The organism is Nocardia sp. 348MFTsu5.1, assembly GCF_000383535.1.
GTDB classification, from domain to species: Bacteria; Actinomycetota; Actinomycetes; order Mycobacteriales; family Mycobacteriaceae; genus Williamsia; species Williamsia faeni.
This window is the reverse complement of sequence record NZ_KB911509.1, coordinates 343,945-459,287: the sequence shown is the minus strand read 5'-3', so window position 1 is coordinate 459,287 and position 115,343 is coordinate 343,945. Positions and strand designations below refer to the sequence as shown.

107 protein-coding genes (2 of these 107 only partly in view) are annotated in these 115,343 nt (G+C 63.9%); 59 read left to right on the top strand and 48 right to left on the bottom strand.

The window, feature by feature from the left end; all coding sequences use genetic code 11:
- On the bottom strand, window positions 1-400 hold the 5' portion of the coding sequence (kstR, locus tag H290_RS0102165; RefSeq protein ID WP_020105115.1) for a cholesterol catabolism transcriptional regulator KstR. Its footprint begins 251 nt before the window's first position; 400 of the gene's 651 nt are visible here — the first part of the coding sequence; the start codon lies at window positions 398-400; its stop codon lies beyond the left edge, outside the window.
- A 217-nt stretch (window positions 401-617) separates the two neighbouring features.
- Here kstR and H290_RS0102160 point away from each other — a divergent pair, with 217 nt between their 5' ends.
- The 7 genes from H290_RS0102160 (at window position 618) to H290_RS0102130 (ending at window position 9,467) form a co-directional block, all read left to right on the top strand.
- The gene (locus H290_RS0102160; protein ID WP_020105114.1) at window positions 618-2,822 is read left to right on the top strand and encodes an acyl-CoA dehydrogenase; all 2,205 of its coding nucleotides are present in this window, start codon (window positions 618-620) and stop codon (window positions 2,820-2,822) included.
- A 92-nt stretch (window positions 2,823-2,914) separates the two neighbouring features.
- Window positions 2,915-3,973 carry an acyl-CoA dehydrogenase family protein gene (locus H290_RS0102155; protein WP_020105113.1) on the top strand — a complete coding sequence of 353 codons (1,059 nt, stop codon included), beginning with the start codon at window positions 2,915-2,917 and terminating at the stop codon, window positions 3,971-3,973.
- Window positions 3,974-3,977: 4 nt separating this feature from the next.
- Window positions 3,978-5,141 carry an acyl-CoA dehydrogenase family protein gene (locus H290_RS0102150; RefSeq protein WP_020105112.1) on the top strand — a complete coding sequence of 388 codons (1,164 nt, stop codon included), beginning with the start codon at window positions 3,978-3,980 and terminating at the stop codon, window positions 5,139-5,141.
- A gap of 13 nt (window positions 5,142-5,154) precedes the next feature.
- Window positions 5,155-6,168 (top strand): bifunctional MaoC family dehydratase N-terminal/OB-fold nucleic acid binding domain-containing protein, encoded by a 1,014-nt coding sequence (locus H290_RS0102145; RefSeq protein WP_020105111.1) that lies wholly within the window; start codon window positions 5,155-5,157, stop codon window positions 6,166-6,168.
- Window positions 6,135-6,626: a MaoC family dehydratase gene (locus H290_RS27570; RefSeq protein ID WP_051121835.1), complete on the top strand. Its 492-nt coding sequence runs from the start codon at window positions 6,135-6,137 to the stop codon at window positions 6,624-6,626. Before H290_RS0102145 ends, H290_RS27570 begins: the two co-directional genes overlap by 34 nt.
- Window positions 6,623-7,795 carry a lipid-transfer protein gene (locus H290_RS0102135; protein ID WP_020105109.1) on the top strand — a complete coding sequence of 391 codons (1,173 nt, stop codon included), beginning with the start codon at window positions 6,623-6,625 and terminating at the stop codon, window positions 7,793-7,795. Before H290_RS27570 ends, H290_RS0102135 begins: the two co-directional genes overlap by 4 nt.
- 37 nt (window positions 7,796-7,832) lie before the next feature.
- Window positions 7,833-9,467, top strand: a complete 1,635-nt coding sequence (locus tag H290_RS0102130) for an AMP-binding protein (protein WP_020105108.1) — start codon at window positions 7,833-7,835, stop codon at window positions 9,465-9,467.
- A 4-nt stretch (window positions 9,468-9,471) separates the two neighbouring features.
- On the opposite strand, the gene H290_RS0102125 is transcribed toward H290_RS0102130, so the two are convergent.
- From H290_RS0102125 to H290_RS0102110, 4 genes are read right to left on the bottom strand one after another with little or no spacing between them, the layout of a single operon-like run.
- Window positions 9,472-10,242, bottom strand: a complete 771-nt coding sequence (locus H290_RS0102125) for an ABC transporter permease (RefSeq protein ID WP_020105107.1) — start codon at window positions 10,240-10,242, stop codon at window positions 9,472-9,474.
- Complete coding sequence (locus H290_RS0102120) at window positions 10,239-11,012, bottom strand: ABC transporter ATP-binding protein (RefSeq protein ID WP_020105106.1); 774 nt, start codon at window positions 11,010-11,012, stop codon at window positions 10,239-10,241. Before H290_RS0102120 ends, H290_RS0102125 begins: the two co-directional genes overlap by 4 nt.
- The gene (locus H290_RS0102115) at window positions 11,009-11,371 is read right to left on the bottom strand and encodes a DUF1048 domain-containing protein (RefSeq protein WP_020105105.1); all 363 of its coding nucleotides are present in this window, start codon (window positions 11,369-11,371) and stop codon (window positions 11,009-11,011) included. Before H290_RS0102115 ends, H290_RS0102120 begins: the two co-directional genes overlap by 4 nt.
- A 2-nt stretch (window positions 11,372-11,373) precedes the next feature.
- A complete protein-coding gene (locus tag H290_RS0102110) occupies window positions 11,374-11,703 on the bottom strand; it encodes a PadR family transcriptional regulator (protein WP_020105104.1) in 330 nt (109 codons plus the stop codon).
- Window positions 11,704-12,072: 369 nt separating this feature from the next.
- Between H290_RS0102110 and H290_RS0102105 the strand changes: the two genes are divergently transcribed.
- The gene (locus H290_RS0102105) at window positions 12,073-13,284 is read left to right on the top strand and encodes an HNH endonuclease signature motif containing protein (protein ID WP_028462659.1); all 1,212 of its coding nucleotides are present in this window, start codon (window positions 12,073-12,075) and stop codon (window positions 13,282-13,284) included.
- Window positions 13,285-13,454: 170 nt separating this feature from the next.
- Here H290_RS0102105 and H290_RS0102100 read toward each other — a convergent pair whose 3' ends face one another.
- The gene (locus H290_RS0102100) at window positions 13,455-15,116 is read right to left on the bottom strand and encodes an MFS transporter (protein WP_020105102.1); all 1,662 of its coding nucleotides are present in this window, start codon (window positions 15,114-15,116) and stop codon (window positions 13,455-13,457) included.
- A 197-nt stretch (window positions 15,117-15,313) separates the two neighbouring features.
- Between H290_RS0102100 and H290_RS31895 the strand changes: the two genes are divergently transcribed.
- Window positions 15,314-15,439, top strand: a complete 126-nt coding sequence (locus H290_RS31895) for a hypothetical protein (RefSeq protein ID WP_020105101.1) — start codon at window positions 15,314-15,316, stop codon at window positions 15,437-15,439.
- Window positions 15,440-15,461: 22 nt separating this feature from the next.
- Here H290_RS31895 and H290_RS0102095 read toward each other — a convergent pair whose 3' ends face one another.
- On the bottom strand, window positions 15,462-16,334 hold the full coding sequence (locus tag H290_RS0102095; protein ID WP_020105100.1) for a MaoC/PaaZ C-terminal domain-containing protein: 873 nt from the start codon (window positions 16,332-16,334) through the stop codon (window positions 15,462-15,464).
- Window positions 16,334-18,076, bottom strand: coding sequence for a 3-oxosteroid 1-dehydrogenase (gene kstD / locus H290_RS27565; RefSeq protein WP_020105099.1), 1,743 nt, complete (start codon window positions 18,074-18,076; stop codon window positions 16,334-16,336). Before kstD ends, H290_RS0102095 begins: the two co-directional genes overlap by 1 nt.
- 164 nt (window positions 18,077-18,240) lie before the next feature.
- Between kstD and H290_RS0102085 the strand changes: the two genes are divergently transcribed.
- The 5 genes from H290_RS0102085 (at window position 18,241) to H290_RS31385 (ending at window position 23,207) form a co-directional block, all read left to right on the top strand.
- Complete coding sequence (locus H290_RS0102085) at window positions 18,241-19,029, top strand: 2-keto-4-pentenoate hydratase (RefSeq protein ID WP_020105098.1); 789 nt, start codon at window positions 18,241-18,243, stop codon at window positions 19,027-19,029.
- 59 nt (window positions 19,030-19,088) lie between these two features.
- The gene (locus tag H290_RS0102080; RefSeq protein WP_020105097.1) at window positions 19,089-20,009 is read left to right on the top strand and encodes an acetaldehyde dehydrogenase (acetylating); all 921 of its coding nucleotides are present in this window, start codon (window positions 19,089-19,091) and stop codon (window positions 20,007-20,009) included.
- Window positions 20,010-20,012: 3 nt separating this feature from the next.
- Complete coding sequence (gene dmpG / locus H290_RS0102075; protein ID WP_020105096.1) at window positions 20,013-21,074, top strand: 4-hydroxy-2-oxovalerate aldolase; 1,062 nt, start codon at window positions 20,013-20,015, stop codon at window positions 21,072-21,074.
- 154 nt (window positions 21,075-21,228) lie between these two features.
- Window positions 21,229-22,038: a hypothetical protein gene (locus H290_RS30040; protein ID WP_155976654.1), complete on the top strand. Its 810-nt coding sequence runs from the start codon at window positions 21,229-21,231 to the stop codon at window positions 22,036-22,038.
- 137 nt (window positions 22,039-22,175) lie between these two features.
- A complete protein-coding gene (locus H290_RS31385; protein ID WP_196809480.1) occupies window positions 22,176-23,207 on the top strand; it encodes a hypothetical protein in 1,032 nt (343 codons plus the stop codon).
- Window positions 23,208-23,281: 74 nt separating this feature from the next.
- On the opposite strand, the gene H290_RS0102060 is transcribed toward H290_RS31385, so the two are convergent.
- Both H290_RS0102060 and H290_RS0102055 read right to left on the bottom strand, forming a co-directional pair.
- On the bottom strand, window positions 23,282-23,638 hold the full coding sequence (locus H290_RS0102060) for a hypothetical protein (protein WP_020105093.1): 357 nt from the start codon (window positions 23,636-23,638) through the stop codon (window positions 23,282-23,284).
- Between the two features lie 13 nt (window positions 23,639-23,651).
- Window positions 23,652-24,806: a Rieske 2Fe-2S domain-containing protein gene (locus H290_RS0102055; RefSeq protein WP_020105092.1), complete on the bottom strand. Its 1,155-nt coding sequence runs from the start codon at window positions 24,804-24,806 to the stop codon at window positions 23,652-23,654.
- Window positions 24,807-25,036: 230 nt separating this feature from the next.
- Here H290_RS0102055 and hsaA point away from each other — a divergent pair, with 230 nt between their 5' ends.
- From hsaA to H290_RS0102015, 8 genes are all read left to right on the top strand, one after another.
- Window positions 25,037-26,218 (top strand): 3-hydroxy-9,10-secoandrosta-1,3,5(10)-triene-9,17-dione monooxygenase oxygenase subunit, encoded by a 1,182-nt coding sequence (gene hsaA, locus H290_RS0102050; RefSeq protein ID WP_020105091.1) that lies wholly within the window; start codon window positions 25,037-25,039, stop codon window positions 26,216-26,218.
- A 47-nt stretch (window positions 26,219-26,265) separates the two neighbouring features.
- The gene (hsaC, locus tag H290_RS0102045; RefSeq protein ID WP_020105090.1) at window positions 26,266-27,186 is read left to right on the top strand and encodes an iron-dependent extradiol dioxygenase HsaC; all 921 of its coding nucleotides are present in this window, start codon (window positions 26,266-26,268) and stop codon (window positions 27,184-27,186) included.
- 1 nt (window position 27,187) lies between these two features.
- Window positions 27,188-27,796 carry a 3-hydroxy-9,10-secoandrosta-1,3,5(10)-triene-9,17-dione monooxygenase reductase subunit gene (gene hsaB / locus H290_RS0102040; RefSeq protein WP_020105089.1) on the top strand — a complete coding sequence of 203 codons (609 nt, stop codon included), beginning with the start codon at window positions 27,188-27,190 and terminating at the stop codon, window positions 27,794-27,796.
- Window positions 27,797-27,838: 42 nt separating this feature from the next.
- On the top strand, window positions 27,839-29,026 hold the full coding sequence (locus H290_RS0102035; protein WP_020105088.1) for a hypothetical protein: 1,188 nt from the start codon (window positions 27,839-27,841) through the stop codon (window positions 29,024-29,026).
- A complete protein-coding gene (locus tag H290_RS0102030) occupies window positions 29,023-29,817 on the top strand; it encodes an SDR family oxidoreductase (protein WP_020105087.1) in 795 nt (264 codons plus the stop codon). Before H290_RS0102035 ends, H290_RS0102030 begins: the two co-directional genes overlap by 4 nt.
- A gap of 9 nt (window positions 29,818-29,826) precedes the next feature.
- On the top strand, window positions 29,827-30,960 hold the full coding sequence (locus H290_RS0102025; RefSeq protein WP_020105086.1) for a sulfotransferase: 1,134 nt from the start codon (window positions 29,827-29,829) through the stop codon (window positions 30,958-30,960).
- 139 nt (window positions 30,961-31,099) lie between these two features.
- A complete protein-coding gene (locus H290_RS0102020; RefSeq protein ID WP_020105085.1) occupies window positions 31,100-32,575 on the top strand; it encodes an MFS transporter in 1,476 nt (491 codons plus the stop codon).
- A gap of 8 nt (window positions 32,576-32,583) precedes the next feature.
- On the top strand, window positions 32,584-33,225 hold the full coding sequence (locus H290_RS0102015; protein ID WP_020105084.1) for a TetR/AcrR family transcriptional regulator: 642 nt from the start codon (window positions 32,584-32,586) through the stop codon (window positions 33,223-33,225).
- 456 nt (window positions 33,226-33,681) lie between these two features.
- Here H290_RS0102015 and H290_RS0102010 read toward each other — a convergent pair whose 3' ends face one another.
- The 6 genes from H290_RS0102010 to H290_RS0101985 all read right to left on the bottom strand — a co-directional run bounded on the left by H290_RS0102010 (window position 33,682) and on the right by H290_RS0101985 (window position 39,932).
- The gene (locus tag H290_RS0102010) at window positions 33,682-34,779 is read right to left on the bottom strand and encodes an acyl-CoA dehydrogenase family protein (RefSeq protein WP_020105083.1); all 1,098 of its coding nucleotides are present in this window, start codon (window positions 34,777-34,779) and stop codon (window positions 33,682-33,684) included.
- The gene (locus tag H290_RS0102005) at window positions 34,776-35,750 is read right to left on the bottom strand and encodes an acyl-CoA dehydrogenase (RefSeq protein WP_020105082.1); all 975 of its coding nucleotides are present in this window, start codon (window positions 35,748-35,750) and stop codon (window positions 34,776-34,778) included. The genes H290_RS0102010 and H290_RS0102005 overlap by 4 nt, the downstream gene beginning before the upstream one ends.
- Window position 35,751: 1 nt before the next feature.
- Window positions 35,752-36,927: an acyl-CoA dehydrogenase family protein gene (locus tag H290_RS0102000; RefSeq protein WP_020105081.1), complete on the bottom strand. Its 1,176-nt coding sequence runs from the start codon at window positions 36,925-36,927 to the stop codon at window positions 35,752-35,754.
- Complete coding sequence (locus H290_RS0101995; protein ID WP_369758737.1) at window positions 36,927-37,829, bottom strand: enoyl-CoA hydratase; 903 nt, start codon at window positions 37,827-37,829, stop codon at window positions 36,927-36,929. The genes H290_RS0102000 and H290_RS0101995 overlap by 1 nt, the downstream gene beginning before the upstream one ends.
- Window positions 37,830-38,148: 319 nt before the next feature.
- Complete coding sequence (locus H290_RS0101990) at window positions 38,149-38,766, bottom strand: response regulator transcription factor (protein ID WP_020105079.1); 618 nt, start codon at window positions 38,764-38,766, stop codon at window positions 38,149-38,151.
- The gene (locus tag H290_RS0101985; RefSeq protein WP_020105078.1) at window positions 38,763-39,932 is read right to left on the bottom strand and encodes a sensor histidine kinase; all 1,170 of its coding nucleotides are present in this window, start codon (window positions 39,930-39,932) and stop codon (window positions 38,763-38,765) included. The genes H290_RS0101990 and H290_RS0101985 overlap by 4 nt, the downstream gene beginning before the upstream one ends.
- Window positions 39,933-40,101: 169 nt before the next feature.
- Between H290_RS0101985 and H290_RS0101980 the strand changes: the two genes are divergently transcribed.
- Both H290_RS0101980 and H290_RS0101975 read left to right on the top strand, forming a co-directional pair.
- Window positions 40,102-41,139 carry an ABC transporter permease gene (locus tag H290_RS0101980; protein WP_028462655.1) on the top strand — a complete coding sequence of 346 codons (1,038 nt, stop codon included), beginning with the start codon at window positions 40,102-40,104 and terminating at the stop codon, window positions 41,137-41,139.
- Complete coding sequence (locus H290_RS0101975) at window positions 41,136-41,873, top strand: ABC transporter ATP-binding protein (protein WP_020105076.1); 738 nt, start codon at window positions 41,136-41,138, stop codon at window positions 41,871-41,873. Before H290_RS0101980 ends, H290_RS0101975 begins: the two co-directional genes overlap by 4 nt.
- On the opposite strand, the gene H290_RS0101970 is transcribed toward H290_RS0101975, so the two are convergent.
- Window positions 41,860-42,756, bottom strand: a complete 897-nt coding sequence (locus H290_RS0101970) for an IclR family transcriptional regulator (RefSeq protein ID WP_020105075.1) — start codon at window positions 42,754-42,756, stop codon at window positions 41,860-41,862. The two genes, H290_RS0101975 and H290_RS0101970, sit on opposite strands and share 14 nt — an antisense overlap.
- Before the next feature lie 90 nt (window positions 42,757-42,846).
- On the opposite strand from H290_RS0101970, the gene cysD reads away from it, so the two are divergent.
- From cysD to H290_RS0101955, 3 genes are read left to right on the top strand one after another with little or no spacing between them, the layout of a single operon-like run.
- Window positions 42,847-43,761 (top strand): sulfate adenylyltransferase subunit CysD, encoded by a 915-nt coding sequence (gene cysD, locus H290_RS0101965; RefSeq protein WP_020105074.1) that lies wholly within the window; start codon window positions 42,847-42,849, stop codon window positions 43,759-43,761.
- Complete coding sequence (gene cysC / locus H290_RS0101960; protein WP_020105073.1) at window positions 43,761-45,644, top strand: adenylyl-sulfate kinase; 1,884 nt, start codon at window positions 43,761-43,763, stop codon at window positions 45,642-45,644. Before cysD ends, cysC begins: the two co-directional genes overlap by 1 nt.
- A complete protein-coding gene (locus H290_RS0101955) occupies window positions 45,641-46,423 on the top strand; it encodes a 3'(2'),5'-bisphosphate nucleotidase CysQ (RefSeq protein ID WP_020105072.1) in 783 nt (260 codons plus the stop codon). Before cysC ends, H290_RS0101955 begins: the two co-directional genes overlap by 4 nt.
- Before the next feature lie 4 nt (window positions 46,424-46,427).
- Here the strand turns inward: H290_RS0101955 and eccA are convergent, their stop codons facing one another.
- Window positions 46,428-48,248: a type VII secretion AAA-ATPase EccA gene (eccA, locus tag H290_RS0101950; protein WP_020105071.1), complete on the bottom strand. Its 1,821-nt coding sequence runs from the start codon at window positions 48,246-48,248 to the stop codon at window positions 46,428-46,430.
- Between the two features lie 162 nt (window positions 48,249-48,410).
- Here eccA and purL point away from each other — a divergent pair, with 162 nt between their 5' ends.
- Both purL and H290_RS0101940 read left to right on the top strand, forming a co-directional pair.
- Window positions 48,411-50,690, top strand: coding sequence for a phosphoribosylformylglycinamidine synthase subunit PurL (gene purL / locus H290_RS0101945; RefSeq protein WP_020105070.1), 2,280 nt, complete (start codon window positions 48,411-48,413; stop codon window positions 50,688-50,690).
- Window positions 50,691-50,811: 121 nt separating this feature from the next.
- Window positions 50,812-51,891 carry a diacylglycerol kinase gene (locus H290_RS0101940; RefSeq protein ID WP_028462653.1) on the top strand — a complete coding sequence of 360 codons (1,080 nt, stop codon included), beginning with the start codon at window positions 50,812-50,814 and terminating at the stop codon, window positions 51,889-51,891.
- An 87-nt stretch (window positions 51,892-51,978) separates the two neighbouring features.
- Here the strand turns inward: H290_RS0101940 and H290_RS0101935 are convergent, their stop codons facing one another.
- Window positions 51,979-53,004: an NAD-dependent epimerase/dehydratase family protein gene (locus tag H290_RS0101935; RefSeq protein ID WP_036517840.1), complete on the bottom strand. Its 1,026-nt coding sequence runs from the start codon at window positions 53,002-53,004 to the stop codon at window positions 51,979-51,981.
- Between the two features lie 110 nt (window positions 53,005-53,114).
- On the opposite strand from H290_RS0101935, the gene H290_RS0101930 reads away from it, so the two are divergent.
- From H290_RS0101930 to H290_RS0101915, 4 genes are all read left to right on the top strand, one after another.
- Complete coding sequence (locus tag H290_RS0101930; RefSeq protein WP_028462652.1) at window positions 53,115-53,915, top strand: ketosteroid isomerase family protein; 801 nt, start codon at window positions 53,115-53,117, stop codon at window positions 53,913-53,915.
- Between the two features lie 51 nt (window positions 53,916-53,966).
- On the top strand, window positions 53,967-54,815 hold the full coding sequence (locus H290_RS0101925) for a phytanoyl-CoA dioxygenase family protein (protein WP_020105066.1): 849 nt from the start codon (window positions 53,967-53,969) through the stop codon (window positions 54,813-54,815).
- A 515-nt stretch (window positions 54,816-55,330) separates the two neighbouring features.
- Complete coding sequence (locus H290_RS27550) at window positions 55,331-55,852, top strand: GNAT family N-acetyltransferase (protein ID WP_020105065.1); 522 nt, start codon at window positions 55,331-55,333, stop codon at window positions 55,850-55,852.
- A 411-nt stretch (window positions 55,853-56,263) separates the two neighbouring features.
- Window positions 56,264-57,574, top strand: coding sequence for a hypothetical protein (locus tag H290_RS0101915; protein ID WP_155976653.1), 1,311 nt, complete (start codon window positions 56,264-56,266; stop codon window positions 57,572-57,574).
- Between the two features lie 137 nt (window positions 57,575-57,711).
- Here H290_RS0101915 and H290_RS0101910 read toward each other — a convergent pair whose 3' ends face one another.
- The gene (locus H290_RS0101910) at window positions 57,712-59,112 is read right to left on the bottom strand and encodes an FAD-binding oxidoreductase (protein ID WP_036517834.1); all 1,401 of its coding nucleotides are present in this window, start codon (window positions 59,110-59,112) and stop codon (window positions 57,712-57,714) included.
- Window positions 59,113-59,288: 176 nt separating this feature from the next.
- Between H290_RS0101910 and H290_RS0101905 the strand changes: the two genes are divergently transcribed.
- Complete coding sequence (locus tag H290_RS0101905) at window positions 59,289-60,281, top strand: AraC family transcriptional regulator (protein ID WP_020105062.1); 993 nt, start codon at window positions 59,289-59,291, stop codon at window positions 60,279-60,281.
- Window positions 60,282-60,293: 12 nt separating this feature from the next.
- Here the strand turns inward: H290_RS0101905 and H290_RS0101900 are convergent, their stop codons facing one another.
- From H290_RS0101900 to H290_RS0101890, 3 genes are read right to left on the bottom strand one after another with little or no spacing between them, the layout of a single operon-like run.
- A complete protein-coding gene (locus H290_RS0101900) occupies window positions 60,294-61,802 on the bottom strand; it encodes a glutamate--cysteine ligase (protein WP_020105061.1) in 1,509 nt (502 codons plus the stop codon).
- A 57-nt stretch (window positions 61,803-61,859) separates the two neighbouring features.
- Complete coding sequence (locus H290_RS0101895) at window positions 61,860-62,927, bottom strand: phosphotransferase family protein (RefSeq protein WP_020105060.1); 1,068 nt, start codon at window positions 62,925-62,927, stop codon at window positions 61,860-61,862.
- Window positions 62,928-62,931: 4 nt separating this feature from the next.
- Window positions 62,932-64,047, bottom strand: a complete 1,116-nt coding sequence (locus H290_RS0101890) for a hypothetical protein (protein ID WP_020105059.1) — start codon at window positions 64,045-64,047, stop codon at window positions 62,932-62,934.
- Window positions 64,048-64,135: 88 nt separating this feature from the next.
- Between H290_RS0101890 and H290_RS0101885 the strand changes: the two genes are divergently transcribed.
- From H290_RS0101885 to H290_RS0101875, 3 genes are all read left to right on the top strand, one after another.
- Window positions 64,136-64,771, top strand: a complete 636-nt coding sequence (locus tag H290_RS0101885) for a TetR/AcrR family transcriptional regulator (protein ID WP_231373485.1) — start codon at window positions 64,136-64,138, stop codon at window positions 64,769-64,771.
- A 98-nt stretch (window positions 64,772-64,869) separates the two neighbouring features.
- A complete protein-coding gene (locus H290_RS0101880; RefSeq protein ID WP_020105057.1) occupies window positions 64,870-65,826 on the top strand; it encodes an arsenic resistance protein in 957 nt (318 codons plus the stop codon).
- Between the two features lie 116 nt (window positions 65,827-65,942).
- The gene (locus H290_RS0101875; RefSeq protein ID WP_020105056.1) at window positions 65,943-66,440 is read left to right on the top strand and encodes an ArsI/CadI family heavy metal resistance metalloenzyme; all 498 of its coding nucleotides are present in this window, start codon (window positions 65,943-65,945) and stop codon (window positions 66,438-66,440) included.
- Between the two features lie 300 nt (window positions 66,441-66,740).
- Here H290_RS0101875 and arsA read toward each other — a convergent pair whose 3' ends face one another.
- The 7 genes from arsA to H290_RS0101840 all read right to left on the bottom strand — a co-directional run bounded on the left by arsA (window position 66,741) and on the right by H290_RS0101840 (window position 72,639).
- On the bottom strand, window positions 66,741-68,510 hold the full coding sequence (gene arsA, locus H290_RS0101870) for an arsenical pump-driving ATPase (protein WP_020105055.1): 1,770 nt from the start codon (window positions 68,508-68,510) through the stop codon (window positions 66,741-66,743).
- Window positions 68,511-68,525: 15 nt separating this feature from the next.
- Window positions 68,526-68,942 carry an arsenite efflux transporter metallochaperone ArsD gene (gene arsD, locus H290_RS0101865; RefSeq protein WP_020105054.1) on the bottom strand — a complete coding sequence of 139 codons (417 nt, stop codon included), beginning with the start codon at window positions 68,940-68,942 and terminating at the stop codon, window positions 68,526-68,528.
- Window positions 68,939-69,376: a low molecular weight phosphatase family protein gene (locus tag H290_RS0101860; protein ID WP_020105053.1), complete on the bottom strand. Its 438-nt coding sequence runs from the start codon at window positions 69,374-69,376 to the stop codon at window positions 68,939-68,941. Before H290_RS0101860 ends, arsD begins: the two co-directional genes overlap by 4 nt.
- Window positions 69,373-69,798, bottom strand: coding sequence for an arsenate reductase ArsC (locus tag H290_RS0101855; RefSeq protein WP_020105052.1), 426 nt, complete (start codon window positions 69,796-69,798; stop codon window positions 69,373-69,375). The genes H290_RS0101860 and H290_RS0101855 overlap by 4 nt, the downstream gene beginning before the upstream one ends.
- A gap of 33 nt (window positions 69,799-69,831) precedes the next feature.
- Window positions 69,832-70,569, bottom strand: coding sequence for an MIP/aquaporin family protein (locus H290_RS0101850; protein ID WP_020105051.1), 738 nt, complete (start codon window positions 70,567-70,569; stop codon window positions 69,832-69,834).
- On the bottom strand, window positions 70,566-70,937 hold the full coding sequence (locus tag H290_RS0101845; protein ID WP_020105050.1) for a helix-turn-helix transcriptional regulator: 372 nt from the start codon (window positions 70,935-70,937) through the stop codon (window positions 70,566-70,568). The genes H290_RS0101850 and H290_RS0101845 overlap by 4 nt, the downstream gene beginning before the upstream one ends.
- A gap of 64 nt (window positions 70,938-71,001) precedes the next feature.
- A complete protein-coding gene (locus H290_RS0101840; protein ID WP_028462651.1) occupies window positions 71,002-72,639 on the bottom strand; it encodes an ABC-F family ATP-binding cassette domain-containing protein in 1,638 nt (545 codons plus the stop codon).
- 61 nt (window positions 72,640-72,700) lie between these two features.
- Here H290_RS0101840 and H290_RS0101835 point away from each other — a divergent pair, with 61 nt between their 5' ends.
- The 3 genes from H290_RS0101835 (at window position 72,701) to purM (ending at window position 76,074) form a co-directional block, all read left to right on the top strand.
- A complete protein-coding gene (locus H290_RS0101835) occupies window positions 72,701-73,087 on the top strand; it encodes a sterol carrier family protein (RefSeq protein ID WP_028462650.1) in 387 nt (128 codons plus the stop codon).
- A gap of 113 nt (window positions 73,088-73,200) precedes the next feature.
- Window positions 73,201-74,754 carry an amidophosphoribosyltransferase gene (gene purF / locus H290_RS0101830; protein WP_020105047.1) on the top strand — a complete coding sequence of 518 codons (1,554 nt, stop codon included), beginning with the start codon at window positions 73,201-73,203 and terminating at the stop codon, window positions 74,752-74,754.
- A 222-nt stretch (window positions 74,755-74,976) separates the two neighbouring features.
- Window positions 74,977-76,074 (top strand): phosphoribosylformylglycinamidine cyclo-ligase, encoded by a 1,098-nt coding sequence (gene purM, locus H290_RS0101825; protein WP_020105046.1) that lies wholly within the window; start codon window positions 74,977-74,979, stop codon window positions 76,072-76,074.
- A 226-nt stretch (window positions 76,075-76,300) separates the two neighbouring features.
- Here the strand turns inward: purM and H290_RS0101820 are convergent, their stop codons facing one another.
- From H290_RS0101820 to H290_RS0101810, 3 genes are all read right to left on the bottom strand, one after another.
- Complete coding sequence (locus tag H290_RS0101820) at window positions 76,301-76,483, bottom strand: DUF3073 domain-containing protein (protein ID WP_020105045.1); 183 nt, start codon at window positions 76,481-76,483, stop codon at window positions 76,301-76,303.
- Between the two features lie 193 nt (window positions 76,484-76,676).
- On the bottom strand, window positions 76,677-77,327 hold the full coding sequence (locus H290_RS0101815; RefSeq protein ID WP_020105044.1) for an MOSC domain-containing protein: 651 nt from the start codon (window positions 77,325-77,327) through the stop codon (window positions 76,677-76,679).
- Between the two features lie 3 nt (window positions 77,328-77,330).
- The gene (locus H290_RS0101810; protein WP_028462649.1) at window positions 77,331-78,455 is read right to left on the bottom strand and encodes a glycine cleavage system protein T; all 1,125 of its coding nucleotides are present in this window, start codon (window positions 78,453-78,455) and stop codon (window positions 77,331-77,333) included.
- Between the two features lie 39 nt (window positions 78,456-78,494).
- Between H290_RS0101810 and H290_RS0101805 the strand changes: the two genes are divergently transcribed.
- From H290_RS0101805 to H290_RS0101780, 6 genes are all read left to right on the top strand, one after another.
- Window positions 78,495-79,409: an aminodeoxychorismate lyase gene (locus H290_RS0101805; protein WP_028462648.1), complete on the top strand. Its 915-nt coding sequence runs from the start codon at window positions 78,495-78,497 to the stop codon at window positions 79,407-79,409.
- 382 nt (window positions 79,410-79,791) lie between these two features.
- Window positions 79,792-81,396, top strand: a complete 1,605-nt coding sequence (locus tag H290_RS0101800; protein WP_020105041.1) for a cytochrome ubiquinol oxidase subunit I — start codon at window positions 79,792-79,794, stop codon at window positions 81,394-81,396.
- Window positions 81,397-81,413: 17 nt separating this feature from the next.
- Complete coding sequence (gene cydB / locus H290_RS0101795) at window positions 81,414-82,475, top strand: cytochrome d ubiquinol oxidase subunit II (RefSeq protein ID WP_020105040.1); 1,062 nt, start codon at window positions 81,414-81,416, stop codon at window positions 82,473-82,475.
- The gene (gene cydD, locus H290_RS0101790; protein WP_020105039.1) at window positions 82,472-84,166 is read left to right on the top strand and encodes a thiol reductant ABC exporter subunit CydD; all 1,695 of its coding nucleotides are present in this window, start codon (window positions 82,472-82,474) and stop codon (window positions 84,164-84,166) included. The genes cydB and cydD overlap by 4 nt, the downstream gene beginning before the upstream one ends.
- Window positions 84,153-85,868 carry a thiol reductant ABC exporter subunit CydC gene (gene cydC, locus H290_RS0101785; RefSeq protein ID WP_020105038.1) on the top strand — a complete coding sequence of 572 codons (1,716 nt, stop codon included), beginning with the start codon at window positions 84,153-84,155 and terminating at the stop codon, window positions 85,866-85,868. The genes cydD and cydC overlap by 14 nt, the downstream gene beginning before the upstream one ends.
- A 255-nt stretch (window positions 85,869-86,123) precedes the next feature.
- Entirely contained in the window at window positions 86,124-86,711 is a 588-nt protein-coding gene (locus H290_RS0101780) for a hypothetical protein (protein WP_020105037.1), read from the top strand.
- On the opposite strand, the gene H290_RS0101775 is transcribed toward H290_RS0101780, so the two are convergent.
- Complete coding sequence (locus H290_RS0101775; RefSeq protein ID WP_020105036.1) at window positions 86,702-87,073, bottom strand: helix-turn-helix domain-containing protein; 372 nt, start codon at window positions 87,071-87,073, stop codon at window positions 86,702-86,704. The genes H290_RS0101780 and H290_RS0101775 overlap by 10 nt on opposite strands.
- Window positions 87,074-87,161: 88 nt before the next feature.
- Between H290_RS0101775 and H290_RS0101770 the strand changes: the two genes are divergently transcribed.
- Entirely contained in the window at window positions 87,162-88,040 is an 879-nt protein-coding gene (locus H290_RS0101770; protein WP_020105035.1) for an NAD-dependent epimerase/dehydratase family protein, read from the top strand.
- Here H290_RS0101770 and H290_RS0101765 read toward each other — a convergent pair.
- The 4 genes from H290_RS0101765 to H290_RS27545 form a co-directional block, all read right to left on the bottom strand.
- On the bottom strand, window positions 88,028-88,642 hold the full coding sequence (locus tag H290_RS0101765; protein ID WP_020105034.1) for an FABP family protein: 615 nt from the start codon (window positions 88,640-88,642) through the stop codon (window positions 88,028-88,030). The two genes, H290_RS0101770 and H290_RS0101765, sit on opposite strands and share 13 nt — an antisense overlap.
- A 306-nt stretch (window positions 88,643-88,948) precedes the next feature.
- Window positions 88,949-89,254, bottom strand: coding sequence for a DUF1416 domain-containing protein (locus H290_RS0101755; protein ID WP_020105032.1), 306 nt, complete (start codon window positions 89,252-89,254; stop codon window positions 88,949-88,951).
- A 2-nt stretch (window positions 89,255-89,256) separates the two neighbouring features.
- A complete protein-coding gene (locus tag H290_RS0101750) occupies window positions 89,257-90,096 on the bottom strand; it encodes a sulfurtransferase (RefSeq protein WP_020105031.1) in 840 nt (279 codons plus the stop codon).
- A 308-nt stretch (window positions 90,097-90,404) separates the two neighbouring features.
- A complete protein-coding gene (locus H290_RS27545) occupies window positions 90,405-91,217 on the bottom strand; it encodes a DUF2993 domain-containing protein (RefSeq protein WP_020105030.1) in 813 nt (270 codons plus the stop codon).
- Window positions 91,218-91,395: 178 nt separating this feature from the next.
- On the opposite strand from H290_RS27545, the gene H290_RS0101740 reads away from it, so the two are divergent.
- The 8 genes from H290_RS0101740 to H290_RS0101705 all read left to right on the top strand — a co-directional run bounded on the left by H290_RS0101740 (window position 91,396) and on the right by H290_RS0101705 (window position 99,479).
- Window positions 91,396-92,187 (top strand): response regulator transcription factor, encoded by a 792-nt coding sequence (locus H290_RS0101740; RefSeq protein WP_028462646.1) that lies wholly within the window; start codon window positions 91,396-91,398, stop codon window positions 92,185-92,187.
- Window position 92,188: 1 nt separating this feature from the next.
- A complete protein-coding gene (gene mshD, locus H290_RS0101735) occupies window positions 92,189-93,046 on the top strand; it encodes a mycothiol synthase (RefSeq protein WP_231373484.1) in 858 nt (285 codons plus the stop codon).
- 253 nt (window positions 93,047-93,299) lie between these two features.
- A complete protein-coding gene (gene pstS, locus H290_RS0101730) occupies window positions 93,300-94,352 on the top strand; it encodes a phosphate ABC transporter substrate-binding protein PstS (RefSeq protein ID WP_020105027.1) in 1,053 nt (350 codons plus the stop codon).
- Window positions 94,353-94,396: 44 nt separating this feature from the next.
- On the top strand, window positions 94,397-95,449 hold the full coding sequence (gene pstC, locus H290_RS0101725; RefSeq protein WP_028462644.1) for a phosphate ABC transporter permease subunit PstC: 1,053 nt from the start codon (window positions 94,397-94,399) through the stop codon (window positions 95,447-95,449).
- A 1-nt stretch (window position 95,450) separates the two neighbouring features.
- Window positions 95,451-96,344, top strand: a complete 894-nt coding sequence (gene pstA, locus H290_RS0101720) for a phosphate ABC transporter permease PstA (RefSeq protein ID WP_020105025.1) — start codon at window positions 95,451-95,453, stop codon at window positions 96,342-96,344.
- Between the two features lie 65 nt (window positions 96,345-96,409).
- Window positions 96,410-97,186: a phosphate ABC transporter ATP-binding protein PstB gene (pstB, locus tag H290_RS0101715; RefSeq protein ID WP_020105024.1), complete on the top strand. Its 777-nt coding sequence runs from the start codon at window positions 96,410-96,412 to the stop codon at window positions 97,184-97,186.
- 63 nt (window positions 97,187-97,249) lie between these two features.
- Window positions 97,250-98,632: an FHA domain-containing protein gene (locus H290_RS30030; protein WP_020105023.1), complete on the top strand. Its 1,383-nt coding sequence runs from the start codon at window positions 97,250-97,252 to the stop codon at window positions 98,630-98,632.
- Complete coding sequence (locus H290_RS0101705; RefSeq protein ID WP_020105022.1) at window positions 98,622-99,479, top strand: protein kinase; 858 nt, start codon at window positions 98,622-98,624, stop codon at window positions 99,477-99,479. The genes H290_RS30030 and H290_RS0101705 overlap by 11 nt, the downstream gene beginning before the upstream one ends.
- A gap of 17 nt (window positions 99,480-99,496) precedes the next feature.
- Here the strand turns inward: H290_RS0101705 and phoU are convergent, their stop codons facing one another.
- The 6 genes from phoU to H290_RS27535 all read right to left on the bottom strand — a co-directional run bounded on the left by phoU (window position 99,497) and on the right by H290_RS27535 (window position 106,099).
- Entirely contained in the window at window positions 99,497-100,156 is a 660-nt protein-coding gene (gene phoU / locus H290_RS0101700; RefSeq protein ID WP_020105021.1) for a phosphate signaling complex protein PhoU, read from the bottom strand.
- Window positions 100,157-100,249: 93 nt separating this feature from the next.
- Entirely contained in the window at window positions 100,250-102,400 is a 2,151-nt protein-coding gene (locus tag H290_RS0101695) for an LCP family protein (protein WP_020105020.1), read from the bottom strand.
- Between the two features lie 197 nt (window positions 102,401-102,597).
- On the bottom strand, window positions 102,598-103,683 hold the full coding sequence (gene dusB, locus H290_RS0101690; RefSeq protein ID WP_020105019.1) for a tRNA dihydrouridine synthase DusB: 1,086 nt from the start codon (window positions 103,681-103,683) through the stop codon (window positions 102,598-102,600).
- A 209-nt stretch (window positions 103,684-103,892) separates the two neighbouring features.
- Entirely contained in the window at window positions 103,893-104,885 is a 993-nt protein-coding gene (locus H290_RS0101685; protein ID WP_020105017.1) for an acyl-ACP desaturase, read from the bottom strand.
- Window positions 104,886-105,081: 196 nt separating this feature from the next.
- Window positions 105,082-105,582, bottom strand: coding sequence for a nuclear transport factor 2 family protein (locus tag H290_RS0101680; protein WP_020105016.1), 501 nt, complete (start codon window positions 105,580-105,582; stop codon window positions 105,082-105,084).
- Window positions 105,583-105,631: 49 nt separating this feature from the next.
- Window positions 105,632-106,099, bottom strand: coding sequence for a hypothetical protein (locus H290_RS27535; protein WP_020105015.1), 468 nt, complete (start codon window positions 106,097-106,099; stop codon window positions 105,632-105,634).
- Window positions 106,100-106,271: 172 nt separating this feature from the next.
- Between H290_RS27535 and H290_RS27530 the strand changes: the two genes are divergently transcribed.
- The 4 genes from H290_RS27530 (at window position 106,272) to H290_RS0101655 (ending at window position 111,382) form a co-directional block, all read left to right on the top strand.
- Window positions 106,272-108,278, top strand: coding sequence for a serine/threonine-protein kinase (locus H290_RS27530; RefSeq protein WP_020105014.1), 2,007 nt, complete (start codon window positions 106,272-106,274; stop codon window positions 108,276-108,278).
- Window positions 108,275-109,090, top strand: coding sequence for a hypothetical protein (locus tag H290_RS30025; protein ID WP_020105013.1), 816 nt, complete (start codon window positions 108,275-108,277; stop codon window positions 109,088-109,090). Before H290_RS27530 ends, H290_RS30025 begins: the two co-directional genes overlap by 4 nt.
- 145 nt (window positions 109,091-109,235) lie before the next feature.
- Window positions 109,236-110,738 (top strand): hypothetical protein, encoded by a 1,503-nt coding sequence (locus tag H290_RS0101660; protein WP_020105012.1) that lies wholly within the window; start codon window positions 109,236-109,238, stop codon window positions 110,736-110,738.
- Entirely contained in the window at window positions 110,735-111,382 is a 648-nt protein-coding gene (locus tag H290_RS0101655; RefSeq protein WP_020105011.1) for a DUF305 domain-containing protein, read from the top strand. Before H290_RS0101660 ends, H290_RS0101655 begins: the two co-directional genes overlap by 4 nt.
- Window positions 111,383-111,501: 119 nt before the next feature.
- On the opposite strand, the gene H290_RS31380 is transcribed toward H290_RS0101655, so the two are convergent.
- The 4 genes from H290_RS31380 to H290_RS0101635 all read right to left on the bottom strand — a co-directional run.
- Window positions 111,502-111,651 (bottom strand): hypothetical protein, encoded by a 150-nt coding sequence (locus H290_RS31380; RefSeq protein WP_020105010.1) that lies wholly within the window; start codon window positions 111,649-111,651, stop codon window positions 111,502-111,504.
- Window positions 111,652-111,863: 212 nt separating this feature from the next.
- Window positions 111,864-112,784 carry an alpha/beta fold hydrolase gene (locus tag H290_RS0101645; RefSeq protein ID WP_020105009.1) on the bottom strand — a complete coding sequence of 307 codons (921 nt, stop codon included), beginning with the start codon at window positions 112,782-112,784 and terminating at the stop codon, window positions 111,864-111,866.
- Between the two features lie 66 nt (window positions 112,785-112,850).
- Window positions 112,851-114,098: an MFS transporter gene (locus H290_RS0101640; RefSeq protein ID WP_036517820.1), complete on the bottom strand. Its 1,248-nt coding sequence runs from the start codon at window positions 114,096-114,098 to the stop codon at window positions 112,851-112,853.
- Between the two features lie 132 nt (window positions 114,099-114,230).
- On the bottom strand, window positions 114,231-115,343 hold the 3' portion of the coding sequence (locus H290_RS0101635) for an NCS2 family permease (RefSeq protein WP_020105007.1). The gene runs 363 nt beyond the window's last position; only the last 1,113 of its 1,476 coding nucleotides appear in the window; the start codon falls outside the window, past its right edge — the gene reads right to left on this strand; it ends in the stop codon at window positions 114,231-114,233.

Sequence of the window (115,343 nt, the reverse complement as noted above, 5' to 3'; positions counted from 1 at the left end):
CAAACATGAACGCCCGGGTCATGGCTTCGGTCAGCAGCGGATCCCGCTGCATCGCAAGGGTGATCATGTCCAGGACGTGGCGCAGCCGTTCGAGTGCCGTGTCGCCGCGGAGGCGGGTCTTGTCGGCGCGGGCCTCGACGGCCTCGAACTCGCGGGCCAGTGCGGTGACAAGCAGGTGCACTTTCGACGGGAAGTACCGGTACAGGGTTCCGACGGCAACGTCGGCGCGATCGGCGACAGCACGCATCTGCACAGCGTCATAACCGCCTTTGGAGGCGAGTGCGAGCGTCGCGTCGAGGATGCGGCGCCGGCGTTCACGCTGGGCGTTGGAGCCGAGGTCGACCTCGGGAGCGACGGCAGCGTTGCTGACCGAATCGCCGGTCGGATTCGGGCTAGCCATCAGTGGTCTGACCTCTTTCGTCTGTGCGCCCCGGTGGGACCTGGTGTGCGCCTGACCGTGAAATGCATCTGGCCAACTACACGTTAATCGCTATTACCCAAAATGCGATTTGTCGTCGCGTGCCGCAACCCCCTTCATTCTGATGCGTCGAACGTGCAATATTAGAACAGGTTCTACGACGTACCGACAACTCCGACGAGTCAGGATGTTCAGGTCTATGACGATCGCTACCACTGAAGAACATACCGCTGTGGCCGACGCAATTGGTCAATGGTCCAAAAAGGTGTCGGCGATCACCTCGGTCCGTGCGGCCGAGCCTGGGTCTGACGTGCAGGCCGACGCCTGGCCTGCACTGTTCCCCGAACTGGCCGCACTCGGTGTATTCGCGGCCGCGGTTCCCGAGAGTCTCGGCGGAATGGACGCGATGTTCATCGACCTCGCCGTCATGCTCGAGCGAACCGGTCACGATCTTGTCCCGGGCCCGGTGGCGGGAACCGCGATCGGGGCTCTGCTTGCGGCGGTGGCGGGTGCTCCGAATGAGAACGCGTTACTCGGGCAGTTGCTGGCCGGGAAAGTGGGGGTTGCGATCGGTACCGGCGTGTTGACCGGTGGCGAAGCCGCCCAGGCGACCGAACCTGAACGGGGGGTCCTGTCGGCCGACGGCGATCTCGGACTGGTTGCCGGTTATGCCGACGGTGTCGCGTTGCTGGCGCAGGTGGACATCGCCGGAAGTCATCGGTGGGTCCTGCTGGAACCGAACACCCCGGGCGTGGTTGCAGAGAAGGTCGAGGGCGTCGACTTCTCGATGGACCTCTCGCGGGTCCGGTTCGAGCAGGTCCGGATACCCGCCCACGAGGTGCTGCACGTGTCGGATTCGTTTGTGCGGGCCACGGTGATCGCAGGCATTGCCGCCCAGGCGGCCGGAGTCGCCCGCTGGTGCCTCGATACCGCTGTCGAGTACGCCAAGGTGCGCGAGCAGTTTGGGGCACCGATCGGGAGCTTTCAGGCCGTCAAACACATCTGCGCGGAAATGCTCTGCCGCAGCGAGCAGGTCGGCGCCGCGGCTTGGGACCTCGCCGAGGCCATCGACGAACTCACGGAAGCCGAAGCGGCCGACCGCGACGCGGCAACCCAACAGCTGGAGATCAGTGCGGCGGCTGCGGCGGCGGTGGTCGCCGACCTGACGGTGGCGAACGCCAAGGATTGCATCCAGGTGCTCGGTGGCATCGGGTTCACCTTCGAGCACGATGCGCATCTCTACCTGCGCCGGGCTCTGTCCTGGCAGGCCCAGCTCGGTGATCCGGGGCAGTGGCGTGGCCGGGTCGCGGAGTTGAACCGGGCCGGGGTTCGTCGCCGGTTCACCATCGAGCTCGGTGAGGCAGAGCGCGACCGGCCACAGGTCAGAGCACAGGTGGAATCGATTGCGGCAGAGCCGGATCGTCGGCGCGCACTGGCGGCCACCGGATACCTGACGCCCCATTGGCCCGAGCCGTACGGCCTCGGTGCCGACGCCTCGCATCAGGTGCTCATCGATTCTGAACTCGACCGGGCCGGGGTGCGGCGCCCGGATCTGGTCATCGCCGGCTGGGCGATCCCCACGATCGTCGCGCACGGCACGGACGTGCAGCGCGAACGGTTTGTGCAGGCGACGCTCGACGGTGAGGTGACGTGGTGCCAGTTGTTCTCCGAGCCGGGCGCGGGTTCGGACCTCGCGTCGCTGCGCACCAAGGCCACCAAGGTCGATGGCGGATGGCGGTTGCAGGGGCAGAAGGTGTGGTCGTCGCACGCGCATGACGCCGATTGGGCCATCTGCCTGGCGCGCACGGATCCGGATGCGCCGAAACACAAGGGGATCACGTACTTCCTCGTCGACATGACATCGGCAGGCATCGAGACGCGGCCGCTGCGTGAGCTGACCGGTCGTTCCCTGTTCAACGAGGTCTTCCTCGACGACGTGTTCGTCCCCGACGACTGCGTGGTGGGTGAGGTCAACAACGGGTGGCGGCTGGCTCGGACGACGCTGGCCAATGAGCGCGTGGCGATGGGTGGCTCCGCCCTGGGCAAGGAGATGGAAGCGCTCCTCGAGCAGATCGGTGACTCGGTCCTGACCGCTGCGCAAACCGAAGGTCTCGGTGAGCTCATCGTGCAGGCGCAGCTCGGGCAGGTCCTGGACCTGCGGTCGGTGCTCGGCTCGATCAACGGGACCGATCCCGGGGCGGTGGCCGGTGTCCGCAAGCTCATCGGGGTTCGGCACCGGCAATCGGTGCCGGAGTTCGCCCAGCAACTGCATGGCAGCGAAGGGCTGGCCCTGTCCGCGGCCGCCGACACCTTCCTGCTGAACCGGTGCCTGTCCATCGCAGGCGGCACCACGCAGATCCTGCTGACGGCGACGGCCGAGAGGTTGTTGGGCCTGCCCCGGTGAGGTCCGGATGCAGCTTGACGCAAGTCGAAACAGACGTCGCGTTCGTCTGATACAACTAGAACAGGTTCTAATTTCTTGGAGGGGTGTAGAACGTGGATTTCACGCTGGATTCCACCGCCCAAACTGTGAGCGATGTCATGGACTCCGTGCTGGAGCGGCACGAGACGGTCTGGGACGCGGAGCTGACAGATCTCGGTGGTTTTGAGACGACATTGTGGGCGGCGCTGGCCGGTGGAGGCGTGCTCGCCCTGCCGCTGCCCGAGAGCCAGGGCGGTGACGACGTCGGTGTCGGTGGGCTGACCCCGGTCGCCACCGCGCTCGGGCGCTCCGCAGCCGTCACGCCGGCCATCGGCACCCTGATCTCGGGGCTGGCGCCACTGGCCGCGCGGGCCCCCGAACTCGCGGCCGAGCTCGGTGCAGCTGTGCAATCCGGTGGGTGGCTCGCCGTAGCCATCAACGAGCCGGGCGCGGCCATGACGACCACGCCCCACACCAGGGTGTCCGGCGGGAAGCTGACCGGCACGAAAACCGGTGTGCTGCATGCCGAAGGCGCCTCGGCACTCCTTGTCGCCACCGACGCAGGTGTCGCCATCGTCGCCGCCGACCACGCGGGTGTGACCATCACGCGGACGACCTCGTCGTCCGGATGGGGCGAGTACACAGTCGAATTCGACTGTGTACCGGTCGAGAATGTCGTCGAGGGTGATCCGGATTGGCTCATCGAGCATCATTCGCTCGGCATCGCCGCCTACGCCGACGGTTTGATCGCCGGCGCGATGAAGCTGACGGCCACCCACGTCACCGAGCGTGTTCAGTTCGACAAGCCCATCGGGACGTTCCAGGCCGTACAGCAGCAACTCGCCGACATCTACGTGGTGGCCCGGTCGATGACGCTGGCAACGACGGCAGCCGGCTGGCGTCTGTCCGAGGGCCTTGATGCCGGCTCCGACCTGGCCGTGGCGACGTACTGGCTGGCACAGGAGATCCCGGCGACCATGCGGACGATGGTCCACCTCCACGGTGGCATCGGCGTCGACCTCACATACCCGTTGCACCGGTACTTCTCGATCGCCAAGGACCTGGCGCGTCTGGTCGGGGGACCCACGAGTCGCCTCGACGCGCTGGCCGAGCAGGTAGAGGCAGGAGCGTAAACCGATGTTCATTGATCTCACACCCGAACAACGCGCACTCAAATTCGATCTGCGCGAATACTTTTCGACACTGATCTCGCCGGACGACGCGCAGGTGATGCTCACCGAGCGCCACGGACCCTCCTATCGCAAGGTGATCCGTCAGATGGGCAAGGACGGCTGGCTCGGGGTCGGGTGGCCAAAGGAGTACGGCGGCCGCGGCTTTGGCCACATCGAGCAGCAGATCTTTGTCAACGAGGCCGCGCGCGCCGACATCCCGTTGCCATCGGTGACACTCCAAACGGTGGGACCGACGCTGCAGCTCTACGGCAACGACGAGCAGAAGCAGCGGTTCCTGCCCGCCATCCTCGCCGGCGAGGTCCACTTTGCGATCGGTTACACCGAACCCGATGCGGGCACAGATCTGGCCTCGCTCAAGACAACCGCGGTCCGTCGCGGCGACGAGTTCATCGTCAACGGGCAGAAGATCTTCACCACCGGCGGCCACGACGCCGACTTCGTGTGGCTCGCGTGCCGGACCGACAAGGACGTGGCGAAGCACAAGGGCATCTCGATCCTGATCGTCGACACCACCGACCCCGGATACAGCTGGACTCCGATCATCACCGCCGACCACGCCCATCATGTGAACGCCACGTACTACTCGGATGTGGTCGTGCCGGCGAACATGGTGGTGGGTGAGGTCAACGGTGGCTGGCGTCTGATCACCACGCAGCTCAACCACGAGCGTGTGATGCTCGGTCCCGCCGGACGACTCGACGGACTTCTGGCGCGCATCACCGAGTGGGCGCAGCGGCCGGGGCCCGACGGCACCGTACCCGCCAAGCATGGGGACGTGAAACGTGCTCTGGCCGAATTGCACGCCTATTACCGGGTCAACGAGCTGCTCAACTGGCAGGTCGCCGCCGGCGGCGACTCGATCTCGATGGCGGACGCGGCGGCGACGAAAGTCTTTGCCACCGAACGGCTACAGCACGTGCACCGGCTGATCGACGAGATCCTCGGCCGCCACGGTGACTTCTCCGATCCGGAGACCGCCGCACTCGCCGACTGGTTCGACGTCCAGGCCAAACGCAACGTCGTGATCACGTTCGGCGGCGGGGTCAACGAGGTGATGCGCGAGATGATCGCCACCGCCGGCCTCGGGCTGCCCCGTGGAAAGCGCTGAGAGGAGTCTTGCCATGACAACCGTTGATGCTTCTGCGATCATCGCGGCCACGGACGAGGTCCGGGCCGCGGGCACGAGCGCCCCGGTGGCCGGCCGAGATCCCATCAACACGGCCATGATCAACAACTGGACGGAAGCCATCGGGGACACCAACCCGATCTACGTCGACGACGACGCCGCGCGCGCCGCCGGGTATGACGGCATCGTCGCGCCACCGGCGATGGCGCAGGTCTGGACGATGCGCGGACTGACCAGAGCGCGCGCCGACGACGACCCACTCGGTCGGGTGACCGAGATTCTCGACGAGGCCGGCTACACGTCGGTGGTTGCGACCAACTGCGATTCGACGTATCACCGCTACACGAAGCCGGGCGAAGAGGTGACGATCGAGGCCTCGCTGACAGATGTGGTGGGGCCCAAGCAGACCGGTCTCGGTGAAGGCTGGTTCTTCACCACCAGGAACACGTGGAAGGTCGGTGACGAGGTGGTCGCCGAGATGGACTTCCGGATTCTCAAGTTCCGGCCACCGGCCAAGGATCCCGAACCGCCGGCCGACAACTCGGTGATCTCGTCCCTCGGGTCACCGACCGCCGACTTCGACCCGGCGAAGATGATGCGCCCCACGCCTTCTCTCGACACGCTGTTCTTCTGGGACGGTGTCCGTGACCATGAGCTGCGCATCCAGAAGCTCGAGGACGGATCGCTCCGCCATCCGCCGGTGCCGGCGATCTGGAAAGCCAAGGGGCAGGACACCGACTACGTGGTGTCCTCCGGTCTGGGCAGCGTCTACAGCTACGTGGTGCACCATGCCCCCAGGGTTCCCGGACGTTCGGTGCCGTTTGTCGTCGCGCTGGTCGAACTCGAAGAAGGTGTCCGGCTCCTCGGTGAGCTCCGCGGGATCGACCCGGCGCAGGTCAGCATCGGACTGCCGGTACGTGTTGAGTTCCTTGACTTTCCGGCCGCAGACGATGCCGACGCCTGGACGTTGTATTCATGGCAACCCGCCGGAACAGGAGTGCAGTCGTGAGTGTTCCCCCCGCCATCCCTCCTGTTGTAGCAGTCGGTGTTGAACTACCGGTGCTCACGGTGAACGCGACGCCGACATTTGTGGTCTCGACGGCCTTGGCCACCAGGGACTTTCAGGATGTTCACCACGATCGCGACCTCGCGCACCAGAAGGGGTCGAAGGACATCTTTGTCAATATCCTCACCGACACCGGGCTGGTGCAGCGGTACATCACCGACTGGGCTGGGCAGCGCGCGCAGATCCGGTCGATCAAGCTGCGACTGGGCGTGCCCTGGTATGCCTACGACACATTGACGCTCAGCGGCACCGTGAGTGCGGTGGACAACGGTCTGGTGACGGTCGACGTCGTCGGCAAGGACAGCCTCGGGAACCACGTGACGTCGGTGGTGACACTGGTGATGGACCACACCGAGATCAGTGAAGCGGCCGGGAAAAGTGAAGCGGGAGTGAGTCGATGAGTGGGTTGTCCGGCAAGGCCGCCATCGTCGGTATCGGGGCCACCGACTTCTCCAAGAGTTCGGGTCGCAGCGAACTGAGGCTGGCTGCCGAAGCGGTGACCGCTGCGATCGCCGACGCCGGCCTCACACCGGCCGACGTCGATGGGCTGGTCTCCTTCACGATGGACACCAACACCGAGATCGCCGTCGCCCGGGCCTCGGGTATCGGTGAGCTGAAGTATTTCTCTCGCATCCACTTTGGTGGGGGAGCGGCGTGTTCCACCGTGCAACAGGCGGCGATGGCTGTGGCCACCGGTGTCGCCGATGTGGTTGTCGCCTACCGTGCCTTCAATGAGCGGTCGGGCATGCGGTTCGGTCAGGTGAACACCTCGCTGGTCGCGCAGGACAACTCGTCGGGCACCGACAACGCCTTCAGCTATCCGCACGGACTGAGTACCCCGGCGGCATTTGTTGCGATGGTGGCGCAGCGATACATGCACGAATATGGCGCCACCAGTTCGGATTTCGGCCAGATTGCAGTGGTTGACCGGAAGCACGCGGCCGTCAATCCCGAAGCGTTCTTCTACGGCAAACCCATCACACTCGACGATCATCAGAGCTCGCGGTACATCGCCGAGCCCCTGCATCTCCTCGACTGCTGCCAGGAGTCCGATGGTGGCGTGGCGATTGTGGTCGTGTCGGCGGAGCGCGCCAAGGACCTGCCGCACACGCCGGTGATCATTGCGGGGGCCGCGTCCGGCAGCGGCGAGAACCAATACATCATGACCAGCTACTACCGCGACGATATCGCCGGACTTCCCGAAATGGGGTTGGTGGGCAGGCAATTGTGGGAGCAGTCGGGCCTGCGTCCCGACGACATGGACGTGGCGATCCTCTACGACCACTTCACGCCGTATACGTTGATGCAGCTCGAGGAGCTGGGGTTCTGTGGCCGGGGAGAGGCCAAAGACCTTGTCCGCGAACCCGGTGCGCTCGAGGTCGGTGGCCGGCTGCCGCTCAACACCCACGGCGGACAGCTCGGGGAGGCGTACATCCACGGGATGAACGGCATCGCCGAAGCCGTCCGGCAGCTTCGCGGCGTATCGGTCAATCAGGTCGACGGGGCCGACAAAGTGGTTGTCACCGCCGGCACCGGAGTCCCCACGAGCGGTCTTGTCCTCACCGCATAGTTCTTGCTCAGTTCTCATCGCATAGGAGATTTCTCAGATGGCATTCAACCTTGCCGATGTTTTCGAAACCGTCGCGGATGCTGTTCCCGAGCGGATCGCGCTGACCTACGAGGGCGTTGATCACAGCTACCAGTTGCTCGAACGCGAGTCGAACCAGGTGGCACACCTGTTGACGGCCAACGGAATCGTGGCGGGCGAGCACGTTTCACTGTTCCTCAAGAACAGTCTCGAGCACGTCACCACGATTCTGGGTGTCATCAAACTGCGCGCCGTCCCGATCAACGTCAATTACCGGTACACCCCGGCGGAGCTGCTGTACATCTTCGAGAACTCCGACTCGGTCGCGATTGTTGTCGAGGAGACCGAACATCAGGAGAACCTGGCGCAGATCATCGGGCAGATCCCGACCCTGCGGACCGTCCTGGTCATCGGTGAGGTCGCGGACTCGCTGGCAGATGCCGCGGCGCAGGCCGGTGTGACCGTGGCACCCTTCGCACCGGAGGGTCATTCGGATGTGCGCGATTTCGAACCCCGGACGGGCGATGAGTTGTGGGTGCTCTACACCGGTGGCACCACCGGTTATCCCAAGGGGGTCATGTGGCGGCATGACGACTTCTTCCACAAACCGCTGTCGGGTGGTAACCCGTACGAGGACAACAATCCGCGGAAGAATCTCGGTGAAGTTGCCGCCGCCGCAAAGGAATTCCCTGAGCTGGCGTTCCTGATCGCGGCACCGCTGATGCACGGCGCAGCACTGTATTCGTTGTTCACGTTCCTGACCCTGGGTGCGCGCCTGGTGCTGATGCGATCATTCGACCCCGAGAAGGTCGTGCGCTCGATCGAGTCGGACAAGGTCAACGTCATCTTGATCGTCGGTGACGGCATGGGTTCGCCGCTGGCCGACGCGATGGCCGAGTTGAAGGACGAGGTCGACATGTCGGCCTTGTTCTCGATCACCTCGGGCGGCGCGATCTGGTCGGTCGCGGTGCGGGAACGGATGCGTGCGGTAAAGCCGGATCTGTTGCTGCGAGACAACTTCGGCGCGTCTGAGTCGGGCAATGACGGCGCCTTCGAGGTCCGCGAAGACGGCACTCTGGCGATGCCTCCCTCACCGAAGATGACCGTCCTCGACGAGAAGCTCGAAGTGATCGAACCCGGCTCCGGTGAGGTCGGGATGATCGCGCGAATCGGCAATGTACCGCTGGGCTATTACGGGGACGAGGAGAAGTCTGCGCGAACGTTCCCCACCCTGCCCGACGGCACCCGGGTATCGGTGCTCGGCGACATGGCACACGTCGAGGCCGATGGGACGATCGTCTTCCTGGGACGTGGATCTCAGTGCATCAACACCGGTGGCGAAAAGGTTTTCGCCGAAGAGGTCGAGGCCGCGCTGCACGCGCACCCCGCGGTCGCCGACGCATTGGTGGTCGCGGCGCCCGACGAGCGGATGGGCCAGAAGGTGTCCGCGGTGGTCGCGGTCCGTCCGGACAAGCCCGAACCGACGCTCGACGACATCCAGGAACACTGCCGAACCATGCTGGCGGGCTACAAGATTCCCCGTCTTCTGGTGCTGGTCGACGAGATCAAGCGCACTCCGGCCGGCAAAGCCGACTACCGGTGGGCAAAGGAAACGGCACTGGATGCTTCTGTGTCAGGTGCCGTGAGCAGCTGAGGTACTAGCTGATTTTGCGTCGGTAGACGGACATCGCGACGGTGTACGCGACGATGAGAATGCCGACGCACCAGCTCAGGGCGATCCAGATGTCGCTGCCGACCGGGTGCTGGGCGAAGATGTCGCGGATCGTGGTGACGATCGCTGTGACCGGCTGGTTGTCGGCGAACCATTTCACCGGCGCGGGCATCGATTCGCTGGGCACGAACGCGGTACTGATGAACGGCAGGAAGATCAGCGGGTAGGCGAAGGCACTCGCTCCGTCGACCGTCTTTGCGGAAAGACCGGCGATCACGGCGACCCACGTCAACGCCAGGGTGAACAGGGTGAGGATGCCGGCGACTGCGAGCCACCCCAGCACGCCCGTCCCAGTACGGAATCCCATGACGACGGCAATGCCGATGACGATCAGGACAGAGGCCAGGTTGGCGGCCAGTGAGGTCAGTACGTGTGCCCACAGCGCGCTGGACCGTGCGATCGGCATGGACTGGAATCGTTCGAAGATCCCGCCATGCAGATCCATGAACAGGCGGTAGGCGGTGTATGCGATACCCGACGCGACCGTGATGAGCAGGATGCCCGGCAGCATGTAGTCGATGTACGACCCTGAACCGGTGTCGATCGCGCCGCCGAACACGTAGACGAACAGCAGCATGAGTGCGACCGGGGTGATCGCTGTGGTGATAATGGTGTCCGGACTGCGCAGGATGTGGCGCAGCGACCGCCCCGTCAGGACAGTGGTGTCTTTGTAGAAGTGCGCGGTGGTGATCATCATTCCTCCCGGCTCGTAGGGGATTTGCCGACTATTGCGAGGAAGACCTCCTCGAGGGTGGGCTGCTTCTCGACGTATTCGACCTTCGCGGGCGGCAGCAATTGTTGGAGTTCGGCGAACGTGCCGCTGACGACGATCCGGCCCTCGTGGAGGATCGCGATCTGGTCGGCGAGATACTCGGCCTCGTCCAGGTGTTGCGTCGTGAGCAGCACAGTGGTGCCGGTGTCGGCGAGTTCCTTCACCGTCTTCCACACCTCAAGGCGCGCTTGGGGATCGAGCCCGGTGGTCGGTTCGTCCAGGAAGATGACAGGCGGGTTCCCGATGAGGCTCATCGCGATGTCGAGGCGGCGGCGCATTCCGCCCGAATAGGTCGAGGCTTTCCGGTCGCCGGCCTCGGTCAACGAGAAGCGGTCGAGCAGTTCGCCGGCGATCGTGCCGGGGCTCTTCAGATGCCGTAGCCGTGCGACCAGTGCGAGATTCTCTCGGCCACTGAGGATTTCGTCCACGGCAGCGAACTGTCCGGTGAGGCTGATCGACTCTCGCACACTTTGTTGCTGCGCGGCGACGTCGAAGCCGTCCACGCTTGCAGTGCCGGCATCCTGTCGGAGCAAGGTCGCGAGGATCTTGATGACCGTGGTCTTGCCCGCCCCGTTCGAGCCGAGCAGGGCGAAGATGCTGCCGGTAGGCACCGTGAAGTCGACGCCGCGCAGCACATGTAAGTCGTTGTACGACTTCTCCAGACCCTGCACCCGGATCGCTGCGGCCGCGGTCATTTCTGGCCTCGTTCCGCGTCTTCGAAGGCCTTGGTGAGGCGGGCGCGCTCCTTGTCGATCCACTGCCGTCCGTTGTAGGCCTGGGCGAACGTCTCGGCGAATTCGACCGGGTCGTCGCCGACGATGTCGCGGACCGGGGTGCCGTCGACGGCGGCTCGCTCCCAGAGGTCGACGAAGTCGCCGAGCATCTTGACGATCGTCTCGCCGTCGGTGAGACCTCCGTAGTACGTGAGGTACCGCTGGAGGGCTTTCCCGGACGTGAGGTAGGGCTCGGGAAGCGAATCAATGCGTGATTGGTGCTTCTTGTACTCCCTTTTTTGCTCGAGCGAGCCGACGATTTTCGTCATCCAGTTGGTCATGATTACGTCTCCTTGTCTTGAAGTCGTTCGATACGTTCGGTGAGGAACTTCCATGTGGTCCAGAATTCGTTGAGTTGTTCGCGCCCTTGGGCGTTGATCGAATACACCTTCCGCGGCGGCCCTTTCTCGGACGGCACCTTCACCACATCCACGAAGCCTCGCTGCTCGATGCGAATGAGCAAGGCGTAGACGGTGCCTTCGGCGAGATCCGAGAATCCCTGCTCCCTCAGCAGCGTGGTGATCTCGTATCCGTAAGCGGGACGATCGGCCAGCAGCGCGAGCACAATGCCCTCGAGCGTGCCCTTGAGCATCTCCGTCATCTGATTGCCCATCACTCACCCCCTCTGTCTAGTCTGTGTTGCTGAGTACTGGTACCAAGTTACACCGAGTACCAGTACATAGCAATGCTGAATAGCAGGTGGCCCGGGTGGCGGCAAGGCGTGGTCCTCGGTCTGGCCAGATTCTCCTGTCAGACGGTGCTGATAGATTCGGCGCCGCGGGCTGTGTCCGCGTGAGACAGGCGTGCACTACTGCGGAAGCTGTTGTGCGCGAGGAAAATTGATGCAGATCAGCCTTGCGAAGGTATGTTCGATCAGCTACTCTGGAATCAGTTGATCATCGAGACTACGACGAGTCGAAGAAACACCTTCCCAAGAGCATTGGTCAACCTTCCTATTGCTTCGTGCCTGGAGGTGTTTGTGATGCGACTGCTCGATATGGTCGATTCCCTGGTCGACCTGGTCATACCTGATGACCCCAAGGCGGTGCTGGGTATGACGAAAGACCTGATCACTCTGCGTAACGCGGCCGATCATCAACTTGCAGTGTGTGCTGGGGTGATCGATGCATCGGGTATGGCGCGCAAAGCGGGGTCGACAACAGTAAAATTGTTGCAGGCCAACGGTGCCGCGCCAGCTTCGGCGTATCGGTGGCTACGCATCGGTTCGGGATTGTCTGATTTGGATCGCACCGCCGGCTATTCGCGAGACGGGTTCCTGTCCTCCGAGCATGTGGATGCGGTGGTGAAGGGTGTTGCACATGTCGTCGACCGGTCGCAGGATCCGATGACGGACGTGGATCGGGTTGGTGCTGAGCGGAAACTGTTGAGCCACGCCATCTCCGGAGCCCCACCGGCTGCGATCGGCGCGGCAGCCCGAGCCCTGGGGAACGAGGTGGCCAGGGACACCGGTGGGCCACCGCCTGCAGAAGATCGGTCACTGAACAGTGTGGATTATGCGGTCAGCGACGGACGCCTGGTCGGCAAGTTCGACGTTGATGCGGTGATCGGAGAGAAGTTGTTCTCCGCGTTGGACTTCTGGTCCAGGGCACGTCCTGAACCGGATGGTTCTGACGACGCGCGAACCCCGACGCAGCGTCGCGCTGATGCGCTACATCAACTCCTGGACTGTGGTGGTGGTGGCCAGACGTTGGTGTCCGCGCCGCGGACCGAGGTGATGGTGACCGTGCCCGCCGACCATCCCGAGGCTTCCTCGCTGCCCTGGATGGGGCCGGTCACCGAAGCAACTGCCGCTGCGCTGGCCTGTGATTCCTCGATCACCTCGATCACCCTCGGCGGGCAGCAAGTCCCGATCGATATCAGTCCACCGAAACGCCTGTTCACCGGACTGGTCCGGAAAGCAATCATCATCCGCGATGCCTGCTGCGTGAAATGCGGTGCACATGCCACCTGGTCGGACTGCCATCACATCAAGCACTTTGTGGACGGTGGCGCCACGACCCTGGAGAACGGATGCCTGTTGTGCCGTACCTGCCACATGGCGGTCCACAACACCGACTGGGACGTGATCATGGGCGACGACGGCCATCCGTGGCTGATCCCGCCGGCCGACGTCGATCCACTTCGAAAACCGCTACCGGCCTACAACCGTCGAACGCTTACCCTCGCCGCCTGACACTGCAGGTCGATCGAACACTGACTTCCCTTGTCGCACCCGGCTTCTCGTCGGGACCGCGCATGTACCGTTGACAACTCCATAGTGTGAAATCCGCGGGGTGCTGCCGTCCAGACGTGCTGCGGCGGCAGCACCACCACGTCTTGCGGCCGGGCGGCTACCCGCCGACGTCACTCGGTGATGTCTGCCTTGGCCTGCTCTGCGGCGGCAGCACGTTCGGCCGTGCCGTCGTCGATCTGCTTGGGGGTCAGGAACGCCAAGCCGATTGCCGCTGCCAGACAGACGCCGCCCAATGCGATACAGGACGTGCCCATCGGACCTTCGAAGGCGTCGATGGCACCGCTGCTGATGCGTGCGGCAAGCTCCGGATCGACCGGCGACAGTTGCGCTGCGACCTGAAGTGCTTCGGCAAGGGTGTTGGTGATGTGCTCGCCGATGGACTCAGAGGCTGCCGCAACTTCCTGGGCCTGCGCGGTTTGCCCAGCGGCGTCGAGCTGCGTGGACAGTTGTTGCATCGAGGCCTCGGCGTCCTGGGCAACGGGCGCGATGTTCTGGGTGTAACCGGCGGCCAAGAGACTTCCTCCGACCGCGATGCCGATGGCCGAGCCGAGTTCTCGGGCGGTGTCGTTCACTGCCGAACCGACACCCTGATTGTCGGTGGGTGTGTTGACCATGATCGCGGTGGTCGACGGCGCCGTCGCGATACCCAGTCCGACGGCCAGGATGAGCATGGCGACGACGATGGTCTTGTAGTCGTCGGGGTGGACCGCGCCGAGATAGATAGCGCCGACACCCATCGCCACCATGCCGAACACCAGAATGAGTCGCAGGCTTGTTTTCGTGGTCAGCCAGTTCCCGACCAGTGAGAACACCATCACCAATATGACCATCGGAAGCAGGGCGACCGCTGCCTTGAGAGGCGAGTACCCGAAGACGAGCTGCAACTGCTGCAGCAGCACCAGGAAAATTCCGAAGATGACAAGGAATTGCACCGTGATGCTGAGGGTGCCTGCGGAAAAGGCTCGGTTGTTGAACAGCCGGACGTCGAGCAGCGGGTCGGTGTTTTTCAGCTGCCACCACCAGAACACCCCGATGAGCACCAGTCCGCCGATCAGTGCGAGCAACGACAGTGGATCGAGCCACCCTCGATGGGGTGCCTCGATGAGTCCGAAGACCAGTAGACCGATGCCGGCTGCCGAGGTGAACGAACCGATCCAGTCGAACCTGTGGGTTGTCGAGTCCTTGGACGTCGGGATCGTGCACGCCAGCACTGTGGTGAGTGCCGCGGAGATGCCGAAGGTGAGGAAGATCGATTCCCAGCTGAAGAACTCCAGGAGCACGCCGGTCACAAAGAATCCGGCGATACCGCCGGAACCCCCGACACCGGCCCAGATGCTCACGGCGAGATGGCGTTTGGTTTCGGGGACACCGGCGGTGATGACTGATAGCGTCGCCGGCATGACAAACGCGGCCCCGACGCCGGTCAGCGCCCGGGCGGCGATGAACTGGTCAGGGTTGGACACCCAGATCGGGAGCAGTGATCCGATGGCAAAGACGACAAGTCCGCCTACGAGCACCTCTCGGCGTCCGTACCGGTCGCCGATCGCACCCGCGGGAAGCAGGAGGGCGGCGATGGCGAGCGTGTATCCGTCGATGAGCCAGGTCACCTGATTGGAGTTGGCCCCGATTGCCGGTGCGATCTCCGGGATCGCGGTGTTCAGGGAGGCCATCGCCGCGATGACCATGCTCAGTGCGGCACAGGCCACCACGATCAGCCAGATCGCGCGAAAACCGAGCTTGTCTTGCGTCGGCGCTCCCCCAGAAGTGTCCATTTGTCTAATTTAGGCGAGTGGAACCTGTTCTAGCCAACTGTTGGTGTTGTGTAATTGTTATCACTGGTGTCGGGTGTCGCTCACCTGTATCACACGTCTCATGTGTCACATTAATCACGCTGGTAACACAACTTCTCGAGGTTGCTGGTGACGACCGACCCAGCCGGGCTGGCCATGTTCATTAGAGAGGGAATCCGATGGCCTCAGTTCACGTCAACAACACCCCTGTCATCAAACTACGTATCTGGCGAGTCCTCACCCTGCTGGGCTCCTTGGCCGCGATCTTCGTCGGCCTAGTCGCCATATTCATGAGTGCTGCCTGACCCGAAATCGGGCCGGGAGACGTCAGGCCTCGTGGCCGAACGTCGTCAGCACGACATTGCCCAGCGCGGGCGCGTCGTCGCGGTCGGCCACCGTCACCGTGATGAGGAGGCGAGATCCGTCCTCCCACACCTTGATTCGCAGCGTCTCGCCGGGAAACACGACCCCGGCGAACTTGGCGCCAAATCGCTGAACTCGATCAACATCACCACCGAGCAGTGTGTCCACAACAGCGCGGCACACCGTCCCATAGGTGCACAGTCCGTGCAGGATCGGCCGCGGGAAGCCTGATTTCTCGGCAAACCCGGGGTCGGAATGCAGCGGGTTGCGATCGCCGCACAGCCGATAGAGCAAGGCCTGTTGTGGAAGTGTCTTGGCCTCGATGACGTGATCCGGTTCGCGGTCGGGGTAGACGACCTTGTCGGACTCGCCCCGCTCGCCGCCGAAGCCGCCTTCACCCTTGGCGAAAATCGACGAACGGGCGGTCCACAGGGGCTCACCGGCATCGTCGACGGTGGTGAACTCCTCGATGATCACCGCGGCCGAACCCTTGTCCTGGAGTTCGATGATCCTGATCGTGGTCGTCGCGGTGCCGGCTGCCGGAATTGGCTTGTGCACCAACACTTCCTGCGATCCGTGCACCACGTTTGCGAGATCGATCTCGACGCCGGGCTTGGAGACCTTCGGCGGTTCGGTGTCGTGGAAATGTGCCGCGACGGTGGCAAACGTCGGCAACACTTTCGGGTGATTGTCGTCGAAGTATCCCAGGGCGGCGGAATCCAGCGGATCGGCGCCGGCGCCCACCCCGAGGTTGTAAAGCGCGACATCCGAGGCGTTCCAGCTGTACGTCTCCTTCGAGACGACGGCGCCCAGCGCGATATCCGGATCGATTGCCATCAGCCGGCCTTCTCTTCCTGTACTCGATCCTGTTGTGCTTGTGCGGCGATGTCGAGAGCGGCAAGGTAGCCGAAAACCATTGCCGGACCGATGGTTGCGCCGGGTCCGGCGTAGGTGTGACCCATCACCGGTGCACTGGTGTTGCCTGCGGCGTACAAACCGTTGATGACCGATCCGTCCGGCCGTAGGGCGCGGCCGGCGGCGTCGGTGTTGATGCCACCTTTGGTGCCGAGGTCGCCGGGCACCATCTTGACCGCGTAGAACGGGCCCTTCTCCAGCGGGCCGAGGCTCGGATTCGGCTTGTTGGTGATGTCGCCGTAGTAGTGGTCGTACCGGCTGACACCGCGACCGAAGTCGTCGTCGACGCCTTTTGCGGCGAACTCGTTGAACCGCTTCGTGGTCTGGGTCAGGCCGTCGGCCGGTACGCCGATCTTCTCTGCCAGTGCCTCGATGGTGTCGGCCTTGGTGATCACACCCGACTTGAACCAGTTGCCGGGCAACGGTTGCCGTCCGGACACCGAGGCGAACATGTAGCGGTTGCGGTAGGTCTGGTCGAAGACCAGCCAGCACGGAAGGTTCTCGCCGGGGCCATCACCCTGGCCGTACTCGCCGCCGTACATCTGATGGACCGCTTCGACATACGGCAGCGATTCGTTCATGAATCGCTGACCGCGGTCGTTGACCATCATGCTCCCCGGCAACGCGCGTTCGGACAGTGCAAACCAGGGGCCGCGGGGGAGTGGGATGGTCGGTCCCCACCACGCATCTTCCATAAAGCTCACGCCCGCACCGATTTTGAGACCGGCATTGATGCCGTCGCCGGTGTTGGACTCGGCTCCGGTTGTCCACTGCGAACCGATCGGCTCGCGCTGATACTTGTGCCGCATCTCGTCGTTGTGCTCAAAACCGCCGCAGGCCAGCACCACACCGTGGCGTGCGCGCAGGGTGCGCTTGACTCCGTCGGATTCGACCTCGACCCCGACAACCTGGCCGTTCTCCGTCGCCAGGTCCACCAGTCCGGTACCAAGTAGCAACGGAATTCCGGCCTGCCGAACTCCGAGGAGCAGTTCCGACATCAGGGCGGCACCCATCGCGATCAGCTTCTTGCCGGTCAGCTTCGCCCAGATGAACCGCATGCCGACCTTGACGGCACGCAGCGGTCCCTTCCAGTGCCGCAGCCCGGTGCTCAGCCAGCGGTAGTCCGACTGCATCACCACCACGTTCAGCGGGGACTTCGTGTAGGGCGGGTGCATGGTCTTGAAGTCGGCGCCGAGTTTGCGGGAGTCGAAGGGCTTGGGTTCGCAGGAACGCCCACCGACGCGTCCACCCGGTGCCTCCGGGTAGTAGTCGGAGTAGTTTTTGACCCATTCGAGCTCCAGTGGCGAGTGCTCCATCAGGAAGTCGAGTGCCTCGGGACCGCGGTCGATATAGGCGTCGATGCGGTCGGGCGAGACCACGTCTCCGACGATCGAGCGGACGTAGGTGCGGGCGGCCTCACGGTCGTCCTTCACTCCGTCACGCTGCAGGATCCGGTTGTCCGGAATCCACACGCCACCGCCCGAGCGTGACGTCGACCCGCCCCAATACGGGGACTTCTCGACGATGACCGTCTTCAGTCCGTGTGCCGCGGCCGTGATGGCGGCGCTCATGCCCGCGCCGCCGGCGCCGACAACGATCACGTCATACGTTTCGTCCCCGAGGTTCGGCTCTGTGCTGCCCTGTCCGCTGTCCGGACCAGTCATGAATTGCCCCTTCGCGCATTGCGGACTTCCACCCGCAAGGTAGAACACGTTATAAACTGACTCAACAGGCAGGCTATACCAGCCTGGAATGGGTTGGCGAGACCTCCGATGCTCCAAAATGGAAACACGTTCTATTCTGCTCGAACTGAGAAGCGAGGCAAGTTGTGACCATTTCCGACCGGCTCCGCCAGGAGATCGCCGATGATCTGGCGGCGGCAGAGCAGCAGGCTGCGGCGATCGATCCACCGGCCACCGCGTACCCCGATCTCGACGTGACCGACGCCTACGAGATCCAGCTGATCAACATCAGGAAGCGGTTGGCCGCCGGTGCCACGGTCGCCGGGCACAAGGTCGGTCTGGCGTCCGAGGCGATGCAGAAGATGATGGGTGTCGACGAACCCGACTATGGCCATCTGCTCGACGTGATGCAGTACCACGAGAACACCCCGATCGACGCGGGCAAGTTCTGCTATCCCCGCGTCGAGGTGGAGGTGGGATTCATCCTCGGTGAAGATCTGCCCGGCGCCGGATGCACCAACGCAGACGTGATCGCGGCGGTGGAATGGGTGGTGCCCTCCATCGAACTCATCGACAGCCGGATCCGGGACTGGAAGATCTCGCTGCCCGACACGATCGCCGACAATGCCTCGTCGTGCGGATGGATCCTGGGGGAGCAGCGCGTCCGGATCGCCGACATCGACACCGGCGACATCGACGCCACCCTGCACCGCAACGGCGAACTGATCGCCGAAGGCAATTCCAGCGCGGTTCTCGGCCATCCGCTCAACGCGGTGTCGTGGCTGGCCAGGAAGGTCGAGAGTTTCGGGGTCAGACTGCGCAGAGGCGATGTGATCCTGCCCGGAACCGCGACCAGGGCGATCGATATTCGTTCCGGGGACCACTTTGTGGCCGACTTCGTCGGCTTGGGAAGTGTGACTTTGGATTTCACATAGTAACTGCGACATCACCGGCCGACTCTCACACCGAGAACAGTTCTACGTCAGGAGGACACATGGCAGACAAGATCACCGCCGCAATTGTCGGATCGGGCAACATCGGCACCGATCTCATGTACAAACTCGCACGCTCAGAGGTCATCTCACCCCGCTGGATGGTGGGCATCGATGCGGAGTCCGAAGGCATGAAACGGGCCGCGGACCTTGGGCTGATCACCATGTCGGGCGGCGCCGACGAATTACTCGCATCAGCCGAGAAGCCCGACATCATCTTCGAGGCGACGTCGGCGTACGTGCACCGTGAATACGCACCCAAATACGAGGCTGCCGGGATCACCGCCATCGACCTCACCCCCGCGGCCATCGGACCTGCGGTGGTGCCGCCGGCCAACCTGCGCGAGCATCTCGATGCACCGAACACCAACATGATCACCTGTGGCGGGCAGGCCACCATCCCGATGGTGCACGCCGTGTCGTCGGTGGTGCCGGTGGTGTACGCGGAGATCGTGGCGTCGGTGTCGTCCAAGTCGGCAGGCCCGGGCACCCGCGCCAACATCGACGAGTTCACCAAGACCACCTCTCGCGGCATCGAGACCATCGGCGGCGCCGATCGCGGCAAGGCCATCATCATCCTCAATCCGGCCGATCCGCCGATGATCATGCGCGACACCATCTTCTGCGCCATTCCGGAAGATGCCGACATCGACGCCATCGCCGAAGCGATCCACAAGCGCGAGAAGGAGATCCAGGAGTATGTGCCGGGATACCGGCTGCTGCAGGATCCCCAGTTCGATGCACCGAGCGTCGGCAACGGCGGCATGGCCCGGGTGTCGATCTTTGTCGAGGTCGAAGGAGCCGGCGATTTCCTTCCCCCGTATGCGGGCAACCTCGACATCATGACCGCCGCCGCCACGAAGGTGGGCGAAGAGATCGCCAAACAGAAGCTGGCCGCAGCGCAGAAGAAGGTAGGTGTCTGAGCAATGTTCGGTATCAACGATCCTCGTAAGTTCAGCGACACTCTAGACATCCGCATCACCGACTCGTCGTTGCGCGACGGCAGCCATCACAAACGGCACCAATTCACCGAACAGGAGGTCCGCGACATCGTCGGCGCCCTCGACGGTGCCGGAGTACCGGTGATCGAGGTGACGCACGGTGACGGACTGGGTGGTTCGTCCTTCAACTACGGCTTCTCGAAAACACCTGAGCAGCAACTCATCAAGGCGGCGGTGGAAACCGCGAAGTCGGCGAAGATCGCATTCCTGATGTTGCCGGGTCTGGGCATCAAGGACGACATTCGTGCGGCGCAGGACAACGGGGCGCAGATCTGCCGGATCGCCACCCACTGCACCGAGGCCGATGTGTCGATCCAGCACTTCGGGCTCGCCCGTGAGCTCGGTCTGGAGACGGTGGGCTTCTTGATGATGTCGCACAGTCAGCCGCCGGAAGTCCTTGCCAAGCAGGCGCGGATCATGGCCGACGCCGGATGTCAGTGCGTCTACGTGGTCGATTCGGCCGGTGCCCTGGTTCTCGAGCAGGTGTCGGATCGGGTGTCGGCGTTGCGGGCCGAACTCGGTGACGACGCGCAGATCGGCTTCCACGGCCACGAGAACCTCGATATCGCTGTCGCCAATTCGGTTGCCGCCGTGCGGGCCGGGGCCCAGCAGATCGACGGGTCGGTCCGCCGGTTCGGTGCGGGTGCGGGCAATACTCCGGTGGAAGCATTCGTCGCGGTCTGCGACAAACTCGGCATCACCACCGGCGTCGACTTCATGAAGATCGCGGACGCCGCGCAGGACGTGGTCCGGCCGGTGATGCCCACGGAATGTCTGGTCGATCGTCCGTCGATGATGATGGGCTACGCGGGTTGCTACAGCTCGTTCCTGAAGCATGCGGAAGGCCATGCCGACAAGTACGGCGTCAGCGCTGCTGACATCCTGATCGAGGCCGGAAACCGCAAACTTGTTGGTGGCCAGGAAGATCAGCTGATCGACATCGCTCTGGAACTGAAGAAGAAGCAGGACGCCAACGCCGGGGTGTAGTCGGAGCGGCGAGCCTGCGGACCCGAAGTCGCCGGTGTTCTTGTAGCGCATCGTCGCTCAGCGGCGGGTCGTGGCGGCGGGCAGGCTACGATTTGTCCGAATTGGCGACTCCGGAGTGAGTCGGCTGTGGTGCGAGCTGATCACGAGGGCGCAGATGACGTATGACCGGACAGGTGCCGATCTCGGTGCGAGGAGCCGAAAATCGGGCGGCAGCGGGTTGTTCGCCGCACGGTTGGGTGACTCGCGGCTACGGGCCGCGGGCATCGCTCTGGCCGTCGCCGGACTCGTGATGGTGATCTTCAGCTTCTTCCCCTGGGCATCGGCCTCCGACGACGATCTCAGTATTTCCGTGACCGGTATGGGCGCAGTGTCCCTCGACATCTCGGCCGAACGGGCCCAGGCGCTGGGCGGGGCGACCAAGGCGACCGCTGATTTGGACGAACACAGCAAGTCGCCGGGCTTGGTCACCGCTGCCCTCGGAGTTCTCCTACTTGCGTCGGCGGTGATGTTGTTGATCAACCGATATCCCGGGATAGGTGCTCTTGCGGGTACCGTGCTGGCACTGATTGCGGTGTTCATCTCCCTGGAGTACCTCTTCGCCCCTGGATCGGCCGTGCTCGAGGGCACCGGTGATGCCGGAATCGGTTATGCCGCTGCCGGTCTCTGGCTGGTGACGCTGGGTGCGTGTGTGGCCGCGGCGGTATCCGCTTACTCCACCGTGACGGTGTTGGGGAGCACACCGCCGCCGGTTGTGGACAGGTCGCCCGCCACCGCGGCCAAACCAGTTCGTCGACAGCCCTACGCCGGGGCACCGCGCCCGAACCAGCGCGCTTTCCACAGCGATTCGACACCGTTCCCACCGATTCGACGTTCCACTTCGACTGCGGGTCCCGATCGCGGGCTACCGCCCCTGCGGCGCAATACCCCTCCGGCGCCTCGCCACCGGGCCTCTGACAGCGAGTGACCCAGATCTGACACGGCCAGAGCAGCAACCGAAAGTTCCGTCAGCGACCGGTGGTGGGGCGTTACGATCGGTTCGGACATCAATGCCCGACATCAATGCCCGCTGCCCGCGGGCGGACGACAGAGCAGGGGTACACCATGACGTACGGACCGCCACCCGGAAACAGCGGTGGATATCCTTCCAACGAACCAGGTGGTCAGCCGAATCAGGGACAGCCAGGCGGATACCAGCCGCCGCAGCAACCGGGTCACCAGCCGTCATTTGGTGCTCCGGCCGGGCAGAAGAAGTCCGTCACGACTGCTTTGCTGGCCCCATCATCGGGCAACCCGACGCTGAAGTTCACCGGTATCGGACTCGTGGTCGCCGGCCTGATCATGGTGCTGTTCAGCTTTTTCAGCTGGGCCGCCAACACCGAAGATGGCAACAGCGTCTCGGTCACCGGCTTCGGCTCCGTTTCATTCGACTTCAGCGACGATGCGGGTCTGTCTGCGGATGAGGAATCACAGGCCGAGAAGGGAACAGAGGAAGACACCACCGCTCCCGGCATCTACACCATCGTTGTCGGTCTGCTCGTCGCCGGTGCCGGTGCTGCCCTGATCGTCAACAAGTTTCCCGGTATTGCGGCCGTCGCCGGTACCGTGTTCGCGTTGATCGCCGTCATCATGACGCTGGTGTTCCTCTTCGACCCGGCCGGCGCTGTGTTCGACAGTGATGCAGGTGTCGGCGACGATTCGGGCATCGGTGACGCCGGATGGGGCCTGTGGCTGGTCACCCTCGGTGCGGTTGCCGCCCTTGTTGTTTCTGCCTTTGCCACCTACCTCGCGCTGACCTCGAAGCCCGGTACCCCGGCCGCCCCCGGATCCGGCCAGGGGCAACCGGGTTACGCGCCGCCGCAACAGCCCGGTGGTCAGGGCCGGCCGCAGGGCTACGGTCAGCAGCCCGGCGGTTACGCGCCGCCGCAACAGGGTTACGGCCAGCCTCCTGCCGGTGGGTACGGGCAGCCGCCTGCCGGACCGCAGTATGGGCAGCCACCTGCCGGGCCGCAGCACGGACAGCCACCAGCCGGCCCGCAGTACGGACAGCCACCGAACCCCGGTCAGCAGTACCCGGGTCCGCAGAATCCCGGGCAGAACCCCGGAGGTCAGCAGCCCCCGTACGGACAGCAGTAGCTACGTCGAACATCTGAAAACACCATCCACGCAATCAGATTGCGTGGACGGTGTTTTGTTTGTGGATCGTGAAGTCAGTAGTAGCCGTCGGGGTCGACGTCGGGTGATTCCCTTGGGACGATGCCCTCGCTGACCCCGTGGTCGATACTCGCCGACAGGCGTGGGCACGTCGGCAGCATCGCCGGGTTGCCGCCTTCGGCACGAATGGCCTTGAGTTCGGGGCAGTGCTCGCGTGCCTCTTTGTTCCACTGAACGCTGGTGTGATGGGGGCTGTACTTCTTGACGAGCACCTGCGCATGGCATGTGCGGCACTCGATTTCGGTCAGGCCGCCGCGGAGATAGTGCTCCTTGTCCCGGGAGGTGGCGGCGTGGACTGCAGCCCGACGCTCCGGATCTGGGAAATCCGGAGCCTTCGACCAGCCCGCAGTCATGACCGATCGACCATCAGTTCGCCGACACCGGATCTGCGGCGTCCTGTTCGGCCTTGAGTCGCAGGTTCTCCTGGACTTCGAGGTTCCAGTTCTCGACAGCCTTGGTGGTGTCGATCTCGTACTCGTAGCGCTGCGTCATCTCTTCGGTGACATCGGCGATGTCGACATAGAACTGCTCGTACCAGCGTCGTAGCTGATAGACCGGGCCGTCTTCTTCCACCAGCAGCGGATTGTCGATGCGGCTCTTGTGTTTCCAGATCTCGACATCCTGCAGGAAGCCGACTTCGATTCCGGCAGTGATCTTCTTGGCCATCTTGTCTGTCTGATCCGGAGTCAGACCCTCGGGGATCTTGGCCATGACGCCGTACATCAGGACAAACGAGTTGTTGTCGATCGGGTAGTGGCAGTTCGTCAGGATCGTCTCGATGGCAAAACCGCCGTAGTACTGCACCATGGGGTTGAGCATGTAGGACGGACCGTAGTAGGCGGCGATCGACTCGAGGCGGGTGTCCGCGTAGCCGGTGCCGATCTCGATGTCCGGCCGGCCATGCGAGTTCATGTACTGCGCGGCCGTCTCGCCTTCGAAAACATTCTTGAAGTAGTCGGGCAATGCGTAGTGGACGTAGAAGAAGTGCGCCATGTCGACCACGTTGTCGATGATCTCGCGGCAGTTGGAGCCCTCGATGACAATGCTGTTCCAGGTCCAGCCGGTCCACTCGTCACTGCCAAGCTCTTCGAGTTCGGGGATCACAACGGTGTCCGGCGGCGGGTTGCCCTCTGGGTCGTTGTAGACGAAGACCTGTCCGTTCCGGGTCATGCCCGGCCAGGAACGGGTCTTGGCCAGCTTGGGTGCGCGCTTTGCGTAGGGCACTCCGGCGCAACGGCCGTTGCCCTTCCACCGCCAATCGTGGAAAGGGCAGGCGATGTTGCCGTCCTTGATCGAGCCCTGAGACAGGTCACCGCCCATGTGCCGGCAGTACGCATCGAGGATCTTCAGCTCGCCCTCGGATACCCAGACCACCAGTTTGGTACCGAAAACGTTGACCGAATGCGGCTTTCCGTCGTCATAGTCGGACAGCAAGCCCAGGCAGTGCCAGCCCCGCGCGAAACGGGTCGGTGGGGTTCCGGTGTCGATCTCGCGGATCGCGCCGCCGTCGATGTCGGTCATCTGCTGCTCCCTCGTACATTCGCTTGTCTGCCCTGTTCGGCACGTTCTGGTGCTTCCCGCCCTTAAGCGCAGACGCTTAGTGGAACATGTTACAAAAGTGTGCGGTTTTATGCCAGTGAATCCGCGTGAACGGCGCAGGAGAAGCTGGTAAACCCGCAGTACTCGACATAAATGAGAACGTGTTCTAATCTCGTTTGAGTAGACGTGGAACGACAGCGAGGAGTTGCTCGATGAGTGACCGCAGCCAGGCAGGCGCAGAGGTACTGGACAAGATCAGTGCCCTGCTACCCGAGATCGCGCAACGCGCACAAGAAGCAGAGGATCTGCGCCAGATCCCCGACGAGACGATTGCCTCGTTGGAAGACATCGGCTTCTTCAAGCTGTTGCAGCCCGAGCAGTGGGGCGGATACCAGGTCGACCCGGTGACCTTCTACGAAGCCGTGCGCCGCCTCGGATCCGCGTGCGGGTCCACCGGTTGGGTCGCGGGGATCATCGGAGTCCACAACTGGCATCTGGCATTGTTCCCACAGCAGGCTCAGGAAGACGTCTGGGGGGACGACCCCTCGGTGCGAATCTCGTCGTCGTATGCGCCGATGGGTATGGGTGAGGTTGTCGATGGTGGATACAAGGTCAACGGATCCTGGGCGTGGTCGTCCGGATCGGGCCACGCCAGCTGGGTTGTGCTCGGCGGACCGGTCATCAAGAACGGCAAGCCGGTCGACTTCGTCAGCTACCTCATCCCGCGCTCCGACTATGAGATCCGGGACGTCTGGAATGTTGTGGGCCTCAAGGGAACCGGTTCGAACACGATCGACGTCAAGGATGTCTTCGTGCCCAGCCACCGGATGCTGAGCTTCCGGGCGATGAGCACCGGTGGAGCCCCGGGTCTGGAGAAGAACACCGCGCCGGTCTACAAGATGCCTTGGGGGACAATCCACCCCAGCACCATCTCGGCACCGATCGTCGGTATGGCGTACGGCGCCTACGAGGCTCACGTCGAGCATCAGGGCAAGCGCGTGCGGGCGGCGTACGCAGGAGAGAAGGCCAAGGACGATCCATTCGCCAAAGTGCGGATCGCCGAGGCCGCCAGTGACATCGACGCAGCCTGGTCGCAGTTGTCGGGCAACCTGCAGGCCGAATACGACCTGCTGCTGGCCGGTGACGAGATTCCGATGGAGTTGCGGCTCAAGGCCCGCCGCGATCAGGTCCGCGCGACCGGCCGGTCGATCGCGTCCATCGATCGGCTCTTCGAGAACTCCGGTGCACACGCGCTCGACCTCGACACACCCATTCAGCGGTTCTGGCGTGATGCCCATGCCGGCCGGGTCCATGCCGCGAATGATGCCGAAAGGGCATACGTCGCATTCGGAAACGGAGAGTTCGGCATCCCGATCGGCGACACGATGGTCTGACAGGACAGGTGATCCCGGCAAACTCTCGCATAAGGAGCAGATCGACGATGACGCAAGACTCGGGCCCCATCCGTTCTCTGGGGTACATGCGTATCGACGCCACCGATGTGGCGGCCTGGCGTGACTACGGACTCAAGGTCCTCGGCATGTCAGAAGGTAGCGGACCCACTGAAGGTGCCCTCTACCTGCGGATGGACGACTTCCCGGCCAGGCTTGTGATCGTGCCGGCCGATCGCGACCACCTGGCCAGTTCCGGCTGGGAATGCGCGAATGCTGCTGCATTGCAGGATGTTCGGGATCGGCTGTCGGCCGCGGGTGTGGTGTTCCGGGAGGCCAAGGACTTCGAACTCGCCGACCGTCAGGTGGTCGAGATGATCGTCTTCGAGGACCCTTCGGGCAACGTCCTCGAGGCATTCCACGGTGTGGCGCTGCAACATCGGCGAATCGTGAGCCCATACGGACACAAGTTCGTCACCGGGGAACAGGGCCTGGGTCACGTGGTGCTGACCACCGACGACGACAACGCGTCGCTCGAGTTCTATCGGGACGTGCTCGGATTCCGGCTGCGGGACTCGATGCGTCTCCCCGCGGAGATCGCGGGGCGCGAGCCGGGAAGCCCGCCAGTGTGGCTGCGGTTCTTCGGTTGCAACCCAAGGCATCACAGCCTGGCATTCATGCCGTTCCCGAACGACACGGGGATCGTGCACCTGATGATCGAGGTGGAGAACACCGACGACGTCGGCTTGGCGCATGATCGGGCACTTCGCAAGAAGGTGCCCATGTCGGCAACACTCGGCCGCCATGTCAACGATCTGATGTATTCGTTCTACATGAAGACGCCGGGTGGATTCGACGTCGAATTCGGTTGTGAAGGACGCCAGGTCGACGATCACGACTGGGTCGCCCGAGAAAGCACCGCCGTCAGTCTGTGGGGACATGATTTCTCCATCGGATTCAAGAACGCCTGACATGGCTGGAGACGGAGCCGACGGCGGAGCGCGTCCCATGTCCGGTGGCCCGCGCGGGACCGATGATTTCGATGCCCGGCAGTTCCGGACGGCCATGGGACAGTTCTGCACCGGGGTCACGGTCATCACCACAGTGACCGACGACGGTTCGCCCGTCGGATTCGCCTGCCAGTCGTTCGCCGCGTTGTCCCTGGATCCGCCGCTGGTGCTCTTCTGCCCGATGAAGTCGTCGCGCAGCTGGAAGGCCATCGAGCAGAGCAAGAAGTTCTGTGTCAACGTCCTGTCGAACAGCCAGCAGTCCGTGAGCGCCGCATTCGGTGCACCCGGTGACGACAAGTTCGCCGGCATCGAATGGGAGAGTTCGCCACTGGGGCTGCCGGTCATCAAGCACTCGTTGTCGTGGGTGGATTGCACCCTTGATCGGGTCGATGACGGTGGTGATCACTTCATCGCGATCGGGCGAGTCCACACTTTGGGAGAACTGCTGCAGGACAAGCCCTTATTGTTCTACCGTGGCGGATACCTGTCCACCGAACATCCGCGGGTCACACCGGCACAAGCCGAACTGGAGAACTTCCTGACCTGGAACGGTGACGACACCTGGCTCTAGTGACTTGGGGCACTAGGTTCCCCCGGTTCTCAAAGGAGAGAGATGACACAACCATTCGCCCCCGATGTGACCGGTCCCTTCCGGGAGGCGATCGCCGAAGCCGAAAAGATGATCGCCGGAGCGGAATTCATTCAGAACGACCAGGATCTGGCCGAGGGGTTCGACTATCTGGCCGGCAGTATCAAGGCGAGTCTGCAGATGGCGTGGGCGCATGCGAAGAGTCATCCGTACCTCGTGACGTCCACGGGGCCGTACGCCAAGATGGGGCTCGACAACCCGGACACGTTGTACTACCACGCCAACGTGGTTCCCGACGCCGAGTACCGGATCACCGGAACGCGCGGTGACACAGCAGATCTGAGTTTCCAGGTCCTCAAGGGCGATTACACGTCGACCAACGTTCCCGGTGGCGACGATGCCTTCGATGATCGACGTCTGAAGATCGAGGCCGACGGCTCATTCGAATTGCGATTCGGGCCACCGAAATCCGATCCCGGACCCAACTACTTTGTCCTCGGCGAGGGTTCGTCGATGCTGGCGGTTCGCGAGGTCTACAACAATTGGGAGCAGCGCAAGGGTTCGATCCAGATCGAGCGGGTCGACACCGTTGGTACCGCACCCGAGGAGCCGGACCTCGCGCAGATCACCCGTCGCTACCAGATCGCCGGCAAGATGCTGTTGTCGCGGATCAACACCTGGTTCAACTTTCCCAAGTGGTTCTACCTCGACCTTCCGGTGAACACACTCACCGAACCCCGGCTGACGCCCGGCGGACTCAGTACCCAGTTCTCGTCGGTGGGGCACTATCAGCTCGCCGACAATGAGGCGATGCTCATCACTGTCCCGAAATCCGATGCGCCGTACCAGGGTTTTCAGCTCGGCAGCCTGTGGTATATCTCCCTCGACTACGTCAATCACCAGACCAGCTTGAATGCCGCGCAGGCGCAGGTCGACCCCGACGGCATGATTCGCCTGGTGGTGAGTGCGCAGAACCCGGGGATCGCCAACTGGATCGAGACGACCGGACGGCAGCGCGGGATTGCGCAATTCCGGTGGCAGCGGGTCGATCGGACATTGACAGCCTCGGACGGACCGTCGGTGGCGATCATCGACATCGCCGATGTGCCTGCCCATCTGCCGTATCACGAGTCCAACGTCGTCACCGATGACGAGTGGAAGGCGCGGATCGCCGAGCGCCAACGAGGTTTTGGACAAAGGATGCTGGGATGACAACTGCGGGAAGTGGATTGCTCGACGGCAAGGTGGTTGTGGTCGGGGGTGTCGGGCCCGGGCTGGGTCGGTCGATCTGTTTGCAGGCGGCCGCCGCCGGCGCCAAGGTTGTACTCGCAGCCCGCACCGCGTCGCGACTTGAAGAGGTGGCGAAGGAGATTTCCGCCACCGGCGGGGTCACGTTGCAGGTTCCGACGGACATCACCGACGACGACGCTGTCACCGCACTCGTCGACGCGACCGTGGCCGAGTTCGGGAAAGTCGACGTATTGGTCAACAATGCCTTTGCACTGCCATCGATGAAACCGCTGGCCCGAACGGATTTCGATCACATCCGGGCCAGTCTGGATCTCACCATCGTGGGCGGACTGCGGATGACGAAGGCGTTCACCGATGAACTCGAGAAGACGTCGGGGTCGGTCGTCATGATCAACTCGATGGTGATCCGCCACTCCGAGCCCCGGTACGGCAGCTACAAGCTCGCCAAATCGGCTTTGCTGGCGATGTCGCAGACGTTGGCCACCGAACTCGGGGACAAAGGTATCCGGGTCAACACCGTGGCGCCGGGCTACATCTGGGACGACCAGCTGAAGTGGTATTTCGGTGAGGTTGCGAAGAAGTACGGCATCACACCCGAGCAGGTCTATGAGCAGACGGCGTCGAAGTCGGATCTCAAGCGACTGCCCGAACCCGATGAGATTGCCAGGGCCGCAGTCTTTCTGGCCTCGGATTGGGCCAGCGCGATCACCGGCCAGACGCTGGATGTCAACTGCGGTGAGTACCACGTCTAGGGAGTTGTTGTGAGCACGAGAACGGATGTCGGAACAGTCGAAGACCTCAAGGCTTCGGCCACCAAAGCGGTTGGGCTGGACGACTTCGGCGAGGACGACTTCACCGAGGCACTCGGGGTGTTGCTCGAATCGTATGTACGCGATGCCGGGCTGACCGAACTCGGCAGCAAGATGAATCGGTTCTTCCTGCGCGGGGCCCTGGTGGCCCGGCTACTCAGTGAAGCGTCGTGGAAGGCGAACCCGCAGTACGCGTCGGTTTCCGTTGACCGGCCGATCTTTGTGACCGGGCTACCGAGAACCGGTACCACCGCGCTGCACCGGATGCTGACTGTCGATCCGGGACATCAGGGTTTGGAGATGTGGCTCGCCGAATTCCCGCAGCCGCGTCCACCACGGGACACGTGGGAGTCGAATCCGGTGTTCCAACAGATCCAGTCGGGTCTCGAGCAGCACCACGTCGCCAACCCCGAGTTCATGGGTCTGCACTACATGAGTGCGTCCGACGTCGAAGAATGCTGGCAGCTGCTCCGGCAGACCATGAAGTCGATCTCGTACGAGTCGTTGTCGTACCTGCCGACATACTCGCAGTGGCTGCAGCAGCAGGACTGGGTCAATGCCTACGTCAGGCACAAGAAGAACCTGCAGTTGATCGGTGTGAACGAGCCGGACCATCGGTGGATTCTCAAGAATCCCAGCCACCTGTTCGCACTCGACGAACTGATGGCCGTCTATCCCGATGCGCTGATCATCCAGACCCATCGGCCACCGGCGACGATCATCCCGTCGATGTGCAGCCTGGCCGAGGCCGCCGGAGACGGGTGGTCGACGGTATTCAAAGGTGAGTTGATCGGCCAGTCGCAGTTGGAGTTGTGGTCGCGAGGGCTGCGTCAGTTCAACACCGCACGTGCCAAGTACGACCCGGCCCAATTCATCGACGTCGACTTCCGCGACTTCCGCGCCGATCCGATGGGCACGATGGAGAACATCTATCGGACGTTCGACATCGACCTCACTGATGGCGCGGTCGCGGCGATGCGTGCACTGGACGAAGAGAGCCAATCGGGCGACCGCAAGCCGGTTCACAAGTACTCCCTGGAGGACTACGGCCTCACCGAGGCGCAGGTCAACGCCGCCTTCACCTGACCGAACCCGGGTCGTCCACGACGGTGTCATCCTGATGACCTGCTGATATCGCGGTATGCGGAGCGCCGTCTCCGCTTCGGATGCTAAGTTGTCCCGGTATCCGGAGTGATTTCTCCGCTTGTTGTCGTCAGGAGAATGAATGGAAACCGCGCCCACCCGAACACATCATCAGGTGACTTTTGCCGTCCTGACCGTGGGTGTCTCGGCCTTCGCGCTGTTGCAATCGCTGGTGATGCCGGTCTTGCCGACTGTAGAGGCAGCGCTGGGAACCACCCAGACCAACGTCACCTGGGTGCTGACCGCGTATCTGCTGTCGGCATCGATCTTCACCCCGATCATGGGTCGCCTCGGTGACATGCACGGCAAGAAGCGAGTGTTTGTGATCGCGCTGGTCGCGCTCGCTGCCGGCTCGTTGCTGGCCGCGTTGGCCACGTCGTTGTCGGTGATGATCATCGCTCGGGCGGTCCAGGGAATCGGCGGTGGTGTCCTGCCGTTGGCATTCGGCATCATCCGCGACGAGTTCCCCAAGGAGAAGGTGCCAGGGGCTGTGGGTTTGATCGCTGCACTCATCTCCGTCGGCGCCGGTGCCGGCACCGTGCTGGCGGGACCGATCGTCGACTCTCTCGGTTATCGATGGCTCTTCTGGATTCCGCTGATCATCACGAGCGTCGCCGCTTTGGCGGCATTCTTCCTGGTTCCCGAGTCTCCGATACGGTCCGAGGGAAAAATCAACTGGCTCACCGCATTCCTGTTGTCCTCGTGGCTGGTGCTGCTACTGCTGGCCGTCAGTCAGGCGCCCAGCTGGGGTTGGGGCTCGCCGAAGGTGATCGGCATGATCGTGGCCGCAGCGATCGTGGCGGCGACGTGGATCTTCGCCGAATCCCGCTCGTCGAATCCGCTGATCGACATGAAGATGATGCGCATCCGCAGCGTGTGGGCCGCAAACCTGGTCGCACTGCTGATGGGTATCGGCATGTATGCCGGGTTGGGTTTCTTGCCGCAGTTCCTGCAAACGCCCAGTTCGGCCGGATACGGTTTCGGAGCCTCGGTCACCCACTCGGGACTGTTGTTGCTGCCCAATGCGATTGGAATGCTCACGGTCGGGCTCTTCTCCGGCCGGCTCGCGGCCAGATTCGGCTCCAAGAATCTGTTGATCGTCGGATCGCTTGTCACCGCATCGTCCTACTTCATCATCGCATTTCTGCATTCGTCCGAGATCGACATCATCGTGGCGATGTCGATCGCCGGCATCGGTTTCGGCCTGGCATTCGCCGCGATGTCGAATGTTGTTGTCGCTGCGGTGCCGCCGGAACAAACCGGCGTTGCCAGCGGTATGAATGCGAACATCCGCACCATCGGTGGATCTCTGGGCGCGGCGTTCATGGCCAGTGTGGTGGCCGCGGGCGCATCGTCGTCGGGGCTTCCGACCGAAGCCGGATACACCAATGGTTTCATGATGCTGGGCATAGCCGGCGGCCTCGCCGCCGTGGCCGCTCTGTTCATTCCGGCGTTGACGCGAGACAAGAAGACCCATCGCGAAGAAACTGCGGAGCTCTCGCATCCTGAGCTCGCGATGGTTGCCGGCGGTACTCTGTCGGGTGACAAATCCGAGTGAGGTCCGACGTGAGTGTTGGCGAGGCAGTCGGCGGAGAAAAAACGCTGCGACGTGATGCCGCCGAAAACAGGCAGCGGTTGCTGGATGCGGCAGCAACCGTGTTCAGCGAGCGCGGTCTGGACGTGAGCGTCGACGAGATCGCCCGGGTTGCCGGCGTCGGAACCGGCACGCTGTATCGCCGGTTCCCCACCAAAGATGCGCTGATCAGCGAACTCGTCCGGCAGCTGTTGATCGACCTGGTCGCACTTGCCACCAAAGCTCTCGCGGTGACCGACGGATCCGGTCTCGAGCAGGTCATGTATGGAACCGGGGAGATCCAGGCATCCCAACGGGGGTGTATTTCGCGCATGTGGAATGACGAGGAGACCGAGGTGCTCAAATTGGAGTACCGGCGGATCCTGTCCGAGCTGCTGATATCAGCGAAGGATCACGGACGAATCCGGGAGGACGCCGCCCAGTCCGATGTGGATCTCACCTTCTGGGCACTGCGCGGAGTCATCGAAACGACCAGGGGTGTCAGCGATACCGCCTGGCGGCGCCACCTCGCTCTCGTTCTCGCCGGTTTGCGCCCCGGTGCCGAACCGATCGTCGAGCCGCCATTGGACGCGGATCACGTCGAGCGTGCAATCGTGCGCCTACACGTCCGCTGACACGCGCCTAACCACCGCCGACCGTGCCTTAAACGCCGTCGAGCGTGCCGAACGCACCGTTGACCGTGCCGAAGTTGCAGTCGCGCAACTATTTTCGGCACGCTCAGTGGTAATAAGGGCACGCTCGGCGGCGCGTTCGGCCCGCTCGACGGAGGTGGCGGTGGGTTGTTCAGCTGCGTCAGGTACCGGGCTGTGGCCAATCGGTGAGTGACTACTGAGGTCGGACGCAAATTTGCGTCTACACGCCCGCCTAACCACCGCCGACCGTGCCCTAAACGCCGTCGAGCGTGCCGAACGCACCGTTGACCGTGCCGAAGTTGCAGGCGCGCAATCATTTTCGGCACGCTCGGCGGTAATAAGGGCACGCTCGACGGCGCGTTCGGCACGCTCGGCGGCGCGTTCGGCACGCTCGACGGAGGGGCGGTGGGTTGAGTGGCGGTGGGCTGCGTGGGTGTGTCAGAGGCCGGCGGCTGTGGCCAAACGGGTGAGTGACTGATGTGGCTGACCGAAGAGTTGTGCGCTGCCATGTGCCCGTTTGAAGTACAGGTGGGCATCGTGTTCCCAGGTGATACCGATTCCACCGTGCAGTTGAATGGTCTCGCCAGTGATGTGTGAGAACGCATCCGAGCAGTACACGCGTGCCGCGGCGGCCATATCCAGGGCGTCGTCGGAACCGGAGACCAATGCGTCGACCGCTGCGTAGGAGATCGAGTGTGCGGTTTCGGTGAGCGCGTACATATCCGCCATCCGATGTTTCAGAGCCTGGAAGGATCCGATGACACGACCGAACTGCTTGCGGGACTTGGTGTATTCGACCGTCAGATCAAGCGCGGCCCGAGACGCGCCGACCTGTTCGGCACTCAGCGCGACGTAGGCGACGGCGCGTAACCGGTCGGCCAGATCAGCCGGTGTGGGTATGGCTGTCGCGTCGACGTCGTCGAACGTGATGCTGGTCAGAGGTCGGGTGGGATCCATCGTCGGACGTGCCGAGCGGGTGATGCCGTCTGCGGTCGCGTCGACGACGTGCAGGTTGACATGTCCACCGGTGCGGGCCAGAACAACAAGTACATCGGCTGTTTCGCCGTCGAGTACATAGTGGGAGGTGCCGGAGAGGATTCCGGCGTTTGCCTCGACGCCGGGCCGGTCCCACCCGGCCTCGTTCGCCCAGCACAGGGCGGCCGTCTTCTCACCGGAGGCGAGAGCGGGCAACGTGGCGGCGCAGATGTCGGTGTCGCCACTGAGCAGCAGCGCCTGGGTGGCGAGCACGGCGGATCCGAGCATGGGGACCGGGGACAGTGCGCGGCCGAGTTCTTCGAGCACCAGGTGGGTCTCGTTCAGAGTCGCGCCGACACCGTCGAACTCTTCGGGGATCGACAGCGCGGCGACCCCGATCTGTTCGCACAGTGTTGACCACAGCGCACGGTCGGTCCGACCTTCCGACGCCATCGCCGTACGTACCGCCGAGGAGTCGCCGCTTCGACGCAGCAGACTCGCGACCGAATCCCGCAGTGCCGACTGCTCTTCGGTGTCGATGCCGGGGGAATGGATGCTCATACGGTGATCGCCTCCAATACCCGGGCCCGATGTGCGGCGGGTGTACCCCAGGCGGTGATCAGTGCCCGAGTTTTGGTCAGGTACAACGACAGGTCGTGTTCCTGGGTATAGCCGATCGCGCCGAGCACCTGCAGTCCGACCCGGGACGCGAGATAGGCCGCTTGGCCGGCAGCAACTTTGGCCGCCGAGACATCGCGGGATACGAACTGCGGTTCGGGAACGGCGCCGTCCAATGACAGGGCGGCGCCGTGAATCAACGGCCGCGCCATCTCCACTGCGACGGCCACGTCTGCCAGATGGTGTTTGACCGCCTGGAACGAGCCGATCTCCCGTCCGAACTGCTTGCGGGTCTTCGCGTATTCGCCGGTGAGGGCGAGCATGGTGTCGGCCAGCCCGATCAGTTGGGCGGCAGTGGCGAGTGCGCCGAAGTCGAAGCCCCGCACCGGGTCCACCGTCCCCACCGGGGCATCGATGTCCACCGACGACAACGTACGCGTGTGATCGACCGATGGCCGTGGATTGGTGGCGACACCGGTATTGAGGGTGTTGTCGTCAACAAGGTAGACCTGCCCGGCCACCGCGGCATCTACGGCGTACGGCACCAGCGGGGGGTGGGCAACGGTGGCCAGTTCGCCTTCGGCCAAGGCCCCCAAGCGATCGGTGGCCCCGGCATCAGCCAGCAGAATCGGCACTGCGGCAATGGTTTCGGCAACCGGTCCGGGTACCGCATACCGGCCGAGTTGATGCGCCGCGACCACCATCTCGATGGCCCCCGCGCCCATTCCGCCATGATCTTCACTGATCAACAGGGCATTGACACCGGTCTCCGCCAGCTTCGACCACACGATCTCTCCGGGTTTCGTGTCACCGTCACTCCAGGAGCGGATGACGCCGGGTAGATCGGATTTGGCCAGCATCGAATCGATGGATGCGGCCAGGTCGTGATGTTCTTCTTCGAGTAAGAATCTCATGTCAGCGTTCCCCTCGCGGCAGGCCGAGCAGGCGTTCGGCAATGACGTTGCGCTGAATTTCGTTGGTGCCGGCATAGATCGGTCCCGACAACGAGAACAGGTATCCACCCAGCCAATCGCCGGATGGCTGTCGTTGCGCGAGTTCGGCATCCGCGCCGAGCAGATCGAGTGCGGTCTCGTGGGTGGCGATGTCCCACTGCGACCAGAACACCTTGTTGATCGATGACTCCATTCCGAGCTGGCCACCCTCGGCGAGCCGGCTGACGGTGGCGTAGGTCGAGAGCTCGTAGGCCCGGGCTCCGATCCACGCATCGGCGACCTGATCACCGAATTCCTTGCGCGCCGTGGCATCGGTGTCATTCCACAGAGCCAGGAGCCGATCGGTGGTGGCCAGGAACCGCCCGGGGGAGCGGAGCGAGAGTCCACGTTCGTTGGCGGCGGTGCTCATTGCGACCTTCCAGCCGTTGTTCACCGAGCCGATCACGCCGGAATCGCCGGGCGCGCCCGGATCGTCGGGGACAAAGACGTTCTCCAAGAACAGTTCTGCGAAACCGGCTTCGCCGTCGAGCTGATTGATCGGTCGCACCGTGACGCCATCGCTCCGCAGGTCGAACATGAAATACGTGATGCCCTTGTGGCGGGCCGAATCCGGATCCGATCGGAACAGACCGAAGCCCCAGTCGGCGAAACTGGAGCGCGAACTCCAGGTCTTCTGGCCGTTGAGGAGCCATCCGCCGTCGGTGCGGGTGGCGGTCGACCGCAGCGATGCCAGGTCGCTGCCGGCCTCGGGCTCGCTCCACGCCTGACCCCAGATATCGTCGGACCGCGCCATCCGGGGCATGATCCGGGCCAGCTGCTCGGGGTGTGCGTGCTCGAAAAGGGTTGGTGCGAGCAGGAATATCCCGTTCTGACTGACCCTGCCGGGCGCGCCGCTGCGGTAGTACTCCTCTTCGAAGATCAGCCAGTGCAACAGCGGGGCGTCGCGCCCGCCGTATTCGACGGGCCAGCTCACCACCGACATCCGGGCGTCGGCCATCTGGCGTTCCCAGCGTCGGTGCTCCTCGAAGCCCTCGGCAGTGTCCATTGAAGTCAGTGGCTCTTTCGGAACATTGTCGGCGAGCCAGCCACGGACCTCGGCGCGGAACTCGTCGGCTGCTGAATCGAAAAGTAGATCCATCAGGAGCTCTGCTTGTCGGCGCTCGACTTCATCGACTTGGCATCCATGCCACCCAGCGAATCTCCGCCCATGGTTTCGGCATTCGCACTGTGCGCGAAGTGATGCCAGCCGAAGACCGAATCCATCGCGTTGCGCAGACCCATCTGGTCCTCGCAGATGTTGACGGCCTTCTTGGTCAGCGCGAGCCCGAGCTGGGGCATCTGGGCGATCCGTTCGGCGATGTCCTCGACCTTGGCTTCGAGCTGATCACGCGGGACAACATGGTTGACCATGCCCCACTCGAGCGCTTCGGCCGCGCCGAAACGTTCCCCGGTGAACAAGATCTCCTTGGCACGACGCGGGCCGAGGACAAATGCGTGGGCAAAGTACTCGACACCGGGAATGCCCATCCGGGCAACCGGATCGGAGAAGAACGCGTCGTCGGAGGCGACGATGAAGTCGCAGATCCAGGCGAGCATCAGCCCGCCCGCGATACAGGCGCCGTGGATCTGGGCGATGACCGGCTTCGGGATCTCCCGCCAGCGCCGGCACATCCCGACGTAGACCTCGGTCTCGCGAGCCAGTCGCTGGTCACCGCCGACACGGTCGGTGTGGTCCCAGTAGAGGGTGGCGGTGTTGGGGTATTTGACGTGGACATCGCGTTCTGGCGTGCCGATGTCGTGGCCGGCGGAGAAGTGTTTCCCGGCGCCGCGCAGGACGATGACCTTGACGCCGGCGTCGTCGACGGCGCGTCCGAAGGCGGCGTCGAGGGAGTAGGTCATCACCGAGTTCTGGGAATTGCGGAACTCAGGTCGATTGAGGGTGATGTATGCCGTGGCACCGACAACGTCGTAGGCCACCGGCGAGGTGTCGGGGCCTAGTTCTGCAGCGCTCAGGGGGCTCGGGATCGTCACACCGAACACCATACCTAGCAAATGCTTGGTTGGTAAACCCGCGGTGATGGTCACGCCCTGTTTCCGACCACCGAACTCCGCTGTCGACATATGCTTTGCCGACGCCTGAAGGGCTCGGGCGCGCGTCTGGTGGTGATGTGATGGCAAGGTTCTATTCGGCGGACGTGAAGTGTGTTTGTGGCCATCCGGAGGCTGCTCATGAGCACCTCCGACCAGGCACCGACTGTGCGCTCTGTGAGGCCGATGGGTGTCGCCGATTTCGGCGGCGCCGATTCTGGAGGCGCAAGCAAGGCCGTTGATCAGAGTGTCTTCCGACTGGTGCGCCGAATCAGATGGCTCCCAGTTCCCGGGCCCGCGCGATCGCCGAGGTCCGGGAATTGACACCCAGCTTCGCGTAGATGTGGACCAGGTGCGTTTTGACGGTTGTTTCGCTGAGATACAGCGCCTTACCGATGGCCCGGTTCGACATCCCCGCCTCGACGAGCCCGAGGACTTCGATTTCCCTGGGACTGAGCGACGACTCGGGTTTGCGAACCCGCGTCATGAGTTTGGATGCCACGGCGGGCGACAGGACGCTCTGGCCGACGGCAGCGGTCCGGACCGCGGCGAGTAGCTCGGCCGGTGGAGTGTCTTTGAGGAGATAGCCGCAGGCGCCGGCCTCGATGGCGGTGAGGATGTCGCTGTCGGTGTCATAGTTGGTCACCACCAACACATTTGGTGCGTTCGGAAGGTCGCGGAGGGTTGCCGTGGCTTCGACTCCCGAGGTGCCGGAACCGAACCTCAGATCCATCAACACCAGATCCACGTCAGTGGTGGTGCAGTAGGCGATCGCGGCTTCTGCAGTCGCCACCTCGCCCACCACGTCGATGTCGTCGCTCTCTTCGAGGATCGCACGCAGACCCGCCCGCACGATCGCGTGATCGTCGGCCAACAGCAAGCGGATCATCGTGGGGTCTCCACTGCGGCGATCGGAAACGAGACCGCCAGTGCGGTATGTCCGGGCTCGGACTCCAGATCGAGTGAACCGTGAAGCTGTTCCACTCGTCGTCGTATTGCATTGAGACCGAACGATTCGGACGGGTCCTGGTCGAGTATTCGCACATCGAATCCGATCCCGTCGTCGACGACGTCGAGTGACACCACGTCGTCACTGTAAGTCAGCGTCACCTGGACCCTCGTCGCCTGCGCGTGCTGGACCACGTTTGCCATCGCGCTCTGCGTTATCCGCACCAGCGCCGCCTCGATCGGCATCGGCAACTGCGCTGCCTCGCCCTCGACCAAGGTGTGCACGTCCAGCGTCTCCGACTGCGCCCGGGTGCAGATCCGACGCACTGCCGACCCCAATGTCTGCCCCTCCAACGCCGCCGGAGTGAGTTCGGCGATGAGCTGACGGGTCTCGGCGAGACTGTCGGCGGCGACGTCGCGGGCCATCCGGATCTTCTCGATCGCGGGGTGCTGCGGGTCGGCCCGTTCGGCGGCATGGAGCAGCAACTGGATGCTGCTCAGCCCTTGCGCGACGGTGTCGTGGATGTCCTGGGCCAGCCGCTCACGCTCGGCGAGTATGCCGGAGGCACGTTCCTGGGCGGCGAGAACCTCCCGGGTGGCGACGAGTTCGTCGATCAGTCGTTGACGTTCTCTGGCTTCCCGATACAGCGTCCGGTAGCCCACGCCGATGACAACGGCGACGCAGGCCCCGATCACCGGACCGACCACCCCGGCTACCGACCAGCCCCGATGCACCCCGGTACTGACGATCGCGAGAGCAGTCGCCGCGGCGACCGCGAGCAGGTTCCACCGAGGGGGCAAGACCCGCAAGTACACAAAGAACAGTCCGAACGCGATGTAGGCGGCATCGGGTGTATGCACGATCAGGACCAGCCACAACAGCGTCAGAGTGGCGATCCACACGCCTCGTCCCCGTCGCCCCAACCGGACCACGACACCGACGAGATACGCACCCATGAACCCGAGCGTGAGAACGACCACCGCCATCTGATGCGGTTCATCGAGGAGCAGGGCTCGCAGAAGAACCACCATGCTCAGCGCGACGATCAGCACATGCAGCGCGTTCTGCAGGCCGGCGAACACAGGGGTCAGGGACGAGTCGCGCACGTCTTCGAGCGTAAACAACCATCACTCCTGCGCATCCATCAAAAGAAGTAGCAGCGCATCCATCGTTCGACCTGCACGGACCGGCGCTTCCGTGCGATGGCGGCATCGCCCGTCACCGCGACGATGAACTCGAGGCCGCAACAACGTGGCGTCGATGAAAGGAATGCTGGTGTTCGTCGCTCTCCGGGACCTGCGCGCTGCGCGTGGCAGGTTCGCGCTCATCACCCTCGTCGTAGTGATGGTGGCCGTGCTCACCAGTTTTCTCAGCGGCCTGACCGCTGGGCTGCGCCACCAGAACGTATCGGCCATCGAATCGATCACCGCTCACACTGTGGTCTTTTCAGGAGAGGATCCGTCCTTCGACGATTCCAGTGTGTCCATCGAGCAGATTGCCACCTGGACACGGGCCGGCGGTGAGGTCGACCCGATCGGGATCAATCGCGCCAAGGCAATGTCTGACGGCGGATCGACGGCAGCGGTGGCAGTGATCGGGGCCGACGACGGCGTCGGGGACCGGGCGCCGGCCATGCCCGATACCGTCGTGCTCAGCGAACCCGCAGCATCCGACCTCGACGCCGGAGTCGGGGACACCGTCACCGTTGGCGGCAAACAATTCGTCGTCGGCGCGGTCCGCGGCGACGACTGGTTCAGCCACAGCCCCGTGGTCTGGATCGGTTTCACCGACTGGCAGGCGTTGAACCAGACCACCGGCGCCACTGTTCTCGCGGTATCGGGGATCTCGAACGTGGATGCGGTCGACAGGGCCGCCGGGACGACGTCGACGAGTGTGGCGGACTCGTTGGAAGCGATCGGTTCGTACAAATCCGAGAACATGTCCCTGACGTTGATGACCGTGATGCTGTTTGCGATCTCAGCTCTGGTGATCGGTGCTTTCTTCACGGTCTGGACCATTCAGCGGACCCCGGACATCGCTGTTCTCAAAGCCCTTGGGGCCAGCACCGGATCGCTCGTTCGCGATGCGTTGGGCCAGGCTTTGATAGTCCTCGTTGTGGGTGTCGGTGCCGGACTGGCCATCACCGTGGGCGCCGGACAGGTCATGGGCGACGCGGTCCCCTTTGTCGTCGACGCGTCCACCACCATCGTGCCTGCGGCCGCACTCATCGGATTAGGGCTGCTCGGCGCCGGTTTCGCGCTCCGCTTCGTGTCCACCACAGATCCACTCACTGCCCTGGGGAGTACCCGATGAACATCGCGCTCGACATCCAGCACGTCATACTCACCTTCGCCGACGGACAAGCCCGCCGCGTCACCGCCCTCGATGACGTGTCACTGCGTCTGGGCCGCGGCGAGATTGCCGCGATCACCGGCCCCTCGGGCTCGGGAAAATCAAGTCTCCTGGCGGTGGCCTCGACACTCATCCGCCCCGACAACGGTCATGTCTACCTGTGGACCGGCGAAGGCCGGACCGATATCACCGAGTTGTCGGGTCGTGATGCTGCGGCGGTGCGTCGAGGCGAGATCGGATTCGTGTTCCAGCAGTCGAACCTGGTGTCGTCGCTGACCGCACTGGAACAGCTCGAGGTGACTGCGCATCTGGGACAGTCCCTGGTGGTGCCGCGTCGTCGTCGGCGGCAGGCACGGGATCGGGCGATGGAATTGCTGGATGCGGTCGGGCTGATCGACCAGCGGGACAAGAAGCCCGGACAGCTCTCCGGTGGCCAACGTCAACGCGTCAATCTGGCCCGGGCCCTGATGAACGATCCCGGGCTGCTGGTGGTGGACGAACCCACCAGTGCCCTCGATCAGGAACGGGGCGCCGCCATCATCGATCTGATCGTGGGTGTGGTCCGGGACCATCAAGCGGCGACCCTGCTGGTCACTCACGATCGAACCCACTTCGCGAAGATGGATTCGGTCTATCAGGTGACCGACGGGGTACTGACCGATGCGCGTGGTGAGGCCCTTCTCAAGCGCCGTTGAACCCGTGACGGATGTGGGCTTCCCCGACGCGATCAGCAGCTGCGACGACGGCCTTTCCGATCTGCTGCAGTTCGTCGGCAGGCATCTCGCGATTGGGGACGGCGACGATGGACGCGACCACTGCGCCGGTGTCGTCGAAGATGGGGGCGCCGACGGTGACGACGGCAACCCGGCCGACGATTTCTTCTGACAGATAGTCGATCGTTGTCAGTTCCGTGAGGAGACCGTCGACGCGTGAGCGTAATGAGTCCGACACCGGTGAATCCCTCAGGGAGGCAAGGGTGTCGACCATCTGTGCATGGTCCGGGGTCATTCGTTCGACCGCGTAGCCGCGTTCGCGGATGGAATCGAGAACGTCGCGGAGCCGGCTCCGGGCCCCGGCGGGTGCGGCATCAACCCACCGCGTGATCGCGTTCTCCGGTGACCAGGCCACGAACTCCCGGCAGACGGTAGGGCGAAGTGGGATGCGCCGGCCGGGTTTGATCCACGCGAGCTCGGGCGTGCCGACAACATCGGTCACCGTGATCGATTCGCCGGTGCGCTCGGCCAGGAAAGCCGGCATGTCCAGAGTGTCTGCCATGTCCTGCAACGCCGAGGCCGCCAGCCGCCGCAGGGGGAAACCGCGTTCGGCCCGCTGAACGAGCCCGACAAATCCGGCGCTGATGCTGAAGTTTCCGTCGTGGCGGGTCACCCAGCCATCGCGCGTGAGTTGCGCCAGCACGGCGTGGGCGGTGGCCCGCGACGACCCGGTGCGCCGGACGATCTCCGCGAGCGACAGTGGTGTTTCGATGCTGGATGCCAGCAGTTCGATCGTCCGCACCACCCGCTGTGTCGGTGGCGAGGGTTGACCGGCCCCGTTGCCGTCATCTACCGTCGATGTCATATTGTCGAACGCTAGTGTCGAATATTCGACATGTCAACACCGCGGGTCTTGCCCGCGGGGAATCGAACACCAGGGCGGAAGGTCATCACGGTGTTGAACACGAGGTACGAGCTCACACATCTCGCCGCACTCGAAGCGGAGTCGGTGCATATCTTTCGGGAGGTCGCCGCTACTGCGCAGCGCCCGGTGTTGTTGTTCTCCGCGGGCAAGGACTCGGTGGTGATGTTCCATCTCGCCCGCAAGGCCTTCTGGCCGGCGCCCGTTCCGTTCCCGCTGATGCACATCGATACCGGCCACAATTTCGAAGAAGTGATCGACTACCGGGATCGGGTTGTCTCCGAAACCGGTGTCCGGCTGATTGTTTCGAGGGTTCAGGATGACATCGACGCCGGCCGGGTGGTCGAACAGACGGGGCCGGGGGCCAGTCGTAACCGGTTGCAGACCGCGGCGTTGCTGCGCGCGATCAGGGAGAACTCCTTTGACACGGTCTTCGGTGGCGCGCGTCGCGACGAAGAGAAGGCCCGCGCCAAGGAACGGGTGTTCAGCTTCCGGGATGAGTTCGGTGCCTGGGATCCGCGGGCACAGCGCCCAGAACTATGGAATCTCTACAACGGACGCCATCACAAAGGTGAGCACATCCGGATATTCCCCCTGAGCAACTGGACCGAGCTCGACATCTGGCAGTACATCGCGGCCGAGGAGATCGCTCTGCCGAGCATCTACTATTCGCATCGTCGCGAGGTGGTCGCCCGGGACGGAATGCTTTTGGCGAGAACACAATTCCTGGAGTTGGGGCCTGGGGAGAAGACATACACCGAGCAGGTGCGATTTCGGACAGTGGGGGATGCGACCTGCACCGGCTGTGTTCTCAGCGATGCAGTCACGGTCCACCAGGTGATCGACGAGGTCGCCGCGACCCGGCTCACCGAACGCGGGGCAACCCGGGCCGACGACCGGATCTCTGAATCCGGAATGGAAGACCGCAAAAAGGAGGGGTACTTCTGATGACTGTTGACCACGAAAGTCTCGCGGCCAGCACGGTGATCGGCGGTCGAAAGGCGTTGTTGCGCTTGGCTACCGCCGGCAGCGTTGATGACGGAAAATCGACGCTCATCGGACGGTTGCTCTACGACTCCAAGAGTATCTTCACCGATCAGATGGAGTCCATCGAACGGACCAGCGCCGCGCGTGGAGATGAATACGCGAACCTCGCTCTGCTGACCGACGGGCTGCGTGCCGAGCGGGAACAGGGCATCACGATCGATGTCGCGTACCGCTATTTCTCCACTCCCAAAAGGAAATTCATCATCGCGGACACCCCGGGGCACGTGCAGTACACCCGGAACATGGTGACCGGTGCATCCACGGCTGATGTGGCGCTGATCCTCGTCGACGCCCGAAAGGGTGTTCTCGAACAAACGCGGCGCCACGCATTTTTGTCGTCGTTGCTCGGCGTCTCGCACGTGGTGCTCTGCGTGAACAAGATGGATCTCGTCGAGTGGTCGGAGGACCGGTTCAACGAGATCCGTGAGGAGTTCGCCTTGTTCGCCGCGAAACTCGACGTCAGGGATCTGAGCTTCATCCCGGTCTCGGCGCTCCTCGGCGACAACGTGGTGGACGCGTCCTCGAATACTCCCTGGTACCAAGGAGGTTCGCTGTTGGCACATCTGGAGGACGTCCACGTCGCATCGGACCACAACCTCATCGACGCGCGCCTGCCCGTCCAATATGTGATCCGGCCGCAGCTCGCCGATGGTTCGGACCATCGCAGCTATGCCGGCACGATTGCCAGCGGCACGTTCAAACCCGGCGACGAGGTCGTGGTGCTGCCCGGTGGGTTCAGCACCACGGTGTCGGAGATCTGGGGTCCGGGTGGAGCGAAGGTCGACGAGGCGTTTGCTTCGATGGCGGTGACCGTCTCACTGACCGACGAGATCGACATCAGCCGCGGCGAGATGCTGGCCCGCCCGGGCAACCGGCCGCACGTCGGCCGTGACATCGACGCGATGGTGTGCTGGTTCTCCGAGGACACCACACTGAAACCCGGAAACCGGTACACATTGCAGAGCTCCACGCGGGAGTCGAAGGCCGTCATCGAAGACCTCACGTATCGCCTCGATGTGAACACCCTGCACCGGGACGGGAGTTCGCAAGAGTTGCAGCTCAACGAAATAGGCCGGGTGACGGTGCGCACCGCGCAGCCGATGATGTTCGACGCCTATCGTCAGCATCGGGACACCGGTAGTTTCATCCTGGTGGATGAGGCGACGAACAAGACCGTCGGCGCCGGGATGATCAACGGTCCGGTGAGCCGTGACTCCCATGTGGTCTGGCACAGCTCGTCGGTGACCAGGGAGCAGCGGTCTCACCAGGGTGCGACGATCTGGCTGACCGGCCTGTCAGGTGCGGGCAAGTCGTCCATCGCAGTGGAATTGGAGCGGTCGATGGTCGCCGAGGGGCGCCCGGCCTACCTGATGGACGGCGACAATCTGCGCCATGGTCTCAACTCCGACCTCGGTTTCGGCGACGACGATCGCCGCGAGAACATTCGCCGGACCGCAGAAGTGGCTGCAATGTTCGCCGACTCGGGCGCGGTCGCCATCGTGTCGCTGATCAGCCCCTTCGCGGCGGAGCGCCAAAGGGCGAAAGAGATCCACGAGCAGCGCGGAATCCCGTTTTACGAGGTGTTCATCGATACGCCGCTCGACCTCTGCGAAGAGCGCGACCCCAAGGGGCTGTACGCCAAGGCGCGCCGGGGAGAGGTCACGCACTTCACCGGGATCAGCTCGCCGTACGAGCGGCCGGCCGATCCGGACGTGGTCATCACGCCCACGGACGGTGCGCCAAGGGATGTCGCCGAGTCGATTCGCCGTAACCTGGGCGTGTGACTGTTGACTCGAACGACCTCAAGTTGGCCGGCCGGTTGGCCACAGCCGCCGGTGAGTTGCTGCTCGACCTGCGGGCCACCTCCGGATTGACCGGCAAAGAGCTCGGCAATGCAGGCGATTTCCGGGCGAATGAGTTCTTGCTCAAAGAGTTGGCGCGTTTGTGTCCCGACGATGCCGTGCTGTCCGAGGAATCGTCCGATGACTTTGTCCGACTCGAGGCCGACCGGGTGTGGATCGTCGACCCGGTCGACGGCACCCGGGAGTACGGCACCGAAGGCCATACCGACTGGGCGGTGCATGTCGCCCTCTGGGAACGTGACGGCCAGACCGGGGTCGGGGCGTTGTCGGTGGGTGCAGTGGCATTGCCGGCGCTCGGCGTGACGTACGTCAACGACGGTGCGCCCATCGAACCTGCCGATGGTCTGGCCGCGACTCCGCGGGGAGATCGACCCAGGGTGGTGATCAGCGGTACTCGTCCGGCGGCGTTCTCGGAGGCCGTGGCTGCCGCTGTCGGCGGCGAATTGTTGTCGATGGGTTCGGCCGGTGCCAAGGCGATGGCGGTGGTCCGGGGTGAAGCCGATGCGTACGTCCACGCCGGCGGTCAGTACGAGTGGGATTCGGCGGCGCCGGTGGCGGTCGCGAAGTCGCAGGGCCTGTGGTGCAGCAGAGCCGATGGGCTGACCTTGGAATACAACCAGCGCGACGTCTTTCTTCCGGACCTGATCATTTGCCGGCCGGAACTGGCCGAGACGATCCTCGAGGTCACGCGCCAGGCCTGATCGCTCAGGCGGGCCGACGCTGAAGAGACCGCAGGACGTTGTCCAGGGCAGCCCGGATGTCGGCGACCTCGATCCGCATCAGCGCGTCGTCGTCGAGGTCGGTGAGGTCGACTGCGCCACTGGTGAGCCGGTGTTCCCGTTCTTCCTCGGCGCTCTCGACCACGTTGCGCACAAAGCGCCCGTTGCCGGCCAGGTCGATGGAACGGCGCCCGCCGCCGGACGCGTCCGGCTGAATCTGGTGACAGAGCGGGCCGCAGGCGAACTCCAGTTCCTGCAGTGCCTCCGGGCTGATGACCGAATCACGCTTGCGGGCAAGGAGTTCGGCGATGCCGGCCAGCTCCGGTGGACTGTAGGAGTCGAATCGGATGCGTTTGGCGAAACGGGACGACATGCCCTCGTTGGCCGACAGGAGCCGGTCGATCTCGGCGTCATACCCGGCGATGATGACAACCAGCCGGTCGCGGTCGTCCTCCATCCGCGCGAGCAGGGTGTCGACGGCTTCTCGTCCGAACGCATCGCCGCCGGACAGGCCACTCTGGATCAGGGTGTAGGCCTCGTCGATGAACAACACGCCGTCCATCGCACGGTCGATCACCTCGGACGTCTTGATCGCCGTGCTACCGAGGTGTTCACCGACCAGGTCACGCCGCGAAACCTGCACCACCGCATCGGTTTTGATCAGCCCGAGGCCGCAGTAGATCTTGGCGACGATGCGGGCGATGGTCGTCTTGCCGGTGCCGGGTGGCCCGGTGAAGGCCAGATGCAGGCTCCGGGGTCCGGTTGCGAGGCCTTTATCGGCGCGGATCTTGGCCAGTGTTGCCGCGGACTTCAGTTTGGCGACTTGGGTTTTGACCGATTCCAGGCCGATCTGTTCGTCCAGTTCGGCCTGTGCCGCCGCCAGTAGATCGCAATCACCGCCACCGTCCGCGCCAAGGCCCGACGTGTCGGGGACAGAGGTGGGATCCCATTTGTCAGTGCGCGCTTCGATGTCTTCGGCGCTGGTGATCACGAGCCGGAATCGTGGGTCGGACAGGGCTTTGGCATTGGCCGCGAACGCCGGGTCGCGGGAGTAGACGGCTTCGAACCGCTGGCGGGCCGCGGCCTCGGAACCCTGTTCGCGCAGTGCCAGGCCGTGGGTGAACGTCGCCGCGGTGGCCACTGCCGGGATCGGGCCTTCCTGAGCAGCCTCGAGCCGGCGGATCCCTTCGGCGAACAAGCCCATCTGCACACATGCGGACCCGGCCATGAGATCGGCGCCGGCATTCATATACGCGTCGGACCACGAGGCCGACTCGGACAGCGACGCGAGTACATCGGGCCAGCGCTGGGTTTTGAAGTGCAGGCTCGCTCGCAGGTAGTCGATGATGGGCGCTCGTCCGACCACCGTGGCAGCAGCCTCGTCGAGCGCATCTTCGGCACCCTGATGGTCGGCGCCGGTGATGAGGGTGGCGGCGTAGGCGGCGATGGCCTCGGTGCGGTCGGCCAGCGGATAGTCGATGTACAGGCCGGTCGAGAAACGTCCGGACAGGGTGCGGGCTGGTAGTCCGAGTCGTCGTTGCTCGGCGCCGATGGTGGCGCGGGCCCGATACAACTGCAGGATCACGGCGGGGGAGTTGTCGCCACAGGCGAGCCGCCCGAGCCAGGCGTCCGCGAGGGTGGGGTCCCACTCGGTGGCCCGCGTGAATGCGAGCGTGGCCTTGTCCCGGTCGGGCGGGTACTCCTCGGTGTCGACCCGGATGCCCAATGAGCGCACCGCGAAGTCGAAGAGCTGACGCGCCTTGGCGACCGCCGAGCGAGAACCCGGCGTAGCTGGTCCGTTGTTCATGAATGACCCCCGTCATTGCCCCCGCGCGCCACCCCCGGCGCGCGAGGGACAGACTACCGGCGTTCGCCGGATCGGGGCGCCGGACCGCCGAGAACGGTGGCGTCGACCGCTTGCCGAGACGGCATGGTCAGCGGTTGGTGTGGTACCGCCTAGACTGTTCTCGTGAGTGCAGACGTAGATACCGTTTCCGTCGCCGTCGATACGCCCGATCAGCCGCAGCCCTTCCGTGAGTTGGGTCTGAAGGATGACGAGTATCAGCGGATCCGTGAGATTCTCGGTCGCCGCCCGACCGCCGCCGAATTGGCGATGTACTCGGTGATGTGGTCCGAGCATTGCTCGTACAAGTCGTCGAAGGTGCACCTGCGCTACTTCGGCGAGACCACCACCGATGAGATGCGGTCGTCGATGCTCGCCGGAATCGGCGAGAACGCGGGTGTTGTCGACATCGGTGACGGCTGGGCCGTCACGTTCAAGGTCGAATCGCACAACCATCCGTCGTATGTCGAGCCGTACCAGGGTGCGGCCACCGGTGTCGGCGGCATCGTCCGCGACATCATGGCCATGGGTGCCCGCCCGATCGCGGTCATGGACCAGCTCCGCTTCGGCGCGGCCGATGCTCCCGACACCCGCCGGGTGGTCGACGGTGTGGTCCGCGGTGTCGGTGGCTACGGCAACTCTCTCGGCCTGCCGAACATCGGCGGCGAAACCGTGTTCGACGCGTCGTACGCGGGCAACCCCTTGGTCAACGCGCTCTGTGCGGGTGTGATGCGGGTCGAGGATCTGCACCTGGCGTTCGCGTCGGGTGCCGGTAACCGGATCATCCTGTTCGGCGCCCGGACCGGTCTCGACGGTATCGGTGGCGTGTCCGTCCTCGCGTCGGAGACTTTCGACGACACCGGTGGTGGCCGTCCGAAGAAGCTGCCTGCGGTGCAGGTCGGCGATCCGTTCACCGAGAAGGTACTCATCGAGTGCTGCCTCGACCTGTACAAGGCCGGCATTGTGATCGGTATCCAGGATCTCGGCGGTGCCGGATTGTCCTGTGCCACCTCGGAATTGGCTGCTGCCGGCGACGGTGGCATGCACATCGAACTCGAAAAAGTGCCCATGCGGGCCACCGGCATGACCCCGGCCGAGGTCCTCTCCAGCGAGTCGCAGGAGCGGATGTGTGCGGTGGTCGCCCCCGAGAACGTCGAGGCGTTCATGGAGGTCTGCCGCAAGTGGGACGTGCTGGCCACCGACATCGGCCACGTCACCGATGGCGAGCATCTCGAGATCACCTGGCACGGCGAGACCGTGGTCGACGTGCCGCCGCGCACCGTCGCCCACGATGGACCGGTCTACGAGCGCCCCGTCGTCCGGCCGGACTGGCAGGACGACGTGATCGCCTCGAGCACAAAGGATCTCAAGCGTCCGTCCTCCCCGGAAGAACTGCGGGCAACGCTGCTGGAGATGATCTCGTCGCCGGCACTGTGCAGCCGCCGGTTCATCACCGAGCAGTACGACCGCTACGTTCGCGGCAACACCGTGCTGGCCGAGCATGCCGACTCCGGCATGATCCGCGTCGACGAATCCTCCGGTCGCGGAATCGCTTTGGCGACAGACGCTTCGGGCCGCTACACCTACCTCGATCCGTACCGTGGCGCGCAACTGGCTTTGGCCGAGGCGTACCGCAACGTGGTCGTCAGCGGTGCCACACCCAAGGCCGTCACCAACTGCCTGAACTTCGGCTCGCCCGAGGATCCGGCCGTGATGTGGCAGTTCCAGCAGGCCGTCCGCGGATTGGCCGATGGTTGTGCGCAACTGGGCATTCCCGTCTGCGGCGGCAACGTCAGTTTCTACAACCAGACCGGTGCGACGGCCATCCTGCCCACACCGGTTGTCGGTGTCCTGGGCGTGATCGACGATGTCCGTCGGCGCATCCCGACCGGTTTCGGAACCGAGATCGGCGAGACGCTGATCCTCCTCGGTGACACCCACGACGAGTTCGACGGATCGATCTGGTCACAGGTGGCCCACGATCACCTCGGTGGCACGCCGCCGGCCGTCGACCTCGAGCGCGAGCGTCTCCTGGGCGAAATCCTCACCGCCGCATCGCGCGACGGTCTGGTCTCGGCTGCTCACGACCTGTCCGAGGGTGGACTCGCCCAGACCGTGATCGAAGCCGCGCTCGCGGGGGAGACCGGATGCCGGATCGTGCTGCCAGAGGGCGCCGATCCGTTTGTCTGGCTGTTCTCCGAGTCGTCGGGCCGCGTCCTGGTTGCGGTGCCACGCTCCGAAGAGGTGCGTTTCTGCGGAATGCTCGACGCCCGGCAGCTCCCGTGGGCCCGGATCGGTGTGGTCGACCAGGGCAGCGACTCCGTCGAAGTCCAGGATGCCTTCACCATCCCACTCACCGAATTGCGTGAGGCCTTCGAGGGAACGCTTCCCAAACTCTTCTCCTAAACCCGAAAGTGTGCCCTTTTGGCGGTCCCCACCTGGGGTTTTGTTCGCCAAAAGGGCACACTTTCGGGTGTGGGCGGGCTAGGGTGAACGTGTTCTAGTTTCCTGCGTACGGAGGTCTGTGGTGTCGTTGCGTGTTGTTGTCTGGTCCACCGGAACCATCGGAAAGCTGGCGATAGCCGGGGTGTTGGCCCGTCCCGAACTCGAATTGGTCGGGGTCTGGGTGTCGAACCCGGACAAGGTCGGTAAGGACGTCGGCGAGTTGGCCGGACTGGGGCGCGACCTCGGTCTCGCTGCCACCAACGACACCGAAGCGCTACTGGCGCTGCGTCCCGACTGCATCGTCCATGGCGCGATGACCGACGACCGCATCATGGAGGCGATCGACGACCTCATCTCGTTCCTCGAGGCCGGCGTCAACGTCGTCTCGTCCGGACCGGTCGCGCTGGTCTATCCCGACGGCGTGTTCCCGGACGAACTCAACGAGCGGATCCGCAGCGCCGCGCGGGCGGGCAATGCCACCCTGCACGTCAACGGCATCGACCCCGGATTTGCCAATGATGTTCTGCCGCTGGCGATGACATCGTTGTCGAAGCGGATCGACGAACTACGCGTGGCGGAGATTGCCGACTATGCGACGTACTACCAACCGATGACCATGACCGAGCTGTTCGGATTCGGCAAACCGATGGACACCGAGTCGATGCTGTGGATGCCCGGTGTCCTGTCCCTGGCCTGGGGTCCGGTGGTGCGACAACTCGCAGCCGGCCTCGACGTCACCCTCGACGAGCCGCTGATCGAGAAGATCGACCGCCGGCCGGCAGAGAGTGACTACGACATCGCCTCCTGCCATATCGCCAAGGGGACGATGGCCGCCGTCAGGTTCGAGGTGATCGGGACTGTAAACGGTGTTCCCCGAGTGGTTCTCGAACATGTCACCCGCACGCAGCGTGATGCTCAGCCGGACTGGCCCATACCCAGCAACGGCGACGGCTGCTACCGCATCGAGATCACCGGCGACCCGGTGATGACCGTCGACTTCGTCCACCACGGTGAGAACGGCGACCACAACGACTCCGGAATGCTGGTCACCGCAATGCGTTTGGTGAACGCGGTGGAAGCCGTGGTGAATGCTGCGCCCGGGCTTCTCACCGCACTCGACCTCCCGCAGATCACCGGTCGTGGATTGGTGACGAAGGACTGATCCGGTCGTATCGGCCCTCATCCACCCGAAATCGCACCGCCCACCGACAATTGCCGGTGGGCGGTGCAAATTCGGGTGGGCGGGGTGTCAGGCGAAAGCTTTTGCCCGTCGCGGCAACGTGATCGGCCGCCGGCGTTCGAGTTGTCCTGCGCCGACGAGGAAGTCGGCGTAGTCGCGCATTGTGGTGGCGACAGGTCGTGGTGCATAACCCAATTCGCGGCGCGCCTTGGTTCCGTCGACGTAGGGCTGAGCCCCCAGTGAGCCCAGTGCGGCCTTCGACACCAGGTCGGAACCGAACAATTTGCAGACCGGTTCGGCCACCGGCAGGATCGCCTCCACCCAGCGCATCGGGAACGCCAGGGCGGGCCCGCGCCGTCCGGCTTCGCGAGCGACCATCCGGAACGCGTCGAACATCTCGACCATCTCGCCGGTCAGCAGGTAGTTTTCGCCGCAGACGCCGTGTTCGCCGGCGAGGATCAGTCCGGCCGCGACATCGCGGACGTCGACGAGATCGAAGCCACCGGTGATGAGCGCGGGAACGCGACCGCGCGCGGAGTCGCGCAGCATGCCGTTGATCCGCGAATACGGTGCGTGATCGGCGGGACCGTACACCGCGGTCGGATTGCAGATGACGGCGTCGAGACCGCGGGCGATGACCCGGTGCAGCTCCTGCTCGCCGGACCACTTGGAGCGGTCGTACACCGGAAGCGCACGATCCGCGGATCGCACCGACGTCTCGCTGATCTGACCGCCGCACAGGTACTGGTCGAACGAATGGATCGAGCTGCAATGCACCATCCGGCGGACCCCCGCGTCGAGGGCGGCTTCGGCTACATTGCGCACGCCCTCGGTGTTGATCCGCCAGGCATTCTCGTCGTTGTGGCGCAGAGTGATGACCGCGACCAGGTGATAGACGACGTCGACACCGTCGAATGCTGTGGTGAGAGATGCCGGATCGAGGATGTCGGCACCGACCCACTCGACTGCCGCGATGTCGGGGGTGGCCGCCGGGCGTTGCCGGTCGATGGCAACCACGGTGTCACCGCGTCTGACCAGCTGCTCGACCAGATTGCGTCCCACGAACCCGGCGGCGCCGGTTACAGCAACTTTCATCTCGATCACTTTCGATTTGTGGCCAGGGGCCATCGCCTACGGTATTAGAACGTGTTCTACTTTGAGTAGAATAGAACACGTTCTAACTTTGCGGAAGGTGATGGCGACCGATGGCGACGTATGGCCGGGACCGGATGCTTGCACTTGTGGAACGCTCACCGGCGGCCGCGGGTGTCCACGACCGCGACGCCTGGGTCGGATTGTTCGTCGACGTCGGCACCGTCAATGATCCGGTGGGATCGCGGGCGCACGTGGGCGTCGGCGAGATCGAGCGCTTCTACGACACGTTCATCGGTCCCCGGAACATCACGTTTCATCGCGACGTCGACGTCGTAGGGGAGCACTCGGTGATCCGTGACCTCGAACTCGAAGTCGAGATGTCGCCCAAGGTGACGCTGCGGGTGCCGGTCTTCATCAGATACGACCTGCAGGAGTCCGACGGTGCCCTGCGCATCACCCGGCTGGCGGCTTTCTGGGAACTGCCCGGGATGATCACGCAATTCATGCGATGCGGTGTGGCCGCGGGGCCGGTCGGGGTGAAGCTGACCCTGGCGCTGCTCCGTAATCAGGGGATCCGGGGCACGTTCGGGTTTGCACAGGGTTTCCGGCGTGTGGGCGCAGGGGCCAAGTCGGCGGTCGAGAACTTTCTCGACGCGGCATCGCGCGGGGATGTCCGGGGTGCTCGGCGACTGCTCGATCCCCATGCGCAGTTGGTGGTACTCGGTGATGAGACCGGCGATGTCGAATGCGTCGTCGGACAACTCCTTGGGGTCGAGGCGCACAAACTTCTGGCGGCCGGTGACACCGTTGCCGTCGCCCTGAAGCTCGGCGATCGAAAAGGTGTGGGGTTCTTTGTGTTTGGGACCAGGCGGGGATCGATCTCGGCTGTCGAGATGTTCTTCGGCGAGTGATCGAGCGCACTTGCGCTGACGGATCGGCGCCGCAGGCCTAGAGTTTTTTTCATGGCAGCACCGCTTTCCACACCCGGCGTATTCGGTCCCGACGATCTCGACGGCCTGGTCTGGTTTTACGACATGTACGGATATGCCACCCTGCGGGGTGTCCTGAGTGAGTCCGACGTCGACACCATCGAAGCGGAATGCGTTGCCGCGCAGCAAGGTGTGGTCGCCGGCGACCTGGATTCCCGATATGGGTCCACCGTCTTCATCGATGAGGCGGCCAAGGCGGAGAAGTTCGCCAATTACGTCGAATACGTCAGTGAAGTGTCATCTGCGGTCGACTCCGCCATCACCGGCCCGGTGATGAGGGACGTCATGAGCCGGTTGCTCGGCCCGGACAGCTGGCTGCGCGATCACGAGCAGTACGGGGTCGTTTATCAGGATGCCCGCCCCGGCAAGGAGTCCGGCTACACCCGGATCGGCTGGCATTCGGACTGGCAGTCGGGTCCCAGCCTGGAGGTGTGGCCGAGTACGGCATTCACACTGCACATCGACGGCACCAGTCCGGCCAATGGGTTCCTGCGGGTGGTGCCGGGCAGTCACCTCTGGGACACCCCGGCGCCGTACCGCAACGTCAACGGCGTCTCTGTACCCGACACCGCGCAACCTTCGGGAGGACGGACCGGCCGCAAGCCGCCGTTCGAGATGCCGCTGGGTTTCGAGAAGATCCGTGGCGAAGTCGGGATCTACGCCGAACGCGGCGACGTCATCCTCCACGACGCCTACCTCTGGCACTCCGCGGCTCGGGCCACCGACGACAACACCCAGCGCAGGCATGTGCGCGGCGGTTACTTCGGTGGCACCAAACCTGCTGCAGGAGTTGAAGAATTCATCAAGAACGCTGCACGGTGAGTGTTTCCCCAGGCCAGCAGCTATAGCGTCCGCAGAGCGGCCGCAGGAGAATTGACCGTCGTAATCAGGCCAGCCGCAGCGGCCCGGATCTTGTCATCCGACTTGGGCCATAGGTGGGTATAGGTGGTCAGCGTGAATGCTGCCGAGCTATGGCCATCGTCTTGCTGACGGCCACCACATCCCACCGCACCGCAAGGGCACCGGATCACCCTCGTCAGCAACGACGGTGCACTCAGTGAAGTCGTCGCATCGATGCCGGCCAACGTGATCCCGGTCAGCGAGGTCGGACACGACTAAGAAGGCGACGGCAACCTGACCGAAGAAGCGTCCTGGTTCCGCTGACCCGACAGACCCGGCGCAAAACTCACCCCGGCCCGAACTCCTAAACCGAGCCGATCAGGAAAGCATGGGAACGGCGGAGACGACCCGGATCGCCGCACCACCAGCCGCCCAGCGCCAACACAGAACATTCCGCAGCCCCCACAGGCGCGGGGTGTTCTGCGATAATCGACCGTGTGTCGCTTCATCTCATTGAAAAACGCCGAACAGACCGTGACGACTTCTACAACTGGCAACCATTCGGAAATGACGAGGGCTTCACGCGGGCTTGGTGGTCGGATCGAACTTGGCATCAGGACCCTGATCCGTGGTGCCTGGAGGTCCAACAGGACGGAGTCGAAGTCGCGCGGGTCGAACTCGACAATACCGACGACGTCCCCTACGACGTCGCGTCATGGCTCGGTGCCGAGGCGCTCGAAATCGTGTTCATCGAAGTCGCGGAGCCGTTCCGCCGAAAAGGAATCGCCAGCGAGGCCGTCCAGGCAATCGCAGCGCTGTACTTAGACCGGACGCTCGTCGCTTTCAGTGAAGGCGGCGATGATTTCTGGTCGTCCCTCGGGTGGGATCGCTTTGACCACGCCGACGGTCCACTGCTAGCGAAACCGCTGTTCATCGCGCCGAACGGGTGGCTCACCGATCGGGGAACCATTTCCGCCGAAGCACCCCCTCGAAATATCGGAGGCACCCCAAACCCTTGACTCCTCGGTAGTCGAGAAAGATCTCTCCCCGGCTTTTACACCCTGGAAAGAGGGTTTCTGGCGTCGCTTCTGGCGTTCGGTCTGTGCGTCCTGGCGTGGCCGGCAGGTTCGGCCCGGTTGCGACTTGTCAGGCGATCCCCTGGAAACGTGCTGATACCCCGCAAATGGCCGTTCAGAGCCTATTATGCCTCACAAGTAATTCCTTCTTGACTACCGTGAGTCATGGTATTTGGGGGTGGTCAGATTTCCAGGGCCGGTGAAGTTTGTGTGGCGCCGCGACATCCCTTCAAACATTCGACGCGATCCGTGCCCCGACCCTGCGGTCGGTGGAGTCAGCCTTTATACAGGGGCCTCTACGTGCGAACCGGATCTGACCAGTGATTGTCCGCGATTAGAGTATGTTTTTACGTCATGCCCGTATATGACGAGTCCGACCCTCCTCGCATCGTCGTTTCCTTCACTGCCAGCGAGATTGACGATGGAATTTGCGATGTAGTCCGGCAGTACGCCGGCGCCGTTCACACCCATGCAAATGTGAGTGGGAGGGGCCCCTCGCTCCGTTGGGAGAGCTGGGACGCCGTGATTTCGTTCGGCGATGTTCCGTGGCTTGGGGCGAGCAGCGATCACCTTCGATTGCTCCAGTTTGGAGGTACTCCAACGGGCGGGATCCGGAAGGAGAACTCGACACGTAGTTTCTCTCAGGTTCATACATACGGCGAAGAAGTGGAGATTCCAAGCTCGCTCGACAGTCAATTGAAAGAACTTGTTAAATCAACTATATTGCCTCGAGTGCGAGCATCCGCCGTTCCCCGGGGAACTGTGCGCCCGTTCGACTGGGGTAGCGATACGTCCGAGACGACTGTGCTTACGCAGGATCTCGATGGTAGATGGCATTCGGCGATCTACAACCCGGACGCGGGCCCAGCAGAGATTATCTACCTTCCTTGCTTCGAAGTCGATTTTGAATATGTAAGGCTCTGGTTGCTTTACGCGCTCGAGCGGTGGTCGAAACTTGACCCGGCCAGGTTTCCTCCCGGACCCGACTGGACGTCGGACGAGCGATGGATGATGCGGTCTGAGCAAAATCTTGCGCGGAAAATCGACGAGATAGCAGACGAGTTAGCCGAAGCGACGAATCGGTTGGAAGGTCAGATTGCGGACGCAAAGTCAGAGTTGGAGAAAATGCAGGCGAGGGTCGATGAAGGAGAGCGACTCATCCTGAGTGGTACCGGTGCACCGCTCGTAGTTGCTGTCGCCGCGACGCTTGAACGCCTCGGGTTCGATGTTGAAAACCGGGATCTATCCGAGGGAAGGGAGAAGTTAGAGGATTTGCGAGTTCGCACTGCGAATGACAGCGACGGTTGGATCGCGCTCGCGGAGATCAAAGGATATTCCAAGGGCGGCTCTCCGACTGATCTCCAGAAACTCGGGCGATTCGTCGAACGATATATTCTCGAGGCGAAAGAGGCGCCGAATGCAAGGTGGTACATCGTGAATCAGTTCAAGGACCGGAACCCTGCGAACCGGCCACAGCTACTCCGCGGCCAGGATCCGGACGTGGATCTGCTTGCCGAAGACGGCGGGCTCGCAATCGATACAAGAGACCTGTTCCGCCTCGGTCGCGATGTCGATGGCGGTTCGATTGCAGCGCCGGACGCCCGCGCACTGCTAATCTCGGCTACTGGCCGATTCTGTTATTCGTCCGCAGAGCGTCCGCAGTAGCTTCCACGCCATGACTGGCCAACGCTAACAATGCTATTGACCTGCACGAACTGCTCTGATCACGCCTTACCGTCGCATACAAACGCCCAGGGCCGGGTTCATCAAGAACGCTGCAAGATAGCCGTCCCGGCGGGGGATCACGCCGGCACGATGTTCTGGTTGATCCGAAAGAGATTGTTCGGGTCATACTTCCGCTTGACCTCGACGAGCCGGTCGTAGTTGCCGCGATAGGCTGCCTGAACGCGTTCGTGACCTTCGTCCATCATCATGTTCACGTAGCCACCGCCGGCGGACGTCGGGTGCAGATCCTCCCAATAGTTCTTGGCCCACTCCGTGATCTTTCCGAGGTTGGCCGGATCGGGATCGATGCCGGCGATGACTCCGTTCCACCCGCCGTTCCGGTAGGCGAACGCAGTTGCATCCGTGGCAACACGCTCCGCGGCGCCGCTGATCGGATAGAGGTGCATCGTCGACAGGGACGACGGCAGGGATTCGCCGTACTGACGGTGATATCCGATCGCGGTGTCGGTGATCTCCTCGAAGATGTCGGCCTTCCAGTACCACTGCAACCCTTTGGGAAGGAGCCCGTCGAATGCGCTCTGGAGCACGGGAAACGGCATCGGCGCGACGCCGGACAGGAGCGGTGAGCCGAAATCCCGAATGGGCGCCAGCACCTGGTCGGCTTTGTCGTGCGACCCCGAATAGCACCATACGATCCCGCAGACCTTTCGGCCCCACAACTCCTCGGGGAAGGGTGGACCGCCCGGGACCTCCAGAACGCCGATCCAGCCGTTCAGGTCGTCGGGCAGTGTCGGAATCAGCTCGCGGTACCACTTGAAGACCTCTTCGGCGTCGGCGATGTCGTAGAGGATCGGCCCGCCGATGACCTCCCCGGCCTCACCCACCGGGTGGGATCGAAATGTGAACGAGGTGACCACACCGAAGTTGCCGCCGCCGCCACGCAGCGCCCAGAACAGGTCAGGATGGCTCTCGGCGCTTGCGGTCACAAAGGAACCGTCGGCCAACACGACGTCGGCGGAGAGCAGGTTGTCGACGGTCAGACCGAGATGCCTTGTGAGATAGCCGGTTCCACCGCCGAGCGTCAGTCCTGCAACGCCGGTTGTGGAGACGAAACCAGACGGGGTGGCCAGGCCGAAGGCGCCGTTCGCGTGATCCACGTCGCCCCAGGTGCACCCGGCGTCCACGCGTACGGTTCGGGCTGTCGGGTCGACGTTGGTCGAGCGTTGCGTGCGGAAGTCGATCACCAGGGAGTCATCCCACACGCTGAACCCGGCACCGTGGTGGCCGGCACCGCGTACCGCGAGGGGGATCTGATGACGTCGCGCAAAGTTGACGGCGGTGATCACGTCCGCGACATCCGCGACGCAGGCGACGGCCGCCGGATGTCGGTCGATGGCCCCGTTGTAGACCTTCCGCACCTCGTCATAGTCGGTGTCGTCGGGACCGATCAGCGGGCCGCGAAGGGTCTGGCGAAGCTCGGAGATGACGGCATCCGGGGTGGCTTCATTGGGGGACATTTGGTGCACTCCTTATGTACGGGCTGACATGGTGGGAGACTGTCAAGTTGACGGTACGAAAAGCGGTTACGTCTGGGAATGCCCGAGGCGCCGAAGGACTTGCCCATACGTCCGCCTATCGGATCAGCTTGTGCCGCACGTCCAGAAGTGTTGTCTGATCGTCCGGGAGTCACGTCATGGATGTCCTATCCGACGTTTTACTCGCTGTGCGGTTGACCGGTGCGGTGTACTTCGACGTCGATGCCCGCTCGCCCTTTGTTCTCGAGAGTCCGCCGACCGATGTGATCGCTGCCAAGATCGCCACGGAAGCGGAGCACCTGATCGCCTTCCACGTCCTGACTCACGGCTCTTGCTGGGTCGAAACGGTCGACGAACCCGAGCCCGCGCAAATGCTGCGGGCCGGCGAGATGGTGATCGTCTCCAGCGGCGAGGCACACCTCCTCGCGTCGGCTCCGGGCCTCTGCGGGCAGCCCGACCTGTCTCGCTATTACCGGCCGCTGACCGAAGCCCTGCCGTTTGTCATCGACATCAACGGCGACTCGAACGCTGAGCGCTGCCGGATCGTGTGTGGCTACTTCGCATGTGACAGGCGTCCGTTCAACCCGTTGCTCGAATCATTGCCCAGGATGGTCCACGCCCCCGTGTCGAGTCGTAGCTGGGGGTGGATGACGCGACTCCTCGACGCAGCCATCGAGGCAAGCGATGGTCACAACGCCGGGCAGGAGGCGATGCTGGCAAAATTGTCCGAGCTGATGTTTGTCGAAGCACTCCGGTCACATATCGACGAATTGCCGGCAGACACCCGCAACTGGGCGGCCGGCATCCGCGATCCTGACGTCGGTTCAGCGTTGCGACTCATCCACGGCCGGTTCTCCGAGCCGTGGACGCTCGAACAGCTGGCACACGAGGTGGCAATGTCCCGCTCGTCCTTTGCCGATCGGTTCACCACCTACGTGGGGGTGCCGCCGATGACCTACCTGGCTCGATGGCGCCTCCAGCTCGCTGCCCGATTGCTGCAGAGCGGTTCGCTCAGTGTCGCGCAGGCCGCGAATGCTGTTGGATATCAGTCAGAATCTGCGTTCAACCGGGCCTTCAAGCGAGATGTCGGGGAGGCGCCCGGTGCCTGGCGACGAAATGGCGCCGCAGTCGTGGGCGCTGCCCACGGCTGAACCGCTGTGGGTCTAGAGATCCCAGGTGTGGACGGGAGCGCCGTCGTGCATGCGCTCGATGTATTCGCTGAGCATTCCGGACAGTGCAACCTCGCGACTGTCGCCGGCCTCCTCCCGGGCGGCGACGCAGGAGCGTTGCCACACCGAACCTGTCTGGAGCGTGACCGCGCGTCCCTCGATGATCGACAGGTACCGATCGCGAACGTCGGATGCGACGCCGAATGCGGCCAAACCTTCTTCGGCTATGGGCAGTAGCCGTCGGAGCACCAGCTCATCGGGTTGCACCCAGCCGACAGTCGGCCAGTACAACTGGCAGTCCATGCCGTCGCGAGCCGCTGCGTGAAGATTCTCGGCCGCGGCATCGAACGACATCTGCGACCAGATCGGCCGATCGGCGTCGACGAGCCCACGCAGCAGGCCGTAGTAGAAGGCGGCATTGGCCATGATGTCCAGGACGGTCGGACCCGCCGGGAGTACGCGATTTTCCACCCGCAGATGTGCCTGCCCGTCGATGACGTCGTACACCGGTCGATTCCAGCGATACACGGTCCCGTTGTGCATGCGGAGTTCGGTCAGTTCCGGTATCTCGCCGGCCTCCAACTGGGCCAGCGGATCGTCCTCCGTCGTCACTGGTAGCAGGGCGGGAAAGTAGCGAGTGTTCTCCTCGAATAAATCGAATATCGTTGTGATCCAACGTTCCCCGAACCAGACCCGGGGACGGACACCTTGGTTGATGAGCTCCTGGGGTCGGGTGTCGGTGGCCTGCTCGAATACCGGGATACGACTTTCGTGCCACAGGGCGGATCCGGCCAGGAACGGCGAGTTGCCGGCGAGCGCCACCTGAACCCCGGACAGCGCCTGAGCGGCATTCCAATGATCGGCAAAGCTTTCCGGGGCGACGCGCAGATGTAGTTGCAGTGACGTGCACGCGGCTTCGGGCAGAATCGAATCGATCGATGTCTGGAGCCGATCGGGAATCTCACCGGGTACCAGTGGGACGCCGGTGATGTCGAGTTCGATGTCTTCACCACGTGCGGCAAAGATCTGCTGGTTCAACAGGTCATAGCGTGGGTTTGCCGAAATCCACTGGTGTGCAAAGTGTTCCTGCCGCAAGGTGGGCAGCATGCCGATCATCACCAGATGGTTGCCGATGCTCGCGGCCTTGGCGTCGGCCTGATTGAGTGATTCACGCAGGCTTGTTTCGAGTGAGACGGTGTCGGCGCCGACGAAGGGTCGCGGGGACACATTGATCTCGATGTTGAACTGTCCGAGTTCGGTCTGGTAGTCGGGATCGGCGATCGCTTCGAGGACTACCGCATTCGACATCGCCGGATTCATCGCCCGGTCAACAAGATTGAGCTCGACTTCCATTCCGAGCAAGGGTTCGGGCGGATTGCCCTGATCGGTGAACAGGCCATCCGCGAGCATGCGGGCCACCGCCTCGGTGCAGCGTCCCACCTGCTCGCGAAAGCGCCGTCTGTCCTCGCGGCTGAAATCGCGGTGGTCGACCTCCGTGCCCATCGTCCCATCGTGCCATGCGAACAAGGGGCGACGTGGGTTTCCGGTCGTTTGGCGTGGTCAGCTCCCGTCCAGAACCACTGCGACCCTTTGTGCACAGATGTCGGCGAGATCGACCCCCTCGAGGTTGAGTTTCTTGTTGAGCCTGATCAGCGGCACGGCCAGCAACAGCGCGGCGGTGACGTCGTTGAACAACATGTTGGTCGGCCGCCATCCGGTCAGACCCGCGTAGCGTTCGAGTGTCTCTTCACGCGAGGGCGTCCCGTGCAATGATGCGTGCTCGTCGAGTGGGCTGCTGACCCAATCTGTCAGGAACATCCAGGCCAGATCGGCGCCCGGGTCTCCGAGGTACGCGATCTCCCAGTCGAGCGCTGCGACCGGATGATGGTCGGTGCCGGAATAGAGGACGTTGGACATGCGTGAATCGCCCCAGCACAACGCGACTCGCGTTGGTTCATACATGTGGTTGTCGGCCCAGTCGAGGGCACGCGCCAGACCCGGATGCAGCGCGTTGCCATCGCCTGCCCAGTCGAGTGCGTACCGCAAGAAGTTGACCAGGCGCTGCGGTGGCGTCGTGCCGAACCTGCGTAGATCCAGGAATCCCAAACGTCTTTCGGCGGTGTCGATCTGGTGTACCCGCGCGATGAGATCCACGCACCCGTTCCACAGCCGGGCCCGGCCGTCGTCATCGGTCTCGGCGTAGACGCCCTCCTGGTGATACGAGGGGACATCACTGACCGAGATGACGTCGTCGATGCGGTCCATCACGAAATAGGGCGTTCCCAGATCGGTGCCTTCTGCGTCGATCCATCGCGTCTTCGGTACGGGGACCGGCGAATTGGCGAGACGTTGCATCACCAGATACTGCCGCCGGAGATCGAAGTCCGGCAGGACCGCGAAGTCGGGTGGTCGGCGAAAGACCAATCCCGCAGTGCCGGCCGCAGTCGCGTCCGATGATTCCACTCCCACGAGGTCGAACAGGTAGGTCTCGGTGGAGAAGCCCTGTTCGGCAGGTCTCCAGTTGGAGATGGTGGCGGCGTGTGCGGTTGGGATCCTTTGGCGGAGTACAGCTTCGAGTGCCTGCGGTAGTTGGTCGGCAGATAGCCGCGAAGGCGATGCGGACGTCATGGCGTCACCAGCCCGTGTATCCGTAGCGCGGGTATGCGCCCATGAACACCATCTCCACCAATCCGTGGCCGACCCTGCCGTCCATCCTCACCTCGCAGAGTGTTTCACTGAGCATCCGCACCGGCGCCAAAGCCTCTGGGTTGTTGGTATCGACGGAGAATCCGTCGAGGAAGTTGTCCCCGCGGTAGTAGCCGCTGGCATAGCCGTTGTAGTGGTCGTAGCCGGCCAGTCCGGGCCAGAAGTCGGTCATCGGGTGCACCTCGATGGTGCTCGTCGATCGGTCGCCGCGGATGATCGTGAACGTTCCGCCGGACACGACGCGGGCGTCCTCCCGGAATTTGAGGTCGTGTTCGACATCGATGATCGTCGCGTGCGGCCGACCGGACTCGGTGGGGTAGAGGAGTTCACCCTCGAACTGCCACCTCGACCCGTCGCTGTTCTCGCGCTGCGCGAAATGCACCAGCTCGTCGTCGAATTGGAAGATTCCCATGTAGTAGAGGACACCTTCGGGTAGTTCTCCCGGCTGGAGTTCGGTGCCTTCGGAAAGGCTGCCACCGCCGCCGCCGTTGCGGATCCCCCAGGAGTGATCCCGACCGAACCACCATCGCTGCGGATCGATCTCGATGTGCTCACCGTCGATGTCGATCCAGCCCTCGACCACACCGTTCTGATAGAACCGGCGGGCATCCTCGGACACGCGCCCGCGAACGCGATGGAACGCGGCGGTCTGCTCGTACGTGTCGAATTGCCCCGTGAGGCGCAGGTCCAGACTCAGGCCCTGATCGTTGGGGGCCACCCGAGTTCGCACCTGGCGCAACGGTTCTTCGATCGTGTACGTGTACGGGCCGATGTTGTATTCGCCGAGTCCACCGGTTTGAGGGTTGAGTGTGGTGGACATCCGGACCACCTTGGCCTCGCCGCCGCGTTTGGTGACCATTGCATAGGCGTCGGTCACGTTGCGGTTGGGGTAACGGGCCATCCCGGTCATCACGTTGATATCGCCGGATTTGTCGAATCCGTACATCACCACGCGTTCCACCCAGCGCAGATCACTCTGCGACACGTGGTCGAAGGTGGTCGGCAGCTGGTGGGCCAGGATCTCGTCATTCGGTGTCAACACGGCACTGGTCTCCTTGCTCTGGGGGCGTTTGGATATACGTTAGAGCATGAAACGTAATTGAAGAATGGATTTGCGGTACTTTCATGAGGTGACCACCAATACCCAGCCGCCTCCCGGTCGCCCACGCGATCCGCAGAAGGATGTCGACGTGCTCCAGGCGACGCGAGAGTTGCTGGTCGAGGTGGGCTATCAGTCGACAACGATTGCCGCGATTGCCAGGCGCTCCGGGGTGGGGGCGCCGACCATCTACCGCCGATGGGCCCGCCGGGAAGCGTTGATCGAGGACGCCGCGTTCGGGAAGGCCGAGCCGGGCGTGGTCCCGGAGGCCACCGGCGACCTCTGGGAAGACTTCCGGGCGTGGTCGTCGATCTTCTTGCACCAGTTCGCCAATCCCGTGTCACGAGCGGCGATTCCGGGATTGCTGTCGGCCTATCAACAGGAGGAAGATCTCTACGGCCGCCTCGTGAACCGATCAGAGCACGACGTCAGGGTCCTGATGCGCGACCTGCTGAGCGGTTATCTGCCTGAGATGCCAGGGAAAGCCTTGAATCACCGATCGGACGCAGTCTTCGATTTTCTCGTCGCGACCACCGCCCTCCGGGCTCTGACGGTAGGCCTCGCCGATCACGAGCAATTCTGCGACCAGACCGCGACCGCTCTCGCAGCGCTGGCCTATTCGACCTGGAAGCCCCAGATCAAGCGGCGACGATCCCGGGTGGAATGACCCTCTCGTCAGGCTTGACCTTCGAGTCGGGTTGAAGGTTCAAACGAAGACCTCGAAGGAGACCCGAGTTGAAACCACCGCTAGGGCTGGATGATCGGATGGAACAGCATCAGGTGGTGATCTACCTACTGGCGATGGTCGCGGGCGCCGGGATCGGGCTGACCGCTCCCGGCCTGAGCGCTTCACTCGAGCATGCGATCAACCCGGTCCTCGGCGCACTGCTGTATGTGACGTTCCTCCAGGTGCCCGTCGCCGACCTGGCCCGGTCAATTCGCGATGCCCGGTTCCTCTCCGCTGCGATGGTCATCAACTTCGTCATCGTTCCGCTGGTGGTCGCGGCCATGTTCTTCCTGCTGCCCGCCGACCAGGCCATCCGGGTCGGCGTATTGCTGGTGTTGCTGTGCCCCTGCGTGGACTACGTCATCGTGTTCTCCCGCCTCGCCGGCGGCAGCAGCGAACGCCTGCTGGCCGCCACACCACTGCTGCTGATTGCCCAAATGGCTTTGCTACCACTGTTTTTGCTGCTGTTCATGGGCCCAGAGCTCGCCGACATCGTGGAGGTCGGCCCGTTCCTCGAAGCGTTCCTCGTACTGATCATGATCCCGCTGATCCTGGCGTGGGCCACGCAAGTCTGGGCGGCACGCAAACCCGCCGGCCGCACCGTGTACGCCGCTGCGAGCACCCTGATGGTGCCCCTGATGGCCGCCGTCCTCGCGATCGTCGTCGCCTCCCAAATACCCGCCATCGACGACAACCTCGCCGATGTCGTCGCGGTCATCCCGTTCTACATCGCCTTCCTGATCGTGATGGCCTTCGCCGGTAGGGCCCTGGCCGCAGCTTTCCGACTCGACGTCGGCGGGAGCCGCGCCATCGTGTTCTCAGGCGCCACCCGCAACTCACTGGTGGTACTACCGCTGGCCCTGGCCCTGCCCGACGGCCTGGAACTCGCTGCCGCAGTTGTCGTCACCCAGACATTCGTCGAAGTCATCGGCATGGTCATCTACGTTCGCCTGATACCCCGGCTCGTACCGGACGTCGCGCCGGCGCCCACCTGATTCGACGCAGGTGGGCTCACCCAATTCAGGCCGCCTTATTGACATATGTCTAAGAGGTTGGCATTCTGGGCATCGGCAGGAAGTTAGATATATGTCTCACAGGTGGAGGTAGTCACATGTCCCGTATACAACTGGCACTCAACGTCGACGATCTGGATCAGGCAGTCGAGTTCTACTCGAAGTTGTTCAATGTTGCGCCGGCCAAACGCAAGCCGGGATACGCGAACTTCGCGGTCGTCGAGCCACCGCTCAAATTGGTGCTGCTCGAGAACCCCGGCCGGGGTGGCACGATCAACCATCTCGGTGTGGAGGTGGAGTCCAGCGACAAAGTCCGTTCCGAGATCGCCCGGCTCAGCGAGGAAGGGCTGTTCACCGAGGAACAGATCAACACGACCTGTTGCTTCGCCACCCAAGACAAGGTGTGGGTGAGTGGCCCGGCCGGTGAAAAGTGGGAGGTCTACACCGTCCTCGCCGATTCAGACACTTTCGGGATGAGCCCGAAGCTGCTGGCCGACAACGATTCTCACGACGATGAGCAGTCCGCGGTGTGCTGCGGCACGTCCGTTTCCACGGAGGCAGACCCCGCGCCGAGTACCGCCGCGGCCTGCTGCTGAGCAGTTCATAGGTCGGCCGAGAGAAGGCCATCAGGCTCATTCGATGACGGTGTAACGCCTCAGATCGCCGCCGCGATGAAACCAGATAACTCCGGTTGAGCTACATACCCCCCGACCCTGTAGCTCAGCCGGAGTAGCACATTCTCTGGCCGGTATCGGCTTCGGTCCAGGTCAGGACACGTCGAACAGATGCGCCAGCACCGGCAACTTCTGTTGCGCAGCCCTTCGTCGGTACTCAGCACGGCCGAGGCGCCGTCGTCAATGGTGTGGCGGAAACGAACGGTGTGATCGCCGTCGTTCTCACACTCCGGAAACAGCCGAACCAGTGAGAGCGGTCAGAGCCACCACGCCCACCGGTTCCTCGGCGAGCATCGGGACCACGGCGTACCGCTCGGCGCGATCGGTGATGGCGGTCAGTTCGACGACCTCGGCGGCGGCACGGCGTTGGAGCAGTGCCGATGTCGGGTGCGCGGCGGCGAGGGAGTTGTTGACGACCCACGCCCACGGGTGAATGCCGGCGCGTTCGAGGTCCGCTTGCAGGCCCGCGGCTTCGAGCCGGGGCGTGGTTTCGGCGAGGGAGACCAGGATGACCTTGGTCTCCTGTGGGTTCTGCAGCCGCATCAGCGGCGTCGTGAAGTTTGTGTTCTCGCCCATCTGCCTGGCTATCTCGCGGTGGTAGGAACCGGTCGCGTCGAGCAGCAGCAGGGTGTGTCCGGTCGGGGCGGTGTCAACGACGACGAACGTGCGGCGCGATTCGTGGATGACCCGCGAGAAGGCTTGAAAGACAGCGACTTCCTCGGTGCACGGGGATTTGAGGTCCTCGATCAGGGTGGTGCGGCCCTGCTCGTCCAGGCGTGCGCCTTTGGTGGTCAGGACACGGTCGCGGTAGGTCGCGGTGGCCTCGGCGGGGTCGATGCGCGAGACCTCGAGGCCGGTGATGCTGCCGTCGAGCGTGTCGGCGAGGTGTGCGGCGGGGTCGGTGGTGGTCAGGTGCACCTGGTGGCCGCGGCCGGCCAGGGCAACGGCGATCGCGGCGGCGACGGTGGTCTTGCCGACTCCGCCTTTGCCCATGCACATGATCAGGCCGTGATCGTTCGCGGCGAGTTCGTCGACCAGCGCCGACAGCGGCCGATCGACAATTTCGCCGAGCGCGGTGGCGGGTGCGGCTCCGTATTCCCCGGCGGTGGATGCGGTGAACAGCGAGTCCAGAGCGTCGATGCCGACCATGTTGGTGGGTTTGAGGTCGACCTCGTCGATAGGCAGCGTCCGCAGGTTCGCCGGCAGCGCGGCGAGGACGCCTTGTTCGCGGTCGTGGATCGCCGTTTCGAGGGCATCGTGTCCATCGGGATTCGATAGGACTCCGTTGACAACGACGTACTGGTGAGTGAGTCCGATATCGGCGAGTTCGGTGTGGGTGCGGGCGATTTCGGCGATCGACGCTCGCTGCGCCCGGGCGACCAGGACCAGTCGGGTGCGGCTCTGGTCGGCGAGAGCGGCGACGGCATCGGCGTAGATGGTGCGCTGCTTGTCGAGCCCGGCGAGCGGACCCAGGCACGAGGCGTCACCCTTGCCGTCGTCGAGGAAGTCGGTCCACGATCCGGGCAGCTGTAGCAGCCGGATGGTGTGGCCGGTCGGAGCGGTGTCGAACAGGACGTGGTCGAACCCGTCGGTGATGCCGTCGGAGTCGGTGAGCAGGGCGGTGAATTCATTGAATGAAGCAATCTCGGTGGTGCACGAGCCCGAGAGTTGTTCGGTGATCGAGGCGATCTCGGCGTCGGGCAGCAGACCCCGGACCGGCCCGACGATGCGTTCGCGGTAGGCCTCGGCGGCCTGCTCGGGGTCGATCTCGAGTGCGAAGAGGCCGGAAATGGCCGCGATCGGGGTGATGGTGTTGCCGATGCTCAGGCCGAACACCTGACCGACGTTCGAGGCCGGGTCGGTACTGACGAGCAGCACCTTGCGACCGTCGCGGGCCAGGGCGATCGCCGAGGCGCAGGCAATGGAGGTCTTCCCGACCCCGCCCTTACCGGTGAAAAACAGGAAGCGGGGCGGGTCGTCGAGAAACTTCATGTCGGGCAATCCTTTTCAGCAGCAGTTCGAGTTCGCGGCGTCGTCAGCGCAGCATGCGCCGGCGTCGCTGGTGGTCTCGGTCAGGCCGAGCATCGTGATCCCGGTCGGCGCAGCAGCGGTGACCGGGGTGTTGAGGCCGGCCCACTTCGCGAGCTGCGCCCGGTCGGGGTAGCGGCCCGTCTGCGCGGTGATCCCGTCGACCAGGACCAACGGCAACCCCTCGGAGCCCGATAGCTTGAGGAACGCGGTGACCGGTTCGCGCTGCGCGAAGGCCAACGGTTCACTGGCAAGGTTGAACCGGGCGATGTCGCCGCCCTGAGAGCGGACCCAGTCCAGATCTGCGGAGAAGGTGACCAAGGCTTGGTCGACGTCCTCGCCGCAGACACCGGTGCTGCAACACAGGGCGGGTTCGAATACTTCGATGGTGCTCAACGGATCTCCTGATGTTCGGTGCTCGGGGTGTTCTGGAGCCGGGCGGCGAGGTCGGTGACGCGGGCGGCGATGTCGTCGCGGACCAGCCGCATCCGTTCGATACCGTCAATCCCCCGATCAGAGGGTTCGTCAGTGTCCCAGTTCTCGAATCGAGTGCCCGGGATCGGGTCGACGTGAGCTTCGCGGCCCAGCGTGACAACCAGGTCGACCCCCTCGACGAGCTGCGGATCGAGCAGTGTCGGAGTTTGATCGGAGATGTCGACGCCCACCTCGAGCAGGGACTCAGCCGACAGTGCGTTCACGGCGGCGCCGGGTTTGGTTCCGGCCGAATGCACCTCGACACGGTCACCGGCGACCTGGCGCATGAGCCCGGCGGCCATCTGCGATTTGCCGCCGTTCTTCACGCACACGAACAACACTGATGGTGCGCTCATCGGCCATTTCCTGCAAGAGCGGGAACCAGTTCGGCAATCAGATCCTCGACGAGAGCCTTGATGTCGTCGCGGATCGGGCGGACCGCATCAATACCCTGACCGGCCGGATCCTCTAGCGCCCAATCGCGGTAACTGACACCCGGGAACACTGGGCACGCGTCGCCGCAGCCCAAGGTGATGACAACCGTGGAGGTTTCCACGGCGTCGGGGGTGAGGATCTTCGGGGACTGCGCCGAAATGTCGATACCGACTTCGGCCATCGCCTCGACAGCCGCAGCATTGATGGTTTCGGCCGGGGCACTGCCGGCGGAGCGGACCTCGATCGCATCGCCGGCGAGGTGCGCGAGGAAACCCGCGGCCATCTGCGAGCGGCCGGCGTTGTGGACACAGACGAACAACACACTGGGGGTCGCTGATGCCATGGGAAGGAGCCTCTTTCAGTCGTGTGTCAGATGTTAGGAGTTGGCGGGATGATCGTGATGCGGGACAACAACGTTGCCGGCGGTTTTCGCGACGTCGGGATAGAGGACGACGATCAACGCGAGGCCGATCAATGCGCCGACGATCTGGGCGACGATGAACCCGGGAACCGAGCCGGGCGCGATCCCGGCGAACGTATCGGAGAAGACGCGCCCGATCGTGACAGCCGGGTTGGCGAACGAGGTGGACGAGGTGAACCAGTACGCGGCACCGATGTAGGCGCCGACCGCGGCAGCGGACAGGGCATGTCGGCCGGTGCGGGCCAGGGCGAAGATCAACGCGATCAACCCGGCTGTGGCCACGATCTCGCCGACCAGGTGACCTGACGTGATCCGGTCCTTGTCGGAGATCTGGAATGCCGACAGGTCGAACATCACGTTCGCCAGCACCGCTCCGACGACGGCGCCCGCGATCTGCGCAACCGTGTAGGCCGCAACATCGGCCGCCGGCAGACCGGTCCCGGCGCGGCGGCCCAGCACCCAGTCCACCGCCGACACCACGGGGTTGAAATGTGCGCCGGACACCGGTCCGAACAATAGGATCAGTACCGCGAGGCCGAAGGCGGTTGCAGTCGAGTTCTCCAACAGTTGCAGCCCGATGTCGCCCGGCGACAGCTGTTCTGCAGCGATCCCGGACCCCACCACGATGGTCACGAGCAGCGCGGTACCGACGAACTCGGCGAGCAACCGCCGGCCCAGCGGGATTGTGCTCATCGGACGTCCGCGGCCACGATGCCGGTGCCCAACAGCAACGACAACTGCTGCAACGCATCCGGGACGACGCGGTAGTAGACCCACGACGCGCGGCGCTCGGACTCGAGCAGACCAGCAGTTCGCAGCACCTTCAAATGATGCGAAATCGTCGGCTGCGACAAGTCGATCCCGATCGACAGATCGCAGACACACGCTTCTCCGCCGGCGTGGCCGGCGATCTGTGAGAGCAACCGCAACCGCACCGGATCCCCGAGTGCCTTCAACTTCGGCGCCAGATCAGCGGCAGCGTCAACCGACAGCGGCTCACGCACCAGCGGCTGAACCGCACAGGCGGACACCTCGGTCAACGACAACTCCGGTTTCGACATAATTCGATATTGACAGATATCGAAACCGGAGCGCAAGCGAACACCGGGTGAACGACCCGACAGCTCAGGCCAGGGTCTCGGTCAACCTGCCGTCCGCCAGCTGCCAGCGGCGTGTTGCTCGGACGGTGGCGAGCATCCGTCGATCGTGGGTGACCAAAAGGACTGTGCCGGAGAATGATTCAACGGCCTGTTCCAATTGTTCGATGGCGGGCAGATCCAGGTGGTTGGTGGGTTCGTCGAGTACCAGCAAGTTGACGCCGCGTGCCTGCAACAGGGCGAGCGCCGCCCGAGTTCGTTCACCGGGCGACAGCGAGTCGGCCGAGCGGGTGACGTGATGCCCCTTCAATCCGAACTTGGCCAACAGGGTTCGGACGTCCGCGTCGGTCTGTTCGGGGATCTGGGCGCCGAAGGCCTCGGCGAGTGCGGTGTCGCCGGTGAACAATCCCCGGGCCTGATCGACCTCGCCGACCAGCACACCGGAGCCCAGTGACGCAGAACCTGAGTCGGGGGCCTGGGCGCCGAGTAGCAGTGACAACAGGGTCGACTTGCCTGATCCGTTGGCGCCGGTGATGACAATCCGGTCACCGGCGTCGATCTGGGTGCTGATCGGCCCCAGCGTGAAGTCGCCACGGGTCAGCGTCGCTTCATTGAGCGTCGCAACCACAGTCCCCGACCGGGGTGCGGCCGCGATCTCCATCCGGAGCTCCCATTCCTTGCGCGGCTCGGCGACCTCCTCGAGACGTTCGATGCGACGTTGGGTCTGGCGGGCCTTCGATGCCTGCTTCTCGGTGGACTCCAGGCGCAGGCCCTTGCCGACCTTGTCGTTGTCCTTGGATTTGCGGCGAGCGTTGCGGACGCCGTGTTCCATCCAATTGCGTTGCATCTGAGCACGATCGGTCAATGCGTCTTTGGTGTCGGCATACTGCTCGTAGGCCTCACGAGCGTGGCGGCGGGCGACCTCGCGTTCGGCCAGAAACGCTTCGTAGCCACCGGAATACACCGAGACCTGCTGCTGGGCGAGGTCGAGCTCCACGATTCCGGTGACAGTGCGCGCCAGGAATTCGCGATCGTGGCTGATGACAACCATCGGCGTCCGGGAGCTCGACACGAACTCCTCGAGTTGCGCGAGGCCGTCGAGGTCGAGGTCGTTGGTCGGTTCATCGAGCAGCAGGATGTCGTACCGCGACAGGAGCAGTGCCGCGAGGCCGGCCCGCGCCACCTGACCGCCGGACAGCGCCGACATCGGCAGATCGAGGTCGACGGTCAGGCCGAGGTTCGCGGCGACCTGGTCGGCGCGCTCATCGAAGTCGGCGCCGCCCAGATGCAGCCAGCGATCCAGGGCGGGGGAGTAGAGGTCGTCGCCGCCGTCGGCCAGTGCTTCGGCCGCGGCGTCCATCGTCGACTGTGCGTGTGCAACGCCCGTTCGTCGGCAGAGGAACTCGCGGACGGTTTCTCCTGGTGTCGGCTCCGCCTCCTGCGCGAGGTAACCGACCTCGGCGTCGGGCGGGCTCAGCGTGATGGTCCCGTCGAAGTCCGCTGAACCGACTCCCGCCAGAAGTGTCAGCAACGTTGATTTACCGGCGCCATTGGCACCGACCAGGCCGAAGACGTCTCCGTCGGCCACCGTGAGGTCGAGGTCGGAGAACAACGTTCGTTCGCCGTGCCCGGCAGTGAGTCCGGCGGCGTGCAGGGTGGCGCTGATGGCTTTGCTCCTCATGGGTGGTGGCTGTGAGGGTATCGCCCGGGGCTGCGACGATGTGCTCGTGGCACCTCAGAAGTCCGTAGATCCGGCCGTGATGCGAACAGCCGTCGAAATCGTGGCGCCGTGGTTGCGTGACCCCGAGGCCGCCGAGCCGACGAGGCAGGAGATCGCCGACGCCGTCCGGATGACCGCGCGAACCCTGGCGCAACTCGCGCCGGGTGGCTCGGTCGAGGTGCGGGTGCCCCCGTTTGTGGCTGTTCAGTGCATCGAGGGTCTCCGGCACACGCGTGGAACCCCGCCGAACGTTGTCGAGACCGATCCACGCACCTGGCTACAGCTGGCCACCGGACAACTGGATCTCGGCGGTGCACTGGCAGATGGCAGGGTGTCGGCGTCGGGAAGCCGGGCCGGGGAGATCGTTCATTGGCTGCCATTGCTGCGGCTGTGACACGCCAAACTCGTTAGTTCGGGCAACGACACGCCGCGACGATTCGCAATGGTTAAACCTGTGCCCGTAGACTCACGCATACGCCCTCCACCGGCCCACAATTGGGAGCGCTTGTGACCGAGCTGTCGATCAACAGCAAGAACCTGCTAGATCCCGACGAGCCAGAGAATGAACCGCGCGAAGAATGCGGTGTATTCGGTGTCTGGGCACCGGGTGAGGATGTGGCAAAGCTCACCTATTACGGCCTTTATGCCTTGCAGCACAGAGGGCAGGAGGCTGCCGGCATCGCCGTGGCCGATGGCTCCCAGGTCCTGGTCTTCAAAGACCTCGGTCTGGTCTCTCAGGTGTTCGATGAGCAGACACTCGGAGCGATGCAGGGTCATGTGGCCATCGGGCATTGCCGGTACAGCACCACCGGGTCGACAACGTGGGAGAACTCGCAGCCCATTTTCCGAACCACTGCCGCCGGTACCGGTGTTGCGTTGGGCCACAACGGAAACCTCGTCAACACCGCGGACCTGGCCAGCAAGGCGCGTGAACTGGGTCTGATGGAATCCCGCCGCCTCGGCGGTGCGACCTCGGACTCCGATGTCGTCGGTGCGTTGCTTGCACACGGCGCCGCGGATTCGACGCTCGAACAGGCCGCGATGGAACTGCTGCCCACGTTGCGCGGGGCCTTCTGCCTGACCTTCATGGACGAGCACACGCTCTATGCCGCCCGCGATCCGCACGGCGTTCGTCCGCTGTGTCTGGGACGTCTTGATCGTGGTTGGGTCGTCGCGTCCGAAACCGCGGCACTCGACATCGTCGGCGCCTCGTACGTTCGCGAGATCGAACCCGGCGAACTCCTGGCCATCGACGCCGACGGAGTCCGCAGCAGTCGTTTTGCCGAGGCCACGCCCAAGGGCTGCGTCTTCGAGTACGTGTACCTGGCCCGGCCGGACAGCGTGATCAACAACCGGTCGGTGCACACCACGCGTGTCGAAATCGGTCGTCGCCTTGCCCGTGAGTTCCCCGCCGACGGTGACCTGGTGATCCCGGTTCCCGAATCAGGTACGCCGGCCGCGGTGGGATATGCCCAGGAATCGGGCATCCCGTACGGCCAGGGCCTGATGAAGAACGCCTACGTGGGCCGGACGTTCATCCAGCCCTCGCAGACCATTCGCCAGCTCGGAATCCGGCTGAAACTCAATCCCCTCAAAGAGGTCATCCGGGGCAAGCGCCTGGTTGTCGTGGACGACTCGATCGTCCGGGGCAACACCCAGCGTGCGCTGGTCAGGATGCTCCGCGAGGCCGGTGCGGCCGAGGTGCACGTGCGGATCGCATCGAGCCCCGTGCGCTGGCCCTGCTTCTACGGCATCGACTTCGCGTCGCCGGCCGAACTGATCGCCAACGGCACCGACTCCGAAGAGCATCTGGTCGAGGGTGTCCGGCATGCCATCGGCGCGGACTCGCTGGGCTACATCAGCACCGAAGGAATGCTGGCGGCCACCGAGCAACCGGCTGCCAACCTGTGTTCTGCCTGTTTCGACGGCAACTATCCGATCGAGTTGCCACGCGAGACATCCATGGGCAAAGCCGTTCTGGAGACAATGCTCAAGAAGGCAGCAACAGATCAGGACGTCATGGCGGAGAACGACAACGCCAGCGCTGTCCGGCGTCCCTGAGCGACGGGTTCACCAGCGCAAACCGTCCAGTTTCACCGGTTCGACATCCGGTGTGACCGGGGATGGGCGAAGATCGGCTCGGGTAGATGCATGTCCATGCCCGCGGATATCGAACCGCCCATCAGTAATGGCTACACCACGCTCGGGTAGCGTGAAGCCGGATAATTCACCGCCCCGGCAGGAGTTTCCTGCCGACCTTCGAGAACGGAAACCGGACGCGAGATGACCGACAACGAGCCTGGCGGCGCCTCTTACGCTGCGGCGGGAGTGGACATCGATGCCGGCGAGCGCGCGGTACAGCTGTTCGCCCCGCATGCCAAGCGCACCTTGCGTCCCGAAGTCATGGGCGGCCTCGGCGGATTCGCCGGCCTGTTCAAACTCAAGGGTGGCTACCGCGAACCGGTGCTGGCGTCGTCCACCGACGGCGTGGGCACCAAGATCGCAGTCGCGCAGGCGATGGGCAAGCACGACACCGTGGGCCGTGACCTCGTTGCCATGGTCGTCGACGACCTCGTCGTCTGCGGCGCCGAACCACTGTTCCTGCAGGACTACATCGCGGTCGGCAAGGTTGTGCCCGAAGTCGTGGCAGAACTGGTGAAGGGCATCGCAGACGGTTGTGTCGATGCCGGCTGCACCCTCCTCGGTGGCGAGACGGCAGAGCATCCGGGCCTGATGGGTGAAACCGACTACGACCTGTCGGCCACCGGCGTCGGCATCGTCGAGGCCGACTCGGTGTTGTCTCCGGACCGCGTTCGTCCCGGTGACGTCGTCATCGCGATGGGCAGTTCGGGCCTGCACTCCAACGGCTACTCGCTGGCCCGCAAGGTCCTGCTCGAGTGGGGCCACATGGATCTCGGCGGTCATGTCGAGGAGTTCGAACGGACCCTCGGTGAGGAAATGCTCGAACCCACGCGGATCTACGCCAAGGACTGCCTCGCGCTGGCTGCCGAAACCGACGTTCGCACGTTCTCACACGTCACCGGCGGCGGCTTGGCGGACAACCTCGCCCGGGTCATCCCCGGCGGCCTGGTGGCCGAATTGGACCGCGGTACCTGGTCACCGGCACCGATCTTCCAGATGATCGCGCACCGTGGCCGTGTCGAGCGCGCCGAGATGGAACGCACCTTCAACATGGGTGTCGGAATGGTCGCCGTCGTCGCTCCGGAAGACACGGATCGTGCGCTGGCGGTCCTCACCGCACGTCACCTGGATTGCTGGGTTCTCGGATCGATCAAGAAGTCGCATCTGACCAAGGCCGAGCAGGGCAAGAGTGCCAAGAACGGCGTCGCCGAACTGATGGGCGAGCACCCGAGGTTCTGACGACCTCACGAACCCCAAAAGGTTCGGCCGACGATCACGTCGGCCGAACCTTTGTGTTTGGAACTGTGTTCCCGATCAGGCTCGGATGGGCCTGCGGGCCAGAGGCGAGGACACCGGAACTTCGCCTCGGTGGGGGTGCGCCAACAGCCCGCCTGAGGTGGTGCGCTTCAGGGGGCTGTTGGAAAAAGGGTGGTCGGGTCCGTGTGTCGCGGACCCGCGACGGCCATTAGGCCCGTCGCCACCCATCTTCATCTGACCATCGATCGTCAGTGATCCCATCGTTCGGGTCAACTGATGATTCGCTGGCTGACAGCTCTCGTTGCAAGCGGTCGAAGTCAGTGTTCGGTGCACTGTACTTCAGTTCACGAGCAACTTTCGTTTGCTTCGCCTTCGCCCGGCCGCGGCCCATTGGGGACCCCCTCGCGCAATGAAGGGGCGGCCAAACGTGTGGCGGCCCCATTCTGTGGTTACAAATATGGTCGTGAATCAGAGTCTACCGTGCCCGAAGGGGTGATGCGGACCAGCTTGTCCGCCGGTGGCGAAAATTTACATTCCGGGTACCGGATTTCGCTCGGAATACTGTGGCCCGGACGTCTGGCGAATCACCTCTTCGCCAGGCGGTGCCATCGCTTCGCGTCCCGCACGACCTTCGCCGGGAGGTCCGCGATGGCGAGCAACTTCGCCAGCGAATCCGGGTCGGGTCCGGTGATCAGATGCCGGATGAGTACCCCGTGATCGGGCCTGGAGACGACCCTCACGGGATCCCCGGCGCGGACCCGCCCCGGTGTCACGACGCGGAGATAACAGCCCACATCTGCCCGCGCATAAAAACGCTTGATCCACTGGTCTTCCTGGGCCCAATCAGCGAATGTGCGGCACGGAGTCCGGGCAATCGTCACCTCGAGTTCGAGGTCGTCCCCTACCTGCCACCGCTCGCCGATGGTGGCATCTGTCGTCTCGATACCGGCGATGCGCAGGTTCTCGCCGAACCATCCGTAGGGGAGATCGCGACCGAGTTCCTGGGCCCATCGCCGGGCCTCGTCCTCGCCGTAGGCGTACACGGCCTGATCGATTCCGCCATGGTGTTTGGTGTCGCAGACATGGTCGATGGTGAGACCGAGCTCGTTGACGTCAACATGACCGTCGACCGCTCTCTTGTCGATCGCACTGTGTCCGACACCACCTGCGAGCGCATGTTCCTCGTGGACGGCGCACACGGCGAGCACCGTGCCCGTTGCCAGGGTGTGGTGCACGCTTTACCGGCCTTTCAGTTTGTCGATGGCGGCGCGGCCGGCCTGGACGCGGTCGTCGGCCGGAACCGAAGACGGGTCGATCGCGGCGCTGGCACCACTGATGTCGAGTTGGGTGTCGGAGGGGATTCCACGCTTGATGAGCGCCAGCGCGATCGGGCCGTACTCGAAGTGGTCGACGACGGTGCCGACACGACCGACGGCGCGACCACCGACGGTGACCGGATCACCGGTGGCGGGGCGGTGCTCTGCGCTGCCGTCGAGGTGCAGCAGAACCATCTGGCGCGGCGGCTTGCCGAGATTGTGGACCCGGGCGACTGTCTCCTGGCCCCGGTAGCAACCCTTGTTCAGGTGCACGGCGCCCAACTCGTCCGGTGTACCGATCCAGTTGACCTCGTGGGGGATCGTGCGCTCATCGCTGTCGATTCCCAGCCGCGGCCGCAACGACGGCACCCGCAGTGCCTCGTACGTCCACATGCCGGCGGGCCGGGCGCCGACCGCGGTCAGGCTCGACCACCATTCGATGAGCTGGTCGGTCGGGACGATCAAGTCGATCGTTTCGATTGATGCGTGCTCACCCAGGGCGGGCATCACCCGCCAGAAACCACCGTCGGGCAGCTTTCCGGCGTCGTAGACGGTGGCTTCGTTCGGGATCTGCAGGAGGTGCGCTATCGCCCCGGTGCGCGTGGCGGGGCCGATCAGCGTCAGCACCGACAGGTCGGGGCGAGCAGCGACCTCGACCTTGGCCCAGAAGACCATCTTCTGAAGGAACGCGGCGAGAGGTTCTGCTCGCGATCCCTCGGTGTCGATCCAGGTCGTCTTGTCCAGTTCGGTGAGTACGAAGTGGTCTTCGACCCGGCCGTTGCCGTCGAGACTCAGGTTTTCGGCACTGTGACCGTCCGCGAGGTCGGTGACGAATTGACTGGAGATCGTGTTCAGCCAGCTCAGTCGTTCGTCCCCGGTCAGCGCGATGACACCGCGGTGGGAACGGTCGACGACTGCCGCTGATGTGGTTGCGGCCCGCTGCTCTCCGAACGGGTCACCGAAATGCCAGGCCACGGATTCGTCCGGCGTATTTTCCAGGCCGCCGACGGCTCCTGAGGGGCGTAATGATTCCAACAAGTCAGTCACCTTCCCAATGGTACGAGTGTGCTCGCTACCCTTGCCGCTATGGCTCAACCAATTCTGGTGACTGTTGATGGTGCTGTTCTCGACCCGGACGTGCCGATCCTGCACGCCGACGACCTCGCCGCCGTGCGCGGTGACGGAGTCTTCGAGACTCTGCTGGTCCGTTCCGGGACCGCCCGCTGCATCGATCTGCATCTGCAGCGGCTGTCGCGCAGCGCCAGAGCACTCGACCTGCCGGAGCCGGACGTGGAGCAGTGGGCAGACGCCATCGCCATCGGCGCCCGTGTCTGGACCGAGAAGAACGACGGGGCAGAAGGCCTGATGCGGCTCGTCTATTCGCGTGGCCGCGAATCGGCGCCGGCCGGATCCGTCGTCGAGAAGAAGGCCGGCAAGCAGACCGGTTTGACCCGTGACGGCGGCGGCGCCACCGAATATCTGACGGTCGGCCCGGTCGCCGAGCGGGCGGCGCATGTACGTGAGCACGGCGTCAAGGTGATCACCGCTACTCGCGGCTACTCGGTGGATCTGGCCGCCGCGGCACCCTGGCAGCTGCTGGGTGCAAAGACGTTGAGTTATGCCACGAACATGGCGGCCCTGCGATACGCCGCGAAGCAGGGTGCCGACGACGTGATCTACACCAGCAGTGAGGGACTGATCCTCGAAAGTCCGCGATCAACCGTGATCGTGGTCGAGGGGGAGACGCTGACGACCCCGCCCCCGGAATCCGGGATTCTGGAAGGCACCACACAGCAGGCGTTGTTCGCCCAGGCTGAAAAAGAGGGGTGGGAGACGAAGATCGCGCCCCTGAGTCCGGCGGATCTTGTCTGCGCCGAGGCGGTCTGGCTGCTGTCGAGCATTACCCTCGCCACCAGGGTCATCGAGCTGAACGGGTACACGATGGCGACTCCGGATCGGCCACAAGACTTCTCGGAGTTGGTGGACCGCGCCATCGGGTAAGCGTGAATCAACCGGGTTCGTGATGATCACGCTCTGATTTCTTTATTCGCAGTTATCGCGTTGAATGCTCGCAATTTGGTTGCGTGCACTATTTTCTAGATCATGCGGTCTTTTGGCGTCGGTGAGACGGTCGAGGTCCGCAGTGGCTGCGCGCGTTTGACCGACGCGCAAAGCCTGTCGATTGCTGCGCTCCCATGCCGCCGACCTGTCATGAAGGGCGTTCCCGGGCCTGAGGTCCCACGGGTGAGGGGCCTTGTGCCCAACCTCGCCAAACGTGGCCACCGGCACACCGAAAGCGTGCATTTTCGCTTGTAGGGCCCATGATCGACGGCGTAGCCTGAACTACTACTGAACGTAGTAGAACCCCGGCGAATGAGGGAACATGGACGCACTCGACGTCTCCCGATGGCAGTTCGGCATCACGACCGTCTATCACTTCATATTGGTCCCGCTGACGATCGGTTTGGCGCCGATGGTGGCGATCATGCAGACGGTCTGGGTGGTGACCGGTAAAGAACAGTGGCTTCGGGCGACGAAGTTCTTCGGCAAACTGCTGCTGATCAACTTTGCACTCGGTGTGGCCACCGGCATCGTGCAGGAGTTCCAGTTCGGGATGAACTGGAGCGAGTACAGCCGATTCGTCGGAGATGTCTTCGGCGGACCGCTGGCCCTCGAAGGACTGGTGGCGTTTTTCCTGGAATCAACGTTCCTGGGACTGTGGATCTTCGGGTGGGACCGCCTGCCGAAGAAAGTGCACCTCATGACGATCTGGATGGTCGCCATCGGTGTCAACGCCTCGGCCTGGTTCATCATCGCGGCCAACTCGTGGATGCAACATCCGGTGGGGGCGCAGTGGAATGCAGAGAAGCAGCGTCCCGAGCTGAAGAGCCTGTGGGATGTGTTGACCAACAGCACCACGCTCGCGGCTTTCCCGCATACGATCGCCGGCGCGTTCCTCACCGCGGGCACATTTGTGGCGGCCATCGGAATCTGGTGGATGGTCCGAAACATGCGACGGGCCCAGAAGCTTCGGGAGATTGTGCCCGCCGGTGTGACTGCGCGGGAGGGATCGTCGGCGGTAGCCGTCGCGGACGACCCGGAACCGTCGATGAACGGCAAGACCGCCGATCAACTCGAGCACGACGCGAGAACGCTGTATCGCCCGGTCACTCGCCTGGCGCTGTGGATCATGATCATCAGCGGCGTGGCGCTCGCCATCACCGGTGACGCGCAGGCGAAGCTGATGTTCAAGCAGCAGCCGATGAAGATGGCGTCGGCGGAGTCGTTGTGTACCACCGAAACCGGGGCCAGTTTCTCCATTCTGGCGATCGGGACGCAGAACAACTGTGAATCGGTGACACACCTCATCGAGATTCCCAACATGCTCTCGTACCTGGCCGACGGCGACTTCAACTCGACGTTGCTCGGCGTCGAGGAACTGCAGGCCCAGCATGTCGCCAACTTCGGTCCCGGCAACTACAAGCCCAATCTGTTTGTCACGTACTGGTCCTTCCGGGCGATGATCGGCTGGGCGCTGGGATCGGCGGCCTTGGCTCTGGCCGGGCTGTGGTTGATGCGTCGCGGCCGGATACCCGATTCGAAAAAGTTTGGAACGTTTGCCATCTGGATGATCCCGACGCCGTTCCTGGCCAACAGTTCGGGCTGGATCTTCACCGAGATGGGCAGGCAGCCCTGGATGGTGGTCCCCAATCCGTCGTCGCAGGGTGACACAAACGGGCTGGAGGACATCCACCTCACGGTGCAGCAGGGTGTGAGCCAGCATTCGGGTTATCTGGTTCTCGCCTCGCTGATCATTTTCACCTTGCTCTACGGCGCACTCGGGGTCATCTGGTTCATGTTGATCCGCAAGTACACCCGCGAAGGTCCGACGTCCGCGGACGCCGGCCCACCGATCAACGGTCCGGACGGGCCGGAGTCGGACCGGCCGGAATCCGATGAGCCCAAACAACTGTCGTTCGCGTACTGAGGGACCGAGGGAGAGCAATGAGTCTGGCAGAGTTCTGGTTTTGCCTGGTAGGCGTTCTGTTCCTCGGCTATTTCGTGCTCGAGGGTTTCGACTTCGGCGTCGGCATGCTGATGCCCTTCCTCGGTCGCGAGAAGAATGGGGTCCCCGGGGATACCCGTCGGCGGGCGATGATCAACACGATCGGTCCGGTCTGGGACGGCAATGAGGTCTGGTTGATCACCGGCGGTGGAGCGCTGTTCGCGGCGTTCCCGGCCTGGTATGCAACGATGTTCTCCACCTTTTACATACCGCTTTTCTTGATCCTCGTCGGTCTGATAGTCCGCGTGGTTGCGATCGAATGGCGCGGCAAGATCGACGACCCCCGCTGGCGGTGGTGGGCCGATGTCGGTATCGGTCTGGGTTCGTGGCTGCCGGCGATCCTGTGGGGTGTCGCCTTCGCGAACCTGGTGCGCGGCTTACCCATTGACGCCGATGAACAGTTCACCGGCAACTTCTTCGATCTGCTCTCGCCCTATGCTCTGCTGGCCGGCGTGGCGACCGCACTGCTGTTCGCCACCCACGGCGCGGTGTTCCTTGCCCTCAAGACATCCGGTGATCTGCAAGGAGAGTCGATGAGAGCGGCATTCGCGATCGCGATTCCGACGACGGTGGTTGCCGCTGTCTGGGGCCTGTGGACCCAGATCGCCTACGGCAAGGGCTGGACGTGGATCGCGCTGGCGGTTGCCGCCGTGGCGATCATCGCAGCCACCGTTCTGGCGTACCTGCGTCGGGAGGGCTGGGCCTTTGTCGCCACCTGTTTCGCGATCGCCGGTGTGGTCGTGTTGATCCTCGGATCGATGTTCCCGAATGTGATTCCGTCCACCACCGATTCGGCTTTCGACATGACCATCGAAGGCAGCGCGTCGAGCCATCACACGCTGGTGGTGATCACCTGGGCAGCGGCGATCTTCACCCCGATCGTGCTGTGCTACCAGGGCTGGACGTATTGGGTGTTCCGTAATCGTATTTCGACGAGCCAGATCCCGCCGTCGATCGGACTGCCGATGCGCAGGCCGAAGGTGGTCGAGCCGTCGAAGTGACCGGCGCAAAAGCGTCATCGGCGTCCGGGCCGCCCATCGACCCACGGCTGTGGCGCTATTCGCGGACGTCGCGCCGGTACCTGGTGCTGACGGTGCTGATGGCGGTCACGCAGGTGATCTGTGTGATCGTCACCGCGGCGATGGTCGCCTCGATCCTGTCCGAGTTGATCGTGTCGCCGGATCGGCGAAGTCTGGATGCTCAGGCCTGGCACCTGTGGGCGTTGGCCGGGGCCATCGTCGTACGGGTGACCGCGGTGTACGTCCACGACCGGTACGCGCACCGGGCCAGTGCCGGGGTGATCTCAGATCTACGCGGTGAAGCCCTTGCCGCGGTGTCGGATCCGTCACGAACACCGCCGCGAGAGTTGCTGACACGGCGCAATCGACTCGCGACGATACTCACGCATGGACTCGACGCGCTGGGCCCGTATCTCACGGGCTACATCCCGGCGCTGTTGCTCTCGGTGGTTGCCATCCCGGTGCTGGTGGTGGTCATGGCGATGGCGGACCTGACGTCTGCCGTCATCGTTGTCGTGACACTGCCTCTCATCCCGATATTCATGATTCTGATCGGTCGATTGACCCGGGATCGAACGGCCAACCGACTGACGGCGATGAGCCGCTTGTCTTCTCAGCTCCTCGATCTGATCGCGGGCATTCCCACCCTTCGTGCGATGGGGCGTGAGCGCGAGCCGGCCGCCCGCGTCGGCGAACTCGGGCAGGCCCATCGGCGAAGCACAATGCAGGCCCTGCGGGTGGCGTTCTTGTCCGGTGCGGTACTCGAACTCCTTGCGACGCTGAGTGTCGCCTTGGTGGCCGTCAGCATCGGCCTGCGTCTGGTGCAGGGCGAAATGGGTCTCTACGGAGGTGTTCTCGCGCTGATCCTCGCGCCCGAGGTGTACCTGCCGCTACGGACAGCCGGCGCGCAGTTCCACGATTCGGAGGCCGGGACAGCCAGCGCGCGTGAGGTGTTCGAGATCATCGAGGGTGACTCGGTCAAACGATCGGTGGGGAACCGGTCCGTCGCGGTGGCCGGAGCCAAGATCATGGTCGCCGGGCTGGGTGTGCACGGCCGTGACGGCTGGGCGCCGCACGATCTGTCCGCGACCATCACGCCCGGACGACTGACGGTGCTCACCGGCCCGAATGGCGCCGGAAAGTCGACGGTCCTCTCAGCGATCCTGGGTCTGCAGTGGCCCCAGGAAGGGTCGGTCATCATCGGAGATGTTCCGGTTGCCGAGCTCGATCCGGCAACGCTGTGGGAGCAGGTGGCCTGGCTGCCCCAACATCCGGTGCTGGTTCCCGGAACAGTGGCCGAGAACTTCGAGATGACAGGGCCGGTGAGCCCGCGTGACCGCGATTTCGGCTGCCGGGCCAGTGGTTTCGACGCTGTCGTGTCCGGACTGCCGGACGGCTGGCAGACGGTCCTGGGTAGCGGAGGTGTGGGACTGTCCGCCGGACAACGACAGCGCCTCGCCCTGGCCCGGGTACTGGCTTCGCCCGCACCACTGTTGCTACTGGACGAGCCCACCACCCACCTCGATGCCGACGCCGAATTGGCGGTGGCTCGTGCGCTGCAATCGCGGGCCGCGGCCGGCGATACCGTCGTGGTGGTTGCGCACCGACCCGCGATGCTCGCTGTTGCCGACGACATCGTCGAAGTGGCCGGGGTGACATATGTCGAACACTGACAACACTTCTGCGCATCGGGGGTTGCGCGGTGATCCGCTCTGGCGGGCATTGGGTCTGTTGGGGTTGCGCGGCGGACCGGTCGCGCGGTCGTTGTTGCTCGGAATCCTGGGCGCGGGTAGTGCTTTGGCCTTGGCGGCACTGTCGGCGTGGCTGATCACCAGGGCGTGGCAGATGCCGCCGGTTCTCTCGCTGTCGGTGGTGGTGACAGCGGTTCGGGCCCTGGGTATTTCCCGCGGACTGTTTCGATACCTCGAGCGACTCGCCACGCACGATCTGGCATTCGATGCGATGTCGACGGCGCGCAGTCGGCTCTATCTGGCGCTCGCCGGCGGGCCTGCCGGGTATTCGGTGGGACTGCGCCGCGGAGAGTTGCTGTCGCGGACGGGGACCGACGTCGACGAGATCGGGAATGCGCTCATCCGGGCGATCATCCCGATCGGCGTGTCGATTGTCGTATCCGGAGCGGCGGTGGCGATCATGGCGTTCGTCTCGCTGTCGGCGGCGCTGGTGCTGGCCATCGCGCTGCTGGTCAGTGGGGTGGTGGCCCCGTGGCTGGCGGTCCGGGGAGCGCAGATGGCCGCGCGAGCCGAGGCCGCAGCTCAGACCCGGAACGCCGGCGCGATCATGACCCTGCTCGACCACGCCGCGGAACTGTCGGTGGCCGGGCGGCGTGACGCGCTGCTGGACGAGTCGCGAGCCGCCGAATCCGAAGCCACCGAGGCGGCCGATCGCGGTGCCACACAAGGCGCCTGGGCCAGTGCCGCGGTTCCGCTGGCAGTCGGGATATCGGTCTTGGCCGCCGCGCTGGTCGGGATCGGATTGGCAGACAGTGTCTCTCCGATGGCGTTGGGCGTGCTGATCCTGCTGCCCCTGAGCGCGTTCGAATCGACGGGGCCGATGACCGAGGCGGCGATGCAACTTCAGCGAAGTCGCAATTCCGCTCGGCGGATCATGGCGATGATCGACCGCGCCGGCGACTTCCAAGAACCCCCGCACTCCGCGGCCGTGGGCACCGGCCGGGACACCGTGGTGACCCGCCGTCTGCGCTGGGGGTGGCCCGGCGGGGAGGTGTTCGGCGGTGACGACGGCGTCGACCTCGACATCGAACCGGGATCGCGGATCGCGATCGTCGGTCCGAGCGGGTGCGGAAAGTCGACGTTGTTGCTGACTCTGGCCGGGTTGTTGCCGCCGGTGGCGGGGACGGTCACGCGGCCCGGCAACAACGACGACACCATCCGCTACTTCGCCGAGGACGGCCACATCTTCACCACCAGCGTTCGCGAGAATCTGCTCGTCTCGAGGGGCGATGCCCCCGATGCGATGATCGCCGATGTGATCGACCGGGTCGGACTGGGCGAATGGGTCGCCGGGCTCCCGCAGGGCGTCGACACCCCGCTTGATGCCGGTGCCGACTCGGTCAGCGGCGGTCAGCGTCGTCGGTTGCTGCTTGCGCGAGCCCTGATCAACAAGGCGCCGATACTTCTGCTCGATGAGCCGGGGGAGAACCTCGACCGCGTCGATTCCGATCGGTTGCAGCGTGAACTGCTCGACACAGCCCACGCGGTGCTGGTTGGGCCGGATCGGGCCGTGGTGGTGGTGACCCATCGTCTGCCGGTCGATCACCGTGCCGACACGGTCATCGACCTGCGTCGAATATTGCCGTCGGAAAAACCGGTTGCCGACGCCCGCAACCGGGAGTAGCTTCGTCCGTACACGAGGAAGGAGGTGGTCTGAAATTGATTTCTAGGACACGTGAGGTGACCATCAGCTAACCGGCCGATTGGTGGATTGCCTTGTACCCCAATCGGTATCAAGCTGAATCCACGTTGGTCACCGGACCCCCGTACCTCTCTGGCCTCGTCCTGGCCGGATACCCGCTGCCTTGCGGGTGGTGCGGGGGTCTGCCCCGTTCGACGGTGTTAGATTCGCTTCCATGAAGCCGCTCAGGTCGAGCCCGTGATCCTCCCGGTGGCCATTGCTGCGGGCGTAGAAAACGGAACCGTGTCGTTGGCCTTTCGGCGATGGAAGGTCGCGCGCGTGAAGACCGGCGAGGTGTTCATCAGTCCGGCCGGCCTGATCCGGATCACTGCCGTCGACGAAGTAGGCCCGGACGTCATCACCGGCGAGGAGGCGGGGCTGGCGGGCGAGAAATCCGTGGCCGCGCTACGAAAACGATTCCGCGGCAACGACACCGATCCGGTCTTTCGGATCGCCCTGGAATGGGCGGGTCCGGACCCTCGCATCGCGCTCAGAACAGATGATCATCTGAGCCCGGAGGACGTCGCCGAGATCGCGACCCGACTGGATCGGTTCGATGTTCGCAGTCCGTGCGGACCGTGGACTCGCGAGACCCTTGGGCTGATCGAACGGAATCCGGGCCGACGTGCCATCGAACTCGCGGAAATGGTTGGCCGAGAAAAGGATCCGTTCAAACTCGACGTTCGTAAGTTGAAGAACCTCGGCCTCACGCACAGTCTCCCGGTCGGTTACGAACTGTCCGAGCGGGGTCGTGCATTCCTTGTTACCGAGCGAGATCAGGACTGACGGTCGGCAGCGTCACGGGCCGCGACGATGTGCAGGCCGTTCGTCTCCGACCACTGCCGCAGCGCGTCCACCGGATCCATCAACGAGATTCCGAGTCCGGTCAATTGGTATTCCACCCGGGGTGGGATCTCCGGGTAGACCGTGCGAAGGACCAGCCCGTCGTGTTCCAGTCCGCGCAGCGTCTGCGTCAGCACTTTCGGGGTCACCACACCGATCATCTCGCGCAGCGCTGTGAATCGAACCGGTCCGCGACGCAAAGCGATGAGGACGAGCAGAGTCCAGCGCTCTCCGAGACGCTCCACAACCATGCGACTCGGGCAGTTCGGCTTGAGCACATCCCCGGTGGCCTCGATGCTTTCCATCGGGTAAGTATGGCACGTTGAAGTCACCAGTATCTCGCGGATACTGTCCTGATCACAGGGCAATAATCAACCGACAAGAGGTGCTGACATGAAAATTCTGCTGACTGGCGCGACCGGCTACATCGGGGGAGCGATCCTCGACGAATTGATCGCCCAGGGCATGGCTGTGACTGCGCTGGTGCGCTCGGCGGAGGCTGCCGCCGCCGTGCGGCGGCGAGGTGCTGACGCGCAGATCGTCGACCTGTTCGACGTTGCCAGGGTGCGGGACCTTCTCTCTGACGCCGACGGTGCCATCCACACCGCGAGCCCGGGCGACGCCACCAGCGGCGCACTCGACGCGGCGGTGATCGATGCCGTGATCGCCGCGTTCGCCGGGACCGGAAAGGCATACGTCCACACCAGCGGTGTTTGGCTGTGGGGCTCGAGCGCAGCCATCGTGGACGATTCTCCGCTCGACCCCCCGGCCATCGTCGCTTGGCGGGTGGCGCAGGAACGCCGGCTGCTCGACGGGGCGGTGGCCGCCACGATCGTGGCACCAGGAATTGTGTACGGCGAAGGTGGCGGCATCCCGAACGTCATCGTCGACGCCCCCGGTGCCGGTTCGGGGCAGGTGTCGCTCGTCGGTGACGGTTCTGCGCATTGGGGACTGGTTCACGTCCGGGACCTCGCGCAACTGTATGTTCTTGCGCTGCAGGGCAATCCGGGCGGAAGGTTGATCGGGGTCAGCCACACCGCGTCTGTGGCCGAGCTTCATCGGGCCGCACACCCCGGGGCGACGCTGATCCCGACGACCGTAGAGGACACCAGGTCACGCCTTGGGACCGCGTTCGCGGACGCGTTGCTCCTCGATCAGGTGGTCGGCGAGCCCTTGCGCGCCTCAGGGCTGGGCTGGCAGCCCAACCGGGCGGTGCTGCGGGACGAGTTGTCGGCGGGCTACCGGGCTGCGGCGGACGTTCAGCCGGCGTAGCGGCTGAGCTTGGCAGACGCGCGGGGCACCAGATCGCCGTCGCTGTCGACACGTTCTTCGACGTACGCGAGGTCACCGTCCTCGACGAGACCATAGAGACGTTTGGCGCCGCCGGCCTTGATACCTGACGCGGATTTGATCACCACGTCGGTGGCCAACTCCCAGCTCGTCTGGTTCAGGGGATTGCCGTAGAAGAGCTCGATCCAGCCCTCGGCATGGGTGAGAAGAAGCTCGATGACGTCATCGTCACCGATCCGCCAGAAGCCGGTCTCGCGGAAGTCGGGCCGGACCGCGTCGCCGTCCTCGCCGATGACCCACGAGCGGGACTGCCAGTTGAGGTAGTCCTGGCCGTCGTGGCTGATGATCAGCTGCTGGCCGAACCGGTAATCACCGGTCTCCGGGTGATTACCTTCGCCTTCACCGCGCCAGACCCCGACCAACGGCAACAACGCCAGCAGCCCCGGATGCAGATCCGGACCCTGGCGGAGGTTGGCGGTGTCGTCGGGCAGCGGCAAGTCAGGCAGCGCCGGAATGTTCCGGCTGCCGGTTTCCTGGGCCTTGATGGCGGCCTGATTGACCGCCTCGTTGCCGGAACGGGTCACGATTCGTCAGTGACCAGCCGGTAGAGAACGTAAAGACCGAACCAGACGATCAGAACGCTCGCCAGTACCAACAAAACCTCGAAGAATGTGACCACCTGAGTATTCTAACGCCCCCCGAAACGACCGTGCGTGTGGGGATTCCCTCACTTTTGCCGGTGCGACCAGAAACATCCCACGCACGCTCCACTTGTGCGAGGACGCTCCACATGTAGGCGGAGCGTCCTCGTACAGGTGGAGCGTTTGCGGAAATGGCGAAGGCCCGGTCCACCTCGAAAGGTGAACCGGGCCTTCGTAGAGCTGTAGGTCTTACTTGCTGACGGTCACGTTCTGCTCGTGCACGCCGGCACCTTCCGGCTTCACGGTGACGTCACCGTTGCCGGTGGACGACAGCGCACGCAGCGTCCAGGTTCCGGGGGCGGCGAAGAAGCGGAAGTCGCCGGTACCGCTGGCAACAACCTCGGCGGTGAACTCGCCGGTTCCGTCGAGCAGACGCACAAAAGCGCCGGCCACCGGGTTGCCGTCGGTGTCGAGCACCTGACCGGTCAACACGGTCTCTTTTTCGGTATCAACACCGGCGGGCAGATTCTGACCCTGTTTAGGCGCAGCACACATGATTACTTGCTCTCTCCCAGTTCGATCGGGGCGGCGACAAGTGAGCCGTATTCGACCCAGCTGCCGTCGTAGTTCTTGACATTCTTCTTGCCGAGGATCTGATCGAGCACAAACCAGGTGTGGCTTGAGCGCTCACCGATACGGCAGTAAGCGATGGTTTCCTTGCTCTCGTCGAATCCCTTGTCGGCGTACAGCTTTGCCAGGTCTTCGTCGGACTTGAAGGTGCCGTCCTCGTTGGCGGTGGTGCTCCACGGGATGTTGATGGCTCCGGGGATGTGACCCTTCTGCTGAGCCTGCTCCTGCGGGAGGTGGGCCGGTGCGAGGATCTTGCCCGAGAACTCGTCGGGGCTACGCACGTCAACCAGGTTCTTGTTGCCGATGGCGTTGATGACCTCGTCGCGGAATGCGCGGATGCTGGTGTCGGGTGCCTCGGCCTTGTAAGTGGCGGCCGGCCGGGTGACCTCGTCCTTGGACAGCTCGCGGCCGTCGAGTTCCCACTTCTTGCGGCCGCCGTCGATCAGCTTGACGTCCTCGTGGCCGTACAGCTTGAAGTACCAGTACGCGTATGCGGCGAACCAGTTGTTGTTGCCGCCGTAGAGGACAACGGTGTCGTCGTTGGAAACGCCCTTGGCCGACAGGAGTGCGGAGAACTTCTCCTGGTCGAGGAAGTCGCGACGAACGCCGTCCTGCAGGTCCTTGCGCCAGTCCAGACGGATGGCGCCTTCGATGTGGCCACCTTCGTAGGCCGAGGTGTCTTCGTCGACCTCGATGAAGACGGTCTTGTCGGCCTTCAGGTTCTGCTCAGCCCAATCGGCGCTGACCAGGACATCGGAGCGAGCCATGGTTTTCCTTTCGTAGGGGGGTATTGCGTTCAGGGTTTGTGCGGTGATCGAGACAGATCGGGAATTGCTGGGTGACGTGAGGTGATCGCCTTGGACAAAGCAGTGGGCTGGCCAAGGGGCACGCCGGCATACGGGCACAGAAAGACTGTGTAAAGCCCGTTGACTACCGGCTCAGACAGCAACAGTTGGCGATACGACAGAAGTCGATCGCCCGGCGACGTGTGAGCATCAACTCACGGCCCAGTTGCATGAGCGCCAGACTACCGCAGACATCCGGTGACTTTTCAAGGCCCTTGCCAGGGGGTTTTTCAAGGCCCTTGCCAGAAGTCGTCCGCGGTGACAACCAGCGGTTGCGGATCGGCGGAGAGAACGACGTCACTGCCCTCGGTCGCCGCCGATGACGCCGGCAGCGACCAGGGGAGTGGAAGCACCGGCAGTGTTTTGGAGAACTGGGCCAGCACGGCGGGCACCTGCAGCGGCGAGAGGTCTGAGTCGACGTGGTCGGCGGAGCCCGAATAGATGCCGGTGGCGTCGACCCGGAGCGCGCCGCCGCGGATCGACAGATCCGCGGACACACTTACTTTTCGGCTGTCGGAGCCCTGACTGTGACGGAGATTACCCACTTTGGGCAAAGTGACCGTCCCGGTCAGAATGATGCCGGAACTGGCAGAAAGGATGCCGTCGCCCGGGCCGCCTCCACCGGCCTTGTCCTCGGGTGCCGGGGTTGTCACGGTGAGGTCGTCGATGCCCAGGAAGCGGCCCAGGTTCACCGAATCGATCTTCAGCGAGCCGCTCACCTTGTCGACCCGCAACTCGGTCTGTTCGCCGATGAGCCACGCACCCCCGGCCCGATGTACCCCGGACAGATTCGAGCGGAGGTCCCCTCGACGGTCATTTCCCAGGTCAGTGCCCCTGGCGGTGATACCGATCCGGTCGTACTCGTCGCTCAGGGCAGCTGCGATGAACGGGAACCCCGCGATTGTCACCTCCGGGTCGAACTCCAGTTCAGAGGCGGCGCGCAGGGCTCGTGAGTAGTGACGTTCGGCGTAGGCGGCGGTCGCGAAATCGATTCCGACCGCCGCGAGGACCACGATGAGCACCCCGGCCAGCAGTTTGCGCACCGAAACCCTTCTTTACGTGGACTTTGCCCCAGCAGCCACAAAGTTGACGATCGCGGATCGGCTGGTATCGGGGGTCTTGTTAACGGGCGACGACCGGTTTGGCGCTATTCTGACATCTGTCTCGCACACGTTGGTAAGGCAGCGTACATAATTACGTACATCCGAGATCGGAGTGTTTGTGGATCTCTTGTTACTGACAGCCGATCCCACCCCTGAGTCTGTGTTGCCGTCGTTGTCACTGCTGGCTCATACCGTCCGCGTCGCACCCACCGAGGTGTCGTCGCTGATGGAAGCCGGCAACGCAGACGTGGCCATCGTCGATGCGCGTTCTGACCTAGCGGCCGCGCGTGGGCTTTGCCGGCTGCTGGGGAGTACGGGTTCATCGGTGCCCGTAGTTGCTGTGTTGACCGAGGGTGGGCTCGTCGCCGTGAACTCGGAGTGGGGTCTTGACGACTTCCTCCTGCCGGACACCGGGCCGGCCGAACTCGATGCGCGACTTCGCCTGCTGGTGGTGCGTAGTCGGGGTGTCACCGCGGAAGAAGCGAGTGGCAAGGTCACGCTCGGTGACCTCGTCATCGATGAGGGCACGTACACCGCGCGGTTGCGGGGACGGCCCCTTGATCTGACGTACAAAGAGTTCGAGTTGCTCAAGTACCTCGCGCACAATGCGGGTCGGGTGTTCACTCGCGCGCAGCTCCTTCAGGAGGTGTGGGGTTACGACTTCTTCGGCGGCACCCGGACCGTGGACGTGCACGTGCGACGTCTGCGCGCCAAGCTCGGTGCCGAGCACGAGGCGCTGATCGGCACCGTGCGCAACGTCGGCTACAAGGCGGTGCGTCCGAGCCGTGGTGGTCGTGCCACCGAATCGAATGAAAATGTCACGGACGGAACCGAATTGGGTGATCTGGCGGGCCCCGATGAGGTCGAGTACCCGGATCCGGAGTTCAGTTCCAGCAACAATGGGAGCTGACATGGGCAGTCCGGATTTCACCGGGCGAATCACAGAAATTCTCGAGGCCGCGACACTGGCTGACGGCGTCGCGCCGCTGGGGGAGCAGGCCGTCAAAGGTGTCGGTCGCCCGGGCGTCGTCGAGGTCACCGTCGCCGACGCCGAACTGATCGTCGGGTACGCCAACGTGACACCGGCGCGAGACGGCGAACCGGCGATGATCGAGCTCGTGGTCGACCCGGTCCACCGCCGCCGGGGTCACGGCAGGCGGTTGCTGGACGAGACGCTCGCACGGGTCACCGGCGATGTCCGGGTCTGGGCCCACGGCGATCTGCCCGCGGCGCAAGCGCTGGCCGCGGCGTCCGGACTCACGTCCAAGCGGCAATTGCTGCAGTTGCGCCGGCCACTGCCGGATCCGGCCTTACCCGAGCTGGTCGTTCCCGCCGATCTGGTGCTCCGGACGTATGCCGGACCATCCGACGACGCCGAGATCCTGCGGGTCAACAACGTGGCCTTTGCCTGGCATCCGGAACAGGGTGGCTGGGGATCGCAGCAGATCGACGAACGCACGGGCTCGGACTGGTTTGATCCGGCCGGGCTGTTCCTGGCCTTCGATGCCGCTGATCCGGACCGGCTACTCGGATTCCACTGGACCAAAGTTCACGCGGAGTCACTCGGCGAGGTGTACATCGTCGGAGTCGACACCGCGGCGCAAGGCAGGGGGCTCGGTCGACTCCTGACTCTCGCCGGGCTGCATTATCTTGCCGACCGGGGTCTCGGCGAAGTCGAGCTTTACGTCGAAGGTGATAACACCGCAGCTCTGAACACGTACGGGAAGCTCGGATTCGGGCAATACGCGATCGATGTGGCTTACGGCTGACCGAATTTCAGGTGTCGGGCAAATCACTGGTCGTCGTCCAGGTGACACGAAGATGAACAGTGAATGGCCACCTCGAATTTCTCCTGCGGGCGAAGCGTTCGCGGGCCGATGTTGTATTCATCTGCGGTTCACCGCGCGTAGGTAATCCAGACATGACCGACCTCTAGCTTTCAACGAGTGACGCTTTGAGCGTCGGGGTGACTGCTCGAATCGCGAGATGTCACGGAAAGTCATGGAGGAGTCTTCGGTGAGAATGAAGTCAAGTGCTGCGCTCGTCAGTGCGGCTGCGGCTGCGGTTGCGGCTCTGGTTCTGTCTGCGTGTGGCAGCGAAGAAAGCGGCGGCACCATCAGCGGTGAAGGTTCGACCGCACAGCAGAAGGCGATGGAGCACTTCCAGCCGATCGTCGCCGACAACGGCGGCAACGTCCTCAACTACACGGGTTCGGGTTCGGGCGACGGCGTCGCCAAGTTCCTGAGCGGCGATGTCGACTTCGCCGGATCGGACTCGGCCCTCAAAGACGACGAGATCACCAAGGCCCAGACCCGCTGCGGCGGCAACGAAGCCTGGAACCTCCCGATGGTCGCCGGACCTGTTGCCGTCGCCTACAACTTGTCCGGGGTCGACAATCTCGTCCTGAACCCGACCGTGCTGGCCGGGATCTTCGACTCGAAGATCACAACCTGGAACGCTCCTGAGATCGCCGCCTTGAACCCGGGCGTCACTCTGCCGAGCACCCCGATCGTGCCGGTGCACCGAAGCGACAGCTCGGGCACCACTGACAACTTCCAGCGCTTCCTGCAGAATTCGGCTCCGGATGCCTGGCCGTACGAGCATGACAAGGCGTTCAAGGGCCAGGGAGGCTCGGCCGCGGCCAAGTCGACCGGCGTCGGCGACACCGTCAAGAAGACCCCCGGATCGGTCACCTACGTCGAGTGGGGCTTCGCCGAGGAGAACCAGCTGGGTGTCGCGAGCATCGACTTCGGCGCCGGCGCGACGGAGCTGACCGCCGATACATCGGCCAAGGCGCTCGACGGGGTCACCTTCAAGGATCCGGGTTCCAACAACCTGGTCGTCGACACCGACTCACTGTTCGCGATGAAAGAGCCGGGTGCATACCCGCTGCTCCTGACGACGTACGAGATCGTGTGCTCGAAGGGATATGAGGGCGACATCGCGACGACCACCAAGGACGTCTTCACGACTATTCTGAACCAGGGCCAAGAGGGCCTGGCCGAGCTCGGCTACACCCCACTGCCCGAGGCGTTCAAGGCCAAGCTGCAGACGTCCATCGACGCACTGTCCTGATCGAGCAGGTGAGGGCGACCGTAGAGAAACAGCGGTAGAAAACGATGACAGAGATTGACGATACGACGAGTGCGAAAGGGCCTATGAGCTCCTCGACGACTCAGCCAGATACCACCACCGGCAATGGGCCGACAGAACCACACGGGTCTGAAATCAAGACCAACGGTTCGGCGATTCGACTGGGAGACAGGATCTTCCGGACTCTTTCGGTGGGTTCCGGCATCCTCATCTCGGTGATCATCGGATTGATCGCGCTGTTCCTGGTGGTCCAGGCGGTCCCCTCACTGCTCGAGAACGAAGAGAATTTCTTCACCTACTCCGGGCCGTGGTCCACCGACCCCGGAGACATGAAGTTCGGCATCCTGGGCCTGCTCTATGCGACCCTGATCGTGTCGTTCATCGCTTTGATCCTGGCGATGCCGATCGCACTGGGCATCTCGATCTTCCTGACCGAGTACGCCCCCAAACGGCTGGTCAGTCCCATCGCGTACGTGATCGACCTGCTGGCCGCGGTTCCCTCGATCGTGTACGGCCTGTGGGGCATCCTGGTCCTCGGACCAGCGTTGGTACCTCTCAACGAATGGTTGGTCGACAACGCCGGATTCCTGCCGTTCTTCCAGGAACCGAGTCAGGTCAGCAACATGTCGACCGGTGGCACGATGCTCACCGCCGGCATCGTCCTGGCGGTGATGATCCTGCCGATCATCACGTCCGTGACCCGAGAGGTGTTCGTACAGACCCCGGTTGGCCACCGGGAGGCGGCACTGGCACTCGGCGCCACGAAGTTCGAGGTCGTTCGCGTGGCGGTCATCCCGTTCGGGTTCTCCGGCTACATCAGCGGGTCGATGCTCGGCCTGGGCCGCGCCCTCGGCGAAACGATGGCGCTGTTGCTCATCATCTCGACCGCGGGCCCGATCGACTTCAACCTCATGGAGAGCGGCGAAACCTTCGCGACCAAGATCGCCAACAACGCCGCCGAGTTCGACTCACCGTCGAAGACCGGTGCGTACATCTCCGCCGGCCTGGCGCTGTTCGTTCTGACCTTCATCGTGAACTCTGCGGCACGGGCCGTCATCAGCGGAAAGAAGGCCAAGTGACATGACCACCCTCGACGCGAGTACCGCACCGGTCAAACGCACACCGTCGGGTTTCACCCCGGTCAAGAAGAGTCGCCAGGTCGGCGACAAGAGCGCCGCGGTACTGGTCACTGCAGCGGTTGTCATCGCGATGATTCCGCTGATCTGGCTCGTCTGGACCCTGGTGTCCCGAGGATTGGAAGTCATCCTCGACGCGGAGTGGTGGACGAAGTCAGAGCTGCGGGGCGGCGCCCTCAACGCGATCATCGGAACGCTGCAGCAGACCGCTCTGGCTGCGATCATCGCGGTTCCGATCGGCATCTTCGTGGCGATCTACCTGGTGGAGTACGGCAACAACTCGGCTCTCGCCCGGATCACCACCTTCATGGTGGACATCCTCTCGGGTGTTCCGTCGATCGTCGCAGCACTGTTCATCTACGCCGTCTGGCGCACGACGCTCGACCTGCCGCGGTCCGGCTTCGTGGTCTCGCTGGCGCTGGTGCTGTTGATGGCCCCGATCGTGATTCGTTCCACCGAGGAGATGCTCAAGATCGTCCCGCAGGATCTGCGGGAGGCCTCGTACGCGCTCGGCGTGCCGAAGTGGAAGACGATCGCGAAGATCGTTCTGCCCACCGCACTGTCGGGCATCGTCACCGGCGTGATGCTGGCGATAGCGCGGGTGATGGGTGAATCTGCGCCGGTGCTGATCCTGGTCGGCTCGACGAAGGTGATCAACACCAACCCGTTTGAAGGAAACCAGCAGTCGCTGCCTCTGATGATGGTGCAGCAGTACAACAACGGCCCCAGTGCCCTCGACACGGTGTGGGGCGCCGCGTTGACCCTCGTGATCCTGGTGGCGATCGTGTACTTCGGCGCCAAGCTCGTCTCCAAGTTGTTCTCGCCCAAGAAATTCTGACGAACACTGAAGCGACACCCAACCCCCCGACGTCACCAGCTCGTAGCGAACGAAAGAACAGATCCATGGCAAAGCGCCTCGATATCAAAGACCTGAACATCTATTACAGCGCCTTCCACGCGGTCAAGGACGTCAGCCTGGAAGTGCCGCCGCGCTGCATCACGGCTTTCATCGGTCCGTCCGGTTGTGGCAAGTCGACAGTGCTGCGCACGCTCAACCGCATGCACGAGGTGACCCCGGGTGCTCGCGTCGAGGGCAAGGTGCTGCTCGACGGCGAGGACATCTACACCAAGGGCATCGACCCGGTGTCGGTGCGCTCGACCATCGGCATGGTGTTCCAGCGCCCGAACCCGTTTCCGACGATGTCGATCAAGGACAATGTGGTCGCCGGACTTCGGCTGCAGGGCCTGCGTGACAAGAAGCAGCTCGATGAGACCGCGGAGCGCAGCCTGCGTGGCGCGAACCTCTGGGAAGAGGTCAAGGATCGTCTCGACCGGCCGGGCGGCAGTCTGTCCGGCGGTCAGCAGCAGCGTCTGTGCATCGCCCGCGCCATCGCGGTGTCGCCCGAGGTGCTGTTGATGGACGAGCCCTGCTCGGCCCTCGACCCGATCTCGACGCTGGCCATCGAAGAGCTGATCAACGAGCTCAAGAAGGACTTCACCATCGTCATCGTCACGCACAACATGCAGCAGGCTGCACGCGTCAGCGACCAGACCGCGTTCTTCAACCTCGCCGGTGTCGGCCAGCCGGGTCAGCTGATCGAGGTCAGCGACACCGAGACGATGTTCTCCAACCCGTCGCAGAAGGCGACGGAAGATTACATCTCCGGTCGATTCGGATAGTCCGAACGGCTGCCGTCCGGCCCGAGCCGGAACATTGCCGGCGTCATAAGCGATGATGGGGGAGTGACGGTCAATCATCCGGTCAGCGTGCTGCCTGGCCGTGGCATCGCGCTCCGGCGCGGGCCCTCGTTGCTTCTCATCGCTGCCGATCCGATGAAAACCAGTGCGACACTCACCGATCTCGCGCGGATCGCCACCGAACCGCTGGGGGAGTCCCGGGCGGAAGGTTCGCGGCTGCGTTCGCTGACCAAGTGGCTGCTGGCCAACGAGGACAGCAGCCCCGGCTTCGCGGTCATCTCGACCGATCAGCACGGTGGGCTCGAGGTATTTCTCTACGGCGGTGCTACCGCCCGGATGTATGTCACCGAACTCGCATCGCCAGAGGTGGTGCGCGGTGCCGACTCCGGGTTCCTGGTCCAGCGCAGCTACCCCAGCAGCCTCTACGCGATCGCGGTCACGATCGACGAGACGGACCCGCTCGCCGGCGGACCGATCGGTGCCGCCGGGATTGCGCCGTCGCACATCTTCTCCCTGGAGAAGGGCGCTGCCCCGGGCGCCGGGATGATCCTGTGGCCGTCGGCGTCGCCATCGACAGACAGTGCGGTGTACGTGATTCCGGCGACCTCGCCGGTGGTCGATGCGGCCGACTCGACGCCACTGATGGTCGGTGCCACCGGCAGCGATGCCGAAACACGTTTGGTACCACCGATTTTGTCTGTTCGCCTCGACGATCTGGATGAGGCCACGCAGAGTACCCGCAGCCCACTGCCCATTGTCGGCGGTCCGCGCAAACCCGGGAAGCTGCGGCAGGGTGTCGCCGAACCGACGCTGGTTCCTCCGCAGGATGTGCTGGACGACGCGCTGTCTTCGGCCCCGACTGACGTCGCCAATCGTCCCGTCAAAGTCGGCAACTCGAGAGTGTCGGCTCGTGATCAGAAGGTTCAGATCCACGGATTGCTCTGTGCCAACGGACATATCAACGATCCGAGATTACCGGTGTGTACCCGCTGCGGTATCCGGATCGACCGGCGTACCGGCGCGTTGGTGCAGGGTCCACGTCCGCCCCTGGGTTTGCTGGTGATCGATGACGGCTCCACGTACGTTGTCGCCGGTGACCTGTTGATCGGCCGCGACCCCGAGCCGATGGTCGCCGGGCGCGGCGGCGTGGCCGCCGGGGGAATCGGACCGTTGGACCCGATCCGGATCAATGACACGTCGGGATCCATGTCGCGGGCGCATTGTGAACTGCGCCTTGTTGATTGGGAGGTCCGGGTGATCGATACCGGCTCCGTGAACGGCACCTATGTCCGGTACCCGCGAGCGCCGGGCTGGATCACGCTGCGGCGCGGGCAGGAAGCTGTGCTCTACCCGGGTTCGCAGTTGCAGGTTGGCAGTCGATCGCTGCTGTTCGAGTCTCCACACGGGAGGGTGAGCGATGTTCGTTGATTCGCCGTCGGGATCGGATGCCCGCAGATCGCCCGCAGCGGTCGCCGATTACCGGATCATTCGTGCGCTCGGTGCGGGCAGTCACGGGGTGTGCTACCTCGCCCAGGCGCCGGACCGGCTGGCACTCGACGTCGAACATGTTGCCCTGAAAGTCTTTTCGAACCCGGTGGGCGAGGATGCATTCCATCGCGGTGTCCGTGAACTCCGGACATTCTCCGAGGTGCGCTCGCAGTATCTGCTCGGGTTGATCGAGGTGGCGCTGGGTGATCAGTTCATGTATTCGATGGACTACATCCCGGGGGGATCGATGGCGGCACCGGCCATGCCGCTGCAACGCGACCAGGCCCTGGCTGTGCTCGAAGGCGCCGCGCGGGGCGCACACGACATGCACGAAGCGGGCCTGGTTCACGGCGACATCAAACCTGCCAACGTGATGATCGGCGGAGACGGCGACGGTCCGACGGGAGTTCTCAGTGCGCTGGGCCTGGCGCGGGTGATCACAGCGGCGACCGCGGTCAGTGGCGTCGGATCATCGGCCACTCTGGAGTTCGCGGATCCCGATATGCTGGTTGGCCAAACACCTTCGCGGGCAACGGATCTCTGGGCGCTCGGGGCGACCATCCATCGAACGATGACCGGCGAAGGACTGTACGGAGAGTTGCCGGACATGCAGCCGCTGGTGGCTATCAGGACGGTGCAGTCGACCAAGCCGAAGCTCAGTGCGGCACTCTCACCTGCGGAACGGGATCTGGTGTCGGAATGCCTTGCGCCGCACAGTGATCGGTTCCGTACCGCGGCCGAGCTCGCCGATCGAATCGCCGAGATCAGGGCCGCGGACGGTCGCTGAACGGGGTAGGTCGGGTCTTAGACTTCGGTGAACTGTTCCGGGGTCTGCCCGGTGGCCTGGAAGACCACCCGCCGGCCGATGAGCACGGCGTGATCCGAGAAGCGCTCGTAGTAACGGCCGAGGAGCGTGACATCGACCGCGGCGGCAACGCCGTGCTTCCATTCGCGATCCATCAGGACGGTGAACAGGTGGCGGTGCAGATCATCCATCGCATCGTCGTCATCTTGGAGTTTCAACGCGTCTTCCGGATTCTGGGTGTTCAGAACCTCGCGTGCGTTGCTGGCCATGGTGACGGCCAGTCGGCCCATCTCGGCAAAGTATCCGTTGACCTCCTCCGGGAGGGCTTTGGCCGGGTGCCGCCGACGTGCCACCTTCGCGACGTGGAGTGCCAACGCTCCCATTCGTTCTACGTCGGCGACGATCTGAAACCCACTGACGATCGCCCGCAGATCACCGGCGACCGGCGCCTGTAGGGCGAGCAGTGCAAACGCGCGTTCTTCGGCCCTGGTCGACAGGACCGTCAGCTGTTCGTGGGCGCCGATGACCTCCTCGGCCACGGTCAGATCTGCCTGAAGCAAGGCCTGGGTGGAACGCTCCATCGCGGTCCCCGCCAGCTCACACATCTGTCCCAGAACTGCATTCAGTTCTGCCATCTGCTCAATGTACGCACTACGCATAAGCCCACCGTACTGCCATCGAAGGGGCAAATGGTTGTCACGTGGTGAACTGCAAATGAACGCCGGCCATTCAATCGGGCTCGACAACCCCGGTCACGCGCAGGTGGTGTCGCCGGCGTTGGTGACGGTGAGGTCGTTGGGGAGCTCGTCGGGATTGGAATCCCGCGGCAACTCGCGGACGCTGGCCTGCGAACCTTCTGCCGGAACCTCGCCCAGTGTGCCGGAGAAATCGCTGCCCACAATGACCTCGACACCTGAGCTGACCGTGGAATCAGCCTGGATCGTGGCGCCGGGGAACATCTGCGCCACGGTGGCCGCGGCTTCCTGCTGGCCGGGACCGTAGCGGACCACCGTGTCGGTCCGGTTTTCCGAGGCATCGGCGACGCCGTAGATCTCGAAGCCGTGGCCGGCCAGTTCGTTGGCGGCATCGGCGGCGACACCGCCGACGCCGGTGCCATTGAGCACCCGCAACGAGATCGAGTACGGCGACAGCGCGGCGACTGTCACCTGTTCGGGCTTGGGCGCGGTTGTCGCTGTGGTGCTCGGCGTCGTGGTGCCCGATTTGGGGGCTTCGGTCTTCTCGCCGGGCAACGGCATGTCGTTGATGATCGCGTCGAAGATCGCGTCGATGTCATCGAGTCGGGGGATCTCGTTGCCGGAACCGTCTTCGGCCGTGCCGGAGGTGGGCACCGTCAGGAATGTCACGCGACCGGCGTCGAGTCCCTGCATCGATTGGCCCAGCTGCAACAGGTCGTCGGTGTTGACCTGGTCGACGTAGCTGTACTTGATGAAGGTGTCGATGATGCCGTTCAGGGTGGCCGGATTGGTCAGGACCTGGCTGGACAGTGCCCCGCGCAGCAGCGAGGACATGAACAACTGCTGACGCTTGATACGCCCGTAGTCGCCGTTGCCCTCTGTCTCGATGTTGCGGGCACGCACGTAGTCGAGTGCCTTGGAACCCTTGAGTGTTTTCTTGCCCGGCTTGGCGAGGATGGTGCCGAGTTCGTAGTCCTCCAGCGGCGTTGTCGAACAGACCTCGACACCGCCGATCTTGTTGACCACCTGCTCGAATCCATAGAAATCCATCGCGATGAAGTGGTTGATGTTCAGCCCGCTCATCGTGGTGAGCGTGTCGACCAGACACTTAGGACCGCCGACGCCGTAGACACTATTGAGTTTCACCTGGGTTTCGGAGGGAACCACGTCAGTGGTGTATTGGCCGTCGTCGTTGTTCCAGCCGGCGCATTCGGGTCGGTCGACCTGTAGGTCACGGGGGAAGGACACCGCGACAACGCGGCTGCGGTCTGCTGGGATGTTCACCAAGAGCACGGTGTCCGAGCGGGCGCTGCCCTCGAATTCCGTGGCGTCGCCGGCCCCGACCGTACCGTTCTGTCCGGATCGGGTATCGGTACCGACGATCAGGTAGGTCTCGTCACCGGTCTGCAGCTGTTTGTCGCGAATCTCTTCGTTGTCGGGGTTCACCGCCTCGACGGTGTTCCAGTTGCTGTCCTTGACCTTCTGATAGCCCCAGACCGCGCCCGTGCCAAGCAGCGCCAACACGCAGGCCAGGGCGATGAGGATCCGCCCACCGATGGTGGCGCGGTGCAACATCTGTTTGTGGTCGCGCTCCTTGGCAGGCGCGGCGTGCTTGCGGCGCGATCCGGTGTCTGAGCCCGGGGTGACCGAACGCGGCGACCGGGTGGCGTCACCGTTGTCGGACAAGTCCGGGATCGGCGCCGGTGCCTTGACGGCGGGGATGTACTCGGTGACCGCGGGGGTGGCCGGGATGACCTCGGTCTTGGCGTCGTCGGCAGTGACCGGTGGCTCGCCGGCACCGATGATCTGCTCGGTCGGCGCTTCGGCGGGGCCCACGCGGCGGGGTCGCCGGAACGTGGGTGCCGGCGTCGTAGCCGGGGGTGTTGATGTCGGAGTCGGGGGAGAAGTCGGAGACTGCGTCGGCGGAGACGGAGGAGGAGTGTTCGGCGTCGCGGCGCGTTGGGCCCGCGGGCTCGGGGGCGGAGTGTTCGACGTGGTCTCTTCGCCCGCATCCGGGGTGTCGTCGGAGCCGGCCGCTGCGTTCATCCGATTGAGCAGCTCGCGCACGGTCACCCGATTGCGGTCGCCCTCTGTCAGCTCGCGGCTGGTCGGCTCCCGCAGCACCTCGTCTGAGGGCGCGCCGAGCCGGCGGCGAATCTCATCGCGGCGTTCCTCGGACGTGCGTGCCCGGAGTTCGTCGTCGCTCACTCATGTTCCTTCAGCCTTCTGGGCGCCGGGCTGTATTTCAGGCCCGGCTGAAACACTCAGCGGGCACGGCGCCGTCTCGATGATACTGACGAAAACAGGCGCATTGCCCACAGATGGGCTGTGAAGGTGCATAGCGCCGGTCAATACGACAGCGTGAACCGGAAGTTTACGAAAGATGCTGCCATGTCCGGGCGGATTCAGCCGCCTGAATGCATGACCTCGGCGCCGTCGGGAACAGCTTCGTCGTCGGGGTCGTCGAGCCAGCCCTCGGGGAGTGCCACGGCCGAGGGTGAGCCCTGGCGGCCACGTGGACCGTGTGCGTCATCGGGGAACGGCACGTCAGCGGGCAATTGGCCCACGAGGTCGGCCAGCTGCCCGACAGTTTCCACCAAGGCCATCCCGCGCCGCAGTTCCGAACCGACGGGGAAACCGCGGAGATACCAGGCGACGTGTTTGCGGATTTCCCGCATTCCCTTGAACTCGCCGTGATGGTCCGCGAGAAGTTGTCCGTGCCGGATAATGATCTGCGCCACTTCTCCGAGATTTGGTGCCTGGGGTGCCGGAGTTCCGTTCAATTCGGCACTCAATTCGGCGAAGAGCCACGGCCTGCCCAGGCAGCCTCGTCCGATGACCACGCCGTCGCATCCGGTTTCGTACATCATCCGGGTGGCGTCGCCGGGTTCGAAGATGTCGCCGTTGCCGAGGACCGGAACATCGGTGACGTGTTCCTTGAGGCGGGCGATCTGATTCCAGTCGGCACTGCCCGAGTAGCGCTGTGACGCGGTACGCGCATGCAGCGCAACAGCTTTCGCACCCTCGGCGGCCGCGATGCGACCGGCGTCGAGATGCGTGTGATGGTCGTCGTCGATGCCGACCCGGAACTTCACGGTGACCGGGATGTCAGTGCCCTCGGTGGCGCGGACCGCTGCGGCGACGATGTTCGCGAACAGGCGGCGCTTGTACGGAATCGCCGAACCGCCACCTTTTCGGGTGACCTTGGGGACCGGGCAGCCGAAGTTCATGTCGATGTGGTCGGCGAGGTTCTCGTCGACGATCATCTTCGCGGCGGCATAGGTGTACTCGGGATCAACCGTGTACAGCTGCATCGACCTGGGGTTTTCTTCCGGGCCGAACGTGGTCATGTGCATGGTGACCGGATGCCGCTCGACCAGCGCGCGAGCGGTCACCATCTCACAGACGTAGAGCCCGGCGACGGTGCCCGTGCGGGCGAGCTCGAGTTCGCGGCAGAGCGTGCGGAAGGCAACATTGGTCACCCCGGCCATGGGGGCGAGGACCACCGGGCTGGACAGCTCGATGGACCCGATCTTCAGAGACGAAGGCGAAGCCGGAGCTCGACCCGTCGCCGGAGACGAAGGCGAAGCCGGAGCTCGACCCGTCGCCGGAGACGAAGGCGAAGCCGGAGCTCGACCCGTCTCGTGAGCCGGGGTCGTGGTTTCTGTCAGTAAGGCGGTCAGCGCAGCAGTTTTCTGTTTCAGGAGGCGGCAGCGGCTTTTTCGCGCTTGGCGGCTTCACGCGCCAGTGAGCGATCACGCATTTCCTCGAACTTGACGGTGTCGGCTTCGAGCTTCTCGAGGAACGCACCGAGATCTTCCCGAAGCTTCTCGCCCTCGGGGCCGAAGTCGTCGCGCTCGAAGATGTTCCACTTGCGCAGAACGGGCTGAACGACCTCTTCGAGGTGCTGACGCAGGTCGTAGATGCCGTGCTTGGCCATCAGTACACCGTTGCGCCGGAAGTTGGGCATTCCGGCGCCCGGCATCTGGAAGTTGGACACGATCTCGTAGACAGCCCTCATGGCCTGATCGGGGACCAGGTCGAGCGCAGCCGCACAGATGTTGCGGTAGAAGACCATGTGCAGGTTCTCGTCGGCGGCGATGCGCTGCAGCATCCGGTCGGCGATCGGGTCGTTGCAGGCCTTGCCGGTGTTGCGGTGTGAGACGCGGGTGGCCAGTTCCTGGAAGGTCACGTACGCGACGGACCGCAGGATGCCGGCAGCCTCTTCGCCCAGTTCTTCGGCGCGGTCACCGGCAGCGGCCAGCGGCGAGTAACCGTTGGTCATGTGGATCATGCGGGCCTCTTCGAGCGCCACGGGATCAACGCCGCGGGTGACGATGAGATAGTCGCGCATCACGATGCCGTGACGGTTCTCTTCGGCGGTCCAACGGCCGACCCAGTGTCCCCAGGCGTCGTCCATCGAGAAGTTCTCGGCGATCTCGCGGTGGTAGGACGGGAGGTTGTCCTCGGTCAGCAAGTTGGTGACCATCGCCGCCTTGGCGACCTCGTCGAGCTGCGACTGCTCGGGATCCCAGTCGACGCCACCGAGAGCGGCGAAGTTCTGGCCCTCGTCCCACGGCACATAGTCATGGGGATGCCAATCCCTGGTGGTGCGCAGGTGCCGGTTGACGTTTTCTTCGGCCGCCGGTGACAGTTCCTTCAACAGCTCAAGTTGGGTCAACTCGCGTGCCATCAGATATTCCTCCAGGAAGGCTAGGATGTAAGGCTTCAGGGTAAGGGATCGTTATCCGTCACCCAAGTGCTCGCGCGGCGCGCTGGGGATGTAAATGCGTCGCCACACCTGTTGTTTCCGGTACTCAGGGGCGTCGTGCCCGCATAAGTGAGTGTTACCCGACATTGTCGGATTGTGGTGCACCTAACACGGAGTTTCAGACATATTTACCGAACTTGATCAGCCATTCGGAGGCTTCGTCGGTCAGATTCCCCAGTTCCTGTGCTCTATTGCACCAGGCTTTGGCGGCTTGGGCAAACTCTGCGGGGTTGTAGATGTCCTCTTCTTTGGCCCACAGACCGTCACCGCCGTAGGTCAGGATCGTGATGTTGGTGGCCGTGAAAACGCTGCCGTCGCCGGGGTCGCGCATCGGGTTGTCGATCTCACAGATCACCCGGCCGGTGTCCGGATCGATCACATGCCACAGCGAGATGTATCCGGCCATGTGGTTGCCGGGGAAGCGGCCCATCGTCTTGTTCACCCAGGCCCGGATCTCTTCGCGTCCCTTATATGTGCCCAGTGCGTGTTCGACGTAGTCGGCGTCCTCGGTGAACTGGTCTGCCCACCGATTCCAGTCCCGGTCGACCGCGACCGCGTCGTTGACCGCCTTGAACTTGCTGAACTCTGACTCGAGTTCGGCCCTGGTGAAATGCGCCATCTAGCCTTTACCCCCTTATTGGTCGAGCATCGTGTCGGTCTGACGCCGATCAGGCGAGGTCGACTGTGATCGTCGCGTCGATCCGCTTGATCCGGCAGTGATCGTCGAAGGCGAATATCTCGTCGACGGTGGCACCGGCCACATCGACGCCGGCGAACCCGTAGTCGAGGTCGTACACCGTTCGCACCAGATGGCCGTATTGGCTCCACGTCGCGTTGTCGATGCCGGTGATGCCGGCGTACTGCAGGTGGGCGGCCAGTTCGGCTTTCATGGACGCCCCCGAGAAACCGGTCTGCAATCCATTCTCGAATCGGATGACATCGTCGGCCAGCGGTACGTCATACGCGCGAGCAGGATCTATCAGTGCGGCGACGTAGGTCTGTGCCCCCGCGAGCTGAGCATCAGCCGTGCAGATGGTCGTGGGTCCACCGGCGGCCGACGCCACCGCCGGAGTCGTCAGCAGTGCCGCCCCGGCCAACACTGCGCAGGCGAGAATCCGGGCTCCGGCAGATTTCATGGAGTAAGCGTATGTGCTCAATCCGTGGAACGGGAGAATTTTTCCTGATCGGTCAGATGGACTAATCGCCCACGTTGTTCTGGTGTGCCGTCGATCCCGGTCGATAAGATCGATCCAGTCTCGCCGCCGGCGGGTGACCCGGAGATCGCGGGTAAAGAAAGGTCGAGCAGCAATGAGTGTGGCGATCGGTTCGTACGTCGGCGGCTACGAGATCCTGGAACTGATCGGCCGCGGCGGGATGGGTGAGGTCTACAAGGCCCAGCATCCGAGGCTGCCGCGTGCCGACGCGATCAAGCTCCTCAACAGCACGTACGGCAGCGACGCTGATACCCGGGCGCGCTTTGAGCGCGAGGCCGATCTCGTTGCACCGCTGAGCCACCCCAACCTGGTGAATGTGCTCGATCGTGGTACCCACGAGGGCCAACTTTGGATTGCGATGGAGTTCGTCCCGGGCACCGATGCCGCCCAGATGCTCGTGGGCGGACCCCTGCATCCGCGTCTGGCGGTGACGATCATCTCGAAGGTCGCCGACGGTCTTGACTACGCGCATCGGAAGGGTCTGCTGCACCGCGACGTGAAACCGGGCAATATCCTGATCACCCCCGGATCCGATCCGATGAACCCGGATGCGGTGAAACTGACCGACTTCGGGATCGCGCGGATGGCGCAAGAGACCGAGAGCCATCTCACGTCGGTCGGGATGACGGTCGGAACGCTGCGCTACAGCGCGCCCGAACAGGTGGGTGGCGAGGACATCGATCATCACGCCGATATCTATGCGTTGGGCTGCAGTCTCTACGAACTCCTCACGGCAACAGCACCATTCGATGCGCCGACGAGCCAGGGCCTGATGGCGGCCCACATGTTCAACGCGCCGCCCAATCCGGCCAAGGCGAACCCCGCGGTGCCGGCGGCGATGGCCGCGGTGATCGCACGGGCGATGGCCAAGAAACCTGCCGATCGTTTCAACTCAGGGCGTTCACTGGCGGACGCCGCGCAGGAGGCACTGAAGGGTGGTGGGGCGCAGCACAGCACGCTGCCGCAACACGCTTTCACGCCGGTACCCGCGAATGTGACTCCGCCGCAACAGGGTCCGTCCCACAGCGACCATCGCGGTTCGCTTCCCGCAACGTCGGCGGTCACGTATCCGCCGACGGCGAATCCCGTTCGGCCCCAATCGAATCCGTATCAATCGAATCCGGGACATTCTGGTGCCGGTTCGGGTTACCAGGGTGGACCGCCCGCCGGGGGGCCTTCGTCGCCGTCGAGTCCACAGATGGCCGGTGGGCAGTACCCGAATCACACCCAGTCGACGCCGCCGCCGGGAGGTCCGCCGGGAGGGGGGTTCGTACCGTTCACCCCGACACCCTCAGGGGCGCCGGGGAAGAAGTCGCCGTGGTTCACCCGGGCTGCGGTGATGGCCGGCCCGATCGTGGCGCTTGCCGTTGTCATCGGAGTTGTGGTGGGCCTGCTGGTGTTCGGCGGTGGCGGCGACGCGCTCGCCACGCCGGAACAACCCAGCGCCGAGGTCGGCGACAGCACAGTCGACGTCAGCTGGCCTGAGGTCGACGGCGCCTCCGAATACGTGCTGCGCCAAGGCGAAACGATCGTCTACGTCGGTGGCGAACCCACGTATTCGCAGCCGATGCCACTGCCAGGTGTCTATACGTATTCGGTGTCGGCCCGCTCCGGTGGCGATGAGGCCTCGCCTTTCGGTCCGGCCAGCGGAGAGGTTGTGGTGACACAGCAATGGCACGGAGTCGAGGAGCTGGCAGCAGCATTCTCCGACATCGTCGGTCCGAGCCCGGTGTCCACGGACACCTTTACCAAGGAGGCCTGCCGGGGTGGCGTCGGATCGATCGACACCGAGATTCCCAAGACCGGCACCATCGTGTGCCCTGCGACAGCAGATGCCTACTCGGTGCGGCTCCGGGAGTTCCCGTCCAAAGAAGACCGAGACGACTATCTGGAAAGCCTGGGGCTCAAGACGTCACAGGTGACCACCGACCAGGGTGCCAGCGGGACGCTCTACCAGGGCGACGGTCCGAACAGTGCATGGGCGGGCACCTTGATCTTTGCTTTCGATGACCCCGACCGCGAGAACTACGACGTCGCGGTGACCGTGGACAACGGCAAGGACGCAGATGCCGCTGCCGTGATCGACAGGCTGCCGCTGTGAAGCGCTGGGCGTGGCCACTGGTGGTGGTCGGTGCGGTGGTGGCGCTGGTGATCGCGCTGGCGGTCACCTACTTTGTCGGCGGTTCGGGCGATGTCGCCAAGCCATCCGGCGTCAAGGCCGAACCGGACGGCGGTGTGGTGCAGGTGAGTTGGTCTGCGGATTCGGACGCCTCGTCGTTCTTGTTGAGTCGTGGCGGTGAGGTTGTCTATTCGGGTCCCGATAGCGAGTTCACCGACGGCTCGGCAATCGCCCCGCAGGGTACGACGAGTGTCGAGTACACCGTGCGTGCGGTCGACGACAAGGGCCGGGTATCGGCTCCGTCGGCGTCGGCGACGGTCGAAGTCGGCACCGGTTGGGGACTGCTCGCGATACCCGCGCAGGAAGTGTCCGATCTGCTGCCCGCCTCGCCCTCCGAAGAGGGCTGGAACGGAATGGTGTGCGAGACCAGTCTCGATGCCCTGCCGGCCGAAGAGGGAACTGCCAGTGAAGGTTCGGGTGAACCGTTCATCGAGGGTGGCTTCCATTGCGCGCTCGAGGTCGACGGCACCGAATACGACCTCTGGACGGATTTCTATGTCAGCCCGGAACAGCTCGAATCGCGGATGTCGGAGATACGCGGGTGGTCGGATGTCCGGAGCACGACTTGGCAGGGTGGTCGAGCGGTGGTCGGCGAACCCGCCGGGGCTCCCCGCTGGATCGGACTGACCGTCGATTCCCATCCGGGCTTGTACATCGAAATCTCCGCTGTCGACACCGCCACGACGGCGGACGAACTCACCGCGGTGGCCGACAGCTTGCCCGTCATCGACTGACTGGCATATCGCGGAAATCGGCAAAACCCGCGTTCGGGGCAGGTCAGGACGGTACTCTCCGCGACAGCACAAGGTGCTGCGTCCGGAGGGGGACACTGTGTCGCGGGATGTATTTGTTCGGGCCGTGAGTCGTATTGCGGTGACGATGGCTGTCGTGGTGGCCACTTTGACGGTGGCCGGTCCGGCCGTGGCCACAGCGCCGCCGGGATATAACGACCTCACCGACGTCTGGCCGACCGCGGTCGCGCCGGCCTCGTGCCGCGAGGGCGACCGGGTCGAAACCGGGATCCAGGGTGAGGTCCCACTCGCCGACCGCAAGTCGGGGCGCAGTACCCAGGGCTACAACTGCAACATCGACCTGATCGGGCAGTACCAGGGGCAGGGCGCCGGCATCGTCAGCGCCACCTACAAAACCTGCTCGTACACCGGGTCGACATTTCCGACAAACTTCCTAGGACCCAATGCGGGTGTTCAGGTCATCGATGCCTCGAATCCGGGCGCGCCGGTCCTGAGCGCCGTCCTGACCGAACCGGCGATGGTCGGTGGCACGTGGGAAACGTTGAAGGTCAACAAAGAACGGGGCCTGCTGGTCGGTACCGGGGTGGCGATACTCGAAGGTGCGGGCTACATCTCGGTCTACGACATCTCGCAGGACTGCGCCCATCCGCGGCTGCTCAACACCGGCGCGGGGTCGCAACTGAACATGCCGGTTCCGATCACCACTCACGAGGGCGACTTCTCGCCGGATGGCAACACCTACTGGTCATCCGGAATCGCGCCGGGAGTTCTCAGCGCCGTTGATCTCACCGATCCGCGTAACCCGATGGTCGTCTGGTCGGGGATCACCGGAATCGAAGCCCACGGCATGGGATTTTCGCCCGATGGCAACACTCTCTATCTGGCGAACCTGTTCGGACTGACGGTCATCGACGTGTCGGCGGTGCAGAATCGAAAGCCACGGACCATTGTGCCGGAATTGATGCCACACATCGGTGAAAAGCTGTGGGCGGACGGGCAGATCACACAGCACTCCATATACGCCACGTACAACGGTCAACCACACGTGTTCAGCGTGGATGAAGGCGGCTCGGGCGGGGTGAAACTTTTCGATGCGAGAAACTCGTCAAACCTGAAGCAGCGCAATGCGATCAAGCTTGCCATCAATCTTCCGGAGAATGCGAACCGGTGGGCTCAGAGCACCACGTCCAACGGTGCCTTCGGCTACGACGCCCACTATTGCTCCATCGACCGGCCGGTGAACCCGACCGCGATGGCCTGCGGCTGGATCCAGTCGGGTGTCCGGGTGTTCGACATCAGCGATCCCGACCACTTCTCGGAGATCGCGTACTTCAACCCGCCGGCCCAGGTGGGGAAGCACTGGCAGCTCACCAACTCGTTCCATGCGCTCCTAGGATCGATCATCGCCCCGCCGATCATCGGCACGCTGGCGGTCGCGCGGGCTGTGCTGCAGGGCCAGGCACCGACCGACGGGATCATCAACGACCAGAGTCGCCTTGCCGGTGGCGACCTCTCGGCCGACTGGTGTCTGTCACCACCGGAGTTCCACGGGAACCAACTGTGGGTGACGTGCATGGACAATGGGTTCATGACCTTGCAACTGGATCCCGCGATCTATCCACCGCGGTGACGGAATCTTCTCTGCGTCGCTGGTGGTGGCCTGCCTCGGTTCTGGTGATCACGTTGATCATCGGACTCGGCCTCGGCCTGGCCATCAGTCCGGACGACAACACCGCCGCCCGGTCCCAGACGTCGGCAACTGCAGTGGACATCGGGTTCGCACAGGACATGTCGGCGCATCATCAGCAGGCCGTGATGATGACGGACATGATGTCGGCCGACAGTGCGCCCGACGTGCGGGGAGTGGTCGATCAGATCGAGGCCGTCCAGTCGCGTGAGATCGGCCAGATGACGGGCTGGCTGCAGATGCTGGACGCGCCGCTGCAGAGCGATCAGCCGATGAGCTGGATGACGCAGGACGGCCACGGTCACACCGGATCGGCCCCGGCCGCGATGCCGGGAGCCGCAACCGGCGACGAGCTCACCGCCCTACACAACGCGTCAGGCGTCGAGGCGGAGATATTGTTCCTGCAGTTGATGATCCGTCATCACCAGGGCGGAATCGACATGGCTGCCCATGCCTCCCAGGAGGTGGGGGATCCTCAGATCAGGCGCGCCGCAACCGGGATGGTCAAGGAACAGTCCGAGGAAATCGGTGTGATGACGGTGATGCTCGACCAGCGCGGCGGTGCGCCCCTGCCCTACCCGGCCTGACCGGACCGCCGACCGTGCCGATATCACCGTCGACCGGACCGCCGATCGTGCCCATATCACCGTCGACCGGACCGCCGACCGTGCCGATATCACCGTCGACCGTGCCGATAACGCCGTGATCAGGCCGGTTCTTTGGGGGTTTCCTCGTCGTCGAGGCGATGGTCGAGGGGATCCACACCGTCGACACCTTCGAGCACAGTCAGTTCCTGTTCGGCGGACGCCAGGAATTCCTTGGCTTCTTCTTTGATCTTGTGCACCCAGTCGGACATTTGTTCACTCCCTGTTCGGTCGAGGCATCGATCGGTTCTTGTGACCAGACTACTTCGCGGCACCGGCGATCGGACGGGGATGCGGCGCAGACCGCGACCCCGTCCGATGCCGGTGCTGGTGCAGGGACTCATTTGCCCAGCGCCCGGGCCCAGCGCTGCAGACCCCGCGGCCTACGAATTGCGGGCGCTGCGCCGACTGGAGCAACGGCCGTTCAGGGAATGAGGATTCGGGTCTGCTGATCCCAGACATCCATCAGTTCGGCGATGATGTCGACGGCCATGCCCAGTCCACCGAGGTGGCTTTCTCCGTGCATGGTGATGAGTTTGGCGTCGGATAGGAGTTGGACCATGTGCTCGCCGTGGGCGAATGGGATGATGTGGTCGTGATCGCCGTGCCACCATCGCACCGGCCCTGTGATGTCGCTGACCGAGAAGCCCCAATCACGGCAGAACACAACAACATCGGCAAACGGTGCCTCCATCTGCTTGCGGCCGCCGTTGAGCAGATCGTCGAGGAACATGGCCTTGAACTCGGGGCGTTGCAGGAGTTCGCGGTCGGCGACGGGGGAGAGACGGCCGTAGAGCCCGATGGCGGGTCCGGCGATCGGGCGGGCCACGCGGACAAAGGAACTCAGAACCCGGCCGATCGGCATCCCGATCGTCGGTAGCAGTGGCGCGAGTATCTTGCCGATTTCCATCGCTCCGCCGTCGATCGCCTCGGGGCCGTGCGTCGGTGCGACACCGCCGAGGATGCCGGTGACCACCACCCGCTCGGGCATTGCCTCGGCCACCGCCAGTGCGTACGGGCCACCACCGGACAACCCGATGACGGCAAAGCGGTCGATGCCAAGTGTGTCGGCGATCGTGGAGAGGTCGTCGGCGAATGAGTGGACCGACTCATAGCTGTGCGGTGTGGACGATCCGACGCCGGGACGGTCGATGCCGATGATCCGGATGTCTTCGCGTTCGGCATATCCGCGGGCCTCGATCGGGATCTGTCGTCGGGCACCGGGCGTGCCGTGCAACCAGAAGACGGCCCGGCCGGTGGCGGAACCGAACTCGGCGAAGCCGATGCGCCGGTCTTCGCCGACAGCTACGTTTCCCTCGAGCTTGGGTCGTTCGACATCGATCATTCACCCAGGATGGCATTGAATCGGTGACCGGTGGGGGTGAATTCTCCACCGTTCGCCACGAGCGGATCAGCCGACGGATTCGGTGGTGGACAAGCTCAGTTTGCCGTGGTCGAACGTGGGCCGTTGATGGGTGACCTTCAAGAGCGCGATCGCGCACAGGGTGGCCGAGACCGCGCTGATGATGCCGCCCACGATCAGGGGCATGCGGGGATCGGTGACCTCGGCGAGCCAGCCGAGCAGCGGGCTGCCGATGGGCGTTCCGCCGAGGAAACACAGCATGTAGATGCCCATCACACGGCCACGCATGTCCGAGTCGACCGACAGTTGCATGATGTTCATCGCGGCTGTGCTGAACATGATGTTCGCGACGCCGACCGGGATCAGCATCACCGCCACCAGCGCAAATGTGGGCATCAGCCCGACCACCACTTCGAGGATTCCGAAGGCGATGGCGCCGGCAAAGAACTGCCGAAGGCGTGCGGGTTTGGTGCGCCGGGCCGCGACGAGCGCACCGGCCAGGGTGCCGACCGCCAGCATGGTTGCCAGCAATCCGTACCCGCCCGCCGTGCCTTCGAAAGTGTTGGCGGTGAGCAGTGAGAGCGACAACGGGAAATTCAGGCCGAACGTCGACACCATGAAAATCGTTGCCAGGATCACCATGATGTGGCGGTTGCGCCGGACATAGTGCAGACCGCTGCGGATCGAGCGATCGGTGACCGAACGAGCGCTGCGGACGAGTTCCCTGCTGCGCATCGCGAAGAGTGCGGCGAGAACTGCCACCGAGCTGGCGGCATTGATCAGGAACACCGGACCGGTGCCGAACAGTGTGATCAGCAGACCCGCGAGAGCCGGACCGATGATGCGGGCGGTGTTGAACGTCAGCGAGTTCAGTGCGACGGCGTTGGGTAGCTGGTCGGGTCCGACCATCTCGATGGTGAAGGACTGCCGGATCGGGGCGTCCATCGCCGAGATACACCCGAGCGCGAACGCCAACACATAGACGATGGGCAGATTCGCGGCTCCGCTGACATCGATCACACCAAGGATCAGGGCACACACCGCGATCGCGAGCTGTGTTCCGATCAGAAGCTTGCGCTTGTCGAATCTGTCGGCGAGGGCGCCGGCGGGAAGTGACAGGACGGCAGTCGGGCCGAACTGCAGGGCCATCACGATGCCGACCGCGACACCGCTGCCGCCGGACAGTTCGAGCACGAGCCAGTCCTGAGCAATGCGCTGCATCCAGGTGCCGGTCAGCGAGACGACCTGACCGCTCGCCCACAACCGGTAGTTCCGCACCCCGAGGGAGGAGAACATCGCCGGGAGCGTGCGTGGCTCCTTCTGCTCCCGGGTCATTTCGTCATTCCGCACCACACCAGTTTAGTTGCACAGAGCCAACTAAATAAAAATCTTGCTGGTTGCAACAGATTCGTCCAGCATGCGGGGGTCTCAGCCGATGAGGTTTTCGATCGGTTCCTTGGCGAAGTAGAGAGCAAAGACCGCGGCCACGACCCAGAGGAGAGGGTGGATGGTGCGGGCGTTGCCGCGGGCGGTGGCCATGACCACCCACGTGATGAATCCGGCGCCGATGCCGTTGGCGATCGAGTACGTGAAGGGCATGACCACAATCGTCAGGAAGCACGGCAGCGCGTAGTCGAAACGGGTCAGGTCGATGTCGCGGACCTGGGAGATCATCATCGCACCGACGATCACGAGGGCCGGAGCCGCGGCTTCGAGCGGAACCACGGAGTACAGCGGTGTGAAGAACATGGCGATCAGGAACAGCACACCGGTGACGATGTTGGCCAGGCCGGTACGGGCACCTTCGGCGATACCGGAGGCGGATTCGACAAAGACAGTGTTCGACGACGCCGAGCCGACACCGCCGGCGATGGCGCCGGTGCCTTCGATGACCAGTGCTTTGCCGATGTTGGGCAGATTGCCGTCCTTGTCGGCGAGTCCGGCTTCCTTGCCCAGTCCGGTCATCGTTCCCATGGCGTCGAAGAAGTTCGACAGAACCAGCGCGAACACCAGGACCGACGCGGACAAGACGCCGATGCGGACGAAGGCACCGAACACGTCGACATCGCCGACCAGGCTCAGGTTGGGTACTTCGCCGATCGAACCGGGGATCTCCGGGATGTTGAGGCTCCATCCCTGGGGGTCGGCGATGGACGACCCGAGATCGGCGAATTGCTCGACGATCATCGCGAGGATGGTGGTGACAACGATGCCGATGAGCAGGCCACCCCGGACGCCTCGCACCACCAGGACTCCCATGAACAGGACGCCGAAGACAAAGAGCAGGGCCGGCCAGGTCGCGATCGAATTGTTGATGCCCAGGCTCACCGGCACGGTGGTGCCGGCGGCGTCCGGGACGCGCTTCACGAATCCGGCGTCGACGAATCCGATGAAGGCGATGAAGGCACCGATGCCGGCTGCGATCGCGGCTTTGAGCTCGCCGGGGATCGCCCGGAAGACCGCACTCCGGAAGCCGGTGATCGCCAGCAGGACGATGATGATGCCGTCGACCACCACCAGGCCCATCGCCTCAGGCCACGT

Bases quoted from the DNA above. Each gene is read 5' to 3' on its own strand.
- H290_RS0101705 (WP_020105022.1), top strand. From the start codon at position 98,622: ATGTTCGTTGATTCGCCGTCGGGATCGGATGCCCGCAGATCGCCCGCA.
- H290_RS0102145 (WP_020105111.1), top strand. From the start codon at position 5,155: ATGACAACCGTTGATGCTTCTGCGATCATCGCGGCCACGGACGAGGTC.
- pstS (WP_020105027.1), top strand. From the start codon at position 93,300: ATGAAGTCAAGTGCTGCGCTCGTCAGTGCGGCTGCGGCTGCGGTTGCG.
- H290_RS0102135 (WP_020105109.1), top strand. From the start codon at position 6,623: ATGAGTGGGTTGTCCGGCAAGGCCGCCATCGTCGGTATCGGGGCCACC.
- H290_RS0102125 (WP_020105107.1), bottom strand. From the start codon at position 10,242: ATGATGATCACCACCGCGCACTTCTACAAAGACACCACTGTCCTGACG.
- H290_RS0101645 (WP_020105009.1), bottom strand. From the start codon at position 112,784: ATGATCGATGTCGAACGACCCAAGCTCGAGGGAAACGTAGCTGTCGGC.
- H290_RS31380 (WP_020105010.1), bottom strand. From the start codon at position 111,651: ATGTCCGACTGGGTGCACAAGATCAAAGAAGAAGCCAAGGAATTCCTG.
- cydB (WP_020105040.1), top strand. From the start codon at position 81,414: ATGAGTCTGGCAGAGTTCTGGTTTTGCCTGGTAGGCGTTCTGTTCCTC.
- dusB (WP_020105019.1), bottom strand. From the start codon at position 103,683: ATGGCCGGGGTGACCAATGTTGCCTTCCGCACGCTCTGCCGCGAACTC.
- H290_RS0102035 (WP_020105088.1), top strand. From the start codon at position 27,839: ATGACACAACCATTCGCCCCCGATGTGACCGGTCCCTTCCGGGAGGCG.
- H290_RS0102055 (WP_020105092.1), bottom strand. From the start codon at position 24,806: ATGACCGACATCGACGGCGGCGCGATCCGCGAGATCGACACCGGAACC.
- H290_RS0101850 (WP_020105051.1), bottom strand. From the start codon at position 70,569: ATGAGCACAATCCCGCTGGGCCGGCGGTTGCTCGCCGAGTTCGTCGGT.
- H290_RS30040 (WP_155976654.1), top strand. From the start codon at position 21,229: ATGACGTATGACCGGACAGGTGCCGATCTCGGTGCGAGGAGCCGAAAA.
- H290_RS0101755 (WP_020105032.1), bottom strand. From the start codon at position 89,254: ATGTGTGCTGCGCCTAAACAGGGTCAGAATCTGCCCGCCGGTGTTGAT.
- H290_RS0101860 (WP_020105053.1), bottom strand. From the start codon at position 69,376: ATGAGCGCACCATCAGTGTTGTTCGTGTGCGTGAAGAACGGCGGCAAA.
- H290_RS0102110 (WP_020105104.1), bottom strand. From the start codon at position 11,703: ATGGGCAATCAGATGACGGAGATGCTCAAGGGCACGCTCGAGGGCATT.
- pstB (WP_020105024.1), top strand. From the start codon at position 96,410: ATGGCAAAGCGCCTCGATATCAAAGACCTGAACATCTATTACAGCGCC.
- H290_RS0102010 (WP_020105083.1), bottom strand. From the start codon at position 34,779: ATGAGCATCCATTCCCCCGGCATCGACACCGAAGAGCAGTCGGCACTG.
- H290_RS0101770 (WP_020105035.1), top strand. From the start codon at position 87,162: ATGAAAATTCTGCTGACTGGCGCGACCGGCTACATCGGGGGAGCGATC.
- arsA (WP_020105055.1), bottom strand. From the start codon at position 68,510: ATGAAGTTTCTCGACGACCCGCCCCGCTTCCTGTTTTTCACCGGTAAG.
- H290_RS31895 (WP_020105101.1), top strand. From the start codon at position 15,314: ATGGCCTCAGTTCACGTCAACAACACCCCTGTCATCAAACTACGTATC.
- H290_RS0101900 (WP_020105061.1), bottom strand. From the start codon at position 61,802: ATGGGCACGGAGGTCGACCACCGCGATTTCAGCCGCGAGGACAGACGG.
- H290_RS0102000 (WP_020105081.1), bottom strand. From the start codon at position 36,927: ATGGATCTACTTTTCGATTCAGCAGCCGACGAGTTCCGCGCCGAGGTC.
- H290_RS0101935 (WP_036517840.1), bottom strand. From the start codon at position 53,004: ATGAAAGTTGCTGTAACCGGCGCCGCCGGGTTCGTGGGACGCAATCTG.
- H290_RS0102005 (WP_020105082.1), bottom strand. From the start codon at position 35,750: ATGAGATTCTTACTCGAAGAAGAACATCACGACCTGGCCGCATCCATC.
- dmpG (WP_020105096.1), top strand. From the start codon at position 20,013: ATGTTCGGTATCAACGATCCTCGTAAGTTCAGCGACACTCTAGACATC.
- H290_RS0101855 (WP_020105052.1), bottom strand. From the start codon at position 69,798: ATGGCATCAGCGACCCCCAGTGTGTTGTTCGTCTGTGTCCACAACGCC.
- eccA (WP_020105071.1), bottom strand. From the start codon at position 48,248: ATGAACAACGGACCAGCTACGCCGGGTTCTCGCTCGGCGGTCGCCAAG.
- mshD (WP_231373484.1), top strand. From the start codon at position 92,189: ATGGGCAGTCCGGATTTCACCGGGCGAATCACAGAAATTCTCGAGGCC.
- H290_RS0102020 (WP_020105085.1), top strand. From the start codon at position 31,100: ATGGAAACCGCGCCCACCCGAACACATCATCAGGTGACTTTTGCCGTC.
- H290_RS31385 (WP_196809480.1), top strand. From the start codon at position 22,176: ATGACGTACGGACCGCCACCCGGAAACAGCGGTGGATATCCTTCCAAC.
- H290_RS0101680 (WP_020105016.1), bottom strand. From the start codon at position 105,582: ATGGCGCATTTCACCAGGGCCGAACTCGAGTCAGAGTTCAGCAAGTTC.
- H290_RS0101970 (WP_020105075.1), bottom strand. From the start codon at position 42,756: ATGACATCGACGGTAGATGACGGCAACGGGGCCGGTCAACCCTCGCCA.
- kstD (WP_020105099.1), bottom strand. From the start codon at position 18,076: ATGACTGGTCCGGACAGCGGACAGGGCAGCACAGAGCCGAACCTCGGG.
- H290_RS0101990 (WP_020105079.1), bottom strand. From the start codon at position 38,766: ATGATCCGCTTGCTGTTGGCCGACGATCACGCGATCGTGCGGGCGGGT.
- H290_RS0101910 (WP_036517834.1), bottom strand. From the start codon at position 59,112: ATGTCCCCCAATGAAGCCACCCCGGATGCCGTCATCTCCGAGCTTCGC.
- H290_RS0102160 (WP_020105114.1), top strand. From the start codon at position 618: ATGACGATCGCTACCACTGAAGAACATACCGCTGTGGCCGACGCAATT.
- H290_RS0101685 (WP_020105017.1), bottom strand. From the start codon at position 104,885: ATGGCACGCGAGTTGACCCAACTTGAGCTGTTGAAGGAACTGTCACCG.
- hsaA (WP_020105091.1), top strand. From the start codon at position 25,037: ATGAGTGACCGCAGCCAGGCAGGCGCAGAGGTACTGGACAAGATCAGT.
- H290_RS0101930 (WP_028462652.1), top strand. From the start codon at position 53,115: ATGGCGACGTATGGCCGGGACCGGATGCTTGCACTTGTGGAACGCTCA.
- H290_RS0102030 (WP_020105087.1), top strand. From the start codon at position 29,023: ATGACAACTGCGGGAAGTGGATTGCTCGACGGCAAGGTGGTTGTGGTC.
- H290_RS0101805 (WP_028462648.1), top strand. From the start codon at position 78,495: ATGGCTCAACCAATTCTGGTGACTGTTGATGGTGCTGTTCTCGACCCG.
- pstC (WP_028462644.1), top strand. From the start codon at position 94,397: ATGACAGAGATTGACGATACGACGAGTGCGAAAGGGCCTATGAGCTCC.
- H290_RS0102115 (WP_020105105.1), bottom strand. From the start codon at position 11,371: ATGACCAACTGGATGACGAAAATCGTCGGCTCGCTCGAGCAAAAAAGG.
- H290_RS0102060 (WP_020105093.1), bottom strand. From the start codon at position 23,638: ATGACTGCGGGCTGGTCGAAGGCTCCGGATTTCCCAGATCCGGAGCGT.
- H290_RS0101640 (WP_036517820.1), bottom strand. From the start codon at position 114,098: ATGTTCTCCTCCCTCGGGGTGCGGAACTACCGGTTGTGGGCGAGCGGT.
- H290_RS0102130 (WP_020105108.1), top strand. From the start codon at position 7,833: ATGGCATTCAACCTTGCCGATGTTTTCGAAACCGTCGCGGATGCTGTT.
- H290_RS27535 (WP_020105015.1), bottom strand. From the start codon at position 106,099: ATGAAATCTGCCGGAGCCCGGATTCTCGCCTGCGCAGTGTTGGCCGGG.
- H290_RS27570 (WP_051121835.1), top strand. From the start codon at position 6,135: ATGGCAACCCGCCGGAACAGGAGTGCAGTCGTGAGTGTTCCCCCCGCC.
- H290_RS0101820 (WP_020105045.1), bottom strand. From the start codon at position 76,483: ATGGGCCGCGGCCGGGCGAAGGCGAAGCAAACGAAAGTTGCTCGTGAA.
- H290_RS0101975 (WP_020105076.1), top strand. From the start codon at position 41,136: ATGAACATCGCGCTCGACATCCAGCACGTCATACTCACCTTCGCCGAC.
- H290_RS0101895 (WP_020105060.1), bottom strand. From the start codon at position 62,927: ATGACGTCCGCATCGCCTTCGCGGCTATCTGCCGACCAACTACCGCAG.
- H290_RS0101875 (WP_020105056.1), top strand. From the start codon at position 65,943: ATGTCCCGTATACAACTGGCACTCAACGTCGACGATCTGGATCAGGCA.
- hsaB (WP_020105089.1), top strand. From the start codon at position 27,188: ATGGCTGGAGACGGAGCCGACGGCGGAGCGCGTCCCATGTCCGGTGGC.
- H290_RS0102120 (WP_020105106.1), bottom strand. From the start codon at position 11,012: ATGACCGCGGCCGCAGCGATCCGGGTGCAGGGTCTGGAGAAGTCGTAC.
- H290_RS0101660 (WP_020105012.1), top strand. From the start codon at position 109,236: ATGGCTGTCGTGGTGGCCACTTTGACGGTGGCCGGTCCGGCCGTGGCC.
- hsaC (WP_020105090.1), top strand. From the start codon at position 26,266: ATGACGCAAGACTCGGGCCCCATCCGTTCTCTGGGGTACATGCGTATC.
- H290_RS0102080 (WP_020105097.1), top strand. From the start codon at position 19,089: ATGGCAGACAAGATCACCGCCGCAATTGTCGGATCGGGCAACATCGGC.
- H290_RS0102100 (WP_020105102.1), bottom strand. From the start codon at position 15,116: ATGGACACTTCTGGGGGAGCGCCGACGCAAGACAAGCTCGGTTTTCGC.
- H290_RS0102105 (WP_028462659.1), top strand. From the start codon at position 12,073: ATGCGACTGCTCGATATGGTCGATTCCCTGGTCGACCTGGTCATACCT.
- H290_RS0101775 (WP_020105036.1), bottom strand. From the start codon at position 87,073: ATGGAAAGCATCGAGGCCACCGGGGATGTGCTCAAGCCGAACTGCCCG.
- H290_RS0101925 (WP_020105066.1), top strand. From the start codon at position 53,967: ATGGCAGCACCGCTTTCCACACCCGGCGTATTCGGTCCCGACGATCTC.
- cydC (WP_020105038.1), top strand. From the start codon at position 84,153: ATGTCGAACACTGACAACACTTCTGCGCATCGGGGGTTGCGCGGTGAT.
- H290_RS0102095 (WP_020105100.1), bottom strand. From the start codon at position 16,334: ATGGCAATCGATCCGGATATCGCGCTGGGCGCCGTCGTCTCGAAGGAG.
- H290_RS0101845 (WP_020105050.1), bottom strand. From the start codon at position 70,937: ATGTCGAAACCGGAGTTGTCGTTGACCGAGGTGTCCGCCTGTGCGGTT.
- H290_RS0101880 (WP_020105057.1), top strand. From the start codon at position 64,870: ATGGAACAGCATCAGGTGGTGATCTACCTACTGGCGATGGTCGCGGGC.
- H290_RS0102150 (WP_020105112.1), top strand. From the start codon at position 3,978: ATGTTCATTGATCTCACACCCGAACAACGCGCACTCAAATTCGATCTG.
- H290_RS27530 (WP_020105014.1), top strand. From the start codon at position 106,272: ATGAGTGTGGCGATCGGTTCGTACGTCGGCGGCTACGAGATCCTGGAA.
- H290_RS0101915 (WP_155976653.1), top strand. From the start codon at position 56,264: ATGCCCGTATATGACGAGTCCGACCCTCCTCGCATCGTCGTTTCCTTC.
- H290_RS0101905 (WP_020105062.1), top strand. From the start codon at position 59,289: ATGGATGTCCTATCCGACGTTTTACTCGCTGTGCGGTTGACCGGTGCG.
- purM (WP_020105046.1), top strand. From the start codon at position 74,977: ATGACCGACAACGAGCCTGGCGGCGCCTCTTACGCTGCGGCGGGAGTG.
- H290_RS0101800 (WP_020105041.1), top strand. From the start codon at position 79,792: ATGGACGCACTCGACGTCTCCCGATGGCAGTTCGGCATCACGACCGTC.
- H290_RS0101750 (WP_020105031.1), bottom strand. From the start codon at position 90,096: ATGGCTCGCTCCGATGTCCTGGTCAGCGCCGATTGGGCTGAGCAGAAC.
- pstA (WP_020105025.1), top strand. From the start codon at position 95,451: ATGACCACCCTCGACGCGAGTACCGCACCGGTCAAACGCACACCGTCG.
- phoU (WP_020105021.1), bottom strand. From the start codon at position 100,156: ATGCGTAGTGCGTACATTGAGCAGATGGCAGAACTGAATGCAGTTCTG.
- cysC (WP_020105073.1), top strand. From the start codon at position 43,761: ATGACTGTTGACCACGAAAGTCTCGCGGCCAGCACGGTGATCGGCGGT.